This window comes from Vibrio sp. VPAP30 (assembly GCF_001188205.1).
GTDB lineage: Bacteria > Pseudomonadota > Gammaproteobacteria > Enterobacterales > Vibrionaceae > Vibrio > Vibrio bivalvicida.
The window spans coordinates 115344-230686 of sequence record NZ_LBLS01000019.1; the positions used below are offsets into that span (position 1 = coordinate 115344).

Genomic DNA, 115343 nt, shown 5'->3' on the forward strand with positions numbered 1-115343 from the left:
CGCTATAACCATGACTTTCTCAAACAGCTCATGTTTAAATATGGAGTCTCGATAGCCAAACTGACACTCTTCAGCGCTCAGCCGCTTGGTATTGAAGGTTTCTAAACAAAGTACGTCAACGTATTCGCAGATATCTTTCAGCTCAATACCGTAAGCGCCGATATTCTGAATCGGAGCGCTGCCTGCACAGCCGGGGATGAGAGCGAGGTTCTCTAATCCATAGTAACCTTGTTCAACACTCCATTTCACCAAACTTGGCCAATCTTCACCGCCAGCGATATGCAGGTGCCAATGCGTGTCGGTTTCATTGACCGACTTACCAAGCAAATTATTGACTACCACCACGCCTTGATAGGGTTGGGTAAACAAGATATTGCTGCCTTTGCCCAAAATCAGTTTAGGGAGATCCAACCATTCTTGTTTTTGATAGACATGTTTAATTTCCTCAACGCTTGCAACTTCAACCAGATAAGAGCAGGTTTGCGAGATAGCAAAGGTGTGGGAGCGACTAAGATCGGCGTTAGCTAATATTTGCATCGGATTTATCGAGTAATCTAAACTGCCTGCATTCTACCCTAAATTGAAGTTTGGTGATAATGAGCCCAATGCAGATTGAAACCTTAGACCCAATAAAACTCCCCCTTGTATTGCGTTTGTACAAAGCTCACTATCCTTCAGGCAAGGCGAAAAAGGATGAGTTGACCATTGTTGGTTCCATTGAGCAGCAAATCGTTTCACTGGTTCGGTTTAGAAACATTGAGCAATTCCGTTTGCTAACCGGAATGCTAGTGATACCCGAACACAGAGAAAGCGGTTTAGGCCATCAGTTAATGGGTTACTGCGCTCAGCATGTTTTAGCGGAGCATGACTTCTGCTTTGCCTACGCACATCTAGAAACATTTTATGCTCAACATAACTTCAAGACGATTGACGCGAGTCAGTTACCTAACTCGCTAAAAGGACTGTTTGAACGTTATAGCCTTAAGAAGCAACTCGTAGCAATGAAGTACGTCAAACCAGCTCGGTAAAGCGTTTGCTTTATAAAGCTGATGCTCCATAATGTTTCAGTGATTGAGGGAGCAAGCATGAAAAGCGCCGACAAAATATTACAAACCATAAAAAGAGAGGGGGCTGTTTCCGCCAAGCAGCTTGCCGACGCACTCGATATGACCACCATGGGGGCGCGTCAACACCTACAAGCTCTTGAAAGTGAAGAATTACTCACCTTCGAAGACTTGAAAGTCAAAGTAGGGAGACCTACTCGGCACTGGTCGTTGACAAAAAAAGGTCATGCTCAATTTGCCGATCGTCACAGTGAGCTGACTATTCAAGTCATAGAAGCGGTAAAAAACTTGTTTGGTCAAGAGGGCTTGCAAAAAGTGGCAGATGAGCGAGAATCCAAAACATTAGCTCTCTACCAAGAAGAACTCAGCCATTGCCCCGACTCCTTTGCTAAGCTGCAAAGGCTTGTTGAATTGCGCCAACAAGAAGGCTACATGGCGGAGCTTGAAAAGACAGGTAATGGTTACCTGCTGATTGAAAATCACTGCCCTATTTGTAAAGCAGCGACACGTTGTCCGAGTTTGTGTCGCTCAGAATTAGCTATTTTTCAGACTTTACTTGGTGACGAGTTATCTGTCGAACGCACAGAACATATCGTTGCTGGGCAGCGAAGGTGTGTTTATCAAATTAAAGGCATGTCATTTTAAAGTGTCTCAAATCTAAGAAAATTATTTTCAGGCTCACCAACTTCGTCTGAATCGCCTATCCTTACATTGCGGTGTTGATAATTTAGTCATCATTTAGGGAGGCTGTATGAGCTCACCATTAATCAATCAAACCCTACCTTCTTTCGATGAGCTAATGGCAATGGCAGAGCATAATCCAGAAGGTTTTTCTCAGTTAAAACAGGATATGTGTAAAGAAATGATTCTTTCGGCTTCAGAGGAAATGCAAGACCGACTATGGGCGCAGCAAAGCCATATCGATCGTGTTGTCGGAAGCTGCAAAAACCCCAACCATGCCAATGTGCTCCTCATGCGCGAACTCGTCTCCCAAATGGTAAGATTTCAAGATGTGCTTGATGGTGATGTGAGCGAAATAGACCCACAGCAAAGTGCACAGGTTATTCCTTTGGATGATTGGCGTTAACTAGCAGCTAATTGATGATCTTACTTTCCTTTTCCAGACGGCTAATAGTGTCAGATGGGCTCTGGCTATGCTAGTATTCTCAGCTTAGTTAAAATATCTTTAGTAAACATAAGCAAGTTGCTTGTAAAAGGACTATGTGTGAGCGAGCAAAATCAACAACTAACAAATCAACACTATTCACCTCAAGTTCCTCCTTCTTATCATAACAATGATGAAATTGACCTTAGAGAGTTGGTCAAAGCTCTTTGGGAGGGCAAGTTAACAATAATTGTAACTACGCTAGCTTTCGTTGTCGGCGCGGTATTTTTTGCGCTTAATGCTCAGGAGTGGTGGTCGTCAAAAGCTAAAATCACTCAACCACAGACACAAGATATTGCTGCTTACCAACAACAGGTTAAACAATATCAACCTGTATTCGATATTTATCAAGATGATGGTACGGTACTTGTTAATGACGAACTGGAGAGCTTGATTGATACGAAGGTTTTATTTAAGCGCTTTATTGATGCATTTAGATCCAGTAATAATAAACGAGATTTTCTAGATATAAGTGAAGAGTTTAAAGCTTTCAAAGAACTGCTTGAGGGGCAAGATGATGATATAGATGCAATGCGTTTTTTATATGCAGCTTGGTTTGAAAAAATTACTGTCAAACAAGATGGGCAGGGAAGTGGTAACCCTTATGACATAGCTCTTCAATCAACGTCTAAAGAAAGTAGTTATACTTTGCTCAATGAATATATTGAGATTATTAAGCGCAAAGCTCATCAAGATGCACTTAATAACTTGCAAGCAATGGTGGATGGTAAGCGCAATGAATTGGTCCAGCAGAAACGAATTTTAGAAAGCCAAGCGGCTAACAAGTTACTTGTTGAAGCAGAAAGAACCAAGTATGCATTGGATATAGCCAAAGCAGCTGGTGTGACACAACCTATCCAAACTAATAGTAGCAATGAAATCTTTGGCATTGACTTAGGCACTAAAGCTCTAGAAGCGAAAGTTAAAGCGCTAGAGTCCGTGAAGAATTTAAGTGTAGTAGAGCCGCGTCTTCAGCAAATTGACGCAAAGCTTGAAATGCTTGAGAATCTTAAGATAGATCGTTCCATCCAGTTCCAGACTTTCCGTTTCTTAGAGAATGTTGAGCAGCCGATAACTCGTGATAAGCCAAAACGTGCTCTAATTGCTGTCCTAGGTACGTTGCTAGGTGGCATGCTTGGTGTTGCAATTGTTCTAGTTCGATTTGCATTTCGCAGAGAAGAAGACTAGCAAGTCTTTCTGTTAATGATTTATAAACGCCTCATAAGCGAAAGTCTCATGAGGCGTTTTTGTTTATTAGGTTATGATTAAGCTTATCTCTGAACCAGATCACAAAAATCCACCATCTTCCCCTTGGATTTCCTAAATTTACCCCTCATATAGATAGCACAAGACTTTGAAGCCTTGTGCTTTTGCGCAATGCAATTATCAAACAACATAGAAATTTTCAGGAGAGACGACCGATGAACATTCGTCCATTACACGACCGAGTTATCGTAGAACGCCAAGAAGTTGAATCTAAGTCAGCGGGTGGCATTGTTCTAACAGGTTCTGCTGCAGAGAAATCGACTCGCGGCGTAATTCTAGCTGTGGGTAAAGGCCGCATCCTAGAAAACGGCACAGTGCTGCCGTTGGACGTTAAAGTTGGCGACACTGTTATCTTCGCTGAAGGCTACGGCACTAAGACTGAAAAAATCGACGGCAAAGAAGTGCTAGTGATGTCTGAAAACGACATCATGGCAATCGTTGAATAATAGCAATCATTGAGTAATTTTTTGCTCAGGTTCAGCTGAAAATCAAAACAAAGAATTTAGACAAGGAAACTAAAGATGGCTGCTAAAGACGTTAAATTTGGTAATGACGCACGTGTAAAAATGCTAGAGGGTGTAAACGTTCTGGCTGACGCGGTAAAAGTAACACTAGGCCCTAAAGGTCGTAACGTTGTTCTAGACAAATCTTTCGGTGCACCAACCATTACTAAAGATGGTGTATCTGTAGCGCGCGAGATCGAACTTGAAGACAAGTTCCAAAACATGGGCGCGCAAATGGTTAAAGAAGTCGCATCTCAAGCAAATGACGCTGCGGGTGACGGCACAACTACAGCAACTGTACTTGCTCAGGCTATCGTCAATGAAGGTCTAAAAGCAGTTGCTGCTGGCATGAACCCAATGGATCTTAAGCGCGGTATCGATAAAGCAGTAGTAGCGGCAGTTGAAGAGCTAAAAGCGCTTTCTGTACCATGTGCAGACACTAAAGCTATTGCACAGGTAGGTACTATCTCAGCAAACTCTGATGCAACAGTAGGGAGCATTATTGCTGAAGCGATGGAAAAAGTGGGCCGCGACGGCGTTATCACTGTTGAAGAAGGTCAAGCTCTACAAGATGAGCTAGACGTAGTAGAAGGTATGCAGTTCGACCGCGGTTACCTATCGCCTTACTTCATCAATAACCAAGAAGCGGGTAGTGTTGATCTAGAAAACCCATTCATTCTTCTAATCGACAAGAAAGTTTCAAACATCCGTGAGCTTCTTCCTACCCTAGAAGCCGTAGCGAAAGCTTCTCGTCCACTATTGATCATCGCGGAAGATGTTGAAGGCGAAGCGCTAGCGACTCTAGTTGTGAACAACATGCGTGGTATCGTAAAAGTTGCAGCAGTTAAAGCCCCTGGTTTTGGCGACCGTCGTAAAGCGATGCTACAAGACATCGCTACTCTAACTGGTGGTACAGTTATCTCTGAAGAAGTTGGTCTAGATCTAGAGAAGGTTGTGCTAGAAGATCTAGGTCAAGCGAAGCGAGTTGCTATCACGAAAGAAAACACAACTATTATCGACGGTGTCGGTGAAGAAGCTATGATTACTGGTCGTGTTGCACAAATCCGTCAGCAAATCGAAGAAGCAACTTCAGATTACGACAAAGAGAAGCTACAAGAGCGCGTTGCTAAGCTAGCAGGCGGTGTTGCGGTAATCAAAGTGGGTGCAGCGACTGAAGTTGAAATGAAAGAGAAGAAAGACCGCGTTGAAGATGCACTTCATGCAACTCGCGCGGCAGTTGAAGAAGGTGTAGTTGCTGGTGGTGGTGTAGCGCTAATCCGCGCAGCTTCTAAGATCACTGAACTTCAAGGTGATAACGAAGAGCAAAACGTCGGTATCCGTGTAGCACTACGTGCGATGGAAGCACCTATCCGTCAAATCACTATGAACGCGGGTGATGAAGAGTCAGTGGTTGCGAACAACGTTCGTGCAGGCGAAGGTAACTATGGTTACAACGCTGCATCTGGTGAATACGGCGATATGATCGAGATGGGTATCCTAGATCCAACAAAAGTCACTCGCTCTGCACTTCAGTTTGCAGCATCAGTCGCGGGTCTAATGATCACTACTGAAGCCATGGTTACTGACCTACCACAAAAAGATGCGCCTGCAATGCCTGATATGGGTGGCATGGGCGGTATGGGTGGCATGGGCGGTATGATGTAATCCCCCGAGTTACTTATAGCGATTCTAAAAGCGGAGACTTCGGTCTCCGTTTTTTTATGTCTCTAAATGCTCGTGCACATAGCCGCGAATAAAAGGTACCATCTCAGCTTCAAACCAAGGATTTTTCTTTAACCACAAAGTATTGCGTGGTGAGGGATGGGGAAGTGGTAGATACCTTGGTGTCCAGCGCTGCCATTGCTGAACGGTTTCAGTCAATGTTTTTGGTTTATCTGATAAATAGTAATTTTGCGCATACTGGCCGATAAGTAAGGTCATACCGATATTAGGTAGTTGAGCAAGAACACGTTGATGCCAGAGTGGAGCGCACTCTTTACGTGGTGGTAAGTCGCCACTTTTCCCTTTTCCCGGATAACATAAACCCATTGGCATAATCGCCACTTTGCTTGCGTCGTAGAAGGTCTCTTTGTCGAGCGCTAACCACTCACGCAGCCGATTACCGCTTGGATCATTCCAAGGAATTGAGGTTGCATGCACGCGAGTGCCTGGGGCTTGTCCAATGATCAAAATCTTTGCTGTACTTGAAGCTTGAATCACTGGGTTGGCACCCAGTGGTAGCTCTGGCTCACAAGCTCTACAAGTTCGAACTTCTTTAAGCAGTTGCTTTAACATCAGTAGCCTTTGCTTGGGTCGACAACATTCACTAGCGCAAATCCATCCCGCCAACGCTGATAGTTTTCGGTAAAAATATCAATAACTTGTTCTGGGATGCTTAATGCCGCGATATGAGGAGTGACGGTAATCGCAGAATGTTGCCAGAAAGGATGTTGCTCACTAAGGGGTTCTTGCTTAAACACATCAAGATAGGCATGGCTGATGTTTCCGTTGGTAAGTGCTGCTAACAAGCCATCTTCATCTACTGCACTGCCGCGACCGACATTAAATAACAGTGCGTTAGTACAATGACTTAAACTATCGGCATTAAGGATATTCTCAGTTTCTGGTGTATTAGGTAACGTGTTGACTACGATATCTGCTTGTTTGAGCGCTGTGGCCAGCTCTTGAATATGGTAAGTGGAATCAAAAGGGGATTGCTTGGCTGGAATGCCACTTCGATTGACACCAATTGGCTCAATGGCAAAGCTTTTAGCCACACTCGCAAGATATGCGCCTATCGAACCAGTACCTAGGATAACCATTTTCTTCTTCGCCAGAGACTGATATAGCCTAGGCTGCCATTGGTTTTTCGTTTGTAGTTGGCGATAGTGATCAAAATGGCGGTAGTGTTCAATTGAATAACCCAATACGTATTCAGCGATTTGTTGGCCGAAGATACCTTTTACATTGGTTAACTCGCCTGAAAAGTCATCTAAGTTGCTCACTAGTGCGTCGACACCTGCATAAATAGACTGTATCCATTCAAGGTTGGGGAAATCATTAATATGCCCAGCGGCGAGCGGAGGAGAGGCAAGTAGGATGGTTGCCTCACAACACGATGAAGTAATTTTTAGTTCTGGAAGTGCCGCTTGTTCTAGTAACTGTTGGTAGTGGCTATCATCTTCGGTAAGAAGATACACTTTATGAGTGAAATTGTTCATCGCCTTGCTTTTTTCCCTGTTGGTTATCAAGTACACTTTCGCTGTCTAAATCAGCAACTAGGTCTATTGACCCAAAGAGTCCCTATGCTACAGAACCCTCTTCAGCTTCGCCTTGAGAAGTTAGAACCATGGCAACAGATTACCTTTATGGCGAGTCTGTGTGAACGTATGTACCCAAACTATGCAATGTTTTGTGATAGTACCGAGTTTGCCGAAGCACGTGTTTACCGTGATATTTTAGACAGCATTTGGGAGCAACTCACTGTCAAAACCGCAAAAGTGAATTTTGAGCGCCAGCTAGAAAAGCTCGAAGAGATCATTCCAAGCTCAGAAGACTTTGATTTTTATGGTGTCTATCCCGCGATTGATGCTTGTGTTGCGCTATCTGATCTTATACATGGCTTGCTAGATAGAGACTACTTGTTTGATAACATGCACAAAGTGAGTCAACTGTCGGTGATGACAGTGGCTCAGCTTGAAGAAGCGCAATCAGGTGAAGAAATCACTAACGACAACCAAAAACAGAATGAAGCGGTTTGTGGTGAGTGGGATGTACAGTGGGCGATCTTCCGTCCGTTAAGAGAAGCGGAACAGCGTGATATTGAGCTGATCAAAGACTTACGTGCTGAGCTTCGTGATGAAGGCGTCAGCAATATTGGAATAGAGCTATAGAGCGCTATTCTATAGTTAAGCTTTCCCTATTTTAGTTTGTACAAAAAGAAGAGGGTTGACGCTTTCACGTCAACCCTCTTTTTTGTTATCCAGTTATCCAGTTATCCAGTTATCCAGTTATCCAGTTGTCCAGTTATCCAGTTATCCAGTTATCCAGTTGTCCAGTTGTCCAGTTGTCTAGATCTGGTCTTTTTTGTCTTTTAACTTTTCTACTGGCTCTTCAAGCATCTCTTGGTCTTCATCGTCATCACGGCTTTCTATCACACCATGTTTCACTTTCCACTTTTCCCAGCGTTCGAATGCGAGTTCTTGCATGTCTGTCGTGCGGTCTGCTTCATCGACGATCTCTTCACCGACGAGGTGTTCGAACACATCTTCTAAGGTCAAAATGCCTTGAATTGTGCCGTACTCATCGACGATCATCGCCAATTGCAGGCGCTTAGCCATCATCTGCTCAAACGCTTTTGGTAGTGCAATCGTATTAAGTAGCACGTGTACAGGGCGCATCACTGTACCAAGTTGTTTCTCTCCGCAGCCTGCTTGTTGCAGCTTAAATAGCTCTAAGCGGTGAACAAAGCCGATGATGTTGTCTGTTGACTTGCTATATACCAGCGGACGTGAGAACGGCGTCTCTTTATGTTTATCAAGAAACTCATTGATCGTCATCTCTGCATCAACGCGAAATACCACTGGGCGCGGTGTCATCACCTGAGTTACTGGTACATCTTGGATGCCTAGTAGGTTATTGAGGATCTTAGACTCACCTTCGGCAAACTCCCCGCTTTCTTTGGCCAAGATTGCCATTGCCGATAGTTCATCACGCATTTTTGGCGCTTGATGGCCACGTGCTAAGCGCTTGGTGATTTGCTCAGAGAACCAGACGAACGGAGTCAGTGCCCACACCATCCAACGTAACATAACTGCTGAAGTAGGAGCTAATTGACGCCAGTAGGTTGCGCCAATGGTCTTAGGTACAATTTCTGACAATACTAAAATACCTAGCGTCAGTACTGCCGAGAACACGCCAAGCCACTCGCTACCAAACACAACGGCAGCTTGTGCACCTGCACTGGCCGCACCTATGGTATGCGCTATGGTATTTAGTGTTAAGATGGAAGCCAGTGGGCGGTCGATATCCGCTTTTAGCTTCGCCAGTTGATCCGCCGCAGGGTGCTCTTGTTGGCGCAATTGGGCAATATAACTCGGCGAGATACTCAGAAGAACCGCTTCTAATACGGAGCAGATAAACGATACGCCAATCGCAACAGAGACGTATAGGGTTAGCAACAACATAAGTGTCCTATATAGATTTATCCTCCCATCAACTTTTGCATGAAAAGTGCTAACTTGTCGTGCCTGCGCATGATTGATGTGAGCATTTTATATTCGCTTTAAGTCCCGAAATATCAGGCTTTACGGGCTCTCGCATATCTATAGATAAGGCCAAAACAGGTGAAAAACAAGCATTAAGTCTTGCTTACAGAGTAACAAATTGTGAGTTAATGCTCAGAATATGGTTAAAAGTGCGTCATGAGAGCCAAAGATCGCTTACAAACCTTTGCCAGATGGGGCATTTATGTTTTAGAGTGAGTTGAATTCGATAACATATGAGAAGGGAAACCTAATGAACAAGACCCAATTAATCGACTTTATTGCAGAGAAAGCAGACCTATCTAAAGCACAAGCTAAAGCTGCTCTTGAAGCAACTCTTGAAGGTGTGACTGATGCACTTAAAGAGGGTGACCAAGTTCAACTAATTGGTTTTGGTACATTCAAAGTTAACCACCGCGCAGCACGTACTGGTCGTAACCCTAAAACTGGTGCAGAGATTCAAATCGCTGCGGCAAACGTTCCTGCATTCGTAGCAGGTAAAGCGCTGAAAGATTCAGTAAAATAATTTATTACTGATTTCAGAGTTTCAAACTCGGAATTGTATATAATACGTCAAGGTAGCGACTATCTTGGCGTATATTTGTTTATGACGATGAAAAAACTACTAATACCTTCACTAATCACTTCTTTACTTGTCGGATGCTCTTCAAGTATTTCCACTCCAAACTTAGACCAGTTTTCTGATTACACAGGCGGTCAAAGTATCGGGGATGCAACCAGCTTGTATTGGTATACCGAACGTCTCTCTTTTCCTTACACGGCGGCAGACTATGTTAGCGCCGGCGATTATGGGTGGTATAGATCTGACTACCGCTGGGAAGATGGCGATCTTAGAGAATTGATTCGTGAGGGACTGCAACTTAAAGATAACCAAGGCTTAGTTTCGTATCGCATTCACGTTCGTTTTAACAAAGATGGGGAAGCGATCTATCAACAGTACCGCCTTGATGGGAAAGTTCTGCCACTAAAAGCGGATAAGCTCGCTTGGCTCAAGCAAGAAGCGTTGAATATTCCCAAAAGAACCAAAGCGCAGAGCAGTTCAGGAATTCGCTTGATTCAAGGCTATTGGGATGGCTCAAATTTTGATACCTGCTCTGGCCAGAGTTATGAGCAGGTCGAGTTCAACGAGACACTGCCAAGTTTTGTTATCAACCGCCTATCAAGCGTTGACAGTTATGCTGCATTTTTGGGTACTACCCAACGCAATAAAGTGAAGGTCAGTCAGTTATTGATGCTGGCTGAAGATAGTCATGACTGTATCGAAAGACCTGTTCTTATCGAAGAGTGATAGAATTAAGCATGATAGATAAAACAAAGGCGCTCATTGAGCGCCTTTGTTTATATGCCAACTGATCGTGTTATCTACTTCTCTTGCTCGCGTGCAATCGCTCTGTAGCCGATGTCATTGCGGTGGAACATACCACTCCAGCTCACTTGCTTAGCCAGCGCGTACGCTTGCTCCTGAGCCTCTGAGACGCTATTGCCAAGAGCCGTTGCACATAGCACGCGACCGCCGTTTGTCACTATCTCACCAGATGCGTTGCTTGCTGTACCAGCGTGGAAGATCTTCTGGCCCGCTACTTGTTCCGCTGGTAGAGAAATAACATCACCTTTTGCGTAATCTGCAGGATAACCACCGGCAGCTAGGACAACACCGATAGACGCGCGTGGATCCCATTTAGATTCTGCTTGATCAAGTTTTTCGTCGATAGCCATTAGGCACAGTTCAACAAGATCCGATTCCATACGCATCATGATAGGTTGAGTTTCTGGATCGCCGAAGCGGCAGTTATATTCGATAACCTTTGGTGTGCCGTCTTTATCGATCATTAGACCCGCGTAGAGGAAGCCAGTGTATGGGTGACCTTCTGCATCCATACCGCGAACTGTTGGGTAGATAACCTCTTCAAGAATACGCTCGTGGATTTCTGGAGTCACAACAGGAGCTGGAGAGTAAGCACCCATACCACCTGTGTTAGGGCCAGTATCTTTGTCACCGACACGTTTGTGGTCTTGGCTGGTGGCCATAGGTAGAACGCTCTTACCATCCACCATCACAATGAAGCTTGCTTCTTCACCGTCTAGGAACTCTTCGATAACCACGCGGCTACCCGCTTCACCAAACGCGTTACCTGCGAGCATATCTTTGATTGCGTCCTCGGCTTCTTCTAGAGTCATCGCAACGATAACGCCTTTACCTGCCGCAAGACCATCTGCTTTGACCACGATAGGTGCGCCTTGCTCACGAACGTAAGCCAATGCAGGTTCGATTTCAGTGAAGTTTGCGTAAGCACCGGTTGGGATGTTATGACGAGCTAGGAAGTCTTTAGTAAACGCTTTTGAGCCTTCTAACTGTGCTGCTGCTTCGGTTGGGCCAAAGATTGGCAGGCCAGCTTCACGGAACGCATCAACCACACCAATAACAAGCGGAGCTTCAGGGCCAACAATGGTTAGCTCGATTTTCTTCTCTTGCGCGAAAGCAACCAGTTCAGAAATAGCTTCAACACCGATGTTTACGTTCTCAAGCTTAGGCTCAAGAGCGGTACCTGCGTTACCAGGTGCAACAAATACGGTTTCTACGTTTGGGTTTTGCGCCGCTTTCCAGCCTAGTGCATGTTCACGACCGCCGGCACCAATAATAAGTACATTCATTTTTTAAATCCTTATAGCTGCGCCAGTATCTTTATTTCTGTGTCAAACATGCTCACTTATAGTCATAAGCTCCGCGTGTTTTCCTTGAACTAAAGGCACTGGCTTGCTCTAACGTATTTCAAATATCGGAATATCCAAAAAACAAATTATAAGTTTTGCTCTTCTCGGAGCGCAGCGTTCCCGTTTCTAGAAGCGCAGCGCTCTCGCTTCTTTCTAGTGGCGGAAGTGACGCATACCGGTAAAGATCATCGCCATACCATGCTCATCAGCGGCTGCGATTACTTCGTCATCACGCATAGAGCCACCAGGTTGAATCACGCATTTGATGCCTGCTTCTGCAGCTGCGTCGATACCGTCGCGGAATGGAAAGAAGGCATCTGATGCCATGACACACCCTTCAACCTTTAGACCTTCGTCAGCAGCTTTAATACCTGCGATCTTCGCTGAGTACACGCGGCTCATTTGGCCAGCGCCAACACCAATTGTCATATCACCCTTAGAGTAAACAATCGCGTTTGATTTAACATACTTAGCTACCTTCCAGCAGAATAGGGCATCTTTTAGCTCTTCTTCTGTTGGCTGGCGCTTAGACACGACTTTAAGATCGTCTAGGCTTACCATACCTTGGTCGCGGTCTTGAACCAGTAGACCGCCATTAACGCGTTTCACGTCAAAGCCCGTAGTCTTAGTTGTCCATTCGCCACACTCAAGTAGGCGAACGTTTTTCTTTGCAGCGACAACTTCAATTGCTTCAGCAGAAACAGATGGTGCGATAATCACTTCAACGAATTGACGTTCAACGATAGCCGTTGCAGTCTCTGCGTCTAGCTCTTGGTTGAAAGCGATGATGCCGCCAAACGCAGAAGTAGGGTCAGTTTTGTAGGCACGGTCGTATGCTTCGAGGATGCTGCCACCCAGAGCCACACCACATGGGTTGGCGTGCTTAACGATTACACATGCTGGCTCGTCGAACTCTTTAACACACTCAAGTGCAGCGTCAGTGTCAGCGATGTTGTTGTAAGAAAGGGCTTTACCTTGGATTTGGCGAGCCGTTGAAACTGAAGCTTCGATTGGGTTTGCTTCAACATAGAAAGCTGCGTCTTGGTGGCTGTTCTCCCCGTAGCGCATGTCTTGCTTCTTCTCGAATTGCTGATTGAATGTGCGAGGGAATTTGCTCTCTTCGTCAGCCTTCTTTCCTTCTTCATCAAGTAGAGAGGCACCGTAAGATGGAACCATAGTGCCGAAGTAGTTAGCGATCATGCCGTCGTAAGAGGCTGTGTGCTCGAAGGCTGCGATAGCTAGGTCAAAACGCGTTTCTAGAGTCAGAGACGTATCGTTAGCATCCATCTCAGCGATAACGCGCTCGTAATCGTGCGCGTTAACGACGATCGTCACATCTTTGTGGTTTTTTGCTGCTGAGCGAACCATAGTTGGACCACCGATATCGATGTTCTCAACCGCGTCAGCGAGAGTACAACCTTCTTTCGCCACTGTTTCAGCGAATGGGTAAAGGTTAACTACAACCATGTCGATTGGGTTGATACCGTGCTTTTCCATGACGTCGTCATCTTGACCACGACGACCTAGCACACCACCATGTACTTTTGGGTGAAGCGTCTTAACGCGGCCGTCCATCATTTCTGGGAAACCAGTGTAATCTGATACCTCAGTTACTGAGATGCCTTTTTCTGCCAGTAGGCGAGCAGTACCACCTGTTGATAGAATATCAACACCACGGTTAGCAAGAGCTTGGGCAAATTCAACAATACCAGTTTTGTCTGATACGCTGATTAGTGCGCGGCGAATAGGACGAGCGTTAGTCATGCTTCCATTTCCTCAAAGTCACAGAGTTAATACGTAAGATAAAGATATTTGCCAAAAGTGAACTTGTTCTTATGCTTTGTTTACAAACGAGCGGTAAGATATTGGCCAGTTTTGGTAAAGACCTTTGCAACAAATGTAGTTGATAAGCTAGTCTCTGAGTTTGATGGCGCACATTCTAACTAATTTATTACAAAAAAGCTCGCGCAATCGTTTGGCATCTCAAAAATAATTGTAAAAAGCTCGATTTTAGGCTTTAAACGTAACGAAACAGTTAATAGGGAAAGTTATGTTCCAAATCGGTGAGTTGGCGAAACGCTGTAATGTAACCGCAGATACATTGCGCTTTTACGAAAAGAATCAGTTAATTAAACCGGCAGGTCGCAGCGACTCGGGTTACCGTCTCTATAATGAACAGAACCAAGATCAAGTGAGCTTTATCCTCAAAGCGAAAGACTTAGGCTTAAGTCTGGATGAGATTCGCGAGCTATTAGAGATAAAGCTAGAAGCAACGGAGCATAGTTGTGCAGAAGTTAAGGCGATTACTACGGCGAAACTGAGTGTGATTGATGACAAGATCAACGAACTTACCCGGATTCGCACTGCGCTGAAAAAAATTAATGATGCATGCTGTGGCCATGTGGACGACGATGCGAGCCATTGTTCGATTTTAGGTGCACTAGCTAGTGAAGCACATCCAGACTCTTGCTGTGATGCAGAATAAAAGAGGACTTAGGAAGCGCGGCGGATATTTGCCTTAAGCTCTGAGGTTGATTTGATATCAGGAAGATTCTCGTAGTAGAGAGTGACTTGGTTTCTTCCTGTTTGCTTTGAGTAATACATTGCTTTGTCAGCTTGTACCATCAGTTCTCTTACTGACGAAACATGACTATTCAGCTCTGCAATCCCAATACTCACTGTTGGTAAGATGATGTGATCATCTACCTGACATGGCGTTGTTTCGATCGAGTGACGGATGCGCTCTGCGATATCGTAGGCTTGAATAGCGTTAGTGTGAGACAATACCACACCGAACTCTTCACCACCTAAGCGGCCGATATAGTCGCTTGAGCGAATCAAACCCTGACAAATCTGCGCAACTTGGACAATCACGTCATCACCGGACAAGTGGCCCACTTGGTCATTGATTTCTTTAAAGTGGTCGATGTCAATCATTAAGCAAGAGAGGTGTTGCTGGGTTGGACTATCAAATTCACGCTCTAGTCTGAGCATAAATGCTCGGCGATTTAATATTCCGGTAAGTTCATCGGTCTCAGCAAGCTTTTTGAGTTCGGCTTCGTGTAGGTGAGCTTTGGTAATCTCTTTTTCTTGCCACAGCACATACTTGGCACCGCTTGCAAGTGTGATGGGTTTAAGGGACGCTTCAAACCATCTTTCGTCCAGTCCATTCCAAGCTTCAAGTTCTTCAATAGAAAGCTGCAATTGCTGGCAAGGTGTCATCGAGTACTGCAGGGTTTTACGCTGACCTGTGGCCAACACTTGTTTGAAGTGCTGCTCAAGGCTTTCGGCAACCGTTGTAGGAAGGATATCGCCAAAGGTACGGTTGAGATAGTTGTTGGTTGCCGTAGGATCAGTTTGAGTCGCTTCGCCAAAGCTATCTACGATGAGCCCATGTCCATCGATGATCAACAGACGATCAGGCAGCTCGCGGAGCATAAGGCTCAGCCATTCTTCCCTTTGCATATCAGCCATGTCGATTAATCCGGACGTAAACGTAATTGATTATTATATCGACCACTTTGAGCTTAGCAATCGCAATAGATCACAGATCGCTGAATATTCGTGCAACTAACACCGCCTCTAATGATAAAAAAACCGGGTTCACTGACGTAAACCCGGTTTCTTAAATCTAAAATATCGAATGAACGATTAGTTCATGCCGTATTTTTTAAGTTTCTTGCGAAGAGTACCGCGGTTGATGCCCATCATAGTTGCTGCGCGAGTTTGGTTTCCGCGAGTGTACTGCATAATGGTATCTAGTAGTGGCTGTTCAACTTCAGCTAGAACTAATTCATATAGTTCAGTTACTTCTTGGCCGTTTAGTTGAGCCAAGTAGTTCTTAAGAGACGCTTTAACAGAGTCACGTAATGGCTTCTGAGTGATCTGGTCCTGTGACGTTACTGTAGTTACTGTTAATGCTTCTGAAGTCAGATTTTGTTCGAACATATTCGGTCTAGCTCTTCTCTTAATTATGATGCAACGTTTACCTGTCATATTTGAAGCCGTAGCTCCAACTATTTAGGCTTTATCAAAATACTCTTCAAGCGCTTCAAATTGTAGCTCAGCTACATCGATAGCGTTGAAGGTACGGCGAAACTCACTCGCTTGCTCATGCTCTTTTAGATACCAACCTACGTGCTTACGCGCAATACGTGGACCTAAAAACTCGCCATAGAAGTTATGGAGAGCATGCACATGACCAAGCAGGATGTCTTTCACTTCCTGGTAAGGAAGTTCAGGCATCGTGGTGCCGTTTTCCAAAAAGTGTCGGATTTCCTGGAAAATCCACGGACGACCTTGGGCAGGGCGTCCGATCATTAAAGCGTCTGCACCAGTGTATTCCAGTACATGCTTTGCTTTCTCTGGGCTATCGATATCACCGTTAGCGATAACCGGAATCGAGATTGCTTGCTTTACCGCTTTAATGCTGTCGTATTCGGCCTCACCTTTGTACATACATGCTTTTGTTCTGCCGTGCAGAGCAAGAGCCTGAATGCCGCAGTCTTCGGCTAATTTAGCGATTTGGACACAGTTTTTATTGTCTGTATCCCAGCCAGTGCGGGTTTTCAATGTCACAGGGACATCGACTGCATCAACGACAGCACGAAGAATATCTTTGATGATATCTGGGTACTGCAGCAGGGCAGAGCCGGCTAGCTTCTTATTCACTTTTTTGGCTGGACAGCCCATGTTGATGTCGATGATTTGTGCACCGTTCTCAACACTAAACTGAGCAGCGTCGGCCATAAGCTGTGGATCAGCGCCCGCAATTTGTACAGAGCGAATGCCCGATTCGCCTTCATGTACCATGCGTTGCTTTGATTTTGAGGTCTTCCATAGTTTTGGGTTTGACGACATCATTTCACTGACAGCCATTCCCGCACCATAGCGGAGACACAACTCACGGAACGGTCTATCCGTTACACCTGCCATAGGGGCAACAATGAGATTATTCTTAAGTTGGTGGTTTCCGATCTTCAAAACTTCAATCACAGTTCTAACCGAGCAAGGGCGCGCATTTTACGCATTTTTTTGCGCTGTGAAAAGACTAATATTTGAGCATTTACAAATTGTTTTCGCAAAATGCCCAAAAATCAGTCAATTAGCTCACAAAGTCTTGTCTAGCCTTGCTTTCGACCAGAGATGCGACACCACTCACTTTGCTCCTTGATAGGATCAATGTGAAGCTCATCACGGTAATAATTCGCAACATCTTTGGCTTGAGTATCAAGCACGCCTGACATCGCCAGTTCACCATTTGGCTTAATCAAAGACTTAATGATTGGTGAAAGTTCACGTAGAGGGCCGGCTAAAATATTCGCCACAACCACGTCTGCGACTAAGCCCTCTGGCTGATCTTGAGGTAAGAATACCTCTAGCTGAGCGGCAACACCGTTACGTTCTGCATTGTCTTTAGATGCAAGGAGTGCTTGAGGGTCAATGTCGATGCCGATAACCTTCTCTGCACCGAGTTTGATCGCTGCGATCGCAAGGATGCCAGAGCCACAGCCAAAGTCGATTACGGTTTTACCTGACAGATCCAAGCCTTCTAGCCATTCAAGGCACAGCGCTGTGGTCGGGTGTGTTCCCGTACCAAACGCAAGGCCAGGATCAAGCATGACATTGACCGCGTCTGGTTCAGGGACTTCACGCCAGCTAGGGCAAATCCATAGGCGCTCACCAAACTTCATTGGGTGGAAGTTATCCATCCATTCGCGTTCCCAGTCTTTATCTTCAAGTTGCTCGACCTTGTAAGCAAAACCTTCAGCCAGTAGGCCGCTAAGTTTAGCCTGCTCAATGATGAAGTTGGTATCAGCTTCTGCGTCATACAGCGCTAGGATATCGGTATCACCCCAAAGACGCGTTTCACCAGGCAGAGGTTCGAATACAGGCGTATCTTGCGCATCTAAGAAGGTTACAGACAGCGCACCAGTCTCTTCCATCAGCATATCGCCGATTGGCTCAGCGTTATCTTTGGTCGCATTGAGTTTGATTTGAATCCAAGGCATGAGTAGATCTCTCAACATTAAAAGATGTGATTTGGCGCAGAGTGTAGCAGAAATCTGCGGGTTTTATAGACGAATAACAGGTGAAAACAAAAATGCTCACCGAAGTGAGCATTTTAATTCTTTACTAGTGCAATAAACGCTTATTGCAGACCAAGTTTCTTCTCTAGATAGTGAATGTTGGCACCGCCGTGTTGGAAGTTTTCATCATTCATGATCGATTCTTGTAGCGATACGTTTACTTTAATACCTTCTACAATCATTTCGCCTAGAGCATTCTTCATGCGAGCAATCGCCACATCGCGGTTCTCACCGAAAGTGATCAGCTTACCGATCATTGAGTCGTAGTGAGGAGGTACTGTGTAACCTGTGTAGATGTGTGATTCCCAACGAACACCCATACCGCCAGGAGCGTGGAAGCGTTCAATCTTACCTGGTGAAGGTAGGAAGCGCTCAGGGTCTTCTGCGTTGATACGACACTCGATAGCATGGCCGCGTATCTTGATATCATCCTGCGTGAATGATAGAGGTTGACCTGCTGCAACACGTAGCTGTTCTTTGATTAGGTCGACGCCTGTCACCATTTCAGTTACTGGGTGCTCAACCTGAATACGTGTGTTCATCTCGATGAAGTAAAATTCGCCGTTTTCGTATAAGAATTCGAACGTACCTGCACCGCGGTAACCGATTTCTAGACATGCACGGGTACAGCGTTCACCGATGTACTTGCGCATCTCTTCAGTAATACCTGGAGCTGGAGCTTCTTCAACAACTTTCTGGTGACGACGCTGCATTGAACAGTCACGCTCACCTAAGTGGATTGCCCCACCTTGGCCATCAGCAATAACCTGAACTTCAACGTGACGTGGGTTTTCTAGGAACTTCTCCATGTAAACCATGTCGTTGTTGAAGCAAGATTTTGCTTCTGCACGTGTCATTGCGATTGCTTCTGTTAGCTCTTTCTCTGAGCGAACAACGCGCATACCACGACCGCCACCACCACCAGAAGCTTTGATGATTACTGGGTAGCCAATGCGTTTTGCGTGCGCTTTGTTTGCCTGTTCGTCATCATCCAAAGGACCATCAGAACCTGGAACACAAGGAACGCCCGCTTTTTTCATTGCTGTGATAGCAGAAACTTTGTCACCCATGATGCGGATAGTTTCCGCTTTAGGACCAACAAAGATAAAGCCGCTACGCTCTACTTGCTCTGCGAAGTCTGCGTTTTCAGATAGGAAGCCGTAGCCTGGATGGATAGCAACTGCACCTGTTACTTCCGCCGCAGAAATAATGCGAGGGATGTTTAGATAGCTGTCGATACCACGAGCAGGACCGATACAAATTGCTTCGTCTGCAAGCAGTACGTGCTTTAGGTCACGGTCAGCAGTTGAGTGGACCGCAACTGTTTTGATGCCTAATTCTTTACATGCGCGAAGAATACGAAGTGCGATTTCACCTCGGTTCGCGATGACTAATTTATCTAGCATAAGAGAGAGCCTCTGTTATTCGATAACAACAAGTGGTTGGTCGAATTCAACTGGTTGGCCGTCATCAACTAGGATTGCAGTAACAATACCAGACTTGTCAGCTTCGATTTGGTTCATCATCTTCATTGCTTCAACGATACATAGAGTGTCACCAGCACTAACGCTTTGGCCAACTTCTACGAACGATTTCGCGTCTGGGCTTGGAGAACGGTAGAAAGTCCCTACCATTGGAGAAAGAACTTGATGACCAGTTGGAACCGCAGGTGCTGCCGCTTCAGGCGCTGCTGCAGGAGCTGGTGCTGCCGCTGGAGCCGGAGCTGCAACAGGTGCAGGTGCTGCAGCATATTGAATTGGCGCTACAGGTGCTGCAGTACCGTTGCGGCTGATGCGTACCGACTCTTCACCTTCAGAGATTTCTAGCTCAGCAATGCCAGACTCTTCTACTAACTCGATAAGCTTCTTGATTTTACGGATATCCATCTTTTCTTTCTCTTTTATCTTGTGAATAAGACAGCTCGATAAGAGCTGCAGAGTGTTTGTTTACTTTGACAGTAATTGGGTTACTTTGCCTGCAGCTTATTAATTGCAGCAGACAGAGCGAATTCGTATCCTTGTGCACCGAGACCACATATCACGCCCTCAGCCTTATCGGAAAGATAAGAGTGATGACGGAATGGTTCGCGAGCATGCACATTAGATAAATGTACTTCGATAAATGGAATAGCCACGCCAAGTAACGCATCTCTTAATGCGACACTGGTGTGGGTAAACGCGGCTGGGTTGATGATAATAAAATCCACCTTGTCGTACGCCGCATGGATAGCTTCGATCAGTTCATATTCACGATTAGATTGAAGATGTTGGAGTTCAACATCGGCGTCATTCGCTTGCTTGGTTAATGTGTCGATAATCTGTGGTAACGTCGACGAACCGTAATGTGCGGGTTCGCGTAGACCTAACAGGTTTAAATTTGGACCATTTAAGACAAGAATGCGTGATTTTGCTGTCATTGTGCTGCCATCTTCCTACTTCATGATATGAACTGGAATAATCCCATATTATCGCTGATTCAGCATGCGATTTTTATTAAAAATAGCATCGAATCTTTGAAATAGACCCAGATTATAGCTAATTCAGCGCATTTAGCAGCAATTTACTGGTCTAATCTCCCAGCCTAGAGTCGGATTTTTGTAACCGAGGTAACATTTTTGCCCAAGAAGAAAGGTGTGAGGAGGAGTACTTTAGACGGTAAAATGAAAAAACCGCCACGTAATGTGACGGTTTGAAGTTTTAAACATCGGCTATGAAAATTACGCTAGCTCGGCTTTTTCAGCAATCAGTTTGTCAACCACACTTGGATCGGCAAGGGTGGACGTGTCGCCTAAGTTGCCAGTATCACCCGTTGCAATCTTACGTAGAATCCGGCGCATAATCTTACCAGAGCGAGTCTTCGGCAGTGAATCTGTCCAATGTAGTACATCTGGGGTTGCGATAGGGCCAATTTCTTTACGAACCCAGTCCTTCACTTCTTTATGCAATTCAGCACTTGGGAACTCGCCATCATTGAGGGTTATGTAGGCGTAGATCGCTTGACCTTTAATATCGTGTGGGATACCGACAATGGCCGCTTCTGCAATTTTATCGTGAGCTACTAGTGCTGATTCAATTTCTGCAGTCCCCATACGGTGACCTGATACGTTAAGTACGTCATCAACACGGCCTGTTATCCAGTAGTAACCATCTTCATCACGACGCGCGCCATCACTGGTGAAGTACATGCCTTTAAAGGTCGAGAAGTATGTTTGTTCGAAGCGTTCATGATCGCCATATACTGTACGCATCTGGCCAGGCCAAGAATCTAGAATCACTAGGTTACCATCGGTCGCACCTTCAATAATGTTACCCATATTATCAACCAGAGCAGGCTGAACACCGAAGAATGGACGAGTTGCTGAACCTGGCTTGAGGTCTGTTGCTCCAGGTAGTGGCGCAATCAAAATACCGCCAGTTTCAGTTTGCCACCAAGTATCCACAATAGGTGAATCTTCATTACCGATGGTTTTGTAGTACCACTCCCACGCTTCAGGGTTAATAGGTTCACCTACCGAACCCATAATACGTAGGCTGCTACGAGAGGTACCTTCAACCGCTTCATTACCTTTTGCCATTAGTGCACGAATAGCGGTTGGAGCCGTGTAAAGGATATTCACTTGGTGCTTATCAACCACTTGGCTCATGCGATTGGTGCTTGGGTAGTTAGGCACACCTTCAAATAGAATAGTCTTAGCGCCATTAGCCAATGGACCGTAAACAAGGTAAGTGTGGCCTGTAATCCAACCTACGTCAGCTGTACACCAGAACGTTTCCCCCGGCTGATAGTCAAATACATACTTAAATGTCATGGCCGCGTAGACAAGGTAACCACCTGTGGTGTGAAGAACACCTTTGGGCTTACCTGTTGAGCCTGAAGTGTAGAGGATGAAGAGTGGATCTTCTGCTTTCATCTCTTCTGGCGGGCAGTCAGAAGAAACGTTTGCTGTTGCTTCGTGCCACCACACATCACGGTGTTCATGCCAGTCAATATTGCCGCCTGTGCGCTTCATAACTATGACTTTGTCGATGGTTTTCACTTCTGGGTTGGTCAGTGCTTCATCAACATTCTTTTTCAGCGGAACGGCACGACCACCACGCACACCTTCGTCAGCTGTAATGACGACTTTCGCGTCTGAGTCTATAATACGGCCAGAAAGCGCTTCAGGAGAGAAGCCACCGAATACCACCGTATGTACCGCACCAATACGGGTACAAGCTAGCATGGCAACCGCCGCTTCTGTCACCATTGGCATATAAAGACAAACTACATCGCCTTTGCGAACGCCTTGTTCTTTCAGGGCGTTAGAAAACTCACACACTTCTTTGTGTAGTTGGTTGAAGGTGAGAGTTTTATCATCATTCGGATCGTCGCCTTCCCAGATAATCGCTACATCATCGCCGCGCTCGGCTAGGTGGCGGTCAATACAGTTCGCAGAAACATTCAGCGTACCGTCTTCAAACCAACGGATATCAACGTGGCCGGTATCAAATGAGGTATTTTTTACTTGCGTGAAAGGTTTTATCCAATCGACGATTTTGCCGTGCTCACTCCAGAAGCCAACTGGATCTGTTACTGATTGTTGGTACATAGCTTGGTAGGTGTCGTTATCCGCGTGGGTATTTTTTTTGATGTTCTCTTTTACCGGATAAATATGGGCTTCACTCATTGCTTATCTCCTTGTGCCTAATTCGTTGTGAATTGAGCAAGTGTCCGTTTAAAACGATCAGGTCACCTGACCCTGACGTCGTACAATCCTTTTACCCATAACTTTCAATCACAGGCGACAATTCGACAATTAGACTTTAGGATGAGAAAGGTAGATCTGCTTTGAAATGAAGGAATTAAAACGCAAATTGAGAACTTGGTCGTAAGTTAGGTTAACGGGTATAGGGCAGATTTAAGCTAGGTAGATCACCTTTTGTTAGCCGAACGAATACTAAGGCGGCAGAAATGGCATCTTGCAGCGCGTCGTGTTTATCTTGCATAGGCAAATCGAGGTGCTTACAAATCGCATCCAAACTAAGATCAAAGTAGGCATTCGGTAGATGCTTTTCCAGTTTATCGTGATAGATCTGACTCACCTCAATGAGCGGATTTGGTAGCGGAAAACCAAGTTGCTTGCGACAGGCGAGATCGAGAATTTTTTTGTCGTAACGAATGTGATAGCCGACTAATGGGCGATTGCCTATAAAGGCGAGTAGCTGAATCAAGGCTTGTTTCTCGTCAATGCCATCAATTAGATCCTGATGGCGCATTCGGTGGATTTTGACAGAGCCAGAATCAAGGGATTGCGGGGCTCTGAGCCTCACTTCGAACGGCTTGCTGGTAATAATGCGATTGTCGATGATTTTAGTGGCAGCAATCGTCACCAACTCGGCTCGGTTAGGGTCTAAGCTGGTGGTTTCACAATCGAGCGACACATACTCCTCTTTGTTAACCGAGCCAAACAGAGGCTGGTAAGAAGAGCCTTTTAGCTTGTGAAACCAATAACGTCGTTGCAACCAGTTCATAACGCCGCCTCTAATCCCTTATCTGATAATGATAGCCCAAGAACTGCTTAAACTTTTTCACTACGTGTAAACTATGGCGCAGCAAGTCTCGTTCGGTGCGATCTATCTGTTTAAGGTCTATCCGATTGTGGCTGTGTTGGTTGCTCAGTTGCTGACTAAGGCGCAGCTTGAACAACAGCTTAAGTGCTTCAGTGAGATTATCGGCTGTATCGGGTTCGAGTATTCGTTTCACCCGTAATGCCTCTATGCGCTCGAAAGTATTTTTTTCTTCAATACCATATTCAAGTGCTAGGGTCCGAATACCGTGAACAATAGGGAAAATACCACCGCTTTTGACATCGACACCTTGCTTATCCTTCTTTACATTGCCAAGCAGAGTCAGCGGTAGAGAAAACTGTAGTGCTGGGCGAGAGAAATCTTGTAGCGCCAACATGTTATTGAACATGGTTTGCTTAAGATGTTGCGTGATGGGTTCGAGTAATGTTTTGTTGCCTGCGACTGCATGAGCATCGGTGAAAATCGCTAGGTCCATGACGTTTTCTGCACTGGTAGGCTTAGACCATTGGCTGATAGTGCTTTTCCATTCTGACTGGGTCTTAACCCATTTCGGGTTATTGACCATGACATTGCCAGGGCAAAGTGGATAGCCAAGTTGTTGTAGTGTGTGGGTTAGTTGGCCCATCACGGTTTCACATTGGTGCCAATGAAGACCATCTTTGATGATCAATGCGTTGTCTTGGTCAGTTTTCAGTATTTGTTCCCCACGCCCTTCTGAGCCTAGAACGACCAAACAACAATGATCGTGAAGGGCTGGAGGAACAATCAGTTCAAAGGCTTTCTCTATGATCTGCTCGTTGACCGCTGAGATAAGCTCCATAATAAATCGTGTTCGAATGCCGTTATTAAGCAGACTTTCGACTAAGTTTCGTTGCCTGTTTGAGGCGAGAGCCAGCTCTTCAATGCTGGTCGAGCGGGCTATACTCAACGTCAATACGTGCGAGTGGGTAGAGAAAGCACTGAGGATCTGGGTCATATCGAGCATACCGACCGCTTGTTTACCATCGGCGACCATGACTCGTTTCATTCGGTGGCGCGTCATTTTTATCATCGCATTAAAAAGAAACTCACCGTCCTCAACATGCACCACTGGGAAAGTGGCAATTTTGCCTACTGGAGTGTCGAGTGGATGACCTTCAAGCATAACGGCATGCAGCATATTGGTGCGAGTGATAATGCCGTAGGGCATAGAGTGAGTATCATCAACAAGGCGGACATCGGAATCATTTAAACGTACCAACGCAGAGTCAATGCCATTTTGCTTGAGCGTTTGTGTGACTTCGTTAAGTGGTTGTTCAGGGGATAACACCATCGGCGGGTGATAAATATCTTTGTCTACTTTAGTGAGGATAAATTCGGCTAGATTCTGTTGCTGCTGGGCTGCTTCGATCAGCTCTTGGCGCTTGGCAAGGTTGTTGTCGAAATAGGCGGCAAACTGACCATTTTCGTTATACAGCTCAATGAAAACGGACTTGGGCAATAGATAGCAAAGGGTATCTTCCAATGCGATGTAGCGATGCTTTACCGTCTCTTCAAATAGAGCACGCACATCAAACAAATCATCATTGGCGTAGTGAGCAAAGATTTCTTTATCGTCTTCCGAGCGTTCTTCTACCGCACCTTTGATCACAATGTGTAAATGCTGGCTTGCTGTTCCTGCTTCTAGCAAGGTCTCTTTCGCTCGAAAATAAGCCACGTCGAGGGAGCTACGTAGCTTACTTTGCTGTTGGCTATTCAGGCGGTCAAATGGTGGGGAGTGCATGTTAAATTTATCTGGCATTGCGAACCCTACTCCATGGCAACTCTATATGCTAAGTGTGAAGGATTAACATAATTGTTCCAGACGACTTTGGTCGAATCTATAAATGAAACTCTTGAACTTAATCTTTCACTAATGATGAAAATAGTGAGAATAGGGAAACGCAGTTGTGACGATTATTCCCTTTTTATTTTCAGCAAGGCAAACGATAATACGGCAGGCCTGTTCCAACCCACTATGTATTCAGAGGTAATGATGCTCACCCCATCTCCATTCGGCTGGATTTCCCAGTATTTTGTTGGTTTCTTTTTCGCTTATGGTGTCTATTTGCCATTTTGGGCGCTGTGGTTTGAAGAGCAGGGAGTATCAGCTACCGACATCGGATTGCTAGTCGGCATTGGTTTTGCGACGCGGTGTGTTGCGAACATGGTGCTCACGCCGCGTATTCACAAAGTGGAACAGCTAATACCTGCACTGCGCTGGCTCAGTTTTGCCGCCATCTTATTTGTTGGTTTCCACTTTTTTACTGGTGGTAGTTTCTGGTTAATGGCATTGGCGACTGTGTTGTTCAATCTGTGCTGTGGCCCTATTGTTCCCTTGTCTGATGCTATGGCGAACTACTATTCACGTTTGCAAATGCTGGATTATGGTCGTACTCGCCTGTGGGGCTCTATCGCCTTTATCGCGGGCTCTACGGTGGTTGGCTTTTTAGTCGCCCAATACGGCACTGACATGATTCTTTACACTGCGCTGGCAGGTACCGTGGCGGCATTAGTGTTTTCTATGCGTAATATCAGCCCAATGCCAGTGACGACTGCGGCAGAAAATGCCGAGCGTCCTAAGCTGACAGAGCTGCTACGCGAGCTACCAGTGGTTAAGTTCCTTATTTTAGTGTCGCTGATTCAAGGTAGCCATGCGGCGTATTACAGTTTCAGTTCTATTTACTGGAAAGAGGCGGGTTACTCTGAAGATATTATTGGTTATCTATGGAGTCTAGGTGTCATAGCTGAAGTGGCCATTTTCGCTCTAAGTAAGCGTCTATTCTCTGGGTGGACACTAAGAGCCTTATTTACCGTAGCGGCGATTGGTGTGGTGGTACGTTGGGGTTTGACCGCTTCGACAACAGCGTTAGTGGCTCTGGTTCTGATTCAACTTCTTCATGGTGTGACGTTTGCTATGGCGCATATTGCTGCGATTCAATACATCCAACACTCTGAGCAGAGAAAAATGGTTGCGCTGCAAGCTCTGTACAATGCGATTCCTTTGGGAGCATTCATTGCTTTAATGACAACACTGAGTGGTTGGGGTTACGAAAACTGGGGTGCGAATGTGTTCTGGGCGATGGCCGTAATGGGTGTTTTGGCGCTGTTTATCAACGTTGAACCTCAGAAACATCAAGTGGCTGATGTATCGAAAGCGGAGCCCAATGCACAGAATTAAGCTTCGCAGATTGAGTTGAAATCCTATCCCTAGTTAAATGAAACCTCTCCAATATGGAGAGGTTTTTTTGTTTAGCGCACGATAAGGATATCTGATGCAGGGTTGGCTAGTGATCACCGTATCACTGATGTATCTCGGACTACTGTTCCTCATTGCCTGGTATGGGGATAAAAGGCATAGCTGGTTGGCGAAATGGCGACCTTGGATTTACAGCCTATCTATTGCGGTATACTGCACCTCTTGGACTTTCTATGGCACTGTGGGACAGGCGAGTAATAATCCTTGGGCCTTCTTGCCAATCTACATCGCCCCTATTCTCGTTTTTACCCTTGGTTGGCGCGTTCTCGCCCGTTTAATCATCACTGCCAAACGTGAGCACATTACTTCCATTGCCGACTTTATTGCGGCGCGTTATGGTAAATCACAAGGCTTAGCTGTGGTGGTTACACTGATAGCTGTGGCGGGTATTCTCCCTTACATTGCGCTCCAACTGCGCGGTATTACCATGGGGTTAGAGATAATTTCGCCACAACTACCGCGAAGTTTTGCAGGTTCAAGTATTGATGTCTCTTGGTTCGTGGTCGGGGCACTGGCTATTTTCACCATGCTGTTTGGCACCCGCCATATTGATAATACCGAGCACCACCGTGGCATGATGATGGCGATTGCGTTTGAATCTATTATCAAGCTGGTGGCATTCCTTGCCGTTGGTATTTTTATCCTGTTTCTGGCTCTAAATCGTACTGATGTTGAACTTGCGCAGATCGCACGTCAAACCTACCAATCGCCTAATTTACCTACTTTGGTCATCCATACCATACTTACCATGCTGGCGATCGTCTGTTTACCACGCCAGTTTCATACCATGGTAGTAGAAAACGAACGTGCCCAAGATCTGCATACAGCGCGTTGGTTGTTCCCACTCTATCTGATTTTGATGGGTATCTTTGTTTTGCCGATAGCTTGGGTAGGGCAATCATTGCTCACGGATGCCAGCCCAGACACTTACGTTATCAGCCTGCCGATGGCTGTTGGGGCTGAGGATATTGCGTTGCTGGCTTTCCTTGGCGGGACGTCAGCAGCTAGTGGGATGGTGATTGTTTCAACCATTGCTCTAGCGATCATGGTCTCCAATGATTTAGTCATGCCACTGCTGTTACGCCGGATGCGCCTGTCGCAGCGCAACCATCGTCATTTCTCTGGGCTACTATTAATAATCCGCCGTGGACTTATCTTGCTACTACTGCTCGGTGCATGGGGCTTTTATCAAGCGCTGGGTAATATTCATTCCCTTTCTGCGATTGGCTTCCTCTCTTTTGCCGCCATTACCCAGTTTGCACCGGCTCTGATTGGTGGTATGTATTGGCGTCAGGGTAACCGAAAAGGTGTTTATGTCGGCTTGGCAGTAGGTTTCACCATGTGGTTGATTACCTTAATGAGCCAAACCGATATGCTGGCGGGAAGCGCGCAAGATAACTTCTTATTGTGGATGATCACTCCACCTGAATGGCTGCATAATCTGCAAGTAAAAACCTCTGACTGGGGCATTGTACTGAGTGTGGCACTGAACACCCTTTGCTATGTGGTGGTATCGCTGTTGACACGAGCCAGCCTAAGTGAGCGCTTACAGTCTGCTTCTTTCGTCGGGACACCGCTACCCGAAAGTGAAAATATCAGCTTGTATCAAAGCCGTGTCACTGTGGGTGAGCTAGAGATGCTGGCTTCTCGATTTGTCGGCAGACAACGGGTACGAAGCGCATTCAAACAGTACTGGCAACAGCAGAGAGAAACCTTACTGCCTAACCAGCAAGCACCTTCGACTTTGATTCGTCATACCGAGAGGGTACTGGCCGGTGTTTTTGGTGCATCATCTGCTAAGTTAGTCCTTACTTCTGCGCTGCAAGGCCGAAACATGCAACTTGAAGAGGTGGCAACCATTGTGGATGAAGCCTCTGAGTTGTATGACTTTAGCCGCGGATTACTGCAAGGGGCGATTGAGCATATCGGCCAAGGTATTGCTGTGGTGGATAAGCAGCTGCGTTTGGTCGCCTGGAATCAACGCTATTTGGAACTGTTTACCTTCCCGGTCGGTTTGATTCAGGTTGGCAGGCCGATCGCTGATGTTATTCGTCATAACGCCGAGCAGGGTCTATGTGGTCCCGGTGAGCCTGAAGAACATGTACGTCGTCGTGTTTACCACTTAGAGCAAGGGACGCGTCATACTTCTTCACGAGTTAGGCCTGATGGACGAGTGATAGAAGTACAGGGCAACCCAATGCCGGGTGGAGGGTTTGTTATGAGCTTTACCGATATCACCGTGTTCCGTGATGCTGAACAAGCATTAAAAGACGCCAATGAAACACTTGAAGAACGTGTGCAAGAGCGTACTCAAGAGTTGGAACAATTGAATAAAATGCTCGTTTCTGCGACTCAGAAGTCAGAGCATGAGTCCCAATCTAAATCGCGTTTTTTAGCCGCAGTAAGCCATGACTTAATGCAGCCACTCAACGCTGCACGCTTGTTTGCCTCCTCTTTGTCTGAAGTGGCTAACGAGCCAGAAACTAAGCAGCTTTCACAGTATATCGAGAGCGCTTTAGGAGCCGCCGAAGACCTGATTGGTGACTTACTTGATATTTCTCGCCTAGAATCTGGCAAGCTCGACATCAACGTCCATGGCTTTGCCATCAATGACGTTTTATCTAACCTTAACGCCGAATTTAGCGCGCTTGCCAAGCAGCAAGGTATTGAGTTCAGTATGATACCTAGCCAGTTGCTGGTTCAGTCGGATCCAAAACTCTTACGTCGTGTAGTGCAGAACTTTTTAACCAATGCTTTCCGCTATAGCCCAAAAGGCAAAGTGGTTCTGGGTGTAAGGCGAGTGGCAGGCAAGGCGCGTATCGATGTGTGGGACAACGGTATGGGCATTGACGAAGATAAGCAGCAAGAGATATTCGAAGAGTTTAATCGTGGAACTCAAGTACGTTCTGATCAAGGCTTAGGACTAGGTCTGGCAATATCGAAAGGGATTGCATATGTGCTTGGCCACCAAATCACAATGCGCTCATGGCCAGGGAAAGGTAGTGTGTTCTCGATTACCCTCGCGCGCAGCGAAAAAGCCCTTGCTCCTGTCAAAGCGGCACCTGCAAGCTTGGTATCAGACTTAAGTCATTTGAAAGTTCTCTGTGTTGATAATGAAAGCGATATCTTAGTCGGAATGGAAACACTGCTTGGGCGTTGGGGATGCGATGTACGCACCGCCGTAGATTTGGTTAATAGTTTACATGCTATTGAAGATACTTGGGTGCCGGATGTGATTTTGTCTGACTATCGACTCGACAATGGACGCACCGGATTAGAAGTGCTTCAGCAGTGTCGCCTGCGTTTAGGTGATAGCTTTATCGGCGTCATTATTAGCGCCGATCGTACTGACGATATGCTCGATGGTATTAAATCGAATGGATTTAGCTTTATTCCTAAGCCAGTCAAACCGTTAAAACTAAGGGCGGTATTGAATAGGGTGTAGAGGGAGCAGAATCGGGAACGGGCTGCGCCTTATGGAACGCTACGCTAGAGAACGGACTTCGTCCTTCGAGAGGGAAAGTTGTTGGTGGATTGGTAACTTTTGACAGTGCCTGCTTATGTGAGCTTAGAATGAGCCGTATCCCGCATCCAACGAAAAAGGGTTGACACTTAGTGCCAACCCTCCAAAAATTTTCTCGCTTCTCGCTTCTCGCTTCTCGCTTCTCGCTTCTCGCTTCTCGCTTCTCGCTTCTCGCTTCTCGCTTCTCGCTTCTCGCTTCTCGCTTCTCGCTTCTCGCTATTCCGTAAACAATGTCTCGTATTTGACAAAGGCAGTTTGGGTTTCACCGTAGTACAGCGTGCCTTCAGATTGAATCGCCACTCGTAGCCAGCTTTCTGCCGATGCTGGTTTAGCCAAAGAAATTGCCCAGTGCTGACCGCTACTGTCGATTGGTTGCATCGCTAAAGGTTGCGCGCTTTGCTCTTGGCTATCGACAATCGAGAGCTTTACACCCTCTAGAGGAAAAGCGGCTTTTAATGATAAGTCTAAGCCGTTCGCCGTTAGTTTTTCAGAACGGAACTGCACTTTAAAGTCACCATTGGTCATGTCACACAGCCCGCTGGTGTAACGACAGTTTGACTTAGCGGCTAGCTTGTATGTCTCGCCTTCCTTTGCGGCATGAGGTTTCTCACTTAGTGCCATATCTGTCCCGAAATAGGCAATCAGAGAAAGTATTGGGGCGATCAGTAATGCGATTAGAAAGTGCTTATTTTTGAACATAAAATACTAGTTCCATCAGTTACTTGTTCATTTTTCTGCGTAATCTCTGAACATCTAATCAATGGCATGATGTCTTTGCAAAAAAGCTCAGAGATCCTAATTATTAGAGTAAGTTAGGCTAATAAAAAAGCCCCAATCGGGGCTTTTGTGGTTTAGGTTTAATTTTAATGGTCTACTGCACCGCCAGCGCCTGCTGGTACACGTACGTGTTCAACCAAATCTTTGACTTCTTGTGGCGTTTCAGCTGTTACTTTCGATACTGCGAACGCTACGGCGAAGTTAAACAGCGCGCCAATTGCACCAAATGCATTTGGTTCTATGCCGAGGAACCAGTTGCTGCCCCAGCTCTCTAGGTATTTCCAGTCAGCAACAAATAGGATGCCTTTGTGCTGGAATACGTAGAATAGGGTGATACTGATACCTGCAATCATACCTGCGATTGCGCCTTCCTTGTTGATGCCTTTACTGAAGATACCCATCATCAATGCAGGGAAGATAGAGGAGGCGGCGAGACCAAAGGCCAGTGCTACCGTACCTGCCGCAAAACCTGGCGGGTTAAGGCCAAGGTAACCTGCCACCGCTATTGCTACCGCCATGGAAATCCGACTGGCGAGCAGCTCTTTCTTCTCGGAAATATTTGGATTTATTACGCCTTTGATTAAGTCATGGGATATTGCGGAGGATATCGCGAGCAATAGACCTGCTGCGGTTGATAGCGCCGCTGCCAGACCACCGGCTGCAACCAGTGCAATTACCCAGTTTGGTAGCTTAGCAATCTCAGGGTTAGCCAGTACCATGATGTCACGGTCAACTTTCAGTTCGTTAGTCGCTGGGTTTGACGTGTATTCAATCAAGCCATCGCCGTTCTTATCATCAAAGCCTAACAGGCCTGTTTTCTCCCAGTTTTTGAACCAGTCAGGACGCTCATCATATGCAAGGTGCTGACCTGGTGCTGGATTTACGGTATCCATTAGGTTTAGACGAGCCATCGCCGATACTGCTGGTGCAGTTGTGTATAGGATAGCGATGAAGACAAGTGCCCAACCTGCTGAAGTACGCGCATCACGCACTTTCGGTACAGTGAAGAAACGGATGATTACATGAGGTAGGCCCGCAGTACCGATCATCAGCGACATAGTGTAAACAAACATGTTGAGGGTATCGCCACGGACTTGGGTGGTGTATTCACTAAAGCCGAGTTCGGTGACCACCTGATCGAGCCTATCAAGCAGATAGACATCGGTGCCTTGGATAGTACTACCTAGACCAATCTGAGGAAGAGGGTGACCAGTCAGTTGCAGAGAGATAAAGATTGCAGGAATAGTGTAAGCTAAAATGAGTACGCAATATTGAGCAATCTGCGTATACGTGATCCCTTTCATGCCGCCCATTACTGCGTACATGAATACGATACACATACCGATCAGAAGACCAGTTGAGTAATCAACTTCGAGGAAACGACCGAACGCAACACCGACGCCTTTCATCTGACCGATTACATAAGTGACCGATGCGATGATAAGACAGACAACTGCTACGATACGCGCTGCGTTTGAGTAGAAACGCTCACCTACGAACTCTGGTACAGTAAACTTGCCGAACTTACGTAGGTAAGGTGCAAGTAATAGTGCGAGAAGTACATAACCGCCAGTCCAACCCATTAGGAATACGCTGCCGCCGTAACCCATAAAGGCAATCAGACCTGCCATAGAGATAAATGATGCGGCTGACATCCAGTCGGCTGCGGTTGCCATACCGTTGGCGATTGGGTTTACACCACCGCCTGCAACATAAAACTCTTTAGTTGACCCAGCACGTGCCCAAATCGCGATACCGATGTAAAGGATAAAGGTCGCACCAACAACGAGGTAAGTGATAGTTTTCAAATCCATCTGAGTTACTCCTTACTCATCTACGCCGAATTCACGGTCGATTTGGCGCATTTTCCACGCGTAGTAGAAAATAATACCCAGGAAGGCATAGATTGAGCCTTGTTGAGCAAACCAGAAACCAAGCTTGTACCCGCCTAGTTGAAATTGATTGAGTTCATCTACAAATAAAATGCCGCAGCCGAAAGAAACGACAAACCAAATAACCATAAGGCTAATCATCAGTTTTACGTTCTTATCCCAGTAGGCTTTGGCTTTATCCTGACTTTCAAATGCCATTGCCGTCTCCTTACGTGTTTGTTGTTAATAAAATGTTTCAATATCTACATTAGCAAGGGTGGGGCAAGAACTCTTTTCAACTTTAGTCGCGGTGGGGAAAACAAAAAGCGCCTATAAATAAGTCGCTTAAGGATAATCGATAGATTTTTGTGATGTTAATTCAGTGTTAAGTTAGCCTAAAGTCTAACGTTCTATTGTTAGTTTTATTGATTTTCGTTATCCGACGTAGAAATCTTTGATCCCCATCAGAAGGTTATTCACGGCTACGGCTGCAAGAATAAGCCCCATTACTCGGCTGATAATGGCTGCGCCGACATTACCTATCCATTTTTGAATATGTGTCGCACCTAGCAGCAACAATAGAGTGATGAGTAAAACCGTCACCATGACAGCAGCTGTAATCCCCTGATCGACAATCGCGTACCTGTGATTGTCCGTCAGCATTACAATCGCCATCATTGCACCCGGTGAAGCGATAGAAGGCATCGCAAGTGGGTAGACGGCCAAATCAGCCAGATCTGAGTGGTTAACCTCTTCAGAAAGCTTGGTTTCTTTTTCAGGTTTTGATTCACCAAAAATCATAGTTAGGGCGAACAGTAGTAGCACTAAGCCCCCAGCGGCCTGAAACGCTGGCAGAGGAATCTGCATTGCCTCTAGCAGTAACTGGCCTGCGACGAGGAAAAACAGTAGTACGCCCGTTGCAATAGCCACGGCCTTTAATGCGACTAAACGGCGTTGTTTAGCGGTGAGATGCTGAGTTTGAGATAGATAAACAGGCACCGAACCAATAGGGTCGATGACCGCCCAAAGGACGACGAATTGAGTGATTAAGATGCTGAGCAAGAGAAGTACTCCCAGAGTTTGTTGAACAGAGGGGTAAATCAGATTGTTGCCTGATGCCACGATTGTAGCAAACTTCTAGGAATATTTGTGTCAGAAACTGGTGAGTTAAGTTTCTGATTCTAGTTGTTGAAGTAAAATTACTGCTTGAGTGCGATTTTTTACGCCTAACTTGCGAAATATTGCCGTCATATGTGCCTTAATCGTTGCTTCTGAAACATTTAACTCATAAGCAATCTGCTTATTTAGCAAACCATCAGATAACATTCCTAAGACTTTATATTGTTGTGGAGTTAAAGTGGCAATTTTCTCAGCTAAATCATTACAAGCTGCATTGTTGGTAATCGAGCCCTCAGGAAAGAAAGGTTCACCGTTAAGCACCTGATTAAGCGCACTAACAAGCTCTCGCATATCGCTTGATTTAGGAATGAAACCAAATGCGCCATGGCTCTTAACTTGAGTGACCACACTCGGTTCTTCACTGGCTGAAACGACCACAATCGGTAGATCTGGGTATTCGGCACGCAGTTGAATTAAGCCCGACATGCCGTTTGCGCCAGGCATCTTTAAGTCGAGCAGAAGAAGGTCTGGTTCGTCTTCTTTGGCAAGTAGTGTAAGAAGGGCATCGAGTGAGTCGGCTTCGAGCAGGTTCGCGCCACTCACCGCCATGTGCACTGATTGGAACAGAGCATTGCGAAATAGCGGGTGATCATCCGCAATGATAATGGTGTAGGTCGAATCCATGACGTTAACTACTTATGACGGTTTGGTTAATAGAATTATTGTCATCTTTGCGATTGTGGACAATGTTTATCCGCTAAAAGTCTGAACTGTATCGGGTTTTATTAGAGATATTGCATATAGATACCAATCAAAGCAAACAAATGCCCACTTTGGCTGGTATTGGTGGTGCGCCTAAATTGACTTAATCGTTGGATACTAGAGCGCCAGTTAATCACTGGCGCTGTTTGAAAAGCTTATAGGTTATGGGTGTCCAAATGCTTTAAGAAGGTCTCTGCGTTCATAAAACCGGTAATACGTGCATTTGAAACAGGCTCTCCTTTTGCATCCCAAAACTCAATGGTTGGTAGCCCTAGTACGCTCATCTCTTTCAAGAGCGTGATATCTTGTGGCTGATTGCGCGTTACGTCTGCTTGCAGCAACACGAAGTTTTTCAGCCGAGATTCAACATCAGGCTGGTGGAAGGTGTACTTCTCGAACTCTTTACATGCTACACACCAGTCGGCATAGAAATCTAACATCACAGCTTTCCCCTCTGCCTTTGCATTGGCTAGCTGTGTATTGAGTTCATCGACGTTAGTGATACGAACAAACTCTATTTGACTCTGTTTCACTTCGCTGCTGCTGGTGTTTTTGCCAAAGTAGTAATTCAATGCTGGCTGAGCAGAGGCAAATAGACCAAGTACGGCAACGATGCCCACCACACTTTGCTTCCAACCACCGAAGGGCAATGAGTTTTTCACATGATACAGCCAACCAAATGCGACTAGCCCAAGTGCTGACCATAGCCCGGTCGCCCAGCTTGTCGGCAAAATGCGTTCAAGCAAGAAAATAGGAGCGGCAAGTAAAACAAATCCGAACAGAGTCTTGACGCGATCCATCCATCCCCCTGCTTTTGGCAGTAGCTTATTGCCAAACACTGCCACTAGCATTAGCGGAATTCCCATACCAAGTGCGAGTGCATAGAGAGCAATCCCCCCGGTGAGTAGATCGCCACTTTGCGCAACGTACAGAAGCGCACCAGAGAGTGGGGCGGTGGTGCAAGGGGAGCAAACCAATCCAGAGATCGCACCCATGGCAAATACGCCAAGTGAACTCCCGCCTTTTTGTTTATTACTTAAGTTGTTCAACCACGTCTGAATGCTACTAGGTAATTGCAGGCTGTAGAGGCCAAACATCGATAGAGCGAGTGCGACAAATAGTGCACTTAAGCCAATCAAGACATAAGGGTGCTGCATGGCCGCTTGGAATTGCATGCCCGCTGACGCAACAACCAGACCTAGCAAGGTATAAGTCAGAGCCATGCCTTGCACATAGATAAAGGCCAAACCAAGGGCTCGGCTGTGGCTCAGCTTGCCGCTACCTAGTACGATACTGGTTAAAATCGGGTACATTGGCAGCACACATGGTGTAAAGGCAAGACCAACCCCTAAGGCTAGAAATAGCAGTGGTGTCCACCAATTATCACTTAGTTTAGAGGCAAGATTAGATTCGCTTGAAACAGGTGTTGTGCTTGTCTTTACGCTCGAAGAGGTTGACGTTTGTTTCGCTGAAATAACCGTGTTGGAATCTTGGAAGTCGAAACTGGTGACGTCAATGACTCGCGTCTCTGGTGGGTAACAGAAACCCGCTTTGGCACAGCCTTGGTACTGAACAATCAAACGCGCACCATCTTGGTAGTTTGCGAGCGGAACTTCGACAAACAGCGGCGTGGTGTAGATATTGACCTCACCAAAGAATTCATCTTTATAAGGTTCGCCATCTTGCATTTTGATATCACCCAGTGTGACATTCTCACCGCTTACGGAAATGCGATGTTGATAAAGGTAGTAATCTTGTTTGACTTGCCAATCGAGGAAAAGACGATTTCCCTGTTGGAAGGAGTTGAATGGGAATGCTTGGTCGACAGGGACGAAAGTATTATTACCAGTGCCAAAACTTGGTGCAGAGTCTGACTTACCAAAAACCGCCAAAGCCGGTGCTGAAACGACAGATAAGCACAGTAGGATAAGAGAAAACGCGAAGCGCATACAAGAGTCACTTAAGTTAAATTTTGATCATTTTAACTCAATCAGACAGAGGAAAGGGGGAATAAGTTTCACCTTGCTTTAATTAATCTAAATTTTGCGCGATACCTCCTCCCAGAGATAGTGCCCTAAGAGGAGAACAGATCGAGTCAGGCAACCCCTAATCTTGCACGAACAACACGCTCACAAGCATCAATATTATCGGTGTCTTTCGGGATCACGAGTACGGTGTCATTGCCCCCCACGGTACCTAAAATTTCAGTGTGTGGGTCAATGTCCACCAGGCGAGCGACAAGTTGCGCGCTACCCGGATGCGTTTTGACCACCACCATTGCCTGATTGTGAGTAATGAACTCTATCTGCGAAGAGATAGAAGACTCAACTCGCACGGGCGCGGTTTCCACTGTGATGCAGTAAACCTTCTTGCCACACGCGTTCTGGACTTTCACAACACCTAATTGAGACAGCAATCTTGATACGGTAGATTGGCTGATACCTTCAAAGCCAATATCTACTAAGGCTTCACGGAGCTCATTTTGAGTGGTAAAACTTTGCTGCTGCAGCAGGCGTTTGCATGCTGCGGTTAGCGTTTTGTCTTCACTGTAGTCAATAGTGGTTGGGTTTAGAGTTTCACTCATGGGAACTCCTTAAAAAACATGACGTAGGGATGATTCGTCCATGCAACTATCAGCACTTAACTCCATCTAGGTGCCGTACTATTTGAGCGGTCACTTCTGGTTGGTGACTCATATAGGCGAGATCATGTTCGGCGAGTAGCGATTGAGTCGCTTGTGAATAAAACTGATCTCTTTTGCATCATAATACCACCAAAGTATATGTGGCTTTGTGAGGGTGATCGCCAAATAAATAACTGCTGTATTGGATGTTTTTCGGAGATATGTTCTAAAATAAAGTGGATATTTATTCCTGTTTAGGAATAAATATCCAGCTTGATTTTGCAACAAATTGAGTGAGATTAAGCGCTGAGTGCTTAGCGCGCTTCAGTCATGATTTCGCGTGAGAATACTTTTTCACAGTAGTGACATTTTAGCTGCACATTGTCATTCTTTTGCTGCACATTAAAGCGGCTTTCTACCGGTTCGCCGTGTGAGATACAGTTGCTGTTCGGGCATTCAAATACACTTTCAATACTCTCGGGAAGTACTAGGTTTAGTTTGTTGACCACCTTGTATTCTTCAATTTGATTTACCGTTGCTTTTGGTGCGTAAAGTGCCAGTTGGTTAGCCTGCTCTTTGGTCAAGTAGATGTTCTCAATCTTGATCAGGTCTTTCGCTCCCAGTGCTGAAGAAGGCAGATTTAAGCCAATCGTAATACGTTCATTTGACTTGTGCATCTTGAACAGCTTCAACACTTTAATACCAATGTTTGCAGGAATATGGTCAATGACAGAGCCGTTACGAATCGCTTCTACTTGTAGTTGGGTTTCTTTTACCATGATAGTTCTCCTGCAGATTAAAGAGTTTCGTTCAAGACTAGGGCTAGCAGAGCTTCACGCGCATAAACGCCGTTTTCAGCTTGCTCGAAGTAGTAAGCGTGTTTGGTCTTATCGACATCTGTGGTGATCTCATCAACACGTGGTAGTGGATGGAGCACCTTTAAGTTGTCGCGCGCACCTTCTAGTGTTGCCGCTGTGAGGATGAAGGCAGACTTCATGTGCGCGTACTCTGACTCGTCAAAGCGTTCTTTTTGCACTCGCGTCATGTAAAGCACGTCGAGTTCAGGCACCACTTCTTCAATGTTGTTGTGCATGCTGAACTTGATACCCGCTTCCTCTAACTCTTCACAGATGTAGTCAGGCATAGCCAGCGCATCCGGTGCGATAAAGAAGAAACGTACATTGCTGAATTTTGCTAGCGCTTGAGTCAGTGAGTGCACAGTGCGGCCATATTTAAGGTCACCAACGAAAGCAACGTTGAGGTTATCAAGCGTGCCTTGCGTTTCGTGGATAGAGAATAGGTCGAGCAGAGTCTGGGTTGGGTGTTGGTTTGCGCCGTCGCCACCGTTAATGATTGGCACACCATTAGAGAACTCAGACGCTAAACGCGCAGCGCCTTCTTGAGGATGGCGCATCACAAAGGCATCAACATATGAAGCAATGACTTGCACTGAGTCAGCCAAGGTTTCTCCTTTCTTAGCCAGAGACGTGTTACCCCCGTTATCGAAGCCAATCACGCTGCCGCCTAAACGTTCAACGGCGGTTTCAAACGACAAACGGGTACGAGTCGATGGCTCGAAGAAGCAACTCGCCACGACTTTGTTTTTTAGTAGCTCTGGGTTTGGCTCTGCTTTTAAGCGTGCTGCAGTATCGACGATAAGTTCAAGCTCGCTGCGGCTGAGCTCTGGGATGGAGATGATGTGCTTGTTAAATAACGAATGCGCCATAGCTGTATTTCCTCGCCTCATAGATGACAGACAAAAAAAAGCCCCCTAACAATAGGAGGCTGATAAAGGATCGATGGAGACAAAAAATAAAACAGCTAACGTCCCTGATTCAGGGCGCGTTTTGTAACAACGAGATGTTGTATTTTGCTGGTTCATTTTGTACTCCGTTAGGGTCTGTTGACCTTTTGCGGTTAAATTTTGTTCGAGATAAAAGCGTTTCAATCGCGGCGAGAGGTTTGCAGCCTAGTAATCTAAGCAAAACACCTCTCAACAAAGAGTGAAACGCTTTTAGCCGAACCCTTCGGGCAGCGTTTGTGAGCACTTTCTACTGCGTTATCGGCTTATCAGGTAGAGCAACTACATTTCAAAGCCTCTGCCTTGTATAAAGGGCTCACTAACAGCTGCAAAAATCAGCTCAAAAGGCCAACAGACCCTATAAATTGCGGAGGATTATACGGACAAAATTACGTGACGCAAGCGTTTGCGCAAAGTATCCAGAAATTGGGTTTTTATGCGAAATAGACTGTTTTTGATTGGTTTTTCGCAGCCGTTGGCAGAACTTGCTTGGAGGGTGATTGTGAGTTTTTTTATAGTCGGCGGGATGAAAAAAAATGCGGGCTTTATTCAGAGCCTCTGAACGCCACCCGCATTTCCCTGCAAATCACTCGTGATACCTACGGATTACTTCCGCGATATAGAGTGTTCGCGATTAATATCTTTGAGTGATATTAGTCGCCTAGTGTTGCTACCATCACTGCTTTGATAGTGTGCATACGGTTCTCTGCTTCATCGAAGACGATAGAGTGTTTAGACTCAACAACTTCATCTGTTACTTCTACGCCATCTTTAAGTTGTGGGTACTCAGCCGCTAGTTGCTTACCAACGGTAGTGTCTTCACCATGGAATGCAGGTAGACAGTGCATGAATTTCACATGTGGGTTACCCGTCGCTTTTAGCATTTCCATGTTCACTTGGTAAGGCATCATTAGGTTGATACGCTCAGCCCATGCTTCTTTCGCTTCACCCATAGATACCCATACGTCTGTGTATAGGTAATCACAGCCTTGAACGCCTTCTTGTACGTCTTCAGTCAGAGTGATTTTTGCACCAGTTTCTTCAGCGATTTCGCGGCAAGTCGCTACTAGCTCTTCTTCTGGCCAGAACGCTTTAGGAGCCACTAGGCGGATGTCCATACCCATCTTCGCCGCACCAACCATTAGAGAGTTACCCATGTTGTTGCGAGCGTCGCCTAGGTAAGCGAACTTCATTTCATGTAGCTGTTTACCACGGCCGTGTTCCATCATAGTTAGGAAGTCAGCTAGGATTTGCGTTGGGTGGAACTCGTCTGTTAGGCCATTCCATACAGGAACACCAGCGTATGCGCCTAGCTCTTCAACGATTTCTTGACCAAAGCCGCGGTACTCGATGCCGTCGTACATGCGACCAAGAACGCGAGCAGTATCTTTCATTGACTCTTTGTGACCGATTTGAGAACCCGATGGGCCTAAGTAAGAAACTTGAGCGCCTTGGTCAAATGCTGCAACTTCAAATGCACAACGAGTACGAGTAGAAGTTTTCTCGAAGATTAGGGCAATGTTTTTGCCTTTTAAGCGAGGTTGTTCATAGCCGTTGTATTTTGCTTTTTTTAGTTCCGCAGATAGATCCAACATGTGTTGAATTTCACGTGGAGTAAAGTCTAATAGTTTTAGGAAGTTACGGTTGCGTAGGTTAAAAGCCATGATGTTTTCCTTCTTTGTTTTGATTGCGCTCTCTTGGTTGCAGGGAAAGAGGTAAGAAAGCGCATAAATAAGTAATGTTTGTATAACTTTTGCTTCCACAGTGGGGAGCTAGATATGAACACCTTAAGTTCAACGAGGGTCTGGTTATTCAATCTCGCTCCAGTTGTGGAGTAACGAATCGGTTAGCCTTTGGTGATATTGGTGCCCGCGGTGCCTTGAAGAATACGTAAGCCATCTTCCAGCGAACCAATACCAACCACTTTGCCACCTTGGTTAATGAACTCGCATGACGCTTCGATTTTTGGCCCCATGGAGCCCGCATCAAACTGGTACTTATCTAGTTCACTTGGGTTGGTGCTGCGTAGAGCATGTTGAGTTGGTTTGCCCCAATCTAGGTAAACCGCATCAGCGTCAGTCAGAATAAGTAGCGCATCTGCGTCTAGCTGTTTTGCTAGGAATGCAGCAGACATGTCTTTATCGATAACCGCTTCCACACCAACTAATTTGCCGTTTTCGCGTTTGACTGGAATACCGCCACCGCCAGTACAGATAACCAAGTGGCCTTGTTCGATCAGAGCTGTAATCGCTTCATGTTCAATAATGCCAGTCGGTTGTGGGCTTGGTACCACGCGGCGGAAGTGCTTGCCGTCTGGTTTGATTGTCCAGCAGTACTTCTCTGCCAATTCACGCGCTTCTGCTTCTTCGTAAATTGGACCGATAGGCTTAGTCGGATCAACGAATGCAGGATCGCTTGGGTCAACCGTCATTTGAGTCAACATGCAAGTCGCGTTGACGTTAGGCATTTGGTTTTTAAACTCTTGCATCAGCATGTAGCCGATCATGCCTTGAGTTTCACTGCCCAGTACATCGAGTGGGTACGGAGCGACTTTTTTGTATTCCAAACCTTGTAGAGCAAGCAGGCCAACTTGTGGGCCGTTACCGTGAACAAGTACTACGTTGTACTCTTGCGCGATCTCAGAAATAGTCTTAACCGCAATCTCAATGTTTTGGCGCTGAACTTCAGCTTCTAATGGCTCGCCGCGGCGAAGTAGGGCGTTACCGCCAAGTGCTACAACTACAGTTTGTTTAGTCATTGCTTTAATCTCTCTGCAGGGGGCAGGAGCAAAGGTGCTCCTGCCAACTAATCACTTAATTAAATACCGTCACGCTCGATTGGGCAGCTCATGCAGCGAGCGCCACCACGACCACGGCCTAGCTCGTCACCTGGGATAGGTAGAACAGTGATGCCCGCTTTGTCGTATTTCTCGTTGGTGTAAGTGTTGCCTTCGTAGCCGACAACCACGCCTGGTTTCACAGTCAGTACGTTGTTTGCGTCGTTCCACTGCTCACGTTCTGCGTGGAAGTTGTCACCACCTGTTGTGATTAGGTTTAGTTTGTCGACACCAAGTGCTTTCTCGATAGCGGTTACGAAGTAGCCTTCTTCTTTCACGTTAACCGCACCAGATTCATCACCTGTTAGGCTCCAGCATTTCACGTCTTTACGAACCACTTCTGGGTAAACCGAGAAGGTATCTTCGTTCATGTGAGTCATAACAGTATCTAAGTGCATGCAAGAGCGGTGTTTAGGTAGCTCCATTGCAATAATTTGTTTCGCTTGACCGTGTTTGAATAGGCCAGATGCTAAGTGCTCTACACCCTGTGCGGTTGTACGCTCAGACATACCGATAAGTACCGTGCCACGACCAAGAACGAGTACGTCACCGCCTTCGATGGTTGAGTTGTCGTAGTTGATGTTTTCTTCATCGCCGAAGTACTTAATGAAGTCTTGCCCCGCGAAAGTTGGATGCCAGCGGTAGATAGCGCGAACATGGTTGGTTTCACGTTGACGAGCAGGTTTTGCCATTGGGTTGATTGATACACCACCGTATACCCAGCATGAAGTGTCACGAGTAAATAGATGGTTTGGTAGCGGCTCAATGATGAAGTCAGTCGGTGCATGCAGACCTTGCATCATTGAAGACGATTTCATTGGCATTTCAGCGTAAGAAAGGCCGCCAGTCAGAATCTTCGCCAGCTCCAGATTTGGTAGATCACCTAGGTAGCAGCGTACGTCGTTAGCGAAGGTTTTACCTAAGCGGTATTCTGATACTTGGTGGTTCAATAACCAGTCTTTTGCTTCTGGAACAGCAAGCGTGTCTGCCAGTAGGTCTGTTAGAAGTAGCACTTCTACGCCTTGGTCACGCAATGTTTGAGTGAATACGTCGTGCTCTTTACCCGCACGCTCAACTGCCAATACGTCATCAAATAGCAGATCGTGACAGTTTGAAGGTGTCAGGTGAGTCAGAGCTCGTCTAGGGCGGTGAACAAGAACGCGACGTAATTGACCGATTTCAGAACCTACGTATAACTTACTCATGATCGTATCTCTCTTATATTTTAATTAGTCTTAATATTTAAAAACTAATATTTAATTTGTAGGGAATAGAAGCGTGAATTTATTTATTCACTTATTTTGTTTCTGGAGCCCATATTACGCCTGTTAGCGGGGGAATCTTAGAGGTCAATCACAGTTCGATTTTTATGCCCTAAGCCTTGTTCTACAAGGGTTTTAACAATATCTATGCAGTTGTTATTGCCCTGTAACATCCCTAATTAGCCACTAAGGTTGGAACTTTATGCAGGGAAATATCCAAGATGCTTGATAAACATTAATTAGTAGGAAGAATATGCAATTAAAATTTGATAGTAATAAGTTGAATAAAGCGGAAGTATGCAACGAATCGTTCTAGATAATTGCTTTTGAGGTGCGAATTAAACCTTTTATAACAAAATATTTGGCAATAATTGTTGTATCGATCACATATTAATATTTGGCAGGTTTTAACAGGAGGGAATTTATTTAACAAATATATTTTATAGGTAGGGGTACTTTTTCTAATTCAAATAATTGAATTGAGAGCAGACTTCGTCTTTTAGATCGCTTCGCTGCGGGAACGGGCTTCGCCCTGCGAGAGGAATGTGAGTGGTTTGGGATGGAGCCTTTAATTTTGATAGTGTTGGCAGGCTATAGGAGTAAAAGTAAAATATTCTCGTTTCTCGTTTCTCGTTTCTCGTTTCTCGTTTCTGGTCTCTCAAAAGAAAAGCCGCACTAAGGCGGCTTTGAGGGCGGCTCACTTCCTGTGAGCCAGGGTAAGGAAAAGAAGTCTGTGGATTAGATTAGCGCACCAATACTTAGTACAACAACGCAGAACAGAGTCAGAATTGCTAGCAATGGCGCTACCCATTTCACCCAGCGTACATACGGGACTTTAGCGATAGCCAAGCCACCCATTACCACTGCTGAGGTTGGAGTAATTAGGTTCACTAGGCCAGAAGCTGATTGGTAAGCAGTGATGACTAGATCACGACCTACGCCAGCAAAGTCAGCAAGTGGTGCCATGATTGGCATAGTAAGCACCGCTAGACCAGATGTTGAAGGTACTAGGAACGACAGTAGAATCTCTAAGAAGAACATCACATTAATGAACACGACAGACGATAGACCTGTGACCATTTGCTCTGCAGAGAACAAGATGGTGTCAGTGATCATACCGCGGTCCATTACCACGACGATACCACGTGCGATACCAATGATTAATGCAACACCAAGTAGGTCGCGAGCACCGTCGATAAAGCTGCTAGTGAACTCTTCTTCACTCATACGAGCCACGATACCGACAATGATGGTTGCCGCTAGGAACATGGCAGAGATCTCGGCCATCCACCAACCTGCAACAGATACACCGTAGATCATCACACCAAACGAGCCACCAAAAATAGCAAGGATTGCTTTGCGAGTGGTTGTGAACTCAAGGCCTTCGTCAGACTGATTGCCTAAGAAATGTGCTTTGTTTTCTTCGTACTTGTCGTACACAATCGATTTCGACTGATCTTGGCGTACCATGCGAGCGTAGCGCATTACATAAGCAACACAGATAGCCCAGCCTGCTACTAGCATGATTAAGCGTAGAGCGATGCCTTCTGTAAATGGAATGCCTGATGCGTTTGCAGCGATGACTGTTGCGAATGGGTTGATAGTCGAACCTAAACAACCAATACCCGCGCCAAGTAATACGGTTGCCGCTGCAACGACAGGGTCAAAGCGCGCTGCCATCATTACAGGAACAAGTAGGGTGTAGAATGGTAACGATTCTTCAGCCATGCCATAGACAGTACCGCCTGCGGCAAACAGTGCCATCAGGATCGGTATCATCATCTCTTCTCGTCCTTCGAGACGATGAGTAACGCGCTCGATACCGGCGTCAATTGCCCCTGTTTTAGTTACTAGCCCTAAGAAGCCACCAATGATTAGGATGAAAAGAGAAACGTCGATCGCCGCAGCTTCGTAGCTATTGTGGTCATAGAAGCCATCAATTGGCGCAAGAAGAACATCAATAACACCTTGTGGGTTGCCATCAACTGCTTGGTAGGTACCTGTGACAGGCACTTCACGTCCAAGGTCTTCGTTCATTACGCGGTCGTACTGACCAGCTGGAACAATCCAAGTCAGCAGCGCAACCAGTGCGATTAAAACAAAAAGAATCGTATATGCGGAAGGGAACTTAAAGTTGGCAAAGAAGCCGCCTTTTTTTTCTTCGGTCGGTACAGTCTGGGTTGTCATGGCTATCTCCTTACTTTTATTTATATACCGATAAATAAAAGTGAATCAGCGACTAATAGTTATTAATAATTAAATAACTTATGTAGGGTAAGTTATTGGTATTTGGTTTATAAACTGGGCTTCACTGTCAAATCTGCCCTTTGACGTTATTTTAAGAGCAGTTTCTATTACTAACTTTGGTGATCTTCACAAAATAAATCGACAAAAAAAAGCACTATTTTTCTAATGCTAAATTAGAACGACTAATTGTTTGAATTGGGCGGATTAATATTCTTAAAAAATGGGTTGGAGTTATGAGCATGCAGGCTGTGATGAGATAGAAAAAATTTGACCGGAATTTTATTCAAACGTTGGGATTAAAATGCACAAAGAGTTTTTGAACACTTTCTTGATTAATGTCAAACTTAAAATGTGAGCTGGGTTTTTTTACACGAGATAAAATAAAAAAGGGAGCCGAAGCTCCCTTATTTTTAATGCGGTTATTAGATGAATAAACCACCAAATGTAAAGCCTAGTGCGACCGCAGAAGAGATAGTCACTACGCCAGGAATAAAGAACGGATGGTTGAAAACATACTTGCCAATGCGTGTAGAGCCAGTGTCATCCATTTCTACTGCTGCTAGCAATGTAGGGTAGGTTGGAAGCACGAACAGAGCACTTACCGCCGCGAAAGAGGCGACAGCTGTCAGTGGTGCAACACCAATAGCAAGTGCAGCTGGCATCAGTGCGACTGTGGTTGCCCCTTGTGAGTACAGTAGCATTGACGCAAAGAACAGAACCATAGCTAGCATCCATGGGTAATCTGAAAGTAGTGCTCCTGCTACCTCTTTAATACCGTCTACGTGTGCGTTAACAAAAGTTGAACCCAGCCAAGCGACACCGAGTACACATACACACGCTGTCATACCAGAGCGGAAGGTTGCCGCTGAAGGGATCTTAGATGCATCAATCTTAGTCACGAGAACGATAGCTGCCGCCGCTGCTAGCATCACAGTCATAATGGCTTCATTTCGACCCAGTGCAGGATCTTTGATTAAGCCAACCGAACCTGAAATTGCCGCTGCGTAGCAGACAACAAAGCCAATAGCTGCAAGGAAGATGTAAGTCGCAGTTTTCGCTGTTGGCAGAATTTCGCGCTTAGTCTCTGTTGCTAGCTTGATGAGACCTTTTTCCAGACGTTCTTGATAGATAGGATCATCTTTCAGTTCGCTGCCCATAAAGTTAGCCACGAATGCGCCAACCATACATGCGATGAAAGTCGTTGGAATACATACTGCTAATAGAGTTAAGTAGTCAACACCCATAGGCGCTAGCATGGCCGCAAACGCAACAACGGCTGCTGAAATTGGTGAAGCGGTAATCGCGATTTGTGAAGCAACAACAGCAATAGACAGCGGACGTGATGGACGAACCCCTTGGCCTTTGGCTACTTCAGCGATAACAGGCAGGGTCGAGAACGCGGTGTGTCCTGTACCTGCCATTAGCGTCATTAAGAAAGTCACAATCGGCGCATAAAAGGTGATGCGCTCAGGGTGTTTACGCAAAAAGTTTTCAGCCACTTGTACTAGCCAGTCCATACCTCCGGCAACCTGCATGGCTGCAATTGCGGTAATGACCGACATAATGATAAGAATAACGTCTACCGGAATAAAAGCTTGGCTAGTTGGTACACCAAGTACCAAAGACAGTGCAATAACACCCGCACCACCTGCTAAACCAATCCCAATACCACCGATTCTTGCTCCTAAATAGATAAAGAGCAGAACGACAAAGAGTTCGACTGCCACCATATTGATACCTCATAAAGTTTATTTTGATTCTGATTATCTAACCATTCAGCGTCTAAATAGTTAGATAATAGGAATGAAGAGAGACCTTGATAAAATTGTGGTTAACCGTATTAAGTGCCAAAAAAGGGCTCCGAAGAGCCCTTTCTTACTGCGATTATTCGTAGCGTTTTGCTTTATACGTTGGGTGCATAAAGTTTTCTACACAAAGAATTTCATCAAGCTCTTCTTCGGTTAGCAGACCGCGTTCTAGAACAACTTCGCGAACACTCTTGCCGGTTTCTGCACAGATCTTACCAACGATGTCACCTTCGTGGTGACCGATGTATGGATTTAGATAAGTGACGATACCAATAGAGTTGTAAACATAGTTTTCGCAAGTCTCTTTATTGACCGTAATGCCATCGATACATTTGTCACGTAGGTTGACACACGCATTTGATAGGATCGTGATTGACTCAAACATACTTTGTGCAATCACAGGCTCCATCACGTTTAGCTGTAGCTGACCGCCTTCAGCTGCAAACGAGATAGTGTTGTCGTTACCCAGTACTTTGAAACAGACTTGGTTCACCACTTCTGGAACAACTGGGTTTACTTTCGCTGGCATGATAGAAGAGCCAGCCTGAAGCTCTGGTAAATTCAGCTCGTTAAGGCCTGAGCGAGGGCCAGATGAAAGTAGACGTAGGTCATTACAGATCTTAGACAGTTTAACCGCTAGGCGTTTTAGTGCTCCGTGCGTCATTACGTAAGCACCACAGTCAGACGTTGCTTCGATCAAGTCTTCTGCAGGAACCACTTCTAGACCTGTTACTTGCGCTAGGTGCTTCACTGCTGCTGCCTGGTAACCTTGTGCTGCATTCAGGCCAGTGCCGATTGCTGTTGCGCCTAGGTTGATCTCTAGTAGTAGTTTTGATGTGTACTCAAGAGCACGAATCTCTTCGTTTAGGGTGACTGCCCAAGCGTGGAACTCTTGACCGACTGTCATTGGCACAGCGTCTTGAAGCTGAGTACGACCCATCTTCAATACATCTTTAAACTCTTGGCTCTTAAGTTCAAAGGCGCCTTTCAGGTACTCAATTGCTTCAATCAGTTTTGCTACGCTGTTGTATACCGCAATACGGAAACCCGTAGGGTATGCACAGTTAGTCGATTGGCTCTTGTTGACGTGGTCATTCGGGTTAATGAATTCGTACTGACCTTTTTCTTTACCCATTAGTTCAAGTGCAACGTTAGCGATCACTTCGTTGGTGTTCATGTTGACTGAAGTACCCGCACCACCTTGGAATACGTCTGATGGGAACTGATCCATGCACTTACCTGTTTCAAGGATCAAATCACACGCTTCGATGATGTAGTTCGCCACATCTTTAGGGATAACACCTAGCTCGTTGTTAGCTAACGTAGCGGCTTTCTTGGTCATCACCATACCGCGTACAAATTCAGGTACGTCAGAGATGGTCATGTTAGAAATGTTGAAGTTTTCAATTGCGCGAAGAGTATGAATGCCGTAGTAAGCGTCAGCAGGTACGTGGCGCTCGCCGAGTAGGTCTTCTTCGATACGGGTTGCTTGGTTAGCCACTTGAGAGGTTTCAGTTAGGGTAGCCATACAGGATCCTTAGATATTTATTCTGATAATAAAGTTGCTTTATAGCCATTCTGTAGTCTAAGAATCCATTCGACAGAGTTTTTGGCTGTATAATCCGTCCTGACTTATGTGGCACATAATACTGTACCTAGCGTATAAAAATAGTAAGTGGATCACCTTTTTTGCTTTTGTTGAGTTAAAGTTTTGCAAGATATGAATAGGTTATTAATAGCCCTTTAGTGGTAGGTGTCTATTGAGTGTTTTATCACGTTTTTTTACAGCTTCAATTTGAGCTAAAACCGTGGAACACGTACACTGAACTCAACAAAGGAGGGCGTGTGTTTCCTATCTTATTATTGCTGTTTATCTTCGTTCCTATTATTGAAATAGGCTTATTTATACAAGTCGGTGGTTTTCTGGGCTTATGGCCTACCATCGGCTTGGTGCTGATCACGGCATTTGTCGGTGCCTCTTTGGTGCGTAGCCAAGGGCTGCAAACATTGATGTCGGTACAAAACCGCCTTCAGCAGGGTGAACTTCCTGCGCAACAAATTTTTGAGGGCGTGATGCTTGCCGTCGCAGGTGTGCTGCTGTTAACACCGGGCTTTATGACTGATGCACTGGGTATGCTGGTTTTGCTTCCTGCGCCTAGGGCGGTGATCGCCAAGTACTTAATGAGCAAAATGGTGGTGAAATCGGTTGGTGGTGGATTCCAAGGCGGTTTTCATGGCGACCAATTTGGTCACAACCCATTTGAACAAGGTCCTTTCCATAAAGGTGACTCTAAGCAAGGGTCAACATTTGAAGGGGAATATGAACGTAAAGATGACGATGACCAGAACCGACTCAACTAATTCGTTCTACTGTTTTGCTAAAGGCGCTAATACAGCGCCTTTTTTGTGTCAGCGAAACAGAGAAAGCCTCTAAAGTAGTTACTCTATTTATTAGCAAAAACTTAAATAATTCAACCTTCTTGTCTCAAAGTTGAAACTTCTGTTATCACCATGTGTTGAAAATTTGACGGCGCTTCAATTATTCATCATGTCTATGAGATCAAAATCTCACTGTCACTGAATGTAATTTTTAGTTTCATAAAAAACATCAACACTGGACATGATTTATTTATAAGTAGTCACGAAAAAAGTGATTTGGAACACGCTTTCTAGTTGTGGTTCAACATTTGAAAGCGATGCATGGTGGATAACATGAAACAAAAACTAACCCCAACGCTACTAGCCGCAGTGGTAGCAGGTGCTCTGTCTTCTCCAGCAATGGCAGACATTATTATTTCTCAGTATGTAGAAGGTGGCAGCAATAACAAAGCGATTGAAATTGCTAACACTGGTGATGCTTCTGTCTCTCTTGACGGTTACGAATTAGCGAAATCAACCAATGGTAATGGTGAGTGGGGCAGCAAACTTTCACTTAACGGCCAGGTACTTGCAGCTAAGAGTGTACTGGTTGTTGCTCATACTAGTGCCAGCGATGACATTAAAGCGGTTGCGGACATCCTTAATGGTTCAGTAACTGGCTTCAATGGCAATGACCCAATGGCACTGCTAAAAGATGGCAGTGTGCATGATCTGTTGGGTGACATGGGTGGCTCTGATTTTGCTAAAGATACTACTTTAGTACGCAACTCAGATGCGATGACGCCGTCTGCTGCACATAATGCTGCACAGTGGTCTTCACTGCCGAAAGACAGCATCGAAGGTCTAGGTACATTAGATGGTGGCACAGCTCCGGAACCATTCACTTGTACTCAAGACGGCGCAACACCAACCTTTACCTCTATTCAAGAAATTCAAGGTGAAGGCGATACTTCTCCATTTATTAATGGCTACCCATACATCACAGACGAAGACTTCTTTGTTAAAGGTGTGGTTAGTGCAGTAACTACAGGCCTGACAAAAGGATTCTACCTGCAGGCACTAACTGATGATCACAACCCACAGACTTCAGAAGGTTTGTTTGTTCACACTAACCAGTCAAGCTCAGAGCTAAAACCAGGCGACGTAGTGTGTGTCAAAGGCAAGGTACAAGAATACTATAGCCACACTCAGCTAAAAGCAGAGAACAACAACTGGGTTAAGCAAGGCGAGCAAGCAGCGCCAACAGCAACAGATATCGAGATCCTGCCAACAGACAAAAACTTCGATCGCACATTAGAGCGTTACGAAGGTATGTTAGTCAGAACAACTGAAGCGCTCGATATGCGTGTTACTCGTACTTTCGGCTACGACTATGCCGCGCGTCGTAACAACATGGTATTGGCGCAAGGTCGTATCAGCATGCAGCCAAACCAAAACTTTGCCGCAGGTTCAGAGCAGGCGAAGCAGCAGAGCATCGAAAATGCAGAGCGTCGTCTATATGTAGAATCAGATGCCAAAGCGCCAAACGGCTCTATCCCTTACTACCCAGACTTTGGCCGTACTGACGCAGACCAAGATGGCTCGACAGAAGATTACATCCGCGTTGACGATACGATTGTTGGTCTAGAAGGTGTGATCACCTACAGCTACGGCGATTACCGTTTGATCCCGACCAATACGTTAACCAGTGAAAGCTTCATACGTAACGACCCACGTACACAAGATATCGATATGAAAGAAGGCGATCTACGTATCGCGACTTTCAACGTCTTGAACTACTTCAACTCGCCGTTTGGTGGTGACACTAACCCACATGGTAACAACCGTGGGGCGAACAGCTACGAAGAGTTTGAAGTGCAGCAAGCGAAGATCGTTAATGCGATTCTTCGTCTAGACGCTGACATCATTGGCCTGATGGAAATCGAAAACAACGGCTTTGGTGAAAGCGGTGCGATTCGTCAGCTTGTTGATCAGCTAAACGCACGTATTGAAAATAAGAGAGATCGTTACGACATCGTCGCTATCGACAGCAATGGCGATAAAGTGACAGATGAAAATGACTACATAGGTACCGACGTTATCACAACAGGTGTTATCTACCGTTCTAAAGTGGTTAAGCTAAAAGAATCTCGCGTTATCGCCATGCCAAGTCAGCAAGCACCTGAAGTGCTTGATGAAAACGGTAAAGTGATTGAAGACGGTAAGAACTACCAACGTGATTCTCTTGCACCAACCTTTAAAGTAAAAGGAACCAAAGAGAAGATCACAGTGGCGATTAACCACTTTAAATCAAAAGGTTCGAAATGTTGGGAAGATGCAGCACCGGTTGAGCAAGGCGGTCAGGGTGGTCAAGACCTAGACAAGCAAGGCTCATGTGAAAACTTCCGCGTTGCAGCGGCAGTAGCACTGGGTGATGCACTGAAAGAGATTAAAGGTCATAAAGTTATCTTGGGTGATATGAACTCGTACGGCATGGAAGATCCAATGCTTGTTCTGACTGACTACAGCCAAGATAAGTACGGTAAGACAATCAAAGCAGCGCGTAACACATACATCGGTAGTGAAGCCCAGTACGGTGATGATGGTGCGGTGATTAATCACAACTACGGCTACATCAACGCGGTGGCAAAAGCGCATCCAAACAGCTGGAGCTACTCGTTCAATGATGAAGTGGGCGCACTTGACCACCTATTGATCAGCCCAAGTCTAGAGAAGCACTTCGTTGACGCAACAGATTGGCACATCAACGGTGGCGAATCGACGTTGTTTGATTACAACGATGAGTACAAAGGTGACCTACCTAAGTACCAAGATCACTTCCGTTCTTCTGACCACGATCCAGCAGTTCTAGAGCTAAATATGGCAGGTTCATTCGGCTTCGGCGCAATGATGTCTCTGTTCGGCCTGGCGTTATGGCGTCGTCGTAACTAATACCTCAACAACAGCAAACCAAAGGGCAGGTGAGTAATCATCTGCCTTTTTTACGTTATGGCATTCCAATTAATTTCATGATTTTTCTGTTTTTTACTTTAATTATATTGTGATCATTATCATATCGATTGAAGTGATAACTTGCACTTATATAAATTGAATGTACATTCCGTGAGATTTATAAAATGTCTTTTTTCTTCAATGAAGACCGTTACTTGCAAGTACATTGACTCTGGCGAAGCCAGTCATAATAAACAACGAAAAATTGGCAAATGAAAACTCAATCTAAACGATCTCCCTTCATGGAAAAGGCATTGTGGTCGAGAGCTCTGATAGCTTCCGCACCTGTCTTTTTTGGTCTTAGCATCTTTAACGTTTCCGCAGAAGTATCAGTACCTGCCTTAGGTAGTGGTGCTGATAAACCCTCGGTGGTCTCTTCTTCCAGTAAATATCTTTTGAATATAGCCAAGGCGAATGAGCAAGGGTACTCGATTAACAGTTTGAGTGGACTTGATACTCGTGGCAAATCGCTGGTGTTGACTAACTCTTATGTCATGAACCCAAAGCTTGCAGGAGCGCCGGCGCAAGCTATTGTTCTGGCATTAGATAAGAACAAAGTGGCTTCGATAAAAGAGATACGTGTCGAAGGTCGAGCAGCGGACATTGTCCTCTTGGCACCAAAAGGCGTGGATTGTAGTGGTTGTTCTTTTGTGAATACTGAGCGAGTAACAATCGCGACAGGGGAAGGGGTTTATGAGTCTGGTGAGCTTAAAAGCATTAAGCTGACGTCATCGGGTAAGGTGACCATCAATGGTCAAGGTTTAACGTCAAGAGAAGCCAGTTTACTTGATATTGCAGCAGGTCAAGTGACCGTAGATGGCAAGTTAGACACTAATATGAAAGGTCGTGTGGTCACACGGGCCAATCAAGAAGTCAAAGAGATTGATGCGGCGGGTAACTTAGAAGTTTCGAACGGTGATGTTCAAATCATTGTGGGTGATAACGCGTTTCGCTACCACGACCGTCAGTCGGATGTATCGTTTGGAGCATACACAGGTAATGCCTTGATATTGACTGATAATGCAGACATCAAGGTCGGTAATTTACATTTAGAGTCAACGTACGCAAATGGCGATATCTCTATTGATGGTCAAATCGTAGCGAATGGTGCGTGGAGTTATGTCGGTCGTTATAACAACCAGAGTATTGTTCCTTTGGAATCGGTGACGGTGAAATCGAATGGTAACATCACCTTACTAGACCAAATCATCGCCGCGAACAAAGTAGAAGTGGAGTCAACGAATAACGTCTACATCATACCAATGGGTGGGCAAGGTGAGTTCCTGTTAGATAACATTCGCGGTGCCGAAGTAGACATTGCCGCTGTAGGGCTGGTGAAGAATACCGGTGTGATAGCGGCAGAGGGGGCTTACCTTTCAGCGAATCAGGTGGTTAATGAAGGGGATATTGAGGCTTCCCGAGATATTTACATCAATGGTAAGCACTCGGTCAACAACCAGTTTGGTGGGGTATTACTGGGCGAGAACATCCATCTTAAGTCAGAGCGAAAGGTGACGAATGGTTCGTTATACCCTTATCGTTTGGTTCCTAAACAAGGTACGTTTTCAGCTTCAGCTTCAGCTTACAGTCGTAATACGGCTCCAGATATCAAAGTTGGGGGTAAGCTTGCGGTTCCTCCACCTCCGAGTTCAATGGAGAAGGTTGATGTAGATACATTGGAGGCTTACATCCTTGGGCAGAACATCAAGGTGGAGGCGAACGATTTTATCAATGCGAATCCGTATGAAGTGACACGAGCAGGTTTCTTCATGAGAAAAGCTCAGCTGGATGCTAACAAGAGTGGTCAAGTAATAGTTTCTGCCGAGTCTACTCTTGATCTTCGCTTAGGTTACCGCTTTTGGAATATGTCAGCTATTGCTGAGTCTTGGACTGGCAATACGATAATCCATGCCCCTGTCATTGATAACGAAAGATACTATATATGGGCTGACACATACTCTAGAAAGGCATGTAGTAGTGTACCGCCTGGCCAAGTCGCTCAGCCTGGTCACCCTTGGTATGACTGTTACAAAAACAATGATTGGAGACATAAGCAATACATAAAGAAGCTTTCACCTCCTGCACATATTAATACTGGGGCAAACTTAATCCTAAAAGCAGATAGTTTGAATAATGAACATAGTGCCGTTGAGGTTAGAAACGATATCGTTGGTAATGTTTCGAATGTATGGATGGAGGGCCTAAGTCTCAGAGAAATCTGGTTTAAGACTACGGTAACACATCATTCTAGAACCTATTGTACTAGACGCATATTTAGGAAGTGTTTTAGAAGGAAAACAGAACGTTGGACAACTTCAAAGACTGAACTTACTAAAAATGCAGAAATTGCTGAGTTTCCGTTTGTCTTCTATGTAGACGGTCATATACATCAAGGCTTTGGAACATCACGAGTTCTAATGCAAGACATTACATTTGGCCCTTATGCGACGTCATACATACCCAGGGTCACACCTACTGAACCAAGTAAACCAAGCAAATACATACCAATAATAAATTCAGGTATTACTTTCTTCGTCCCAAATCCAAATTTTAAAGAATAAATAGCAGTTGGCAAAAATGATTAAAAATAGAATAGATGCACCATTGTGGCAAAAAGTGACATCCAGCGTATTAACTGCTGTGCTCGCCACTCATATCTCTTTCCCTGTTTATGCATCGGCTAAGACCAGTGTCACATTAGAAAACATTCAAAGTGCGATATCGGCCTCACCTCGTTACGAACTGCAGCAGTCTGTAAAAAGCTATCTGCATCGAGGGGCATTAGAAAGTGACGAACTGGGTATCTTTGATGGTTTTACCTACTTCTTCGGTCTATTGAGTGAGGGGCATCCCCAGCTACTTCCCGGATATGATGCAACCACTCAACAAGCACCGTCGATAGATGCCATTGCAACTCGATTTGGCTCTCCATATGTTGAACGTGGTGTCATTCGACATCAAATTGCTCAGATTCTCAACAAAAGCTGGATTAGCGCACCTGGATACTCAAGTTATAACGAACAAACCAAGCGTTTGTATGAAAATGCTGCAGAGGTGGCTGCAACGAATGGCTATCGTTTAGGCCAGCAGTTAACAAAAAGCCAAATAGACAACTTAAGTAAAGATATTGTTTGGCCTGAATTGAGAACAATTGGTGGTCAGCAGTATTTAGTGCCATTTGTGTATTTAACGGACAAGACCGTTAATGCTCAGAAAATCATTGAATCGACGTTCTCCGCCAATAGCGCAGATATTAAAACAGAAACGTTTGTTGTGAATGGAGGTCGAGTTGAATTCAAACACAGCGCACTGATTGATGTAGAGCAAGATTTTATCAATACACAAGGTACGATAAATGGGAATAAATTCACAATTCGTACAGGACGTGAGCTAAAAAACTTATCCGGTACGATATCTGGCGATGACGTGACGTTGATAGCGAATAAGCTAACTAATGACACTCTGGTCACCAGAACGGACTATGGGCATGGCTTTTCAGAAACATTTCGCCAGCTTGCATCAATTAAGTCTCTAGGCGATTTAACTATTCATACCTCGGGTGATGTTATCAGCCATGGAGGGGAGTTTTCTGCTCAAGGTGACTTAGCCATCAAGGCGGGTGGTAACATCATCTTGGTTCCGCAAAGCGCTAAAAATGAGCGGGCTGAATCTGGTGCTATGTGGTCAGACAGTGAGTCATCACTGGTCAATCTGCAGACAAGCTTATCCGCGGTTGACACGCTGTCGTTGATTGCAGGAGGCCAAGTCTTCATTGAGGGCGCTAAGCTAGAGAGTCAGGGGCTGCTTGAGATACTGGCTGGATACGGTATTACCCTAAAAAGTGCCGCTGATCTTAATTCTTATGATAAGAAATTTGAATCTGATGGCGGTGGTCTATTTGGATCTAAAGAAAGTGAAGCCGAGAGTAAAACAGAAGCAGAGATAGTAAGAACATTGCTAAAAGCTGGTCAGAGTATGCTGCTGTCGACCAAGCAAGGCAACGTCTTACTTGAAGCGGTGACCATAGACAACAAAGGCATGTCAAAGATCATCGCTGAAAATGGCTCGATAGATTTTGAGCTGGCTAAGCTGTTGGAAACATACAGTTACGAGAAATCTTTTGAAGGAGCCCTGTCGTTCCGCCATGCAGGAAAAGGTTACCAGCGAGAGGTTGCTTATTACTCTGAGTTTATTAACAACGGTGGTCTGCTATTAGATGCGGCTACAGGGATCAATATTCAGGTAGCGGCTGGGTCAAACAACTTAGACCAAACGCTAGCAGAACTTGCGCGTTCGCCAGAATTGGCTTGGATGCAAGATCTACGTAATAACCCCGAGTTACAAGACATCGACTGGCAAAGCATCGAGTTAGTGTATGAGCAATGGGATTACGACCAGTCTGGGCTATCTCCCGCTGCAATGGCTATTTTGGCTATTGCGTTGGCCGTAGCTATGGGGCCTGGCGCTTTCGCTCTTGCAGGTGCTGCCGGCTCTGGTGCTCTTATTACAGTGAGCAATGTCGCTCTGGCGAGTGCTATCAATGCTGGCTTTGGTAGCCTAGTTTTACAAGCGTCTAGCAGTCTACTGGCGAATGGCTTCGATATAAAAGACACGTTGAATCAACTCGGTTCAAAAGAGTCATTAACTTCAGTAGCTACCAGCATGGTTACGGCTGGAGTCCTTAGCTCAATAAACAGCAACCTGTTTGCCGAAGGAACAGAGGCCGCAACTGCACTGGAAGATTTGTCGGGCTTGCAGATTGCTGGAAATGGGTTAGAAGCTCAAGCCATCCAACAGGTGATGCGTTCAGCGACCAGTGCTGGGATTTCAACCATAATAAATGGTCAAGATCTTGATTCCTTTGGCGATGCTTTCTTACAAAGCATGTCAACAGCTGTAATTTCTACAATAGGAAGAGAACTGGCCGAAGATATTGGTAATGCAGCTGATGATAGTAATGGCAAGGTACCTGATATTGATGCTGCTACAAAGTATATTGCTCATGCTGCACTGGGGTGTGGGCTAGGGACTTTAACTTCTCTTTCCAATGGCGGAAATAGTTCTGCTCAGAAAAATGGCTGTGCCTCAGGAGCTGCTGGTGGAGCGGTTGGTGAGTATGTTGCTGAAACTTATAAAGATAGTATTGAAGCACAGCGAAAAGAGATAGAACAGACTTCTTTAAAATTCATTGATGGTTCAAGGCAGTTCTCTGCAGAAGAAATTCAGGCTGAAGTGGAGAGGTTAAGAGCTCTCGGCGTAGATATATCTCGCCTGGCAGCAGCAATAACGGTTTTCGCTTTTGGTGGAGACGTCAATATTGCTGAGTACACAGCAGGCAATGCCGCCCAGCACAATGCTTTACATTTAATCTATTTTGCTTTCCAAGCGACGATGTTTGTTCTCACAGTCATTGAGATAAAAAATACCGTCGAGCAGATTCAGGCCATTTTAGAAGGAGAAGAGGACCCTGAACCTCTTTTAAAAGATGCATTGGTCAATCTATTGGTTGAGGTATCTTTTGGGAAGTTAAAGAAAACAGAACTTGCAGTAAAAACACTAGAAGAAATTGTCGATCTAACACGCAAAGCGCTTGATGATATAAACCCGACATTAACTTTCCAATTCGAGAAAGTTATAGACGACATTTCAGCGAAAAGAAATGGTGATAGTAGTATTCAGTTGAAGGTTGCTGATGATCTTAAACCAATCAGTGAAAAATACCGCAAGGATTATGATGACTACCGCAGTTCTGTTTCGCGTGGAAATGGTGTATCACCACAGGACTATGAAAGATATAGAGACAATGGTTGGTATTTTGATGAAGGTAGCCACCGCTGGAAAAGCACTGACAAGCCCACTTCTACCCCTGACTTTGTCGCTAGTTTCGATGAAAAAGTGAGTAAAGACATTGACTACTCATTATTCTCTGGTTCTCAAAATAAATCTCTAAAATATAGCGTCGAAATTGACGGAAAGTCTCATGATAAAGATATACACGAGCTAGTAGCGGCGAGGGTAAATGCTAAGAAGCAATTGGACATCACGGACATTGACTCTCCGCAAGGCTCGTTAGAGGCCCTTGTATATAAAAAGCAGATGAAGGATTTAAGTGAGGCAATTGGAGAGCTCACTTCAGAAGCTATGATTAGGAATGATCTCTTCAAAGGCCGGAAAGTGGATAAACTGCTTTCAGCCCCGCCATGGAGCAATAAAAAGAATGACCAGTTTGATAGTATTTATATTATCGATCGGGGAACTGCAAATGAAAGAATTGTACTTGTCGAAGCCAAAGGAGGTTTGAATCCAAGCAAAGAATCAGTAGGTAGAGTAGTCAATAGTAGTCGGTATGGGCAAGGGCACCCTGAGTACAACGAATCTATTTTAGTTAAAATGCAAAAAGACTATGACTTGGCGCTAAACCAAGTAGCTGCCAATCCAACTGACTTGCAGCGCTATCTTGATACGATTGATGATTTGCAGAAGCATCGTCTACATGGAACAATCGAATATTACAGGATTGAAACTAAGCTTGACCAAAAAGGTAGCATACATTCAACGAACCCAATCACAATTAAGAAGGTGAACGAGGCATTTAACAATGTATAGTAAAGTACAACATCATATTGAGCCTAATACCACCCATGTAGAACGAGTGAACTCTATGCTTCCCCGTGAATTGATTAATTTTTATAATAATCTACAGTCTGCCATTAAAAAAAAGCCGGAAAATGCAGTCATGGGAGGTAATCAAGCAATAGGGTTACTTGGTAAGTTACAACGTTTCGACTGGGATAAGCCGACGGCTCAATGGCTTCTTCAAGATGCAGCTGAACTGATGACAGTTGGTTTTAACATTGCTCTGAACCCTGATAGGCAGGTAATGTGCCAGTATGCCGGCTTTCTGTTTGAGGCTGAGGGGAAAACTAACCAAACTTCCAGAGACTTTTTCTCTTGGCTAAATGCATTTTGTCTCGCACTTATAACCCGTGATAAAGAGTTACTTGAAACAATCTGGTTATTTGAAGAGTCAAATATTGTTACAGAACCCGGTGGGTGGTCGTTTGATCCTGAACATCGTTTCATTAAATCACTACTGGCTATGATGAAAGGGATGTTTAACCCTAATGCAGATATGTCTGCTCTTATTAAAACAGCTGCCGAAATGTCTGCACCTGAATACATCGACCCCTTGTGGCGTGATGAAGCGAATCACCTTTATGTGCCTTTAATACCACTTGTGGCATCAATGTATACTTCAGATCGAAACGAAGCTTACCCCCAGGCTTTAGAGCAAGCTATCCGGACTTATCGAGCTTACTTCGATTTACCTGCTCCAGATGATGATCCTAGTTTCGGTTGGAGTACATCGCAGTGGGTATCTTTTCCCATAACCGCTTTAGCGTCGCTCGCGTTTCAACGTTATGGTTTGGAGCCGCAAGTAGAGAGTTACTACTTACCTCTTTGGTGGGTTAAGGGAGATATTCCAAATCACAGACTGAGAGCAGAAGACGTTTTAGACAATTTATAGCTATTACTTTCTAGTTATCTAGGCGGTCGTGATCGAAATATTTATTCTGATAATGAATTTTTCGATCACATTAGATTAGTGCCCAGCAATATTTTTTGTGCTTTTGGGGAATATAATAAGTGTGCAAGTTAACCAAATTTTTATTAATTCTCGCTTAACTTCCAGTTATTTCTGGAAAAGATATATTTAATAGCTGTTTATCTTCAACACTGTTTAGGTAGTTTCAATGAGATTGTTAATATTTATCGCTATAGTTTTATTCAGTTTAAATGTTCAAGCATCACCTTCTGTTTGTAAAAAAATTTCCTTATCACTTTGTAACTGCGGATGGAACGCTTGGCTTATATCAGGGAGCTGTGACGAAATTAATAGTTCGAAAAGTACCACAAAAGGTTTCTTATGGCTTGGTGTTTATTGGTAGTTTACTCTGAACTATAAATAGCTCTATTCATTCACTGAGATCAACGACTCAGAATGAAAAAATGAGGCGTTGATACTAACGCCAAATATATTCTATACATCAATGCCTAAATTTCATTGTTTAGGCGGGTTAAAAAGAGATTATTATGAAAAAAATACTTAGTTGTTTAGTTTTAAGTGCTGCCGTTTTCTCTTCCAACTTATTTGCTTGGGATGGCGTTCAAAAAGGGAAAATTGGTCAAATTGGGTAGTTCTTCTTATCGAGTTAAATACCCAAACGAAGCAGTCACGAACCTCTAATTGTCAGTGGTTCTAACGGCGTTTACAAGCAATTTTAATTTAGCATTTCATAATACTGAAGTTTGTGAAGGCATTCGTTCTGTGGTTGCCTAGAACAGAGTTACTAAATGGCAATGATTTGCTTAATTTAACTAACATCCAGATTAACCCATATTATATGGAACACAAATAGGAATACATTTTGATTATAAGGTTATTTTTGTTCTTAAGCATATTTGTATGCTTTAGTGCTAACGCTTCCGCGCCCGTATGCAGCGCCAGTCATGGTGGATACTGTCATTACTCAGGAACGGTGACCAACTTATACGTCAATTCGGGTGGATTAATTTTGATGTATTTTGATACAGCCATGCCTTCAGGAGAGCCCAGTAAGGCGGGAATAAGTTTAAATTATTATACCGCAGGCAGTGTGAAGATAAGTGACAACCCAGACTTCGCTAAGCTTTTCTATTCTACGGCACTGACTGCTTTATCGACTGGAAAAAAAGTGTCAGTTCAGATGCGCGGTAATGAAGGCGGTTACCCGAATATTGACCGTATTTGGTTAGAGCAATAGTCATATGTTCACTATTACTTTGTCATCAATATTTTATACGGGTTAAACTAAAATTATTATGAAAAAAATACTTAGTTGTTTAGTTTTAAGTGCTGCCGTTTTCTCTTCCAACTTATTTGCTTGGGATGGCGTTCAAAAAGGGAAACTTGGTCAAATTGATGTTGCAGATGAAGAAAATTTTGGTTTTCGAGTTACTTTGGCTAGTGGCATTACACTGTGTGGAAACCATCAGTGGGCGTACCTTAACAAGTCGCATAGCAACTACGAGACCTATGTTAGTGCCATTTTGTCTGCTAAGTTCGCAGGTGCAAATGTAACTATATATACCAATAAAGATGGTAGTAGCCAGGGCTACTGTCGAGTCGGATACATTGTTGTCGAGTAGCGTGTAATTTAACAGTGAAATCTATATGAAATTGAGTTGGGTCGGGTAATTGCTTTTTGACTTTAGAAATTGGGGATACGCAAGAAGTTCCCGCTAAACAAAGGCGAGCGAAGCCACTGTCTTTAGAGGAATATGAACATTCAGAGCCTAATAGAGACAGTGCGATAGTCGCTGCATTTACGAGTGGTGGTTATACCCAAAAATAAATCAGACACCACTTGGAATTAATTATTCACGGGTCAGCCGTATTGTGTCAAAACGCAAGACCTGACCCTGATGGTTTACGTTGTTAAATAAAATAATATTTATAGGTACTATATGAAGGCATTAACTTTCTTAATGGCATTCTGGTCAAGTTTCACTATTGCTGATGAATGCGCAAGTTGGGGATGTATCTCCAAGATTGAACAGCTTTACGTTTCTACTTCTGGAGATATTTATGTTAGCACGCCCTTTAATGAGAAGCTGGCAAATTGCACCCCTGTTTCTGATGTGTACTTCACCTTGAATCCATCATCTTCAAATGCCTCTCAAGTATACTCAGCACTGCTTTCTGCGTATATGTCAGATAAAAGAATTCAAATGAGAGTTGTAGAAGGGCATCCTAGGTGTGAACTTGAGTATGTATTGCTAAATGCTGCTAATAAATAAAAAATATTTCTAGTTAGTCAATCTAATTAGACCTGACCCCAAAAATTAAGTTATTGTTAGATAATATAGGTTTAGCATGTTTAGAAATACATTTAATTATGTAGTCTTGATTTTATTTCTGGCTAGTGGCTACTCTGTGGCAGGGACCTCTGTTGAAACTAGTTTGGTAGGTAAAAAAATACAAATTATTTCTACTGGTACACCAAGGGTTTATATTTACGATCTTCCTGTTAATGATGGGTGTAAAGATAGTACGCCAGTTTTAATAATGTCTGGGTTACAAGCTAACCCTCTAGCCAAAGAGATCTATTCTACTTTATTGGCTGCTAAAGCTTCGGGAAAAAGAGTGTTAATACAAACAACGGGCTGTTGGTCTGAGTACTCTACACCAGTAATCACGTCAATGTATTTGTATGATTAGCTTCGAAAGTTAATATGTGTGGGGTCAGCCGTATTATGACTAAGGCTCCGCTGATTTTCGTTCTGATGCTGAGAGGTGGAAGGGAAGTAACACAGGGCATTTTTGCAAGCTGTATTCCCTAGACCTAAGAGGCTGAAATATGTCGATGAACAAAAACCGCCACATCATGTGGCGGTTATTGTTTTAAAGGTACTGATCTTCTTCTAGGCAGCGCTGCTCGTCGTAAGCATCATAGCGACCACGCGGACCTTTAAAGTGGATGCTGACAACCATGCCTTTCTCTACAAAGTAACGTAGATTATCGCACGATACTTTTCGTCCCCAAGTTTTTACTGTGCTAGTAAGCCAGTAGTACCCAGAAGGAAGTGATTCCTGAGTTGAAATGATGCCATCATCAGATACTTTAAACCCGTCCCATTCAGCTAGGGCTTTCTGTGCTTCGTTAATAGTTTCCTTGCTAGCTGTCGGTGTCGGAACCTCTGGCGATAGAGTTTGGCAAGCTGATAGAGTTAGCACTGATAGGGCGCTAACAAGTAATGCTTTTAGTTTCATTTGAATCTCTTAATTGTATTTGAATAGACCTAGCCCATAATGAGCGTGCGAATTATATTACAAATGTGTTTTTTGTATATAAGTGCCAGTGGTATTTGTGCGTTCTATCAGTTGTTGTTTGACAGTTGAAGATGAAATTATCTTGTCGATACCGCTTGCCTTTCTTGTCCTGTATTGCACAATACCGCCCCTAACCAAGAAATTTATCAACGCTAGTCTTCGAGTAATGCTGTTAATCATCGATAATTACGACTCTTTTACCTACAACCTGTACCAGTATTTTTGTGAGCTGGGGGCAGAGGTTAAGGTAGTGCGTAATGATGAAATCACGCTTGAACAGATTGAAGCGTTAAATCCTTCCCATTTGGTTATCTCCCCGGGGCCGTGTACGCCCAACGAAGCGGGTATTTCTTTAAGCGTGATTGAACACTTTGCTGGAAAGTTGCCAATTCTTGGTGTTTGTTTGGGCCATCAGGCGATTGCGCAGGTGTTTGGTGGCGAGGTAGTACGTGCACGTCAGGTTATGCATGGTAAAACCTCACCGATTTGTCACAATGATAGCAGTGTGTTCTCAAAGCTTAATAATCCGCTAACGGTAACGCGTTACCACTCATTGGTGGTTAAGAACGGCACCTTGCCAGATTGTTTTGAGCTGACCGCTTGGACAGAGCTTGAAGATGGTTCAATGGATGAGATCATGGGCTATCAGCACAAAACCTTGCCGATTGATGCGGTGCAGTTTCATCCTGAGTCGATTAAAACAGAGCAAGGTCATCAGGTCCTCGCTAACTTTTTGGCTCGAAAGCCACTTTAAAACGCTACCTTTGACCGTTTTTTGTTTGGTTAAAGCCTGACTTAGATCACCTTTCTTAACATTTCTTTCATAATTCACCATGCGGATAGTTTGTGAAAAAGTATGCGCAGAGTTTGTCTTGCCTACGCCGCAGCCCTTATCCAAACTATGATTAACCATAGCTTATCTTAGCTATAAGAATATATTGCTTCATAAAACAAGTGGCGTGATGCATAAATACTCAGAGGTAGTGACTATCAGACTCCATAGCGGGCACTAAAAAGAATAAATCACTATTGAAATGGTTAATTAAATGTAAATACAATGCCGTGGTTGCTTTATAGCAAGACAATATCTTATTTCATTGAATAGAAGTAAGGACACCATATTCGCTATGCATGCGGTATCAAGAGGGAATGTGCAATGACTGTAGAAAATAACGTAGAACGCGGTTTGTTTGATGAGGTAATGGTACCTTGTTATAACCCAATGGAAATGATTCCGGTAAAAGGCGAGGGTGCTCGTGTTTGGGATCAGCAAGGTAAGGAATACATCGACTTTGCCGGTGGTATCGCCGTGAGCTGTCTAGGTCATTGTCACCCAGCAATGGTAAATGCGTTAACTGAGCAAGGTCAGAAGCTTTGGCACCTGAGTAACGTAATGACCAACGAACCTGCTCTTCGCTTAGCAAAAAAGCTCACTGAAGTCAGCTTTGCTGAGAAAGTCTTTTTCGCTAACTCGGGTGCCGAGGCAAATGAAGCAGCGCTGAAATTGGCGCGTCGTTATGCGGTAGATAAGTTTGGCCCTGAAAAATCTGAAATCATTGCATTTAAACAAGGCTTCCACGGCCGTACTTTCTTTACCGTAACCGTCGGTGGTCAAGCGGCGTACTCTGACGGTTTTGGTCCTAAACCAGGTGATGTGACTCACCTACCATACAATGATGTTGAAGCGCTGCGCGAGCATATCTCTGATCGCACTTGTGCCATCATGATGGAGCCACTGCAAGGCGAAGGCGGTATTGTATCTCCAACTGACGAATTTGTTCAGACGGTTCGCGAGCTATGTGATAAGCACAATGCCCTACTGATTTTTGATGAAGTACAGACAGGTAACGGTCGTACTGGTCAGTTCTACGCATACCAAGGTTTGGGTGTTACGCCAGACATCCTAAGCACGGCTAAGTCTTTAGGTGGTGGTTTCCCTATCGGCGCAATGCTAACCACTACTGAGCTTTCTAAGCACCTAAAAGTCGGTACTCATGGTTCGACTTACGGTGGCAACCCACTAGCGTGTGCAGTCGCTGAAGCCGTGGTTGATGTCGTCAGTGCACCAGAAACATTGGCTGGCGTTGCAGAGCGTGAAGCCCTGTTCCGTGACGGTTTAGCTAAGCTTAATGATAAGTACAACATGTTCGCGGAAGTTCGCGGCAAAGGTCTTCTTTTAGGTGCTGCGCTTAATGATGAGTGGCAAGGTCGCGCACGTGATGTGTTAGTGGCTGCTGGCAAAGAAGGTCTCATGGTTCTAGTGGCTGGTGCAAACGTGGTTCGTTTTACCCCATCACTAGTGATCAGCACGGAAGAAATTAATCAAGGATTAGCGCGACTAGATAAAGCTCTAGCGACGCTAGTTAAATAAGAAATACCTAGTCTAGTACTCATATCGATATAAACAGTGTCATCCTCAAGAGGGAGGCACGACCGAGTTGGGGATCTCTCGCATCGTGTTGAGAGATTCCCTATCACGTTCGTTCCTTAGTGTAGGGAATGACAAAAGTGAAAGTAAAAAACGATAACCAATGAGTGCTAGCGCTCACTACATCAGGAGGGAGTTTTGATGCTGGTTGTTCGCCCTATCGCAATGTCGGATTACGATGCGTTACATACATGCGCAGTAGAATCAGGTCATGGATTTACATCTCTACCGGTTAACGAAGAACTGTTAACCAATCGCATTACCCATTCAGAATATAGCTTTACCAAGCCGGACGTAAACGAGCCGGGTGATGAAGGCTACCTAATGGTTGGCTTTGATAGCGAAACTGGCGAAGTTGCTGGTTGTACCGGTATTGAAGCATCCATTGGTTGGGATGTGCCATTTTACTCTTACCATATCAGTACCATTGTTCACTCATCGGCTAAGCTGGGTGTTAACAATGTGGTTAAACTGCTGACATTTGGTAATAACTACACCGGCTGCAGTGAAATCTGTACTCTGTTCTTAAGACCGTCTTTCCGCCAAGGTTTGAACGGCAGACTGATGTCGAAGTGTCGTTTTCTAATGATGGCAGAACATCCAGAAAGATTCTCTAAAACCGTTTTTGCTGAGATGCGCGGTGTATCGGATGAAGAAGGTAACTCACCGTTTTGGCAATGGCTGCAAGAGCATTTCTTCTCGATTGATTTTACTATGGCGGATTACCTAACGGGTATCGGTAAGAAAGGCTTTATCGCGGATCTTATGCCTAAACTGCCAATCTACATCAACCTATTGAGTAAAGAAGCTCAAGCGGTGATTGGTCAAGTTCATGAAAACACCAAACCTGCTTTACGCCTATTGGAAAAAGAAGGTTTCACTTGCCGTAACTATGTCGATATCTTTGATGGCGGCCCAACGGTTGAGTGTGATGTACGCAATATCGAGTCGGTTCGTCATTCATTCAGAGCGAAGGTGACTGTTGCGGAACACACCAGTTCTCAAGACTACCTAATTTCAAACACGTCGTTTGAAGACTTCCGCGCAACTGCTGCGAAAGCGGCTTACGATCAGGCTTCAGATTCAGTGATTTTGTCTCCTGAAGTGGCGAATGCCCTCAAAGTTAACGAAGGCGAATTCGTTCGCATGTTGGCTCAATAGAGCTTTGTATTAAGGAAAATGTCAAGGAACAAGCTATGACACATTGGATTGCGGGCGAATGGGTTGCAGGCCAAGGTGAGTCGATGAACTCACAAAGCCCATACAACAATGAAGTTATCTGGCAAGGCGACAGCGCAACACCGCAGCAAGTTGAGCAAGCGGTATCGGCGGCACGCAGTGCATTCGTTGGTTGGAAGAAATTAAGCTTTGCTGAGCGTGAAGCGATCGTTCTCGCTTTTGCGGAAAAGGTAAAAGAGAACAGCGAGCAAATTGCTGAAATCATCGCTAAAGAAACCGGTAAGCCAATTTGGGAAACACGTACTGAAGCGGCGGCGATGGCGGGTAAGATTGCGATTTCAATTCGAGCTTACCATGACCGCACCGGTGAAGCTCAGCGTGAGGCAGCAGGTAACCAAATCGTCCTTCGTCATCGCCCATTAGGCGTAATGGCGGTATTTGGCCCATATAACTTCCCAGGACACCTACCAAACGGTCATATCGTGCCTGCGCTACTGGCAGGTAATACCGTGGTATTTAAGCCGTCAGAGCAAACACCGTTAACGGGTGAGTTTGCGATGAAACTGTGGGATCAAGTTGGTCTGCCGAAAGGGGTGATCAACCTAGTGCAGGGTGCTAAAGAAACTGGTATCGCGCTGGCTGATTCTAAAGGCTTAGATGGTGTGCTATTCACAGGTAGTGCCAACACGGGCCATATTCTGCATAAGCAATTTGCAGGTCAACCGGGCAAGATGCTAGCGCTCGAAATGGGCGGTAACAACCCTATGGTGATCTCTGAAAATTACGGAGAAGTAGATGCGACCGTCTACACCATCATTCAGTCTGCGTTTATCAGTGCAGGTCAACGTTGTACTTGTGCACGTCGCCTGTATGTTCCAGTGGGTGACAAAGGTGACTTAATGGTCAGCAAGCTAGTTGCAGCAACCAATAAGATTCGTGTCGATCAGCCATTTGCTGAGCCTGCACCATTTATGGGGCCTCAGATCTCTAAAGCCGCTGCTGACTTTATTCTTGCAGCTCAAGCAAATCTACAAACGCTAGGTGGCGAGAGCTTAATTGAAGCTAAAGCCGGAGAAGCCGCGTTTGTAACACCAGGCATCATTGATGTTACCGCGATTGCAGAGCTGCCAGATGAAGAGTACTTCGGCCCGCTATTGCAAGTGGTTCGTTATCAAGGTTTAGAGAAAGCGGTTGAGTTAGCCAACGATACTCGCTTTGGTCTATCAGCAGGCTTAGTTTCTACTGACGATAGCGAATGGGAGTACTTTGTTGACCATATTCGCGCAGGCATCGTAAACCGCAATCGCCAGTTAACAGGTGCAAGCGGTGACGCGCCATTTGGTGGCCCGGGTGCATCGGGCAACTTACGCCCAAGTGCTTACTACGCAGCAGATTACTGTGCTTACCCTATGGCTTCGATGGAAGGGGGAGAAACACTTCTTCCTGCGACCTTAAGCCCAGGTGTAGAACTATAAAATATAATTAAATTTTAGGGATTTCCCTTCTAGCCTCCCCGAGCCGGGAGGCATTTTAAACGTCACAGGTTGAAGGCTATCTAATCAAACTTTCTGGACACATTTGGTTAGATGGCCTTTTTTATAATTAGACATATAACTACTGATACTCCATTTACGTAAACCACCCTTACAAGGAGGCGTTATGACGCCAGATGTTTTATTCCAACAGTTATGGAATGACTATATTCAACGCTTATGTCCCTCTGCTGAACAAGTCCACCAACTTCTGCAAGAAGATGAAGCGCTGATCAATGATCACATTGCTCTGCGTACTTTCAATGTAGAACCGCTGGGCATTGCTACGCTTGCACAACCATTCTTAGACGTAGGCTACAAGCCATGCGGTGACTATGTGTTTGAGAGTAAGAAGCTGGTGGCTAAACACTTTGAGCACCCAGATCCAAAACAGCCGAAAGTATTTATCAGCGAACTGAAAGTTGAAGAGTGCTCTGCACAGCTACAAGCTATCGTCGCTAAACTTGTCGAGCAGTTAGACTCCAGTAAGCTAAAAGGTCATGAGTTCTTGTATGGTGGTCGTTTGTGGGACATTAGCTTTGCTGACTTCCAGACGCTAGCTAAAGAGAGTGAGTACGCTTCTTGGCTGGCAGCGCATGGTTATGGTGCTAATCACTTTACCGTAAGCGTCAATCAGCTCAATGCGTTTGAAGAAGTAAAAGGTGTCAATGACCATCTACGCGATTCCGGCTTTACCATCAATGAGTTTGGTGGTGAAGTGAAAGGCTCTCCAGATGTGCTGCTAGAGCAATCGTCAACTATGGCTGATAAGGTCGAGGTGACCTTTACTGAGGGCAGTGAGGTTATCCCTGGTGGCTTCTACGAGTTTGCTAAGCGCTACCCAATGAGTAATGGTGAACTTTACCCAGGGTTTGTTGCAGCCTCTGCTGATAAGATCTTCGAAAGTACTAACGGGTAGAGATAAGAGTCGAGATTCGGGCTTCGCCCTGCGAGAGTTTAGAACGGGCTGCGCCTTTCGAGAGGGTGGGGTCTAATGGTGATGCGATGGAGCCTTAAGTCCTCAAGGTTTTGACAAAACGAGCCCTTAATAAGCCATAATTTTCTCGATTCTCGATTCTCGATTCTCGATTCTCGATTCTCGATAAACAAAAAGCCACCAATGTCTCCATTGGTGGCTTTGAAAATTTTAGCGGTTAATCGAAATTAACGAGTGCCGTAAACAACGATTGTTTTACCGTGGGCAGAAATTAGGTTCTGCTCTTCTAGCATCTTCAGAATACGACCTACTGTTTCACGAGAACAGCCAACGATCTGGCCGATTTCCTGACGAGTGATCTTAATCTGCATGCCATCTGGGTGAGTCATCGCATCTGGTTGCTTCGCTAGGTTTAATAGCGTTTGAGCAATACGGCCAGTTACGTCTAGGAATGCTAGGTCACCTACTTTTTGGCTAGTCACTTGTAGGCGACTTGCCATTTGCGATGAAAGGCGCATTAGGATGTCTGGGTTTACTTGGATAAGTTGACGGAATTTCTTAAACGAGATTTCCGCAACTTCACAAGGAGATTTAGCACGAACCCATGCTGTACGCTCTTGGTCTTCTTCGAATAGACCAAGTTCACCGATAAAGTCACCTTGGTTTAGGTAAGAAAGGATCATTTCCTTACCTTCTTCGTCTTTAATAAGAACCGCTACTGAACCTTTAACAATGTAGTACAAAGTTTCAGCCTTCTCGCCCGCGTGAATAAGCGTGCTTTTTGAAGGGTACTTATGAATATGACAATGTGACAGAAACCACTCTAATGTTGGGTCGGTTTGAGGTTTACCTAGAACCATAATATCTCACTTCCTCTGCAGGGTACGCTTGCCGCTTTCCATATTTTAGCTAAGCCTTAATCAAGACCTACTAGGATAAGAGCACTTTACAAATGCTGCAAGCCAACTTGTGTTTCGGTAAGAAATAGTATCCTTTTTCGAAAACGATTTCTTGATTTTAATCGGGTACAACTGGGGTTTTAGTACGCAAAACTGTGCACATGATCACGGTATGAAAAGTAATCGTGTTCTAGCTGTGAGTTTTAGCCAATTTTACCCGTTTCAATGAGCTGTTGGAGTATCGGACGTACGATAAGCTCCATTGCAAAACTCATCTTGCCGCCTGGCACAACAATTGTGTTGTGACGTGACATAAATGAACCATCAATCATTGCCAGTAGATATGGGTAATCGACGTTTTTAATTCCTCGTAATCGGATTACAACAAAACTTTCATCTAAACTCGGAATACCTTTGGCGTTGAGCGGGTTAGATGTATCTACGGTCGGTACGCGTTGAAAGTTAATGTGAGTGCGAGAAAACTGCGGTGTGATGTAGTTCAGATAGTCATCCATTGAGCGAACGATAGAGTCCATCACAGCTTCACGCGAATGACCTCGATCGCGCGTATCGCGGACGAATTTCTGAATCCATTCAAGGTTAACGATAGGCACCATGCCAATCAGAAAATCAACATGCTGAGATACGTTGACCTCGCCATCGACGACACCACCATGCAGGCCTTCATAAAACATCACGTCGGAGTTTTCTGGTAGATCTTGCCAAGGCGTAAAGGTGCCTGGCATTTGGTTGTATGGAACAGCTTCATCAAACGTATGTAGGTAACGACGAATTTGCCCAATACCTTCTTGGCCGTATTTTCGGAAGAATTCCTCAAGGCCATTGAAGTCGTTCGCTTGGGGGCCAAAGTAACTGATATGGCGACCTTGCTCTCGTGCCTTACGGATTTCGACATCCATCTCAGGGCGCGTGAAGCGGTGAAAGCTGTCTCCTTCAACCCATGCGGGTTTGACGTTCATCATGTTGAACATCTTGCGGAATGCTTCTGAAGTGGTTGTGGTACCGGCGCCTGATGAACCAGTCACCGCAATAATTGGGTGTTTTGCTGACATGACAAACCTTGTCGTAATCTAATCCTTTAAACGAAAACCACTATAGCACGCTTTAGTGGCTAATCACTGTATGCGATGCGTTAAAGTTTTCGCTTAAGTTGAATATCGACGGTTTCATGCAGCTCTGAAAATACCACAACTGCTTCACCAGACTCCAACTGTGTGCGTATCTGGTCAATTTTATCTTGCAGTGACACTTCAACATCTCCGTAGTCTGTCCCTTCGCGTAGTACAAACTCTCGAATGAGATTTTCCAATGTCTCTGGCTCGATTTGTTGCCATGGAATGATCATAAATACCTCTTTATTTTATGATTAAGACGCAGGTGATGGGTTAGGCCGAAACAGCCAAGCTTTCATAGTAAGATGGAAGAGCTTCTTCGAGCCAAAACCTTGGTTTTAGTGCACTGCCAGTGACAAATCCGACATGCCCACCTTGCTCGAATAGTCGATAGTCAATGTTATCGGGTAAGACGTATTTAGGGATGACAGCGTCAGTCATAAACGGATCATCTTTCGCGTGGATGATCTGGGTTGGTAGGGTGATTTCCTTAAGGCGATGGATTCCCGAGCAGCGCTGGTAATAATCTTCGGCATCTTTGAAACCGTGAAGTGGGGCGGTAATCAGATCATCAAACTCGTACAGCTTAGTAACACGTTTGATGTGCTGATAACTCAAACCAAGCTCACCTTTTAACAGGTGGTGTTTTTGCAGCGCACTTTTTTTCAGTGACGACAGCAGGTAGTTTTTATACAGCTTGGAGAAACCCTGTTCGATACGCTCAGAGCAAGCAGAAAGATCCAGTGGGGCAGAGACTATGGTCGCAGCATCAATCAAAGGCTCTTGATTGAATTTAGCTAGGTAGTTCGCCAGCATATTACCACCCAGAGAGATCCCGACTGCCACTTTGGTTTGTTGTGGGAACAGCGAATCAAGCTGCTCAAGGAACAAACGTGCATCTTCTACTTCACCAGAGTGATAGGCGCGGGCAAGCTTGTTCGGTTTACCGCTACAGCCACGAAAGTGCATCATCACAGACAGCCAACCCTGTTTGGCAAACGCATCCATCAGTCCATTAGCGTAAGGGCTGTAAAAGCATCCTTCTAAACCGTGGAATAAGACAAAGATGGGCTTGTCTTTTACTGACTTGTCATTGATATCTTCACTCCAAGCGATATCGAGAAAATCCCCATCTGGCGTATCTAGGGTTTGCCAAATCGGTTCAAACAACGCTTTTTTACGAATAAAGCGCGGGGCAAGAGTTTGTAGATGCGGATTGGCTAACCCTTTAGCGGCAACAAAATGAGTCATAAAGGCTCTCTAGAGATTGGCGATATTATCGATAGGCTCAGCAAAAGCCTCATACAGTTGCTCACCGCCCAATTGGCGGCAGTAACGTAAGGTAAGAGGTTCGGCATGATTGAGTTCTAGTTCTATTCCATTGATGCAATCGACAAGATCAGATTGCTGCTGTTTTTCTAATTGCAGCTCAAATTGTAGCGATTCACGATACAAGGTATCTGGAAGGTGGAGCTTTAGTTTACGTCTTAGCTCGCGGTAACTGTGCAGTAAGGCTTCTGAGCGGCCAAGGCACTCTTCGACCTTGTGCCAGTCTTGTTCTTGAAAGCAGACCTGCTGCTCATCAAGCCATTTGAGCAGCAGCAGAAGATTGACGTTACCTTTGAAATGGTTTTGCAGGTGAAGGCACGCCTCTTTTACTTCTCGCACACTGTAGTACTGCAAGCTAAATTGCCACAAACGTTCCAGTGTTAAAGAAATAACGACGTGCTTTGAACTCATTGGCTATTGAACTCCTGCTCCATATTCTCTAGCTCTTCTTGCAGAGCCATCCATTCCATTTCGACGTCTTCTAGCTCACTTTTGCTATCGGCCTGAATCGCTAACACTTCGTTAAGTTTAGCTTTATTTTCGGCATCATAAAGTGAGTTGTCTGATAATTGCGTTTCTGCTTCCGCCAGTTTAGTGCCCAACTTATCCATTTTTGTTTCAAGTTTTGTCAGGTTTTTGCGAATTGGTGCTGTTTGCTTGCGGAACTCCGCCTCACGACGTTTTTGATCTTTCTTTGCCGCGGCACTATTCTCTGAGCTTTTTTCTGGTTGTTGAGCTTGTGCTTCTCGGCGCTCTGCTTTTTGTTGTTCTGTCAGCCATTTGTAATAATCATTAAGGTCACCATCAAACGGTGCGACTTGGCGGTCGTGAACTAGGTACAAGTCGTCGGTTGTTGCGCGTAACAGGTAACGGTCATGCGATACAATCACCATTGCCCCTTCGAAGGTTTGCAGTGCCATCGTCAGTGCTTGACGCATATCCAGATCAAGGTGGTTGGTCGGTTCATCGAGCAGTAACAGATTAGGCTTTTGCCATACAACCAACGCCAGTACTAAGCGAGCTTTTTCGCCACCAGAAAAGGGTGCTACTTTCTCTAGCGCTTTCTCACCTTGGAAGCCAAAGCTACCCAGATAGTTACGCAGTTCAAGCTCGTTCTTATCTGGGGCTATTTGCATCATGTGTTGAAGCGGCGTTTCTTCTGGGTGCAGAGTTTCCAACTGGTGCTGAGCAAAATAGCCAATCTTAACCCCTTGTGAATACGTCAGATCACCACCTTGAGGGTTAAGCTCGCCAGACAGCAGCTTGATTAGGGTTGACTTACCCGCACCATTGCGACCCAGCAGACCGATGCGGCTGCCAGGGACTAGGTTAAGGCGAATTTTGTCTAGAATCAGGTTATCACCATAGCCTGCCGAGACTTCATCCATCATGAGAATGGGGTTTGGTAACGCATCTGGCTGTCTAAACTGAAAGCTAAATGGGTTATCAAGCTGAGCAGGAAGCACTTTCTCCATTCGTTCCAGCGCCTTAATTCGGCTTTGTGCTTGGCGAGCTTTGGAAGCTTTATAGCGGAAGCGGTCAATATAACTTTGCATATGCGACATTTGCTTTTGCTGCTTCTCAAACTGAGCTTGTTGTAGAATCAACTTTTGTGCACGCTGTTCTTCAAATGAAGAGTAGTTACCAGTGTATTCATTGAGCTGTTGGTTCTCGACATGAATGACACGAGCCACGATAGGATCTAAGAAATCGCGGTCGTGTGAAATAAGCATTAGTGTGCCCGGGTAGTTTTGTAGCCAACGTTCTAGCCACATTACGGCATCAAGATCTAAGTGGTTGGTCGGCTCATCGAGGAGCAAAAGATCAGAGCGACAAAGCAGCGCTTGTGCAAGGTTTAGACGCATACGCCAACCACCCGAAAACTGAGTCAGGTTCCAGCTCATCTGTTGTTGGCTAAAGCCTAAACCGTCAAGCAGCTCAGCGGCACGCGCGCGGATACTGTAGCCGCCGATGGTTTCTATCTTGCCGTGGATTTCTGCAACTAACGTCCCGTTGTCTTTCTCTTCTGCTGTCACTAGATCCGCTTCAAGACGGCGATACTCGCGATCACCATCAATAACGTATTCTATCGCGCTGCGTTCTAAAGCAGGGGTTTCTTGCGCCACCCACGCCATCTCCCAATGGGCAGGCTTACTAAAGTTACCTGCATCAATAGAGAGCTCGTCTTTAATTAAGGCGAAAAGGGTCGATTTACCACAACCGTTTTTGCCAACTAGACCAACTTTATCGCCTGGGTGAATGGTCGCAGAAGCTTGGTCGAGAAGTGGCTTGCCACCTCGAAGAAGCTGGATGCCAGAGAAGGTAATCATAATCTTTTGCTTTGTCTTTGCTCGTATTGCGACGAATAGTAGGGTAGTTAACGAGCTATGTCGATCATTGCGTTATTTGTGCTAACCACGTATAACAAACTGATAACCTATAAAAACAACATAATACGTTCTTAATACAAGGATTGCTGTCGAAGGAATGCAGACTTTATCATCCGACAAACCTAAGGTGTTGGTGCTGTATGCCCACCCAGAGTCACAGACGTCAGTGGCCAATCAAATGATGATCAAGAAGATTGAATCGCTTGATCACGTCACTGTGCACGATCTTTATGCACACTATCCCGATTTTTTCATTGATGTCCCAGCCGAGCAGCAGTTACTCAACGAGCATGATGTGATTGTCTTTCATCACCCCCTCTATATGTATTCTTGTCCAGCGTTGCTTAAAGAATGGTTAGATCGTGTTCTAGGTAAGGGGTTTGCGTACGGAAAGGGAGAAGCGCTTAAAGGAAAGTACTGGCGTAGTGTGATTACCACTGGTGGAAAAGAGGAAGCCTATGGCAAGAGTGGCTACAACCGTTATCCACTCGATGAAATTCTTCAGCCGTTTGAGTTAACTGCAGCACTTTGTCAGATGGAGTGGATAGAACCATTGGTGCTCTATTGGGCGCGTAACGTCAGTGAAATGGAGCGCTATCAACATGCAGAGACCTACCGTCAATGGCTGAATAATCCATTGCTAATCTATACTGAACAAGTAGTAGGAGGTGGCAATGGCGCTTGAAAGTGATTTTCTCCAGAGTAGTGTGATCTTTCTGACGGCTGCAGTTATTGCAGTGCCGCTTGCTCAGCGACTGGGTCTTGGTTCTGTACTGGGCTATTTACTTGCGGGTGTTGCGATTGGTCCTTGGGGACTCGGCTTGATCCGTGATGTAGAAGCGATTCTCCATTTTGCTGAATTTGGCGTTGTGCTATTGCTGTTCCTGATTGGCTTGGAACTAAATCCAAAGAAGCTGCTGCAGATGAAAGGGCCAATATTGGGATTGGGGGGCGCTCAGGTTGTAGTGACAACTCTTATTCTCGCCAGTGTTGCCTATATTGCCGGTACAACATGGCAGACCAGCTTAGTAATAGGTATGGGCCTAGCACTCTCTTCTACGGCGATTGCCCTACGTGTGATTGAAGAGCAAGGGTTAGCAGGCGGTGAAACTGGCCAATCTGGTTTTGCTGTCCTCCTGTTCCAAGATATTGCAGTGATTCCCATGTTGGCGATTCTTCCTATATTGGCGGGCAATACAGCGGGGGACTGGCTTGACGCACTATGGATGCTTGGTGGTGTTGGAGGCTTGTTGGTTGGTGGCCATTTCCTATTGAGACCGCTGTTTCGTTACGTGGTGTTAAGTGGCGTAAGAGAACTATTTACCGTCGCGGCTCTGCTGTTGGTTATCGGTATTGCTCTACTCATGAAACACCTTGGCTTGTCTATGGCACTTGGCACCTTCTTGGCGGGAGTGTTACTGGCAGAGAGTGAGTATCGTCATGAGCTCGAAATTGCCATAGAGCCGTTTAAAGGTTTGTTGCTCGGCTTATTCTTTATTGCTGTCGGTATGGCTGTTGATTTGGGCTTACTCGCATTAGAGCCCTTTGCAGTAATAGCGGCCGTTGTTGGTCTAGTTATTGTAAAAGGGTTAATCCTCTATCTACTGGCGCGCTTAGCAGGTAGCAGTGCCAAAGTACGTAGTAAAATGGCGGCGATACTAAGTCAGGGCGGTGAATTTGCTTTTGTTATCTTTACTGCGGCAAGCAGTGAAGGCCTGATAAATCACAATCAGACCGCTTTTCTATTGGTGGTGGTCAGCTTGTCTATGGTCACGACCCCTCTATTATTAATGGCGCAGAACAAATGGTATGCCCGTGGTCTGAACGCAGATTCGGTTGAGGCGCTTAAAAGTGATGTGGTCAACAAACAACCACGAGTCATCATTGCCGGATTTGGTCGCTTTGGGCAGATCATTGGCCGTTTGATGTACGCCAACAAAATAAAAGTCACAGTGTTAGAAAGTGACGCGAGTCAGATTAAGCTGTTGCGTAAGTACGGTTACAAGGTGTTTTACGGTGATGCGACTCAACTAGACCTGCTACGAGCTGCAGGTGCGGATAAAGCAGAGGCGATGGTGATCTGTACTGACTCTCCTGATGAGATCATGAAGATTATCGAGCTGTGCCAAACACATTTCCCTGCTCTAAAACTGCTCGCTCGTGCCCGCAGTAGAGTCGAGGCTTATCAGTTACTAAGTCATGGCGTAGATAACTACTCGCGCGAAACCTTTTTGGGCGCTCTAGATCTTGGCCGTCAAACCTTGATCAATTTAGGCATGCACCCGTATCAAGCAAAGCGAGCTGAGGCGCATTTCAGAAAGCTTGATAATGCTATGCTCAAGGAGTTGCTCCCTCAGCACAATGATGACAAACAATTGGCCCAAAGAGCCAAAGAAGCCCGTAAAGAACTGGAAGAGATATTTGGCCGAGAGCTCGAGAGCGATCAGCAAGCTAAAAACTTCTGGGATTAGCCCAATAACTGAGTTGTAAGATGAAAAAAAGATTTATCGCAGGTGCCAGCTGCCCCAAGTGTTCTGCACAAGACACTTTGCGCTGGTGGATAGAGAACAATATTGAGTTAGTAGAGTGTGTTGAGTGCGGTCACCAAGACCAGCGTCAACCTCAGTCCGTTGAGAAAACGGAGCATGGCGGTCAGGAAATGATCGGCATTTTTAAGCCTGATTGATTGAGTTTCTACAAATCATCCCCATAATACCCCGATAGAAAGTTTATAGACCTTAGTTTGGGCTAAGGTCCTTTATTCTCCTTGGAGTAAATATGAAAATTGAAAAGAACGTAGTTGTAAGCCTTGCTTACCAAGTGAAATTGGAAGATGGTGTTGTTGTTGATCAGTCTACTGCAGATGCGCCACTAGATTATCTACACGGCAACAACAACCTAATCACTGGTCTTGAAACAGCACTAGAAGCTAAAGAAGCAGGCGCTAAGTTCTCTGTAACTGTTTCTCCAGAAGAAGCATACGGTGAGCACAACGACGCACTTGTACAGCGTGTTCCTGCAGACGTATTCCAAGGTGTTGAGCAAATCGAAGTAGGTATGCGTTTCCTAGCGGATACTGACCAAGGTCCAATCCCTGTAGAAGTAACAGAAGTAGATGGCGACGAAGTCGTTGTTGATGGTAACCACATGCTTGCTGGTCAAACACTAACTTTCGACGTAGAAGTTGTTGCTGTACGTGAAGCTACTGCTGAAGAGATCGAGCACGGTCATGTTCACCAAGCTGGTGGCTGTGGTCACGACCACGATCATGAAGGCGGTTGCTGTGGTGGCGAAGGCCATGACCACGGTGAAGAGAAAAAAGACGGCTGCTGCGGTGGCGGTAGCTGCGGTTCTCACTAATCTGTTAGCTTATAGCTAGATTGTAAAAGGCGTTTCCCGCTGTACGGGAAACGCCTTTTTTGTTACCAATAAGGTCGTTAGATATACGGAGACCAACCAATGAGCCAACCATTCTCAATCGCCATTCATGGCGGAGCCGGAACCATATTACGTGATCAAATGAGCGAAGAGTTAAAGGCTTCCATCCTAGCCGATCTTGAAGTTTCGGTTCGCGCTGGGCATAGCATTTTAGCTCAGTCGGGAGATGCGCTGGATGCGGTCGTTGCAGCGGTCAAAGTATTGGAAGATTCGCCTAACTTTAATGCTGGTAAAGGTTCGGTATTGACCAACAAGGAAATGGTTGAAATGGATGCATCTGTTATGCATGGCAAAGACAAAAATGCTGGTGCCGTAGCAGGCGTTCGTCATATTAAGAACCCAATTGATCTCGCACGCGACGTGATGAATAAAAGTGAGCATGTGTTAATGATTGGCGAAGGGGCTGAAGAGTTTGCCTTCGAGCACGGCTATCAATTTACTGAGCAAGATTACTTCTTTACTAACCGCCGTTATGAGCAGTTACTCTCGATGAAAGAGAAAGGTCTGTTTGCATTATCGGAGTCTAGATACCCTGATGATAACAAATATGGCACGGTTGGAGCGGTGGCGCTCGATCAACATGGTAACCTTGCTGCCGCGACCAGTACTGGCGGCGTCACCAATAAGAAATATGGTAGGGTTGGTGACTCTTCGATCATCGGGGCAGGGACATTTGCAGAGAATGGCAATGTTGCTGTCTCAACCACAGGAATGGGTGAGTTCTTTATTCGCCAAACGGTGGCAGCCGATGTAGCAGCGAGGATGCGTTACTTAAAAGAAGAGCTGCATACCGCATGTAATGCCGTTATTCAAGGTGAACTAAAAGAGATGGGCGGAGAAGGCGGTCTGATTGCCGTTGATGCTCAAGGGCAACTTCATTTTTCGATGAACAGCACGGGGATGTATCGAGCAGGCATCGACACAAATGGAGATTTTAGCGTGAAAATCTACGCAGATGAGTAGTTTGCTCGAGATTCATTCTGCTAAGACTACAGTTAAGTGGCTGATATAGTTCGCTGTTGTTTAAAACCCCCTCTGATTTAAACGGTATTACACTTAGATGATTAAAAAATGACTGCAAGAAATGTGATTCAGTGCTAGAATCCATTTTTAACTAGCAACAGATACTGGAAAGATGGGAAATAACGTAGTCGTTCTGGGCACCCAATGGGGTGACGAAGGTAAAGGTAAAATTGTTGACCTTTTAACTGAAGATGCAAAGTATGTGGTTCGCTACCAAGGCGGTCACAACGCAGGTCACACTCTTGTAATTGACGGTGAAAAAACCGTTCTTCATTTAATTCCATCAGGCATCCTACGCGATAACGTAAAATGTGTTATCGGTAACGGCGTTGTATTATCGCCTGAAGCACTTCTTAAAGAAATGAAGCCTCTTGAAGAGCGTGGCATCCCGGTTCGTGAGCGTCTTTTCGTTTCTGAAGCTTGTCCTCTAATTCTTCCTTACCACATCGCTATCGACAACGCGCGTGAAATCGCTCGTGGCGCGAAAGCTATTGGTACAACCGGTCGTGGTATCGGTCCTGCTTATGAAGACAAAGTTGCCCGTCGTGGTCTACGCGTTGGCGATCTTTTCGATAAAGAGATGTTCGCTGAGAAACTAAAAGAAGTGATGGAATTCCATAACTTCCAGCTAGAGCACTTCTACAAAGCTGAAACAGTAAGCTACGATGAAGTTCTTGAGCAATGCATGGGTTACGCTGATCTACTAACTTCTATGGTTATGGACGTAACTGACGAACTAGACGCAGCACGCAAGCGCGGCGACAAGATTATGTTCGAAGGTGCTCAAGGTACGCTACTCGATATCGACCATGGTACTTACCCATACGTAACTTCTTCTAACACGACTGCTGGTGGTGTTGCTGCAGGTTCTGGTTTCGGCCCTCGCCACATCGGTTACATTCTTGGTATTACTAAAGCTTACTGTACTCGTGTTGGTTCTGGTCCGTTCCCAACTGAGCTATACGATGGTCAAGACAAGCAAGACCCTATCGGTAAGCACTTAGGTACTGTTGGCCACGAGTTTGGTGCAACAACAGGTCGCCTGCGTCGTACAGGTTGGTTCGATGCCGTGGCAATGCGCCGTGCAATCCAAATCAACTCTCTAACAGGTATCTGCCTGACTAAACTAGACGTCCTTGATGGTCTAGAAGAGATCAAAATCTGTACTGGCTACAAGATGAAAGACGGTTCTATCCTAGAAGTGTCTCCAATGGCGGCAGAGTCATTTGAAGAAGCGACACCAATCTACGAAACAATGCCTGGTTGGTCTGAGACTACATTTGGTGCTAAATCACTAGATGCGCTTCCAAAAGCCGCTCTTGACTACATCAAGCGTATCGAAGAGCTAACGGGTGTGCCAGTAGATATCATCTCTACAGGTCCAGACCGCAACGAAACAATTATTAAAGCTCACCCATACGAAGCTTAATCTCTGATTGTTAAAGTGTTTTAAAAACCGGCGTTTATCGCCGGTTTTTTTATAACCAATTTTCCTTGCGATTCTCATAACTTACGGCAACAATTTGCCATAGAGCGGCAATTTTGATTAAAGAGTTAGCGCTGATTGCCGATACTAGTATCAAGCTTGCCGCGTTTGCGGCAAATCTGGTGTTGACGAAAAGTTGATACCTATGGTCGAAGTTAAGAGTGCAGAAAATGAAGCTAAGAAAATTAGCTGCTTCGATGGTGTTGGCGTTAAGTGTCTCATGGGTTCAGGCAAACGAGTTGTCTGAAATCGGTGAGCCGATACCTATATATACCGAAGCCGAATTAATTAAACTCATCAACAGCAACCAACATTTAGAGCGTGTAAAAGCCGATAACTGTCAACTTGTTGAAGATATTGTGGCGCGTGCGACTCGAATTAGCTTACCTGCGTATGAATTTCTATACGGAGATATGCTGGCATGGGGCGTGTGTGTCAATCAGGATGTAGAGCTGGGTCTTTACTATATGGAAAATGCTGCCCACCAAGGTTTGCCGGCTGCTCTTGAGCAGATTGGTCGTTATTACTCGCGTGGCACCTTGGTTCAGCAAGATAAAGAGCGTGCAATTCCTTATCTTCGTGAAGCGGCGGCTATGGGCAATATAAATGCTCGTATTCACCTAGCAGAACTGCTGCTGCGTGATTACGGTAGCCCGCTCGATTATGAAGATGCCTACCGCTGGTTGTATAACTCGGTCACCGCTGACCAGCGCGTACACAAACGCATTAGTGTTCTACGGCAAGGCCTAGAGAGGCGAATGCCACAAAATATTATCGCCAGAGCGAAAAAGCGCGATACCTTCTGGTAACTTGTTAACGTTTAAAACCAACTGGCTTCCTGCACTCGGTCGGTTGCGATAGAAACTAAAATGCCCAGCACTTGCTGGGCATTGTTATTACGAGCCTTTTACTGAACCACTTCACCTGATTCAATTACTGTCTCGCGAACCACTTTAGTGAACTCAAGTGCTTCTTTTCGAATCGCTTCTTCATCGACAGTGAGCATTTCACGATCTTGCATCAGTACGTTTCCATCAACAATAGAGTGACGTACATTGCCTGAGTTTGCTGAGTAAACTAACGCTGAATATGGATTATAGACTGGCACCATGTTTGGTGCTTTCGTGTCGATTACAATGATATCTGCCAGTTTGCCAGCTTCAAGAGAACCTATTTTGTCTTCCATATGCAGAGCCTTGGCAGCCCCCATGGTCGCCATATCAATCACTTTGATTGGCGGCATTGCCGCGCGATCCTTGTTAACAAGTTTATGTACTTTAGCCACTTGGTTGAATTCATCAATAGTACTCAAAGTGTTGCCCGACATCGGCCCATCTGTACCTAAACCAATACGCACTTCTTCATCGTACATCTTAAGGGCAGGAGAAACGCCTTTTGCAGATTTAATGTTGGCACTCATGTTGTGTGCGACACCCATGTCTGCTTCTTTTACCAGCTTAATATCTTCATCATCGACCAAGATCATATGAGCACCGACGAGATTCTTGTTTAGTGCGCCAATGCTATGCATATACTGAACTGGTGACATTCCGTCAGCACGCTGCGCGATCTTCTCTTCTTCGCGGTGTGATTCTGCTAAGTGAATCATCACAGGCACATCGTGTTCAAGCGACAGCTTAGCCACTTTTTGCAGTGTTTCAGTGGTGTTTGTATATGGCGCGTGTGGAGCAAAAGCTGGCGTGATTCGCGGGTGGTCTTTGTATTCTTCGATAAAGTTAAGTGCGTACTGAATGCCTTCACCTGCATTGGCAGCGTCAGCAACCGGGAATTTAATCACTGTTTCGCCCAAAATTGCTCGCATACCAATTTTATCGACGGTCTTTGCTACTTCATCTTCAAAATAGTACATGTCTGCATAAGTGGTTACACCGCCTTTGACCATCTCGACATTGCCAAGATTGGCACCTATACGTACCATATCACGTGAAACAAGCTTGGCTTCTAGTGGGAAAATATAGCGGTGGAGGCGATCAGGAACATCGTCTGCAAGAGAGCGAAATACCGTCATTGAAACGTGAGTGTGGGTATTGATAAGGCCAGGCATCACTATATCGCCATTCACATCCAGTACTTTCTCCGCTTGATATTGTTTCGCCAGTGATTGATCGCCAACTGCGATGATTTGATTGCCTTTAACCACTACCGTTCCTTTTTCATACACGGTTTTGTCTTGGTTCATAGTAAGAACCATGGCATCGGTGATCATTAAGTCAGCTTTCTCGGTAGCGGACGCCTGAAGCGAGAATAGACCAAGGCTAGCGATAGCCGAAGCAATTAAGGTACGTTTGATACTCATGGCAACACCTGTAGTAAAAGGAACGGTAAAATTTTCCTAAATCATACCCCCTTCTTTACTGGGTGCAATCGTTTGCTCGTTAACTTGCAATGAAGTGTGATCTTTATCGTGCGATGTTATGAGTTGTGAAGAGTTGAGATAAGTGATGAAAAACAGGAGGAAAAACTGCGAAATTAAAGCGACTTACCTGTAGCTTAACTCGCTAGTCAGATATACTAGTTTTAATTCCCTTCCTTTGTTAATTAGGCGTGCCTATGTCAGACAATATCCATAATGACCCATTTGCAGCTCGTGAATCGGAAAATTATGACAATCCGATCCCAAGCCGTGAGTTTATCCTTGAGTTCCTCAGCCAAGCTGGCGTTCCGATGAACCGCAATGATCTCTTTGAAGCATTAAAGCTGAAAGGAGAAGATCATTACGAAGGCTTACGTCGTCGACTACGCGCCATGGAACGTGACGGGCAGTTGGTCTTTACTCGCCGTCAATGCTACGCCCTGCCAGAGAAACTAGAAATGATCAAAGGCTATGTGATCGGTCATAAAGACGGTCATGGTTGGGTACGCCCTGAAGGAAGTGTCGGTAAAGACAATGATATCGTTCTTCCTCACCATCAGATGAAAAATATCATTCACGGTGACTATGTCTTAGTACAGCCAACTGATAACTCGAAGCGAGGCCGTAAGGAAGGGCGCTTGGTTCGTGTGCTTGAAGAACGCACGACGCAAATCGTAGGCCGCTTCTTTCTGGAGTATGGTTACTCATATGTGGTGCCAGACGATTCGCGCATCAGCCAAGATATCTTAATCCCGAATGAACTCCGTGCAGGGGCGCGTATGGGTAATGTTGTGGTGATTGAAATTACTGATCGTGGCTCTCGTTCTCGTGGCATGATGGGCAAAGTGATTGAAGTCTTGGGTGAAAATATGGCACCAGGAATGGAGACTCAAATTGCCATCCGCACTCACCAAATTCCTCATGAGTGGCCTGAAGCCGTCGATAAGCAAATCGAAGGGCTTGGGGAAGAAGTACCGGAAGAAGCAAAAGTAGGCAGGGTAGACCTGCGCGAACTGCCACTAGTGACTATCGATGGTGAAGATGCCCGCGACTTTGACGATGCTGTTTTCTGTGAGAAGAAAAAGAGCGGTGGTTGGCGATTATGGGTTGCGATTGCGGATGTGAGCTACTATGTTCGCCCTGATACCGCACTCGATAAAGAAGCGATCAACCGTGGTAACTCTGTCTACTTCCCATCGCAAGTGGTTCCAATGCTTCCGGAAGTATTATCTAACGGCTTATGTTCTCTTAACCCGCAAGTCGATCGCCTATGTATGGTGTGTGAGATGACCATCTCTGAGACGGGTAAGTTATCTGGCTACAAGCACTATGAAGCGGTGATGAACTCTCATGCTCGCCTGACCTATAATAAGGTACACCATATCCTTGAAGGGGATGAAGAGCTGCACCAAAGATACGAACCGTTAGTTCCTCACCTAGAAGAGCTGCATAAGATGTATAAAGTGCTTAAGCATGCTCGTGACAATCGTGGTGCGATTGAATTTGAAACGGTGGAAACCAAGTTCATCTTCAATGCGGAGCGCAAGATTGACAGTATTGAACCCGTGATTCGCAACGATGCGCATAAGATTATTGAAGAGTGTATGATCTTAGCCAATATCGCTTCTGCTTCTTTGGTCGAAAAAGCAAAAGAACCGGCACTCTACCGAATTCACGAATCTCCGGGTGAACTTCGTTTGCAGGGTTTCCGTGACTTCTTAGGTGAGCTTGGTCTGCATTTAAATGGTGGTTTAGAACCATCACCAACCGATTACGCTGATTTGGTTAAGCAAATTGGCGAGCGTCAAGACAAAGAGCTGATTCAAACCATGTTGTTGCGTTCGATGAAGCAAGCAGTCTACAACGCAGATAACTGTGGCCACTTCGGTTTGGCATTGAAGCGTTATGCGCACTTTACCTCGCCAATTCGTCGTTACCCAGACTTGTTACTTCACCGCGCAATTAAGTACCTGATTGCGAAAGAGAATGGCACGCTAAAAGATCGCTGGACACCAACAGGTGGTTACCATTACTCATTTGATGATATGGACTTCTACGGTGAGCAATGTTCGATGACTGAGCGCCGTGCAGATGATGCGACGCGTGAGGTGTCTGATTGGCTTAAATGTGAATACATGCAAGATCATGTTGGGGAAGAGCTAGATGGTGTGATTGCTAATGTCACCGGTTTTGGCTTCTTTGTTCGCTTGAGTGATTTACATATCGATGGTCTAGTTCATATTTCGGCTCTCGCCAATGACTACTACCAATTTGATCCGATTGGTCAAAGACTTATCGGCGAAAGTTTTGGTGCTATCTACCGACTTGGCGATGCCGTGAAAGTTAAGGTACTTTCGGTCAACCTCGATGATCGTCAAATTGACTTTGAATTAGTCGAAACAAGTCGTAAGCTACGCGGCGAAGGAAAGACGGCTAAGAAGCGCGTCGCAGAGGCGAAGAGAAAAGCCAAAGAGAAAAAACGCGCAGCGACTAAGGGTGATAGAGCAGCTAAAGCAACGGCTGAAGTTGAACCAACTAAGCGCCCAGAATCTAAAGAGGCAGCTAAGAAGCCTAAGGTCACTAAAGCTCGCAAGAAAAAGGCTGGTAATAAGCCTAAGAAAACCAAGCGCAGTAAAAAAGCAGCGCAGTGATTTAAACGAACAGGTTTTTAAATGAGTAACGAATTTATTTATGGTATCCACGCAGTCAAAGCTGTATTAGAGCGTGAACCTGAGCGCTTTATTGAAGCGTTCGTGCTAAAAGGTCGCCAAGATGACCGTCTAATGCCGATTTTGAATGACCTGCAAGTGTGTGGTGTTTCAATTCAGCAAATGACACGCAAAACGCTAGATGACAAAGCACGTGGTGCAAACCACCAAGGTATTATGGCTCGCGTTAAGCCGACCAAGCAGCTTAACGAAAACGACTTAGACGACATTCTGGCTAAGCATGAATCACCACTCTTGTTAGTACTTGATGGTGTCACCGATCCGCACAACTTGGGTGCTTGTCTACGTAATGCTGATGCGGCGGGTGTTGCTGCCGTGATTGTTCCAAAAGATAAGTCAGCCAATATTACCGCAACAGTCAGTAAAGTGGCCTGTGGCGCAGCCGAAACAGTGCCTTTGGTGCGTGTGACTAATCTCGCGCGTACTATGCGAGCTTTACAAGAGCAGGGCGTTTGGTTTGTTGGCACTGCAGGTGAAGCAACACACGATATCTATCAAGCTAAACTAACAGGCGCTTTGGCTATCGTCATGGGGGCAGAAGGTGACGGTATGCGTCGCCTCACTCGCGAAACGTGTGATGACTTGATCAAGATCCCTATGGCGGGTAGTGTTTCAAGTCTGAACGTGTCTGTAGCGTCGGGCGTATGTCTGTTTGAAGCGGTGCGTCAACGCTTAGCTTAATACAAAGATAGAGTTGAGAACGGACTCCGTCCTAAAGAGCGCTTCGCTACGAGATACGAGAGGAAGATTGTAGAGTTTTTGGGAAATTACGTTTTTTTCTTTTGAAACAATAACCTTGTGTCTCCCAATGCGAAAAGGGTTGATGTTCTAACGTCAACCCTCAACATTACTCTCTCGTCTTTCGTCTTTCGTCTCTCGTCTCTATCCCTTTCACCGTTTATTTTTCAAACAGCACTTGCAAGTGAAACTGTGATCTGTATAATGCGTCGCACTGGTTAAGCCAGTTGTGAACCAATGAGCGAAGAGGAGCTAATAAATCATCGATTTATTAGGTAATGTAAACTCAGCTTATGTTCGCGGTTAATACAATTAGCTACTTATTCTTCGGAATAACTATCCCCAGACGTGATTCTGGTATGTAGGGGTAGTTGATCGAAAATTAACTGACAATACTTCCTAATCTTGGAAGTTACGGTTTCACATAAATCAATCGGCATTCTCTCGTCTTTACGAGTCTGAGTGGCGATATTGTTTGTGTAATTTTTAATATTGGAGCTCTGTCTCATGCAGAACCAACGTATCCGTATCCGCCTAAAAGCTTTCGATTACAAACTAATCGATGCTTCTACAGCGGAAATCGTTGAAACAGCTAAGCGCACTGGCGCACAGGTTCGTGGTCCAATCCCACTACCTACTCGTAAAGAGCGTTTCACAGTTCTTATCTCTCCACACGTTAACAAGAAAGCTCGTGACCAGTACGAAATCCGTACTCACAAGCGTCTAATCGACATCGTTGAGCCAACAGACAAAACTGTTGATGCTCTAATGCGTCTAGACCTTGCTGCGGGCGTTGACGTTCAAATTAGCCTAGGTTAAGGGAGATTAGAAGAATGATTGGTCTAATCGGTCGTAAAGTGGGCATGACCCGCGTATTTACTGAAGAAGGCGTTTCTATCCCAGTAACTGTTGTTGAGGTTGAAGCTAACCGTGTTTCTCAAGTTAAAACACTTGATACAGACGGCTACGCAGCAATCCAGGTTACTACTGGTGCTAAGAAAGCTAACCGCGTAACTAAGCCAGAAGCTGGTCACTTTGCTAAAGCAGGTGTAGAAGCTGGTCGTGGTCTTTGGGAATTCCGTTTGGAAAACGGTGAAGAGTTTGCAGTTGGCGCTGAGCTAACAGTTGAACTATTCAACGAAACAAAGAAAGTAGACGTTACTGGTACATCTAAGGGTAAAGGCTTCCAAGGCGCTGTTAAGCGTTGGAACTTCCGCACTCAAGATATGACTCACGGTAACTCATTGTCTCACCGTGCTCCTGGTTCTATTGGCCAATGTCAAACTCCAGGTCGCGTATTTAAAGGCAAGAAAATGGCAGGTCACATGGGTGCTGAGCGTGTAACGACTCAAAACCTAGAGATCGTACGTGTTGACGCTGAGCGCAATCTGCTTCTTATTAAAGGTGCAGTCCCAGGCGCAACTGGCGGTAACGTGATCGTTAAACCAGCTGTTAAAGCATAACGTCTCAGGAGTAAGTAATGGAACTAATGGTTAAAGGTGCTGATGCACTAACTGTTTCCGAAACTACTTTCGGACGTGAGTTTAACGAAGCTCTTGTACACCAAGTAGTTGTTGCATTTGCAGCAGGTGCTCGTCAAGGTACTCGTGCTCAGAAAACACGTTCAGAAGTTTCTGGCGGTGGCGCTAAGCCATGGCGTCAAAAAGGTACTGGCCGTGCACGTGCTGGTACAATCCGTAGCCCAATCTGGCGTACAGGTGGTGTTACTTTTGCTGCGAAACCACAAGATCACAGCCAAAAAGTAAACAAAAAAATGTACCGTGGTGCTATGAAGAGCATTCTTTCTGAGCTTGTTCGTCAAGAGCGTTTAATCGTTGTTGATAACTTCTCAGTAGAAGCACCAAAGACTAAAGAACTAGTTGCTAAGCTTAAAGAGCTTGAGCTAACTGACGCTTTAATCGTGACTAGCGAAGTAGATGAGAACCTATTCTTAGCTGCTCGTAACCTATACAAAGTTGACGCACGCGACGTTGCTGGTATTGATCCAGTATCTCTAATTGCGTTTGACAAAGTTGTAATTACTGCTGATGCAGTTAAACAAGTAGAGGAGATGCTAGCATGATCACTGAAGAGCGTATCCTAAAAGTTCTACGTGCACCGCACATCTCTGAAAAAGCAACTATGGCAGCTGAGAAAGCGAACACTATCGTTTTCAAAGTAGCTAAAGATGCAACTAAAAAAGAGATCAAAGCAGCTGTAGAAAAGCTATTTGAAGTTGAAGTAAAGTCTGTAAATACTCTTATCACTAAGGGTAAGACCAAACGTCAAGGTCTACGCCAAGGTCGCCGCAGCGACGTTAAGAAAGCGTACGTTACTTTGAAAGAAGGTCAAGATCTTGACTTCGTTGGCGGCGCGGAATAACAGGAGTAGTTAAGAATGGCTATTGTTAAATGTAAGCCGACTTCCCCTGGTCGTCGTCACGTTGTTAAAGTTGTTAACGCTGACCTACACAAGGGCAAGCCATACGCACCTCTTCTAGAGAAAAACTCTAAGAACGGTGGTCGTAACAACAACGGTCGTATCACAGTACGTCACATCGGCGGTGGTCACAAGCACCACTACCGTGTAATTGACTTCAAACGTACTAAAGACGGTATCCCAGCGAAAGTTGAGCGTCTTGAATATGATCCAAACCGTAGCGCTAACATCGCTCTAGTTCTGTACGCAGACGGTGAGCGTCGTTACATCCTAGCACCTAAAGGTGTTAACGCAGGTGATGCTATCCAGTCAGGTGTTGATGCACCAATCAAAGCTGGTAACACTCTACCAATGCGTAACATCCCAGTAGGTTCAACTGTACACAATGTTGAACTAAAACCTGGTAAAGGTGGTCAGCTAGCTCGTTCGGCTGGTGCATATGCTCAAATCGTTGCTCGCGACGGTGCATACGTAACTATCCGTCTACGTTCTGGCGAAATGCGCAAAGTACTTTCTGAAGGCCGTGCAACAATCGGTGAAGTTGGTAACTCTGAGCACATGCTACGTGAACTTGGTAAAGCTGGTGCTAACCGCTGGCGCGGTGTTCGTCCAACCGTTCGCGGTGTGGTAATGAACCCAGTAGACCACCCACACGGTGGTGGTGAAGGTCGTACTTCTGGTGGCCGTCACCCAGTTTCACCATGGGGTCAGCCAACTAAAGGCTTCAAGACTCGTAAGAACAAACGCACTGACAAGTACATCGTACGTCGTCGTAACAAGTAATCTATATAAAGAGGAATCGCCATGCCACGTTCTCTCAAGAAAGGTCCATTTATTGACCTACACTTGCTGAAGAAGGTAGAGAAAGCGGTGGAAAGCGGAGACAAAAAGCCTATTAAGACTTGGTCCCGTCGTTCAATGATCATCCCTACGATGATCGGTTTGACCATCGCTGTCCATAATGGTCGTCAGCACGTACCAGTATTTGTAACTGAAGAAATGATCGGTCACAAACTGGGCGAATTCGCACCAACACGTACTTACCGCGGCCATGTCGTGGATAAGAAAGCTAAGAAGCGTTAAGGAGTAGATGATGGAAGCATTAGCTAAACATAACTTTGCTCGCATTTCGCCTCAGAAAGCTCGCTTAGTTGCGGATCAAATTCGTGGTAAATCTGTAGACCAGGCTCTAGAAATTCTAACGTTCAGCAACAAAAAAGCTGCTGATCTAATCAAGAAAGTTCTTGAGTCAGCTATCGCTAACGCGGAGCACAATGAAGGCGCAGATATTGACGATCTAAATGTCGCAAAAATCTTCGTAGATGAAGGCCCTATCATGAAGCGTATTATGCCTCGTGCTAAAGGTCGTGCGGATCGTATCTTGAAGCGTTCAAGCCACATCACTGTTGTTGTAGCAGACGCTTGAGACTAGGAGAGTAAGCAATGGGTCAAAAAGTACATCCTAATGGTATTCGTCTAGGCATCGTTAAGCCTTGGAATGCTACATGGTTTGCTAACACCAAAGATTTCGCTGACAACCTAGACGGCGACTTCAAGGTACGTCAGTTCCTTACAAGTGAACTGAAAAAAGCATCTCTTTCACGCATCGTTATCGAGCGTCCTGCTAAGAGCATCCGTGTGACTATTCACACTGCTCGTCCAGGCGTAGTTATCGGTAAGAAAGGTGAAGACGTAGAAAAACTACGCACAGCTGTAGCTAAAATTGCAGGTGTACCAGCGCAAATTAACATCGCTGAAGTACGTAAGCCTGAACTTGATGCACAGCTTGTAGGTGATAGCATCGCGTCTCAGCTAGAGCGTCGTGTTATGTTCCGTCGTGCTATGAAGCGCGCGGTACAAAACGCTATGCGTCTAGGCGCTAAAGGTATCAAAGTAGAAGTAAGCGGTCGTCTAGGCGGCGCTGAAATTGCACGTTCTGAGTGGTACCGTGAAGGCCGTGTGCCTCTACACACTCTACGTGCTGACATTGATTACGCAACTTCTTCGGCTCACACTCAATACGGTGTGATCGGCATTAAGACTTGGATCTTCAAAGGTGAGATTCTTGGCGGTATGCCTGCAGCTAACGCTGTAGAGCCTAAAGGCGACAAGCCTAAGAAGCAGCGTAAAGGCCGTAAGTAAGGAGTCGACAGATGCTACAACCTAAACGTACTAAGTTCCGTAAGGTTCAGACAGGTCGTAACCGTGGTCTAGCTAAAGGTACTGATGTAAGCTTCGGCGAATTCGGTCTTAAAGCTACTGGCCGTGGCCGTCTAACTGCTCGTCAAATCGAAGCGGCACGTCGTGCAATGACACGTCACGTTAAGCGTCAAGGTAAAATCTGGATCCGTGTGTTCCCAGACAAACCTATCACAGAAAAACCACTAGAAGTTCGTCAAGGTAAGGGTAAAGGTAACGTTGAGTACTGGGTAGCCCAAATCCAACCTGGTAAGGTTATGTACGAAATGGGTGGTGTACCTGAAGAATTGGCTCGTGAAGCGTTCCGTCTAGCGGCGCGTAAACTGCCATTCAAAACTACATTTGTAACTAAGCAGGTGATGTGATGAAAGCACAAGATCTACGCGAAAAAAGCGTTGAAGAGCTTAACGCTGAGCTTTTGAATTTGCTACGTGAACAGTTCAACTTGCGCATGCAAGCTGCAACTGGTCAACTACAGCAAACTCATACTCTGAAAGCTGTACGTCGTGATATCGCACGTGTGAAAACCGTATTGACTGAGAAGGCAGGCGCATAATGAGCGACAAAATTCGTACTTCATTTGGTCGTGTAGTTAGCAACAAGGCTGACAAGTCTATCACTGTTGCTATCGAGCGCATGGTTAAACACCCAATTTACGGCAAGTTCGTAAAGCGCACGACTAAAGTACACGCACATGACGAGAACAACGAGTGTGGCCTAGGCGATACTGTTGAAATTCGTGAGTGTCGTCCACTGTCTAAGACTAAGTCTTGGACTTTGGTAAAAGTTGTAGAAAAAGCGAAAGGTTAATCCCTAGCTAGTTCTATGATATTAAACGGCTCCAAAATTATTTTGGGGCCGTTTATTTTTTGACTACCCAATCACAAAAAAGGGTGGTACAATTCGCGTCCCTTTTAAAGAGGCAGCCCGACCCGTGATGGGTCTAGTTATTAATATTTAGCGGAGCACTAACAATGATCCAAATGCAAAGTACACTTGACGCAGCTGATAACTCAGGCGCGCGCAAGGTAATGTGTATTAAGGTCCTGGGTGGCTCACACCGCCGTTATGCACATATCGGTGACGTCATCAAAGTTACTGTTAAGGAAGCAATTCCTCGCGGTAAAGTTAAGAAAGGTGATGTTCTGAAGGCGGTTGTCGTGCGCACTCGCAAAGGCGTTCGTCGTCCAGACGGTTCTGTCATTCGCTTCGACCGTAATGCTTGTGTATTGCTTAATGACAATACTGAGCAACCAATCGGTACACGTATCTTTGGCCCTGTGACGCGTGAACTTCGTGGCGATAAGTTCATGAAGATCGTTTCACTGGCTCCAGAAGTTCTGTAAGGAGCACGTAGAAATGGCAGCTAAAATCCGTCGTAATGACGAAGTAATCGTTCTTGCTGGTAAAGACAAAGGCAAGAAAGGTAAAGTAACTAAGGTTCTAGCAACCGGTAAAGTTATCGTTGAAGGTATCAACCTTGTTAAGAAGCACCAAAAGCCGGTTCCGGCTCTAGGTCAACAAGGTGGCATCGTTGAACAAGAAGCAGCTATTGATGCTTCTAACGTTGCAATCTTTAACGCAGCTACTGGTAAAGCTGACCGTATCGGTTTCCGTTTTGAAGATGGTAAGAAAGTACGTTTCTTTAAATCTAACAACGAAATCGTTTCTAACTAATAGAAGTAATTTGGAGTTCTACTATGGCGAAACTGCATGATTACTACAAGTCGTCTGTAGTCGCTGAACTGACCAAACAGTTTAGCTACACAAGCGTCATGCAAGTCCCTAGAATCGAGAAAATCACCCTTAACATGGGTGTTGGTGAAGCAATCAACGATAAGAAACTGCTAGAAAACGCAGCTGCTGATATGGCAACGATCTCTGGTCAAAAGCCACTTATCACTAAAGCGCGTAAATCTGTTGCAGGTTTCAAAATCCGCGAAGGCTACCCTATCGGTTGTAAAGTAACCTTGCGTGGCGAACGTATGTGGGATTTTCTTGAGCGTTTAATTAACATCGCTCTTCCACGAGTACGTGACTTCCGTGGCGTTAGCGCTAAGTCTTTTGACGGACGCGGTAACTACAGCATGGGCGTTCGCGAGCAAATCATCTTCCCGGAAATCGACTTTGATAAAGTTGATAAAGTACGCGGTCTAGACATCACTATTACGACGTCTGCTGGTACTGATGAGGAAGGCCGTGCTCTGCTGGCTGCCTTTAACTTCCCATTCCGTAAGTAAGGTGAAGGGTTACTGTTATGGCTAAAAATTCAATGAAAGCACGTGAAGCAAAACGTGCGAAGCTAGTAGCTAAGTTCGCTGAGAAGCGTTCTGCGCTTAAAGCTATCATTAGCGATGTAAACGCATCAGAAGAAGATCGTTGGAATGCGGTTCTTAAACTGCAATCTCTTCCACGTGATTCAAGTGCATCACGTCAGCGCAACCGTTGCAACCAAACTGGTCGTCCACACGGTTACCTACGTAAGTTCGGTCTAAGCCGTATTAAGGTTCGTGAAGCTTGCATGAAAGGCGAGATTCCGGGTCTTCGTAAGGCTAGCTGGTAATTGCCACTTAATCATTTGGAGTAAATCATATGAGCATGCAAGATCCGATTTCGGATATGCTGACCCGCGTTCGTAACGGTCAGGCAGCAAACAAAGTTGCTGTTAAAATGCCTTCTTCAAAGCTTAAAGTTGCAATTGCTGCACTACTAAAAGCTGAAGGTTACATCACTGATTTCGCTGTTGAAGGCGAAGTTAAACCTGAGCTAGAAGTTACACTTAAGTACTTCCAAGCTAAACCGGTAATCGAGCAACTTAAACGTGTTTCTCGTCCAGGTCTACGTGTTTACAAGAAGAAAGATCAACTTCCTTCTGTAATGGGTGGTCTTGGTGTTGCTATCGTTTCTACTTCCAAGGGTCTTATGTCAGACCGCGCTGCACGTAAAGCAGGTCTTGGTGGTGAAATCATCTGCTACGTAGCTTAATAGGAGTAGACTATGTCTCGTGTTGCTAAAGCACCTGTCGCTATTCCAGCTGGCGTAGAGGTGAAACTAAACGGCCAAGAAATCACTGTAAAAGGTGCTAAAGGCGAACTATCACGCGTTCTTAACGCTGCGGTAGTTGTTGCTCAGGAAGAAAACAATCTTACTTTCGGTCCACGCGAAGGTGTTGCTAACGCATGGGCACAAGCAGGTACTGCTCGCGCTCTAGTTAACAACATGGTTGTTGGCGTTACTGAAGGCTTTACTAAGAAGCTAACTCTTAAGGGTGTTGGTTACCGTGCTGCTATGAAAGGCAACGCTGTAGGCCTAACTCTTGGCTTCTCTCACCCAGTTGAGCATGAATTGCCAGCGGGTATTAAAGCTGAGTGTCCAAGCCAAACTGAAATCGTGATCACTGGTTGTGACAAACAACTTGTTGGTCAGGTTGCGGCTGACATTCGTTCTTACCGTGAGCCTGAGCCTTATAAAGGCAAAGGTGTTCGTTACGCAGATGAAAATGTGCGTACTAAAGAAGCTAAGAAGAAGTAAGGTAACACTATGGATAAGAAAGCATCTCGCATCCGTCGTGCTACACGCGCACGTCGTAAGATTGCAGAACTGGGTGCAACTCGCCTAGTAGTACACCGTACTCCTCGTCACGTGTACGCTCAGGTTATCGCATCAAACGGCTCTGAGGTTATCGCATCAGCTTCTACTGTAGAAAAAGCGATCCGTGAGCAAATTAAGAACACTGGTAACATCGATGCAGCTAAAGCAGTAGGTAAAGCTGTTGCTGAGCGCGCTCTTGAAAAAGGCGTTGAGTCAGTTGCATTTGATCGTTCTGGTTTCCAATACCACGGTCGAGTGGCGGCGCTAGCAGAATCTGCTCGCGAAGCCGGTCTGAAATTCTAAGGTAGGGTTGGAAGATGGCTAAAGAACAACAAGTTCAAGCGAATGATTTGCAAGAAAAGCTAATCGCAGTTAACCGTGTATCTAAGACGGTTAAAGGTGGTCGAATCATGAGCTTCACTGCACTAACAGTAGTTGGTGACGGTAACGGTCGTGTAGGTTTCGGTTACGGCAAAGCTCGTGAAGTACCTGCAGCGATCCAGAAAGCAATGGAAAAAGCGCGTCGTAACATGACTACGATCGCTCTAAACGAAGGCACTCTTCACCACCCGGTGAAAGGTCGTCATTCGGGCTCTAAAGTTTACATGCAGCCTGCTGCGGAAGGTACTGGTGTTATCGCAGGTGGTGCGATGCGTGCAGTACTAGAAGTTGCTGGTGTACACAACGTACTATCTAAAGCATACGGTTCTACGAACCCTATCAACATCGTTCGTGCAACGATCGATGCACTAGGTAGCATGAAGTCGCCAGAAATGGTTGCTGCTAAACGTGGTCTAACTGTTGAATCTATTTCGGAGTAAGAACACCATGGCAACTATTAAAGTAACTCAAACTAAAAGCTCAATTGGTCGTCTACCTAAGCACAAAGCGTGTCTTAAAGGTCTAGGCCTTCGTAAAATCAACCACACAGTAGAACTTGAAGATACTCCGTGCGTGCGCGGTATGATCAACAAGGTTTACTACATGGTTAAAGTTGAGGAGTAATCAGAATGCGTTTGAATACTCTATCACCAGCTGCTGGTGCTAAGACTGCTGCTAAGCGCGTAGGTCGTGGTATCGGTTCTGGCCTAGGTAAGACTGGTGGCCGTGGCCACAAAGGTCAAAAGTCACGTTCTGGCGGTTCAGTTCGTCCAGGTTTTGAAGGCGGTCAGATGCCTCTAAAACAACGTCTACCAAAATTCGGTTTCACTTCTCGTAAGAGCCTAGTGTCTGCTGAAGTTCGTCTAGCTGAGCTAGCGAAAGTAACTGGTGACGTAGTAGATCTAAACAGCCTTAAAGCTGCTAACGTTATCACTAAGAACATCGAATTTGTAAAAGTTGTTCTATCTGGTGAACTTAACAAAGCAGTGACTGTAAAAGGTCTACGTGTGACTAAAGGCGCTAAAGCTGCAATCGAAGCTGCAGGCGGTAAAATCGAGGAATAATCTCGAGGAACGAGGTACAGATGGCTAAGAAACCAGGACAAGATTTTCGTAGTGCTCAGAGCGGCTTAAGTGAACTAAAGTCGCGCTTGTTATTCGTAGTGGGTGCACTTTTAGTATTCCGAGCCGGCTCTTTTGTGCCGATTCCTGGTATTGACGCTGCTGTACTTGCCGAATTGTTCGAACAGCAAAAAGGTACCATCGTAGAAATGTTTAACATGTTCTCCGGTGGTGCTCTTGAGCGTGCATCTATATTAGCGTTGGGCATCATGCCGTATATTTCGGCATCTATTGTTGTCCAACTGCTAACTGTAGTTCATCCAGCGTTAGCTGAACTCAAAAAAGAGGGTGAAGCAGGCCGTCGTAAGATCAGCCAATATACACGCTACGGCACGCTTGTACTTGCAACATTCCAAGCTATTGGTATTGCAACAGGCTTACCAAACATGGTCGATAATCTGGTTGTTATCAACCAAACCATGTTTACGCTTATTGCTACCGTAAGTTTAGTAACCGGTACCATGTTCCTTATGTGGTTAGGTGAACAAATTACAGAGCGTGGAATTGGTAACGGTATTTCGTTACTAATCTTTGCAGGTATTGTTGCTGGATTGCCTTCTGCAATCGGTCAAACAATCGAGCAAGCGCGTCAAGGTGAATTGCATGTACTTCTTCTGCTGCTGATTGGTGTACTTGCTTTTGCAGTTATTTACTTCGTTGTTTTCATGGAGCGTGGTCAGCGTCGAATCGTTGTTAACTACGCAAAGCGTCAACAAGGTCGTAAGGTATTTGCTGCGCAAAGCACTCACTTGCCACTTAAAATTAATATGGCAGGTGTTATTCCAGCAATCTTTGCATCGAGCATTATCTTGTTCCCAGGAACATTGGCTCAGTGGTTTGGTCAGAATGGCGAGAGTAGCGCGTTCGGTTGGTTAACTGACGTGTCTTTGGCTCTTAGCCCAGGTCAGCCTCTGTATGTAATGCTATATGCAGCAGCGATTATATTTTTCTGTTTCTTCTACACGGCGTTGGTTTTCAACCCGCGTGAAACAGCAGATAACTTGAAGAAGTCCGGTGCATTCGTACCCGGCATCCGCCCAGGTGAGCAGACAGCTAAGTATATTGATAAAGTAATGACGCGTTTAACCCTAGCAGGTGCGCTATACATTACCTTTATCTGTCTGATTCCGGAGTTCATGATGGTCGCGTGGAACGTACGTTTCTACTTCGGCGGTACATCTCTACTAATCGTAGTAGTTGTTATCATGGACTTTATGGCACAGGTACAGACTCATATGATGTCTCAACAGTATGATTCTGTGTTGAAGAAAGCGAATCTGAAAGGCTATGGCCGTTAATCCGGCGGTAGACTCAGATTTCATTTACGGAGTTTAGCAATGAAAGTTCGTGCTTCCGTTAAAAAAATCTGCCGTAACTGTAAAGTTATCAAGCGTAACGGTGTCGTTCGCGTGATTTGCAGTGAGCCAAAGCACAAACAGCGCCAAGGCTAATTAAGCAGAAATTTTTACTTGAAATATAAGGTAGTGTCGAGTATATTCCTCGGCCTACCTTTTGCGTGCAAAAGAAGTAGTATTCCGCAGCGTATCCTAGACGGGCTTTGCTGCGGCTAATTCTTTTATGAAACACTAGGAGTGAATAATGGCCCGTATTGCAGGCATTAACATTCCTGATCAAAAACATGCTGTGATTGCACTAACGTCAATCTACGGCATCGGTAAAACTCGCTCTCAAGCTATTCTAGCTGAAGTGGGTATTGCTGAAGATGTTAAGATCAGTGAACTAACTGAAGAGCAGATCGATCAACTGCGTGATGGTGTAGCTAAGTACACTGTAGAAGGTGATCTACGTCGTGAAGTATCAATGAACATCAAGCGTCTTATGGACCTTGGTTGTTACCGTGGTCTTCGTCATCGTCGCAGTCTACCACTACGTGGACAGCGTACTAAAACCAATGCTCGCACCCGTAAGGGTCCGCGTAAGCCGATCAAGAAATAATCGGGAAGGTAGAGTACAATGGCTAAACAACCAACTCGCGCTCGTAAGCGCGTACGCAAGCAAGTTGCAGATGGCGTAGCGCACATCCATGCATCTTTCAATAACACAATCGTAACCATCACTGACCGTCAAGGTAATGCTCTTGCATGGGCTACTGCAGGTGGTTCAGGTTTCCGTGGTTCTCGTAAGTCTACTCCGTTCGCTGCACAGGTTGCTGCTGAGCGTTGTGCTGAAATGGCTAAAGAATACGGTCTAAAGAACTTGGAAGTTATGGTTAAGGGTCCAGGTCCAGGTCGTGAATCTACTGTTCGCGCACTGAACGCTGCTGGTTTCCGCATCACAAACATTGTTGATGCTACACCAATCCCTCATAACGGTTGTCGTCCACCTAAGAAACGTCGCGTATAACGTTTTTTAGATTACTGGAGAAAGATCATGGCAAGATATTTGGGTCCTAAGCTGAAGCTTAGCCGTCGCGAAGGTACTGACTTATTCCTTAAGTCTGGTGTACGCGCGATCGATACCAAGTGTAAAATTGATAACGCACCAGGTGTACACGGCGCTCGTCGCGGTCGTTTATCTGAGTATGGCGTTCAGCTTCGTGAGAAGCAAAAAGTTCGTCGTATGTACGGCGTTCTAGAAAAACAATTCCGTAACTACTACAAAGATGCTGCTCGCCTAAAAGGCAACACTGGTGAAAACCTACTTCAGCTTCTTGAAGGTCGTCTTGATAACGTAGTTTACCGCATGGGCTTTGGTGCAACTCGCGCAGAAGCACGCCAGCTAGTTAGCCACAAAGCTATCCTAGTTAACGGTAAAGTTGTAAACGTTCCTTCTTTCAAAGTTGCGGCTAACGACGTTGTTTCTATCCGCGAGAAAGCTAAACAGCAATCTCGTATCAAGGCTGCTCTAGAAGTTGCTGAACAACGTGAAAAACCAACTTGGATTGAAGTAGATGGTGGTAAGATGGAAGGTACGTTCAAGCGTATGCCTGAACGTTCAGATCTATCTGCTGACATCAACGAACAATTGATCGTCGAGCTTTACTCTAAGTAAGGTTTAAACTAAAGAGAGGACACAATGCAGGGTTCTGTAACAGAATTTCTTAAGCCACGTCTTGTTGACATCGAACAGGTTAGCACGACTCACGCAAAAGTAACTCTTGAGCCATTAGAGCGTGGTTTTGGCCATACTCTTGGTAATGCACTTCGCCGTATTCTTCTATCTTCTATGCCAGGTTGTGCTGTAACAGAAGTAGAAATCGAAGGCGTACTTCATGAGTACAGCACTAAAGAAGGCGTTCAAGAAGATATTCTTGAAATCCTACTTAACCTTAAAGGTTTAGCTGTACGCGTTGCCGAAGGCAAAGATGAAGTGTTCATTACTTTGAACAAATCAGGCTCGGGCCCTGTGGTTGCAGGTGACATCACCCATGATGGTGATGTAGAGATCGCTAACCCTGAACACGTTGTTTGTCACCTAACAGATGACAACGCTGAGATCGCAATGCGTATCAAAGTTGAACGTGGTCGTGGTTATGTTCCAGCTTCGGCTCGTATCCATACTGAAGAAGATGAGCGTCCAATTGGTCGCCTACTGGTTGACGCTACGTACAGTCCAGTAGACAAGATTGCTTACTCTGTTGAAGCAGCTCGTGTAGAGCAGCGTACAGACTTAGACAAGCTTGTTATCGATATGGAAACGAACGGTACTCTAGACCCTGAGGAAGCAATCCGTCGTGCAGCTACTATCCTAGCTGAGCAATTGGATGCGTTCGTAGATCTTCGTGATGTACGTGTACCTGAGGAGAAGGAAGAGAAGCCAGAATTCGATCCGATCCTACTGCGTCCTGTAGACGATCTTGAACTAACAGTTCGCTCTGCTAACTGTCTGAAAGCAGAAGCGATTCACTACATCGGTGATCTTGTACAGCGTACTGAGGTTGAGCTACTTAAAACGCCTAACCTTGGTAAAAAATCTCTTACAGAGATCAAAGACGTACTTGCATCACGTGGTCTGTCTCTGGGCATGCGCCTAGAAAACTGGCCACCAGCGTCTATCGCTGAAGATTAATCGATAAAGTTAGAAGGATTAGGTCATGCGCCATCGTAAGAGTGGTCGTCAACTCAACCGCAACAGCTCACATCGTAAAGCGATGTTTAGCAACATGGCTAGCTCTCTAGTACGTCATGAAGTTATCAAGACTACATTGCCTAAAGCAAAAGAGCTACGTCGCGTAGTTGAGCCTTTGATTACACTAGCTAAGACTGACAGCGTTGCTAACCGTCGTCTAGCATTTGCACGTACTCGTGACAACGAAGTAGTTGCAAAACTATTTAACGAACTAGGTCCACGTTTTGCTGCTCGTCAGGGCGGTTACACTCGTATCCTAAAAGCTGGTTTCCGTACTGGTGATAAAGCTCCAATGGCTTACATTGAGCTTGTAGATCGCCCAGCTGCTGAAGAAGCTGCTGAGTAATCAGGTTCGTAAGAACGAAAAAGCCGAGCATTAGCTCGGCTTTTTTGCGTTTGGAGGGTGGAGAAAGAGCGGGCTACGCCCTGCGAGAATTTAGAACGCTTCGCTTCGAGAACGGACTTCGTCCTTCGAGAGCTGCTTGTGATATAAAAGCTGAAATTTGTTGGCAGTTATGGTTCTTGTTGTAGCTAATTGTCTGAATTAAAAAAGGATTGACACTAAGTGCCAACCCCTCAAAATTTTCTCGCTTCTCGCTTCTCGCTTCTCGCTTCTCGCTTCTCGCTTCTCGCTTCTCGCTTCTCGCTTCTCGCTTCTCGCTTCTCGCTTCTCGCTTCTCGCTTCTCGCTTCTCGCTTCTCGCTTCTCGCTTTACTGCCAGACTGTACTCAAGCTACCCAACAACCCGCTGCTTGCGCCTTGGCTTTGCAATGCACTTAAGATGATAGGAGTGAAGGTTGATATTAGAGACGGGTCCATTCCTAATGCTGAAAAAGCGCTCTTAACGGATTCGTTGTTGGCAATCATGGTGCTTAAACCACTCGATTGCAGAGAGTCAAACCCCGGGATAAGACTTGCCATTTCACTGCTTTCGCTGCCACTCAAAGAGTTCTGCGCTAAGGCTAACATTGAGCCGAGTCCGCCCACCGCTTGTTCAGAGGATACATTGGCATTGCTTTGTAGCGCTGAAACTAAATCTGTATCTGCCGCTCCTTGTGAAGACCATGCTTGTACCGCTCCCATTAAAGCTGCATTGGCGATTGTGCCATAATTGCTTTCAGTCGCACTTGCCTGACCATCGCTCGAAGTATTTTGGCATCCTACTAAAGCAAGACTTGCTAAAGTTGCTAGCGCTAATTTCTTGTACATTGTCTCTCCTTGTTTCAATAGTACCAATACGTGTTGTTTTGATAAGTATCATACATAAAAAACGGCGACACAATGGTCGCCGTTATACATGCTTTAATTTCTTAAAAATTAAAGGATGTCTAGAAGTTCTACTTCAAATACTAGAGCAGCAAATGGAGGGATAGCAGCACCTGCGCCACGCTCACCGTATGCTAGGTCTTGTGGGATGTATAGTTTCCACTTAGAACCTACAGGCATTAGTTGAAGTGCTTCAACCCAACCTTTGATTACGCCAGTTACTGGGAATTCAGCTGGTTGACCACGAGATACAGAGCTGTCGAATACAGTGCCGTCAGTTAGCTCACCGTGGTAGTGAACGCGAACTTGCTTGTCTGAAGTTGGGATTTCGCCAGTACCTTCGGTGATGATTTCGTACTGTAGGCCAGACTCAAGAACAGTCACTTCTGGACGTAGAGCATTGTCTGTTAGGAATGCTTCGCCGTCAGCTGCTGCAACTTTAGCTGCTTCTTGACGTGCTGCTTCAACGCGAGTGTGTAGCTCTTGTAGTGCGTTGTTGATTTCGTCAATTTCGATAGCTGGTTGCTCACCAACTAGTGCCGTTGCGATACCAGCAGCGATAGCGTCAACGTTTAGACCTTCAAGACCAGAACCAGCAAGTTGCTGACCCATTTGTAGACCGATACCGTAGCTAGCTTTCTGCTCTACAGTCTCAAATTTAACTTCAGACATGGTGTCTCTCTTTATATGGTGTATAAAGGCTAAAGCATACCAGTTATAGCCTTGTTATGAAACGGTTGACCTTGGATAGTCTCTGGCTACGTTGTGCGATTGAGATCGCCTTTTGATGACTTTTTATCGAAATTTGACCGGGTTATTACCTTCAATGTCGAAAAATCCTATACTCATATGCGCTTGGTTTTTATACTTGTAGCGAAGGACGTTTGGAGACAAGATGCGATGAATCGCAGAAAGAAAAAGAAACAGCAGCGGGTGGATTACGTTGAACTAGCAAAAGTGAAGTTCAACCAAATTGATTGGCAGCAAATTAAACAGGCCATTTTAGCTAAGTGGAATTTGTTACCTAAGCTGCATCAACGTGCGCTTATTATCATTACTCCATTGTTATTAGTGTTGCTTGTGATCCCAGTTCCTGAGGCACAAACCGATACTCAGCCAGTCGTTTCGACTAACTCGCAGCGGGTCCAAGTTGATATCAATACACGTAGCCTGAGTGAGCAAAAAAGCGCCGAGCAGGATTCGCTCGTCTCTAAAGCTTGGAATGAGTATGAGGTCAAAAGTGGTGATACATTGGCTCAAGTCTTTCGTAGTAACGGCTTGGCTATGGCTGACCTTAATGCTTTGGTAAAGGTTGAAGGTTCAGATAAGCCTTTGAGCAGAATTAACAAAGGTCAACTTGTGCGATTTAAACTAGCCGAAAACGGCCAGCTTGATATCTTACAGCTTGAAAAAAGCGATCAGTCAGTGATGTTCTTCCGACTATCAGATGGTGGATTTGGTCGTAGCAAGTAATTGACTCTGAATAGTTTCAGCACCGCTTTCCATGGCATTAGGGGGAGGATAATCATCACTATCCCTAATGCTGTCAGCCAATCTGGCACTTCATCAAACCACATCACACCAAATAACGCGACAAACACTAACCCAGAATTTTCTGCCACTGCGATAGAGCTGGCTGGCGACTGTTGGTAGGCCATCACCGCAAAACCATTGTAGGTCAAGATCAAGGCGGCACTAGCCAAGATTAGCAGTAAGTGGTTATTTGATATCGGCTGCCAGTAAAATAACGCCAGTATGGCTGATATAGGCAGTGAAAGGACTGATGTCCAAAATAAGGTACTGACGACAGTTTGTTGGCTAGGTAGCTTTCTTGCGCTCAAGTTAAACAGGGCAAGAGTAAAGGTTGTTCCGAGTGCAAATAGCGCTGCCCAGTGAAACTCCGATGGCCGTAGCACCACCATTACACCGGAAAAACCGAATATTGTTGCAGCACTACGCTGAAGTGTTGGTTTCTCTCCAAGCAACACAATCGCTAACGGCAGCATGAGTAGGGGGGCTGCGTAGAAAACTGCATTTGCCGTCGCCAAAGTTAAATGGGTGATAGCGACGACCATGCATCCGCTGCCAATTAGAATCAGATGCGCTCTGAGCAAATTTAACTTGGGGCTGTACATCTGTCGTTGTGACTGAGATTGTTTCCACCACAAAGGGAAAATAACCATAGCTGAAAGCAATTGGCGGATGAAGATGTACTGAAAGGTCGATACCTCACCATCAAGCAGCTTCACGGCTACATCGGAAAGAGAAGCTGCGAAGTTACCAATCACTAGCAGTATGATAGCGACGTAGGTTGCAGAGAGAGCCAAGGCTACTTTTCCAATTTCATATCAATGTGTGGGATGTCATCTTCTAAATACATAGCTGATGTTTGAACAAAACCATGTCGTTGATAAAAAGGGGCTAAATGTTCCTGTGCGCCAATTTCAATCGACTCACTTGGCCATAATGATTCACAATCAGCTAATGCTTGTTGCAATAGTTTATGACCTAAACCACCACCTCGATGACTTTCTTTGGTGGCAACGCGACCAATGCTAACTGACGGATAACTGGTTCCTTTCGGTAACAAACGTGCGCAAGCTATGAGCTCATCACCTTGATAACCGAGCAGGTGGAAAACGCCTAACTGGTGGTCTTTATCATCCAACTCTGGGTAAGGACAAGTTTGCTCGACGACGAAGACGTCGACTCTAAGCTTAAGCAGAGTATACAGTTGCTCAGTAGTGAGGTCGGAAAAAGGTTTAAGTTGCCAAGTAATCATTGCTTATCTGTCTTGCTGTTATTGATATCGCCAATGTAGCAAGACAGTTTTCGTTCAGCATTAACAATTGTTAACTTTGGCTGCGCTTTTTGATTCGACTTAGGCTAATTGGAGTAATACCAAGATACGCTGCGATTTGATAATCGTTGAGGCGTTCAAGTAGATTTGGATAGTGTTGGCAGAACAGCTCATAGCGCTCTTCCGGGCTATAAAGCAACATAAAACGCTCTTTGTTTTCTTTGTACATAAGCTGAGTTTCAAGCAGCTTGAGGTAAATACTGTGTTTTTGCTCGCGCCACACCCGTAAGGTGTCAATCGGGAGAGAAAGTAAGGTGCACTGGGTCAAAGACTCGAGCAAGTAAGGGGAGGGTTGTTGATTGACCAAGCTTTCAAAACCTATGATCCAGTCATTCTCCCAATAGAACTCTTTGCTGAACTCTTTGCCTTTATCGGTTAGATACGCAGAGTGGCACATTCCGTTTAACAAAAAGAAAATTTCTTCAGCGATTTCCCCTTGATGTAGCAGAATATGGCGAGTTGGCAGCTCAATCAGTTGTGCTGATTGGCTGAGTTGTTCTATTTCAGGCTGAGTGAATCCGTTTTGTGACAGTTGCTGATGGAAAGCGTCAAACATAGTGGCAGAAATCTTACTTAGATGAAGTAGTGTCATTTTAAGATAAATGTTAACCAATAAAAAAGCCGCAATTTTTATTGCGGCTTTCAGCTAGTTTAATGAAGTGCTACTTCTGCAGGTCGATTTGGTAAACACCAAAACCAACATCATCCGTTGCGACACGTTTCATTGGGTATTGACCTTTTTCGTCAATGAACTTCGCCGCTTTTTCACTTGGTGATGTTTCAAAGCGAATATCAAGTTTCTTATCTGACTTGATTGATGCGAATGACCAGTTGTTATCTGCGCTTGGTGTTACTTCACCTTTTTCTTGGCTAACGCGAGTGATGTAAGCGGCGATAACCGAGCGGTTTTCATCTGGTGAATCAAAGGCAATAAACTCTGAGCCTGTACCAGGGAACTTATTGCTGTAGGCACGGTAGTTGTTGGTTGCGATGAGAAAATCTTGCTTCACATCAATTGGCTTACCTTGGTAAGTTAGGCCAACAATACGCTCGGCATCTTGATTAACTACTTTACAGTTACCATCGTATTTCGCTGGTTGAGTGACGTCGATTTGGTAGTTTACACCGTCGATAACATCGAAGTTGTAAGTACGGAAACCATCCCAGTCGATAAGTTGCTGTGGTGCTGTACTGTTTACGTCGATTTGCTTAAACTGCCCAGCGGTACACTCTAGCCACTCCTTAACTTCTTTACCGGTTACCTTCATCGCTACTAGTGTATTCGGATACAGGTAAAGGTCTGCGGCGTTACGGAACGTTAGCTGACCAGATTCAACTTCCGTGAAGTTTGCTGGGTCATTCTTACGACCACCCGCTTTGAATGGCGCTGCTGCAGAAAGTACCGGAATGTCAGAGAGATCTGGGTCGCCTTGAATGAAACGTTCTACGTAATCTTTTTGCGCTAAGTTAACGATTTGAACCGTTGGGTCATCTTGTACAAGTGCTAGGAAGCTGTACATCACATCATTAGCTTTACCAATCGGTTGGTTAACGAAATCGCGAGTCCCTTTGTGGTCAGCTTCAAGTGCTTTAACCATATCGGCATCGGCATCAGCAAGTGACTTCTTGCTCTTTTTGTCGAAGATCGGACGTGCTTGTGATTGACCATCAACGACAACCCACTTGCCGTCTTTTTCTTTAAGCTCTAGATCAATAACACCGACGTGACTACCCCAGCGACCGGGCATAACTGATGCTACACCGTTGATAGTGCCTTTTTGATTATCAACGCCTTGAATGTTGTCAAAACCTTTACCTGGGAATACGGCGTGCGAGTGGCCAAATGCTATCGCATCAATGCCTTCTACTTCTGCAAGGTAGTAAGTAGAGTTTTCTGCACCATGTTTGTATGGGTCAGCCGCTACACCTGAGTGAGGGATCGCCACGATAACGTCTGCACCCTCTTTTTTCATTTGTGGAACCAGCTTTTCTGCCGTTTCCTTAATATCTTTAGCAAAGACTTTGCCTTCGAGGTTTTTCTTATCCCAAACCATGATTTGTGGTGGAACAAACCCGATATAGCCCACTTTGATTTCATGCTCAGCGCCATCAATGTCTTTGAATGTATGAGACTTAATGATGTAAGGCTTAAAGTAGTGCTCACCGGTTTTTTTATCAAACACGTTGGCGCTGATGTAAGGGAAGTCAGCATCGTTGATGGTTTCTGCTAGGAACTCTAAACCGTAGTTGAACTCGTGGTTACCAATGTTACCTACATCGTAGTTTAGTTGGTTCATCGCTTTGTACACTGGGTGAACTTCACCTACTTTGATGCCTTTCGCCGCCATGTAGTCCCCCATAGGGCTACCTTGGATTAAGTCACCGTTATCAACCAATACGCTGTTTTCAACTTCAGCGCGAGCTTGTTTTACCAAAGTAGCAGCACGAGTCAGACCAATTTTTTGTGATGGTTTGTCTTTGTAGTAGTCATAATCCATGACATTGGTGTGAATATCAGTGGTTTCTACGATACGTAGTTTGATCGTATCTGCCATTGCTGGGCCAGCCATGGCTAACATGCCACCTAGGACAGCAAGAGATAGGGGGTTCACTGCTACTTTCATTTTTGATGCTCCGATAGCGTTTGGGAAGACGCTGCATAATGTAACAAAATGAAATGAAACAATGATTTCATTGAAAGATAAAGTGTGATGTTGAGCAATTACTTTATAGCGTTCTGCTGTGAATCTCTCAAAATCGAGCAAGGGTTGCACAATCGTTGATTAACCGCTTATCAGAAATTGATATAAAAAATGAAATTTTAGAATTTCCGGTAATATGACTGGGGAGCCATAATGCCTTCATAGATTAGGTAAGGGTGACATTATGGCGAGCAAGGATAAGATTTCTCAATTTCCTCTGAGCAATCAGCACGCACAGCGCAGTAGACAAACAGACCTCAATACCGTGGGTCAGAGTGTTTTAAGTCAAGGCGAAGTTGCACTCGTCGGTGCAGGACCTGGTGATGTTGAATTACTGACCCTGAAAGCGATTCGCTTTTTACAGCAAGCAGATGTCGTGCTTTATGACTATTTAGTATCAGATGACATCATGTCTTTGGTGCCAAGTGACACCATTTTGGTCTGTGTTGGCAAACGTGCTGGTCACTACAGTGTGCCCCAAGAAAAAACCAATCAACTACTACTCGACTTCGCTCTGCAAGGTCATCGTGTCGTACGCATAAAAGGAGGCGATCCTTTTATCTTCGGCCGCGGTGGGGAAGAGCTAGAAGTACTTGCAGAGGCAGGTATCTCCTTTCATGTCGTGCCAGGTATTACTGCCGCCGCAGGGGCGACAGCTTATGCGGGAATTCCTCTTACTCATCGTGACTATGCGCAATCGGCGATGTTTATCACGGGTCATCTTAAAGCGGAGCGTGATGAACTGGACTGGTCAACGTTAGCGCGTGGTAACCAGACATTGGTTATTTATATGGGATTGATGAAGTCGGAATACATCCAAAGTCAGCTGATTGAGCATGGTCGTCAGCCTGAAACGCCAATCGCGATTATCGAACGTGGCACACATAGCACACAGAGAGTATTTAAAGGTCAGCTTGGCGAGCTTGCTGATCTTGCCAAGGACGCTCAGTCACCCTCGCTCATTGTTGTGGGGGAAGTGGTCGCCCTGTCAGAAAAACTTGCGTGGTTTGAGCCGCAAGTAGAACAAGGCACAACTCAGCGTCAGTCAGCCTAACGCCATTATTTAGATTAGCCATAGGCTCAATGAGCCATAAAGGAAGCAACTAACATGGATCAAGAACGTTTAACCCATCTTAAGCAGCTTGAAGCGGAAAGCATTCACATTATTCGTGAAGTCGCTGCTGAGTTCGATAACCCAGTGATGATGTACTCAATTGGTAAGGATTCATCGGTCATGCTGCATTTGGCACGCAAGGCTTTTTACCCAGGTAAAATCCCTTTCCCGCTATTGCATGTCGATACCGACTGGAAGTTTAAGGAAATGATTAAATTCCGTGACCGTACCGCTGAGAAGTATGGCTTTGAGCTTTTGGTACATAAGAACCCTGAAGGTCTCGCTATGGGGTGCAGTCCATTTGTCCACGGCTCTTCAAAGCACACCGACATAATGAAGACACAGGGCCTGAAGCAGGCACTCAACAAGTATGGTTTTGATGCTGCCTTTGGTGGTGCGCGCCGCGATGAAGAAAAGTCTCGTGCGAAAGAGCGTGTTTATTCGTTTCGTGACAAGAACCATACTTGGGACCCGAAGAATCAGCGCCCTGAGCTATGGCGTACATACAACGGCCAAGTCAACAAGGGTGAGAGCATTCGTGTCTTCCCACTTTCAAACTGGACTGAGCTAGATATTTGGCAATACATCTACCTGGAAAACATTGAGATTGTACCGCTTTACCTTGCGGACAAACGCCCTGTCGTTGAGCGTGATGGCATGCTGATCATGGTTGACGATGACCGTATGGAGCTTCAACCAGGTGAGAAAATCGAAGAGAAAAGCGTTCGCTTCAGAACACTTGGTTGTTACCCACTGACTGGTGCCATTGAGTCTGAAGCCAATACGCTAACAGGCATTATTGAAGAGATGTTGGTTGCGACATCTAGTGAACGACAAGGCAGAGCGATCGACCACGATCAGTCTGGATCGATGGAACTTAAGAAACGCCAAGGTTACTTTTAGGGCCTATTGGCCTATAGAGATGAGTTTTGCAGCAGCTTGTAGGTTCTTTATACAAGGCAGAGGTTTTGAATTGTAGTTTACCTACATGATAAGCCGATAACGCAGTAGAAAGGAACTACAAGCGCTGCCCGAAGGGTTCGGCTAAAAGCGTTTGATGCTTTGTTGAGAGCTTTTTACTTAGACCCACTAGGCTACAAATCTCTCGCCGCGCCTAAAACGCTTTTATCTCGAACAAAATTTAATCTCAATAGGTCAATAGACCCTTTGATCTAAGGAAAGAACATGAATAGCGCAGTTGAAGCTCAGCTTGAAGAGCTTGGTATTGAAGGATACCTAAAACAACACCAATACAAATCACTACTTAGATTCCTAACTTGTGGTTCAGTCGATGACGGTAAAAGTACCTTGATCGGTCGCTTACTGCATGACTCTAAGCAAATTTATGAAGATCAGTTGGCTGCGGTACACAACGATAGTCAACGTGTGGGAACAACTGGAGAACGCCCAGACCTTGCTTTGCTTGTTGATGGACTTCAGGCAGAGCGAGAACAAGGGATCACTATCGATGTGGCTTACCGTTACTTCTCAACGCAAAAACGTAAGTTCATCATTGCAGATACTCCGGGGCATGAGCAGTACACGCGCAATATGGCAACCGGGGCATCGACCTGTGATCTGGCAGTGATCTTGATTGATGCACGTAAAGGCGTACTGGATCAAACTCGCCGTCACTCATTTATCTCCAACCTACTTGGTCTTAAGCACTTTGTGGTTGCGGTAAACAAAATGGATCTTGTTGACTATTCACAGCAGCGTTTTGAACAGATTCGCGATGAGTATCTTGAGTTCTCCAAAAACCTGCAAGGCGAAACCGATATTCAAATCATCCCGCTTTCTGCACTTGAGGGGGATAACGTTGTTGAGCCGAGCCCGAAAATGGCTTGGTTCGAAGGTTCGCCGTTACTTGAGATTCTAGAAAACGTGGATGTTGACCAAGACAAAGAAATTGGTGAGTTCCGTTTCCCTGTCCAATACGTTAACCGTCCGAACCTAGATTTCCGGGGCTTTGCTGGCACGATTGCTTCCGGTAGCGTCAAAGTGGGTGATGAGGTTAAGGCATTGCCTTCTGGGAAAACCTCAAAAGTTGCACGTATTGTGACTTTTGACGGTGACCTTGAACAAGCTCAGGCTGGACTAGCCGTCACCTTAACGCTCGAGGATGAGATTGATATCAGCCGTGGTGATTTGATTGTGCTAAAAAATGCACAGGTTGAGTCGAGCAACCATTTACTGGCTGACGTTGTTTGGATGACTGAGCAGCCACTTCAGCCTGGTCGCGATTATGATGTAAAAATTGCTGGAAAGAAAACGGTCGGCCATGTCGAGGCGATTCGTCACCAGTATGACATCAACAATCTATCAACGCACAGCGCAGTTGAGCTACCTCTTAATGGTATTGGTCTATGTGAGTGGACTTTAACAGAGTCGGTGGCGCTTGATGATTACCTTGCCAGCCAAGATACCGGTGGTTTTATTATCATCGATCGCCTAACTAATGTAACAGTTGGTGCAGGTCTTGTGCGCGAAAGCTTATCTCATGTAGAAACTAAGGCCTCTGATATCTCTGCATTTGAACTAGAGCTGAATGCATTAGTTCGCAAGCACTTCCCACACTGGGAAGCAAAAGATATTAGTCAGCTACTCAAATAGCTGATTAGCGAGTAGGGAAGCGTTATGTGGCAGCAAGGATTTGTGTTGGCAATTTTACTCGGCATCGTTGCATGCTTGATCACAACACGAATTAAACCAAGTTATATCTTCGCCGGAGCAGCATTTGTTACTTTCCTTGGTGGCATGATAGAGCTAGGTGAAGTGGCTACTAATTTCACCAACTCTTCGCTACTCACTTTAGTGCTGCTGATCTTAGCATCAGCAGCACTAGAAAAGACTCGCCTGATTAGCTGGGTAAGCCGCTCACTTTCAACCGGAAGGTTGGGTACTGTTGTTGCCAAGCTTGGTGTATCAACCGCATTGCTTTCTTCTTTCACCAATAATACAGCAGTGGTCGTTTCACTTATTGGTGCGATTAAACGTAATCAGCAACATGCCCCTTCAAAGCTATTGATCCCGCTCTCTTACGCAGCGATCTTAGGTGGCACACTGACCTTGATCGGTACGTCGACCAACTTGATCATTAACAGCTTTGTTGAAGATGCAGGGCTACCGAGTCTTGGTTTTTTTGCACCAACCATGATCGGTTTGTCTGTACTGCTTGGGGGGATGTTGATCCTGATCCCGCTCAGTTACTTACTACCTAACTATGATGATCAAAACCAAGATGAGTTACCTTACTTTCTAGAAGCGAGGGTTGAACCGGGGTCTCCTTTGGTCGGACGTAGCATTAGCGAGAATAATCTACGAGCTTTGCGTAAGTTGTTCTTGGCTGAAGTGGTTCGTGACGGCGAAACCATGCCGTCTGTTGAGCCTGACTTTGTGCTTCAGGCTCGCGACCGATTGTTGTTTTGTGGTGATATTGAAAGTGTGGCGACTCTGCAAGAGATCCAAGGCCTTACCTTGTTTGGTCAGCATCACCTCAATGGGCAAGGCTTTGTTGAAGTGGTTGTCAGTTCTTCGGCGAGCTTTTGTAATAAAACCCTTAAATCGAGTCACTTTCGTGATCGATTTGATGCTGTTGTGGTAGCAATACGCCGAGGGCATGAACGTTTGCAAGGTGGTTTAGGTAACATCACACTTAATGCGGGGGATACCTTAGTGCTTGTACCCGGCAAGCGTTTTGAGCAAGAACGTCGTGCTCACCGTAAAGAGTTCGTACTGGTCAACGATTTAGATTCAAGTGCGCGCTTAGATGCGAATAAATCTGCTCTGGTTTTAATCGGTTTTGCTAGTGTTATTGCTCTTGCATTGTTAGAGATGGTACCACTAATTAAAGGGCTGTCGGTTTTTCTTTTAGCTGCGCTATTTTTTGGCGTTGTTCAACTGGGTGAGCTGCGCAGACGTTTTCCGGTCGATATTGTAGTGATTGTTGGCTCGGCACTCTCTATCGCTCAATTGATGTTGTCGACTGGCCTGTCCGTTAGCTTAGGTCAGATGTTTATTGAAGCTTTCAATGGTTGGGGTGTGTTTGGCGCACTGGTTGCGACTTACCTTTTGACCCTTATTCTGACAGAACTCGTGACCAATAACGCTGCCGCAGCGTTGTCATTTCCTATCGGCTACAGCATGGCGATTGGCTACGGAGTGGATCCTATGCCTTTTATCATGGCGGTACTTTTTGGTGCGAGCGCAAGTTTTATTTCCCCCTACGGTTACCAAACGAATCTCTTGGTTTATAGCGTAGGTAATTACAAATTAAAAGATTATGTTCGAGTGGGAATTCCTCTATCTATTGTTTACTCCGTATTGGTGTTAACGCTCATTCCACTCTTCTTTCCGTTTTAAAAGGACTGAATTATGACTACGGAAACGCCAACTAAAGATGAAAATGTTGTCTGGCACGAACACTCAATTGATAGGGCTTTCCGCTCACAGCTAAAGAAGCAAAAGCCTGTGGTACTTTGGTTCACAGGGCTTTCTGGTGCGGGTAAATCGACAGTGGCAGGCGCCTTAGAAACTCGCCTTGCACAAGCTGGCTATCATACCTACTTACTTGATGGCGATAATGTTCGTCACGGATTATGTAGTGACCTTGGCTTTTCAGAGCAAGATCGCAGAGAGAATATTCGACGTATAGGTGAACTGGCTAAGCTGATGGCAGACGCAGGCTTGATTGTCTTGTCGGCGTTTATCTCTCCGCATCGAGTGGAAAGGCAACTGGTTAGAGAAATGCTACCAGAGGGCGAGTTCCTTGAAGTGTACGTTAATACTTCACTAGACGTTTGTGAGCAGCGTGACCCCAAAGGCTTGTACAAAAAAGCTAGAGCAGGAGAGATTGCCAATTTTACGGGTATTGATTCTGAGTACGAAGCGCCTATCGATCCAGAAATAGATTTACGAGCTGGCGAAAAAACGATTGAAGCTCTGGTAGAAGATTGTCTTCAAGCGCTAAAGGCAAGGCAAGTTATTGCTTAAACTTAAAAAACGCTTCCGAGAGAAGCGTTTTTTAATTCAACCTATCGATGTTGCTTGAGCGATTACTCGAAACAAATCTCGATAAAGGCATTACCCCATTGAGAAGTGAAAGGCATGATGATGATAGAGCCTTCACACTTGTGACGAATGGTGTGACCTTTACCTGAAACTACGACTGGCGTCGCCATATCAAAATCAAAGCCACTTTCTGCAAGAATACGTTTTGCACCACCTGTCACCATGTTGGTGATTTCACCCACCATGTCAGTGACTTCGTCGTTCAGGCCATTCGGGCGCTCACCAAGCATGTTTTGCATAATTTCTAACGCGAGGCTTTCATCAAAGGTAATAGACATAGAGCCTCGGCTTTGTGTGCCAACCATCCCTATTAAACCTGATACATCCCCACGTGCGATTTCATCTTTCTTCACACGAGGCTTCTGTGGCTTCAATTCCAGCGAAGCCATCGTTTTTAATACGTTCATCAATGAAGCTAAAAACGGGTTTACAAATTCAGCGCGCATAATCTTCTTCTATATCGTTAATTCACATTGTCAGTGGAACATGTCTGACAAATACCGTGTGACTCAATTACGTGATTATTGATGGTAAAGCCATGTGTTTCCGCATTGTTAGCCAGTAAGGCTACCAAACTATTATCTTGGAGTTCAATAACGCTGCCACATTTATCGCAAATCAATAGGTGCGAGAAATGCTTGTGAGCATTGCATGAAACGCATTGAATGTAGCTATTGGTTGACTCCACTCTATGAATAAAGCCCTGTTCAAGTAAAAAATCCAACGCTCTATACACAGTTGGCGGTTTTGCCTGAGGTTCACTCTGTTTCAACTCTTCTAAAAGCTCGTAAGCACTTGATGCCTTTGAGCTTGCGCATATCAGCTCGAATACACGCTTGCGTTGAGTTGTAAGGCGTACACCTCGTGCAGAGCATATGTCTTCAATTTGCTTCACTAAATGCTGATCCAAACCTATCACCATTACCATTGGACATTTTAATAATATACCATTTCTTGCGGTTTATCGTCGCTTAGTAGGTAATATCTTATAGCTTTGTCAGTAAGTTACTTATTCATAATGTGAATAAAGTCTAACTTAACGAAAGCGCTATAACTTACCTTATCTACATAAAAAACGATACCAATAACAGCGTTT

At 45.3% G+C, this 115343-nt stretch carries 116 protein-coding genes (1 of these 116 only partly in view); 69 read left to right on the forward strand and 47 right to left on the reverse strand.

Annotation, left to right across the window (positions count from 1 at the left end):
* On the reverse strand, nt 1-537 hold the 5' portion of the coding sequence (gene murB / locus ZX61_RS08315; RefSeq protein ID WP_049844212.1) for a UDP-N-acetylmuramate dehydrogenase. It extends 510 nt beyond the left edge of the window; the window shows 537 of its 1047 coding nt (coding positions 1-537); it begins with the start codon at nt 535-537; its stop codon lies beyond the left edge, outside the window.
* Between the two features lie 68 nt (nt 538-605).
* Between murB and ZX61_RS08320 the strand changes: the two genes are divergently transcribed.
* The 6 genes from ZX61_RS08320 (at nt 606) to groL (ending at nt 5663) form a co-directional block, all read left to right on the forward strand.
* The gene (locus ZX61_RS08320; RefSeq protein ID WP_082173436.1) at nt 606-1028 is read left to right on the forward strand and encodes a GNAT family N-acetyltransferase; all 423 of its coding nucleotides are present in this window, start codon (nt 606-608) and stop codon (nt 1026-1028) included.
* A 57-nt stretch (nt 1029-1085) separates the two neighbouring features.
* The gene (locus ZX61_RS08325; protein ID WP_049844214.1) at nt 1086-1709 is read left to right on the forward strand and encodes a helix-turn-helix transcriptional regulator; all 624 of its coding nucleotides are present in this window, start codon (nt 1086-1088) and stop codon (nt 1707-1709) included.
* A 106-nt stretch (nt 1710-1815) separates the two neighbouring features.
* Nucleotides 1816-2151, forward strand: a complete 336-nt coding sequence (locus tag ZX61_RS08330) for a DUF3135 domain-containing protein (protein WP_049844215.1) — start codon at nt 1816-1818, stop codon at nt 2149-2151.
* A 138-nt stretch (nt 2152-2289) separates the two neighbouring features.
* Nucleotides 2290-3417: an LPS O-antigen chain length determinant protein WzzB gene (locus tag ZX61_RS08335; RefSeq protein WP_049844304.1), complete on the forward strand. Its 1128-nt coding sequence runs from the start codon at nt 2290-2292 to the stop codon at nt 3415-3417.
* A gap of 233 nt (nt 3418-3650) precedes the next feature.
* Nucleotides 3651-3941 (forward strand): co-chaperone GroES, encoded by a 291-nt coding sequence (locus ZX61_RS08340; protein WP_019277572.1) that lies wholly within the window; start codon nt 3651-3653, stop codon nt 3939-3941.
* A gap of 75 nt (nt 3942-4016) precedes the next feature.
* Nucleotides 4017-5663, forward strand: a complete 1647-nt coding sequence (groL, locus tag ZX61_RS08345) for a chaperonin GroEL (RefSeq protein WP_049844216.1) — start codon at nt 4017-4019, stop codon at nt 5661-5663.
* A 54-nt stretch (nt 5664-5717) separates the two neighbouring features.
* Here the strand turns inward: groL and ZX61_RS08350 are convergent, their stop codons facing one another.
* Complete coding sequence (locus ZX61_RS08350) at nt 5718-6293, reverse strand: uracil-DNA glycosylase family protein (RefSeq protein ID WP_049844217.1); 576 nt, start codon at nt 6291-6293, stop codon at nt 5718-5720.
* Nucleotides 6293-7219, reverse strand: a complete 927-nt coding sequence (locus ZX61_RS08355) for a D-2-hydroxyacid dehydrogenase (RefSeq protein ID WP_049844218.1) — start codon at nt 7217-7219, stop codon at nt 6293-6295. The genes ZX61_RS08350 and ZX61_RS08355 overlap by 1 nt, the downstream gene beginning before the upstream one ends.
* Before the next feature lie 84 nt (nt 7220-7303).
* On the opposite strand from ZX61_RS08355, the gene ZX61_RS08360 reads away from it, so the two are divergent.
* The gene (locus ZX61_RS08360) at nt 7304-7891 is read left to right on the forward strand and encodes a YjaG family protein (RefSeq protein ID WP_049844305.1); all 588 of its coding nucleotides are present in this window, start codon (nt 7304-7306) and stop codon (nt 7889-7891) included.
* Nucleotides 7892-8068: 177 nt separating this feature from the next.
* On the opposite strand, the gene ZX61_RS08365 is transcribed toward ZX61_RS08360, so the two are convergent.
* A complete protein-coding gene (locus ZX61_RS08365) occupies nt 8069-9184 on the reverse strand; it encodes a CNNM domain-containing protein (protein ID WP_049844219.1) in 1116 nt (371 codons plus the stop codon).
* A gap of 331 nt (nt 9185-9515) precedes the next feature.
* On the opposite strand from ZX61_RS08365, the gene hupA reads away from it, so the two are divergent.
* Complete coding sequence (gene hupA, locus ZX61_RS08370) at nt 9516-9788, forward strand: nucleoid-associated protein HU-alpha (RefSeq protein ID WP_004742945.1); 273 nt, start codon at nt 9516-9518, stop codon at nt 9786-9788.
* A gap of 81 nt (nt 9789-9869) precedes the next feature.
* Nucleotides 9870-10571 (forward strand): DUF1481 domain-containing protein, encoded by a 702-nt coding sequence (locus tag ZX61_RS08375; RefSeq protein WP_082173438.1) that lies wholly within the window; start codon nt 9870-9872, stop codon nt 10569-10571.
* 74 nt (nt 10572-10645) lie between these two features.
* Here the strand turns inward: ZX61_RS08375 and purD are convergent, their stop codons facing one another.
* Nucleotides 10646-11935, reverse strand: a complete 1290-nt coding sequence (gene purD, locus ZX61_RS08380) for a phosphoribosylamine--glycine ligase (protein ID WP_049844220.1) — start codon at nt 11933-11935, stop codon at nt 10646-10648.
* A 213-nt stretch (nt 11936-12148) separates the two neighbouring features.
* Nucleotides 12149-13759: a bifunctional phosphoribosylaminoimidazolecarboxamide formyltransferase/IMP cyclohydrolase gene (gene purH / locus ZX61_RS08385; protein ID WP_049844221.1), complete on the reverse strand. Its 1611-nt coding sequence runs from the start codon at nt 13757-13759 to the stop codon at nt 12149-12151.
* Nucleotides 13760-14045: 286 nt separating this feature from the next.
* Between purH and zntR the strand changes: the two genes are divergently transcribed.
* On the forward strand, nt 14046-14480 hold the full coding sequence (gene zntR / locus ZX61_RS08390) for a Zn(2+)-responsive transcriptional regulator (protein WP_049844222.1): 435 nt from the start codon (nt 14046-14048) through the stop codon (nt 14478-14480).
* A gap of 8 nt (nt 14481-14488) precedes the next feature.
* On the opposite strand, the gene ZX61_RS08395 is transcribed toward zntR, so the two are convergent.
* The 10 genes from ZX61_RS08395 to ZX61_RS08440 form a co-directional block, all read right to left on the reverse strand.
* Nucleotides 14489-15469: a sensor domain-containing diguanylate cyclase gene (locus ZX61_RS08395; RefSeq protein WP_049844223.1), complete on the reverse strand. Its 981-nt coding sequence runs from the start codon at nt 15467-15469 to the stop codon at nt 14489-14491.
* A gap of 177 nt (nt 15470-15646) precedes the next feature.
* On the reverse strand, nt 15647-15943 hold the full coding sequence (fis, locus tag ZX61_RS08400) for a DNA-binding transcriptional regulator Fis (protein ID WP_000462885.1): 297 nt from the start codon (nt 15941-15943) through the stop codon (nt 15647-15649).
* Nucleotides 15944-16015: 72 nt separating this feature from the next.
* On the reverse strand, nt 16016-16978 hold the full coding sequence (gene dusB, locus ZX61_RS08405; protein ID WP_049844307.1) for a tRNA dihydrouridine synthase DusB: 963 nt from the start codon (nt 16976-16978) through the stop codon (nt 16016-16018).
* Between the two features lie 140 nt (nt 16979-17118).
* On the reverse strand, nt 17119-18006 hold the full coding sequence (gene prmA, locus ZX61_RS08410; protein ID WP_049844224.1) for a 50S ribosomal protein L11 methyltransferase: 888 nt from the start codon (nt 18004-18006) through the stop codon (nt 17119-17121).
* Nucleotides 18007-18146: 140 nt separating this feature from the next.
* Nucleotides 18147-19490, reverse strand: a complete 1344-nt coding sequence (gene accC / locus ZX61_RS08415) for an acetyl-CoA carboxylase biotin carboxylase subunit (RefSeq protein ID WP_049844225.1) — start codon at nt 19488-19490, stop codon at nt 18147-18149.
* 15 nt (nt 19491-19505) lie between these two features.
* The gene (gene accB, locus ZX61_RS08420) at nt 19506-19970 is read right to left on the reverse strand and encodes an acetyl-CoA carboxylase biotin carboxyl carrier protein (protein ID WP_049844226.1); all 465 of its coding nucleotides are present in this window, start codon (nt 19968-19970) and stop codon (nt 19506-19508) included.
* Between the two features lie 80 nt (nt 19971-20050).
* Nucleotides 20051-20500: a type II 3-dehydroquinate dehydratase gene (gene aroQ / locus ZX61_RS08425; RefSeq protein ID WP_049844227.1), complete on the reverse strand. Its 450-nt coding sequence runs from the start codon at nt 20498-20500 to the stop codon at nt 20051-20053.
* A 300-nt stretch (nt 20501-20800) separates the two neighbouring features.
* The gene (gene acs / locus ZX61_RS08430) at nt 20801-22750 is read right to left on the reverse strand and encodes an acetate--CoA ligase (RefSeq protein ID WP_049844228.1); all 1950 of its coding nucleotides are present in this window, start codon (nt 22748-22750) and stop codon (nt 20801-20803) included.
* 211 nt (nt 22751-22961) lie between these two features.
* The gene (locus tag ZX61_RS08435; protein ID WP_049844229.1) at nt 22962-23594 is read right to left on the reverse strand and encodes a 3'-5' exonuclease; all 633 of its coding nucleotides are present in this window, start codon (nt 23592-23594) and stop codon (nt 22962-22964) included.
* 10 nt (nt 23595-23604) lie between these two features.
* Nucleotides 23605-25431: a DUF294 nucleotidyltransferase-like domain-containing protein gene (locus tag ZX61_RS08440; protein WP_049844230.1), complete on the reverse strand. Its 1827-nt coding sequence runs from the start codon at nt 25429-25431 to the stop codon at nt 23605-23607.
* 234 nt (nt 25432-25665) lie between these two features.
* Here ZX61_RS08440 and ZX61_RS08445 point away from each other — a divergent pair, with 234 nt between their 5' ends.
* Together ZX61_RS08445 and ZX61_RS08450 are read left to right on the forward strand one after the other, a co-directional pair.
* Nucleotides 25666-26850, forward strand: a complete 1185-nt coding sequence (locus ZX61_RS08445; protein ID WP_049844308.1) for a 3-phenylpropionate MFS transporter — start codon at nt 25666-25668, stop codon at nt 26848-26850.
* Between the two features lie 94 nt (nt 26851-26944).
* Nucleotides 26945-30373, forward strand: coding sequence for a hybrid sensor histidine kinase/response regulator (locus ZX61_RS08450; RefSeq protein ID WP_049844231.1), 3429 nt, complete (start codon nt 26945-26947; stop codon nt 30371-30373).
* 294 nt (nt 30374-30667) lie between these two features.
* Here ZX61_RS08450 and ZX61_RS08455 read toward each other — a convergent pair whose 3' ends face one another.
* The 15 genes from ZX61_RS08455 to aspA all read right to left on the reverse strand — a co-directional run bounded on the left by ZX61_RS08455 (nt 30668) and on the right by aspA (nt 49085).
* Nucleotides 30668-31150: a hypothetical protein gene (locus ZX61_RS08455; protein WP_049844232.1), complete on the reverse strand. Its 483-nt coding sequence runs from the start codon at nt 31148-31150 to the stop codon at nt 30668-30670.
* 164 nt (nt 31151-31314) lie between these two features.
* Nucleotides 31315-33042: a sodium:solute symporter family protein gene (locus tag ZX61_RS08460; RefSeq protein ID WP_049844233.1), complete on the reverse strand. Its 1728-nt coding sequence runs from the start codon at nt 33040-33042 to the stop codon at nt 31315-31317.
* Nucleotides 33043-33054: 12 nt separating this feature from the next.
* On the reverse strand, nt 33055-33318 hold the full coding sequence (locus tag ZX61_RS08465; RefSeq protein WP_004742963.1) for a DUF4212 domain-containing protein: 264 nt from the start codon (nt 33316-33318) through the stop codon (nt 33055-33057).
* A 216-nt stretch (nt 33319-33534) separates the two neighbouring features.
* Complete coding sequence (locus tag ZX61_RS08470) at nt 33535-34161, reverse strand: MarC family protein (protein ID WP_049844234.1); 627 nt, start codon at nt 34159-34161, stop codon at nt 33535-33537.
* A gap of 105 nt (nt 34162-34266) precedes the next feature.
* Nucleotides 34267-34902, reverse strand: coding sequence for a response regulator transcription factor (locus ZX61_RS08475; RefSeq protein WP_004742965.1), 636 nt, complete (start codon nt 34900-34902; stop codon nt 34267-34269).
* A gap of 233 nt (nt 34903-35135) precedes the next feature.
* Nucleotides 35136-36929 carry a protein-disulfide reductase DsbD gene (locus ZX61_RS08480; RefSeq protein ID WP_049844235.1) on the reverse strand — a complete coding sequence of 598 codons (1794 nt, stop codon included), beginning with the start codon at nt 36927-36929 and terminating at the stop codon, nt 35136-35138.
* 146 nt (nt 36930-37075) lie between these two features.
* Complete coding sequence (locus tag ZX61_RS08485) at nt 37076-37564, reverse strand: arginine repressor (RefSeq protein WP_049844236.1); 489 nt, start codon at nt 37562-37564, stop codon at nt 37076-37078.
* A 353-nt stretch (nt 37565-37917) separates the two neighbouring features.
* Nucleotides 37918-38382, reverse strand: coding sequence for an aspartate carbamoyltransferase regulatory subunit (gene pyrI, locus ZX61_RS08490; protein WP_049844237.1), 465 nt, complete (start codon nt 38380-38382; stop codon nt 37918-37920).
* Nucleotides 38383-38399: 17 nt separating this feature from the next.
* Nucleotides 38400-39329 carry an aspartate carbamoyltransferase gene (gene pyrB / locus ZX61_RS08495; protein ID WP_049844238.1) on the reverse strand — a complete coding sequence of 310 codons (930 nt, stop codon included), beginning with the start codon at nt 39327-39329 and terminating at the stop codon, nt 38400-38402.
* Nucleotides 39330-40057: 728 nt separating this feature from the next.
* Complete coding sequence (locus ZX61_RS08505; protein ID WP_004742778.1) at nt 40058-41068, reverse strand: ornithine carbamoyltransferase; 1011 nt, start codon at nt 41066-41068, stop codon at nt 40058-40060.
* A 182-nt stretch (nt 41069-41250) separates the two neighbouring features.
* Nucleotides 41251-42162, reverse strand: a complete 912-nt coding sequence (gene arcC / locus ZX61_RS08510) for a carbamate kinase (RefSeq protein ID WP_049844240.1) — start codon at nt 42160-42162, stop codon at nt 41251-41253.
* A 59-nt stretch (nt 42163-42221) separates the two neighbouring features.
* Nucleotides 42222-43445 carry an arginine deiminase gene (arcA, locus tag ZX61_RS08515; RefSeq protein WP_049844241.1) on the reverse strand — a complete coding sequence of 408 codons (1224 nt, stop codon included), beginning with the start codon at nt 43443-43445 and terminating at the stop codon, nt 42222-42224.
* Between the two features lie 795 nt (nt 43446-44240).
* On the reverse strand, nt 44241-45689 hold the full coding sequence (locus ZX61_RS08520; protein ID WP_049844242.1) for a YfcC family protein: 1449 nt from the start codon (nt 45687-45689) through the stop codon (nt 44241-44243).
* 482 nt (nt 45690-46171) lie between these two features.
* Nucleotides 46172-47479: an anaerobic C4-dicarboxylate transporter gene (locus ZX61_RS08525; RefSeq protein ID WP_049844243.1), complete on the reverse strand. Its 1308-nt coding sequence runs from the start codon at nt 47477-47479 to the stop codon at nt 46172-46174.
* Between the two features lie 154 nt (nt 47480-47633).
* Nucleotides 47634-49085, reverse strand: a complete 1452-nt coding sequence (aspA, locus tag ZX61_RS08530) for an aspartate ammonia-lyase (protein WP_049844244.1) — start codon at nt 49083-49085, stop codon at nt 47634-47636.
* Between the two features lie 317 nt (nt 49086-49402).
* Here aspA and ZX61_RS08535 point away from each other — a divergent pair, with 317 nt between their 5' ends.
* The 9 genes from ZX61_RS08535 to ZX61_RS08575 all read left to right on the forward strand — a co-directional run bounded on the left by ZX61_RS08535 (nt 49403) and on the right by ZX61_RS08575 (nt 63188).
* Nucleotides 49403-49918, forward strand: coding sequence for an FxsA family protein (locus ZX61_RS08535; protein WP_049844309.1), 516 nt, complete (start codon nt 49403-49405; stop codon nt 49916-49918).
* A 351-nt stretch (nt 49919-50269) separates the two neighbouring features.
* Complete coding sequence (locus tag ZX61_RS08540; RefSeq protein ID WP_049844245.1) at nt 50270-52867, forward strand: ExeM/NucH family extracellular endonuclease; 2598 nt, start codon at nt 50270-50272, stop codon at nt 52865-52867.
* A gap of 302 nt (nt 52868-53169) precedes the next feature.
* Nucleotides 53170-55488: a two-partner secretion domain-containing protein gene (locus ZX61_RS08545; RefSeq protein ID WP_049844246.1), complete on the forward strand. Its 2319-nt coding sequence runs from the start codon at nt 53170-53172 to the stop codon at nt 55486-55488.
* Between the two features lie 16 nt (nt 55489-55504).
* On the forward strand, nt 55505-59533 hold the full coding sequence (locus ZX61_RS08550) for a DUF637 domain-containing protein (protein ID WP_049844247.1): 4029 nt from the start codon (nt 55505-55507) through the stop codon (nt 59531-59533).
* Nucleotides 59526-60455 carry an immunity 49 family protein gene (locus tag ZX61_RS08555; RefSeq protein ID WP_049844248.1) on the forward strand — a complete coding sequence of 310 codons (930 nt, stop codon included), beginning with the start codon at nt 59526-59528 and terminating at the stop codon, nt 60453-60455. Before ZX61_RS08550 ends, ZX61_RS08555 begins: the two co-directional genes overlap by 8 nt.
* A 1051-nt stretch (nt 60456-61506) precedes the next feature.
* On the forward strand, nt 61507-61731 hold the full coding sequence (locus ZX61_RS24540) for a hypothetical protein (RefSeq protein WP_235431313.1): 225 nt from the start codon (nt 61507-61509) through the stop codon (nt 61729-61731).
* Between the two features lie 58 nt (nt 61732-61789).
* A complete protein-coding gene (locus tag ZX61_RS08565) occupies nt 61790-62116 on the forward strand; it encodes a hypothetical protein (RefSeq protein ID WP_049844250.1) in 327 nt (108 codons plus the stop codon).
* Between the two features lie 318 nt (nt 62117-62434).
* Entirely contained in the window at nt 62435-62767 is a 333-nt protein-coding gene (locus ZX61_RS08570) for a hypothetical protein (protein ID WP_049844251.1), read from the forward strand.
* Between the two features lie 76 nt (nt 62768-62843).
* Nucleotides 62844-63188, forward strand: a complete 345-nt coding sequence (locus tag ZX61_RS08575; RefSeq protein WP_049844252.1) for a hypothetical protein — start codon at nt 62844-62846, stop codon at nt 63186-63188.
* Nucleotides 63189-63371: 183 nt separating this feature from the next.
* On the opposite strand, the gene ZX61_RS08580 is transcribed toward ZX61_RS08575, so the two are convergent.
* Nucleotides 63372-63740, reverse strand: a complete 369-nt coding sequence (locus ZX61_RS08580) for a hypothetical protein (protein WP_049844253.1) — start codon at nt 63738-63740, stop codon at nt 63372-63374.
* A 226-nt stretch (nt 63741-63966) separates the two neighbouring features.
* Between ZX61_RS08580 and ZX61_RS08585 the strand changes: the two genes are divergently transcribed.
* The 5 genes from ZX61_RS08585 (at nt 63967) to ZX61_RS08605 (ending at nt 69858) form a co-directional block, all read left to right on the forward strand.
* The gene (locus tag ZX61_RS08585) at nt 63967-64554 is read left to right on the forward strand and encodes an aminodeoxychorismate/anthranilate synthase component II (protein WP_049844254.1); all 588 of its coding nucleotides are present in this window, start codon (nt 63967-63969) and stop codon (nt 64552-64554) included.
* 402 nt (nt 64555-64956) lie between these two features.
* Nucleotides 64957-66171 carry an aspartate aminotransferase family protein gene (locus ZX61_RS08590; RefSeq protein ID WP_049844255.1) on the forward strand — a complete coding sequence of 405 codons (1215 nt, stop codon included), beginning with the start codon at nt 64957-64959 and terminating at the stop codon, nt 66169-66171.
* A gap of 198 nt (nt 66172-66369) precedes the next feature.
* Nucleotides 66370-67389, forward strand: coding sequence for an arginine N-succinyltransferase (gene astA / locus ZX61_RS08595; protein WP_049844256.1), 1020 nt, complete (start codon nt 66370-66372; stop codon nt 67387-67389).
* A gap of 35 nt (nt 67390-67424) precedes the next feature.
* Nucleotides 67425-68882, forward strand: coding sequence for a succinylglutamate-semialdehyde dehydrogenase (gene astD, locus ZX61_RS08600; protein ID WP_049844257.1), 1458 nt, complete (start codon nt 67425-67427; stop codon nt 68880-68882).
* Nucleotides 68883-69066: 184 nt separating this feature from the next.
* A complete protein-coding gene (locus tag ZX61_RS08605; RefSeq protein WP_049844258.1) occupies nt 69067-69858 on the forward strand; it encodes a DUF1338 domain-containing protein in 792 nt (263 codons plus the stop codon).
* A gap of 245 nt (nt 69859-70103) precedes the next feature.
* Here ZX61_RS08605 and crp read toward each other — a convergent pair whose 3' ends face one another.
* The 6 genes from crp to ZX61_RS08635 form a co-directional block, all read right to left on the reverse strand.
* Entirely contained in the window at nt 70104-70736 is a 633-nt protein-coding gene (crp, locus tag ZX61_RS08610; protein WP_009602948.1) for a cAMP-activated global transcriptional regulator CRP, read from the reverse strand.
* Between the two features lie 242 nt (nt 70737-70978).
* Nucleotides 70979-71848 carry a phosphoribulokinase gene (locus ZX61_RS08615; protein WP_049844259.1) on the reverse strand — a complete coding sequence of 290 codons (870 nt, stop codon included), beginning with the start codon at nt 71846-71848 and terminating at the stop codon, nt 70979-70981.
* Between the two features lie 80 nt (nt 71849-71928).
* The gene (locus ZX61_RS08620) at nt 71929-72141 is read right to left on the reverse strand and encodes a YheU family protein (RefSeq protein ID WP_049844260.1); all 213 of its coding nucleotides are present in this window, start codon (nt 72139-72141) and stop codon (nt 71929-71931) included.
* 40 nt (nt 72142-72181) lie between these two features.
* A complete protein-coding gene (locus ZX61_RS08625) occupies nt 72182-73159 on the reverse strand; it encodes a hydrolase (protein ID WP_049844261.1) in 978 nt (325 codons plus the stop codon).
* Nucleotides 73160-73168: 9 nt separating this feature from the next.
* Complete coding sequence (locus tag ZX61_RS08630; protein ID WP_049844262.1) at nt 73169-73648, reverse strand: TIGR02444 family protein; 480 nt, start codon at nt 73646-73648, stop codon at nt 73169-73171.
* Entirely contained in the window at nt 73645-75567 is a 1923-nt protein-coding gene (locus ZX61_RS08635; RefSeq protein WP_049844263.1) for an ABC transporter ATP-binding protein, read from the reverse strand. The genes ZX61_RS08630 and ZX61_RS08635 overlap by 4 nt, the downstream gene beginning before the upstream one ends.
* A gap of 157 nt (nt 75568-75724) precedes the next feature.
* Here ZX61_RS08635 and kefG point away from each other — a divergent pair, with 157 nt between their 5' ends.
* The 7 genes from kefG (at nt 75725) to motX (ending at nt 82383) form a co-directional block, all read left to right on the forward strand.
* Complete coding sequence (gene kefG / locus ZX61_RS08640) at nt 75725-76312, forward strand: glutathione-regulated potassium-efflux system ancillary protein KefG (protein WP_049844264.1); 588 nt, start codon at nt 75725-75727, stop codon at nt 76310-76312.
* The gene (gene kefB / locus ZX61_RS08645; RefSeq protein ID WP_049844265.1) at nt 76302-78098 is read left to right on the forward strand and encodes a glutathione-regulated potassium-efflux system protein KefB; all 1797 of its coding nucleotides are present in this window, start codon (nt 76302-76304) and stop codon (nt 78096-78098) included. The genes kefG and kefB overlap by 11 nt, the downstream gene beginning before the upstream one ends.
* Before the next feature lie 20 nt (nt 78099-78118).
* Nucleotides 78119-78313: a YheV family putative zinc ribbon protein gene (locus tag ZX61_RS08650; protein WP_004745859.1), complete on the forward strand. Its 195-nt coding sequence runs from the start codon at nt 78119-78121 to the stop codon at nt 78311-78313.
* 92 nt (nt 78314-78405) lie between these two features.
* A complete protein-coding gene (gene slyD / locus ZX61_RS08655; protein WP_049844266.1) occupies nt 78406-78987 on the forward strand; it encodes a peptidylprolyl isomerase in 582 nt (193 codons plus the stop codon).
* Between the two features lie 99 nt (nt 78988-79086).
* On the forward strand, nt 79087-80028 hold the full coding sequence (locus ZX61_RS08660; protein ID WP_049844267.1) for an isoaspartyl peptidase/L-asparaginase family protein: 942 nt from the start codon (nt 79087-79089) through the stop codon (nt 80026-80028).
* Nucleotides 80029-80200: 172 nt separating this feature from the next.
* Nucleotides 80201-81517, forward strand: coding sequence for an adenylosuccinate synthase (locus ZX61_RS08665; RefSeq protein WP_049844268.1), 1317 nt, complete (start codon nt 80201-80203; stop codon nt 81515-81517).
* 227 nt (nt 81518-81744) lie between these two features.
* On the forward strand, nt 81745-82383 hold the full coding sequence (gene motX, locus ZX61_RS08670; protein ID WP_049844269.1) for a flagellar protein MotX: 639 nt from the start codon (nt 81745-81747) through the stop codon (nt 82381-82383).
* A gap of 98 nt (nt 82384-82481) precedes the next feature.
* On the opposite strand, the gene ZX61_RS08675 is transcribed toward motX, so the two are convergent.
* Nucleotides 82482-83891 carry an amidohydrolase gene (locus ZX61_RS08675; RefSeq protein WP_049844270.1) on the reverse strand — a complete coding sequence of 470 codons (1410 nt, stop codon included), beginning with the start codon at nt 83889-83891 and terminating at the stop codon, nt 82482-82484.
* A 254-nt stretch (nt 83892-84145) separates the two neighbouring features.
* On the opposite strand from ZX61_RS08675, the gene rnr reads away from it, so the two are divergent.
* The 30 genes from rnr to rplQ all read left to right on the forward strand — a co-directional run bounded on the left by rnr (nt 84146) and on the right by rplQ (nt 101581).
* The gene (gene rnr, locus ZX61_RS08680; protein ID WP_049844271.1) at nt 84146-86599 is read left to right on the forward strand and encodes a ribonuclease R; all 2454 of its coding nucleotides are present in this window, start codon (nt 84146-84148) and stop codon (nt 86597-86599) included.
* A 21-nt stretch (nt 86600-86620) separates the two neighbouring features.
* Complete coding sequence (gene rlmB, locus ZX61_RS08685) at nt 86621-87358, forward strand: 23S rRNA (guanosine(2251)-2'-O)-methyltransferase RlmB (RefSeq protein WP_049844272.1); 738 nt, start codon at nt 86621-86623, stop codon at nt 87356-87358.
* A 564-nt stretch (nt 87359-87922) separates the two neighbouring features.
* Complete coding sequence (rpsJ, locus tag ZX61_RS08690) at nt 87923-88234, forward strand: 30S ribosomal protein S10 (RefSeq protein ID WP_004410492.1); 312 nt, start codon at nt 87923-87925, stop codon at nt 88232-88234.
* A gap of 14 nt (nt 88235-88248) precedes the next feature.
* Nucleotides 88249-88878: a 50S ribosomal protein L3 gene (gene rplC, locus ZX61_RS08695; protein ID WP_049844273.1), complete on the forward strand. Its 630-nt coding sequence runs from the start codon at nt 88249-88251 to the stop codon at nt 88876-88878.
* Between the two features lie 17 nt (nt 88879-88895).
* Nucleotides 88896-89498 carry a 50S ribosomal protein L4 gene (gene rplD / locus ZX61_RS08700; protein WP_004410477.1) on the forward strand — a complete coding sequence of 201 codons (603 nt, stop codon included), beginning with the start codon at nt 88896-88898 and terminating at the stop codon, nt 89496-89498.
* Nucleotides 89495-89797: a 50S ribosomal protein L23 gene (gene rplW, locus ZX61_RS08705; RefSeq protein ID WP_004398471.1), complete on the forward strand. Its 303-nt coding sequence runs from the start codon at nt 89495-89497 to the stop codon at nt 89795-89797. Before rplD ends, rplW begins: the two co-directional genes overlap by 4 nt.
* Nucleotides 89798-89812: 15 nt before the next feature.
* On the forward strand, nt 89813-90637 hold the full coding sequence (gene rplB, locus ZX61_RS08710; protein ID WP_004410474.1) for a 50S ribosomal protein L2: 825 nt from the start codon (nt 89813-89815) through the stop codon (nt 90635-90637).
* A 21-nt stretch (nt 90638-90658) separates the two neighbouring features.
* A complete protein-coding gene (gene rpsS, locus ZX61_RS08715; RefSeq protein ID WP_004745876.1) occupies nt 90659-90937 on the forward strand; it encodes a 30S ribosomal protein S19 in 279 nt (92 codons plus the stop codon).
* A gap of 10 nt (nt 90938-90947) precedes the next feature.
* Nucleotides 90948-91280, forward strand: coding sequence for a 50S ribosomal protein L22 (gene rplV / locus ZX61_RS08720; RefSeq protein WP_038175171.1), 333 nt, complete (start codon nt 90948-90950; stop codon nt 91278-91280).
* A gap of 17 nt (nt 91281-91297) precedes the next feature.
* Nucleotides 91298-91996, forward strand: coding sequence for a 30S ribosomal protein S3 (rpsC, locus tag ZX61_RS08725; RefSeq protein ID WP_004410461.1), 699 nt, complete (start codon nt 91298-91300; stop codon nt 91994-91996).
* Between the two features lie 11 nt (nt 91997-92007).
* Entirely contained in the window at nt 92008-92418 is a 411-nt protein-coding gene (gene rplP, locus ZX61_RS08730; protein ID WP_004410459.1) for a 50S ribosomal protein L16, read from the forward strand.
* Nucleotides 92418-92609 (forward strand): 50S ribosomal protein L29, encoded by a 192-nt coding sequence (gene rpmC, locus ZX61_RS08735; RefSeq protein WP_004410456.1) that lies wholly within the window; start codon nt 92418-92420, stop codon nt 92607-92609. The genes rplP and rpmC overlap by 1 nt, the downstream gene beginning before the upstream one ends.
* Nucleotides 92609-92863, forward strand: coding sequence for a 30S ribosomal protein S17 (gene rpsQ, locus ZX61_RS08740; protein ID WP_006963213.1), 255 nt, complete (start codon nt 92609-92611; stop codon nt 92861-92863). Before rpmC ends, rpsQ begins: the two co-directional genes overlap by 1 nt.
* Before the next feature lie 164 nt (nt 92864-93027).
* A complete protein-coding gene (gene rplN / locus ZX61_RS08745; RefSeq protein WP_004745883.1) occupies nt 93028-93399 on the forward strand; it encodes a 50S ribosomal protein L14 in 372 nt (123 codons plus the stop codon).
* A gap of 13 nt (nt 93400-93412) precedes the next feature.
* Nucleotides 93413-93730: a 50S ribosomal protein L24 gene (rplX, locus tag ZX61_RS08750; RefSeq protein ID WP_004745885.1), complete on the forward strand. Its 318-nt coding sequence runs from the start codon at nt 93413-93415 to the stop codon at nt 93728-93730.
* Nucleotides 93731-93753: 23 nt separating this feature from the next.
* Nucleotides 93754-94293, forward strand: coding sequence for a 50S ribosomal protein L5 (rplE, locus tag ZX61_RS08755; protein ID WP_004410443.1), 540 nt, complete (start codon nt 93754-93756; stop codon nt 94291-94293).
* A 17-nt stretch (nt 94294-94310) separates the two neighbouring features.
* Entirely contained in the window at nt 94311-94616 is a 306-nt protein-coding gene (rpsN, locus tag ZX61_RS08760) for a 30S ribosomal protein S14 (protein ID WP_004745888.1), read from the forward strand.
* 29 nt (nt 94617-94645) lie between these two features.
* A complete protein-coding gene (gene rpsH, locus ZX61_RS08765; RefSeq protein WP_049844274.1) occupies nt 94646-95038 on the forward strand; it encodes a 30S ribosomal protein S8 in 393 nt (130 codons plus the stop codon).
* Nucleotides 95039-95050: 12 nt separating this feature from the next.
* Nucleotides 95051-95584, forward strand: coding sequence for a 50S ribosomal protein L6 (gene rplF, locus ZX61_RS08770; protein ID WP_049844275.1), 534 nt, complete (start codon nt 95051-95053; stop codon nt 95582-95584).
* A 9-nt stretch (nt 95585-95593) separates the two neighbouring features.
* The gene (gene rplR, locus ZX61_RS08775; protein WP_049844276.1) at nt 95594-95947 is read left to right on the forward strand and encodes a 50S ribosomal protein L18; all 354 of its coding nucleotides are present in this window, start codon (nt 95594-95596) and stop codon (nt 95945-95947) included.
* A 14-nt stretch (nt 95948-95961) separates the two neighbouring features.
* Complete coding sequence (gene rpsE / locus ZX61_RS08780) at nt 95962-96465, forward strand: 30S ribosomal protein S5 (protein WP_004745894.1); 504 nt, start codon at nt 95962-95964, stop codon at nt 96463-96465.
* Between the two features lie 7 nt (nt 96466-96472).
* On the forward strand, nt 96473-96649 hold the full coding sequence (rpmD, locus tag ZX61_RS08785; protein WP_004410429.1) for a 50S ribosomal protein L30: 177 nt from the start codon (nt 96473-96475) through the stop codon (nt 96647-96649).
* Between the two features lie 5 nt (nt 96650-96654).
* Nucleotides 96655-97089: a 50S ribosomal protein L15 gene (gene rplO, locus ZX61_RS08790; RefSeq protein WP_004745896.1), complete on the forward strand. Its 435-nt coding sequence runs from the start codon at nt 96655-96657 to the stop codon at nt 97087-97089.
* 20 nt (nt 97090-97109) lie between these two features.
* Nucleotides 97110-98444 (forward strand): preprotein translocase subunit SecY, encoded by a 1335-nt coding sequence (gene secY, locus ZX61_RS08795; RefSeq protein ID WP_049844277.1) that lies wholly within the window; start codon nt 97110-97112, stop codon nt 98442-98444.
* Between the two features lie 39 nt (nt 98445-98483).
* Nucleotides 98484-98597, forward strand: a complete 114-nt coding sequence (gene rpmJ, locus ZX61_RS08800) for a 50S ribosomal protein L36 (RefSeq protein ID WP_000868186.1) — start codon at nt 98484-98486, stop codon at nt 98595-98597.
* 148 nt (nt 98598-98745) lie between these two features.
* On the forward strand, nt 98746-99102 hold the full coding sequence (gene rpsM / locus ZX61_RS08805) for a 30S ribosomal protein S13 (protein WP_005435100.1): 357 nt from the start codon (nt 98746-98748) through the stop codon (nt 99100-99102).
* An 18-nt stretch (nt 99103-99120) separates the two neighbouring features.
* Nucleotides 99121-99510, forward strand: coding sequence for a 30S ribosomal protein S11 (gene rpsK / locus ZX61_RS08810; RefSeq protein ID WP_001118870.1), 390 nt, complete (start codon nt 99121-99123; stop codon nt 99508-99510).
* A 27-nt stretch (nt 99511-99537) separates the two neighbouring features.
* Entirely contained in the window at nt 99538-100158 is a 621-nt protein-coding gene (gene rpsD / locus ZX61_RS08815) for a 30S ribosomal protein S4 (RefSeq protein ID WP_045974704.1), read from the forward strand.
* 24 nt (nt 100159-100182) lie between these two features.
* Nucleotides 100183-101175: a DNA-directed RNA polymerase subunit alpha gene (locus tag ZX61_RS08820; RefSeq protein ID WP_049844278.1), complete on the forward strand. Its 993-nt coding sequence runs from the start codon at nt 100183-100185 to the stop codon at nt 101173-101175.
* 25 nt (nt 101176-101200) lie between these two features.
* Nucleotides 101201-101581, forward strand: coding sequence for a 50S ribosomal protein L17 (gene rplQ / locus ZX61_RS08825; protein WP_004410405.1), 381 nt, complete (start codon nt 101201-101203; stop codon nt 101579-101581).
* A gap of 365 nt (nt 101582-101946) precedes the next feature.
* Here rplQ and ZX61_RS08830 read toward each other — a convergent pair whose 3' ends face one another.
* Both ZX61_RS08830 and ZX61_RS08835 read right to left on the reverse strand, forming a co-directional pair.
* Nucleotides 101947-102444, reverse strand: a complete 498-nt coding sequence (locus tag ZX61_RS08830) for a DUF2780 domain-containing protein (protein WP_049844279.1) — start codon at nt 102442-102444, stop codon at nt 101947-101949.
* Between the two features lie 108 nt (nt 102445-102552).
* Nucleotides 102553-103173 carry an FKBP-type peptidyl-prolyl cis-trans isomerase gene (locus ZX61_RS08835; RefSeq protein ID WP_049844280.1) on the reverse strand — a complete coding sequence of 207 codons (621 nt, stop codon included), beginning with the start codon at nt 103171-103173 and terminating at the stop codon, nt 102553-102555.
* Nucleotides 103174-103401: 228 nt separating this feature from the next.
* Between ZX61_RS08835 and ZX61_RS08840 the strand changes: the two genes are divergently transcribed.
* Complete coding sequence (locus ZX61_RS08840) at nt 103402-103974, forward strand: LysM-like peptidoglycan-binding domain-containing protein (RefSeq protein ID WP_049844281.1); 573 nt, start codon at nt 103402-103404, stop codon at nt 103972-103974.
* Here the strand turns inward: ZX61_RS08840 and ZX61_RS08845 are convergent.
* The 4 genes from ZX61_RS08845 to cpdB all read right to left on the reverse strand — a co-directional run bounded on the left by ZX61_RS08845 (nt 103920) and on the right by cpdB (nt 107985).
* Nucleotides 103920-104828, reverse strand: a complete 909-nt coding sequence (locus ZX61_RS08845; RefSeq protein ID WP_082173441.1) for a DMT family transporter — start codon at nt 104826-104828, stop codon at nt 103920-103922. The genes ZX61_RS08840 and ZX61_RS08845 overlap by 55 nt on opposite strands.
* Nucleotides 104829-104830: 2 nt before the next feature.
* Nucleotides 104831-105283 carry a GNAT family N-acetyltransferase gene (locus tag ZX61_RS08850; protein ID WP_049844282.1) on the reverse strand — a complete coding sequence of 151 codons (453 nt, stop codon included), beginning with the start codon at nt 105281-105283 and terminating at the stop codon, nt 104831-104833.
* Nucleotides 105284-105353: 70 nt separating this feature from the next.
* On the reverse strand, nt 105354-105917 hold the full coding sequence (locus ZX61_RS08855) for a Crp/Fnr family transcriptional regulator (protein WP_049844283.1): 564 nt from the start codon (nt 105915-105917) through the stop codon (nt 105354-105356).
* 106 nt (nt 105918-106023) lie between these two features.
* A complete protein-coding gene (cpdB, locus tag ZX61_RS08860; RefSeq protein WP_049844284.1) occupies nt 106024-107985 on the reverse strand; it encodes a 2',3'-cyclic-nucleotide 2'-phosphodiesterase in 1962 nt (653 codons plus the stop codon).
* Nucleotides 107986-108247: 262 nt separating this feature from the next.
* Between cpdB and cobA the strand changes: the two genes are divergently transcribed.
* From cobA to cysC, 5 genes are all read left to right on the forward strand, one after another.
* Nucleotides 108248-109117, forward strand: a complete 870-nt coding sequence (cobA, locus tag ZX61_RS08865) for a uroporphyrinogen-III C-methyltransferase (protein ID WP_049844285.1) — start codon at nt 108248-108250, stop codon at nt 109115-109117.
* 54 nt (nt 109118-109171) lie between these two features.
* Entirely contained in the window at nt 109172-110080 is a 909-nt protein-coding gene (gene cysD / locus ZX61_RS08870) for a sulfate adenylyltransferase subunit CysD (RefSeq protein ID WP_049844286.1), read from the forward strand.
* Between the two features lie 282 nt (nt 110081-110362).
* Nucleotides 110363-111790: a sulfate adenylyltransferase subunit CysN gene (gene cysN, locus ZX61_RS08875; RefSeq protein WP_049844287.1), complete on the forward strand. Its 1428-nt coding sequence runs from the start codon at nt 110363-110365 to the stop codon at nt 111788-111790.
* Nucleotides 111791-111814: 24 nt separating this feature from the next.
* Nucleotides 111815-113539, forward strand: a complete 1725-nt coding sequence (locus tag ZX61_RS08880) for an SLC13 family permease (RefSeq protein ID WP_049844288.1) — start codon at nt 111815-111817, stop codon at nt 113537-113539.
* A gap of 12 nt (nt 113540-113551) precedes the next feature.
* Nucleotides 113552-114169, forward strand: a complete 618-nt coding sequence (gene cysC / locus ZX61_RS08885; RefSeq protein ID WP_049844289.1) for an adenylyl-sulfate kinase — start codon at nt 113552-113554, stop codon at nt 114167-114169.
* Nucleotides 114170-114231: 62 nt separating this feature from the next.
* Here cysC and ZX61_RS08890 read toward each other — a convergent pair whose 3' ends face one another.
* Together ZX61_RS08890 and zur are read right to left on the reverse strand one after the other, a co-directional pair.
* The gene (locus tag ZX61_RS08890) at nt 114232-114693 is read right to left on the reverse strand and encodes a chemotaxis protein CheX (protein ID WP_004748296.1); all 462 of its coding nucleotides are present in this window, start codon (nt 114691-114693) and stop codon (nt 114232-114234) included.
* A gap of 17 nt (nt 114694-114710) precedes the next feature.
* The gene (gene zur, locus ZX61_RS08895; RefSeq protein WP_049844290.1) at nt 114711-115175 is read right to left on the reverse strand and encodes a zinc uptake transcriptional repressor Zur; all 465 of its coding nucleotides are present in this window, start codon (nt 115173-115175) and stop codon (nt 114711-114713) included.
* Between the last annotated feature and the right edge of the window lie 168 nt (nt 115176-115343).

Bases quoted from the DNA above. Each gene is read 5' to 3' on its own strand.
- ZX61_RS08320 (WP_082173436.1), top strand. From the start codon at position 606: ATGCAGATTGAAACCTTAGACCCAATAAAACTCCCCCTTGTATTGCGT.
- ZX61_RS08325 (WP_049844214.1), top strand. From the start codon at position 1,086: ATGAAAAGCGCCGACAAAATATTACAAACCATAAAAAGAGAGGGGGCT.
- ZX61_RS08330 (WP_049844215.1), top strand. From the start codon at position 1,816: ATGAGCTCACCATTAATCAATCAAACCCTACCTTCTTTCGATGAGCTA.
- ZX61_RS08340 (WP_019277572.1), top strand. From the start codon at position 3,651: ATGAACATTCGTCCATTACACGACCGAGTTATCGTAGAACGCCAAGAA.
- groL (WP_049844216.1), top strand. From the start codon at position 4,017: ATGGCTGCTAAAGACGTTAAATTTGGTAATGACGCACGTGTAAAAATG.
- ZX61_RS08350 (WP_049844217.1), bottom strand. From the start codon at position 6,293: ATGTTAAAGCAACTGCTTAAAGAAGTTCGAACTTGTAGAGCTTGTGAG.
- ZX61_RS08355 (WP_049844218.1), bottom strand. From the start codon at position 7,219: ATGAACAATTTCACTCATAAAGTGTATCTTCTTACCGAAGATGATAGC.
- ZX61_RS08360 (WP_049844305.1), top strand. From the start codon at position 7,304: ATGCTACAGAACCCTCTTCAGCTTCGCCTTGAGAAGTTAGAACCATGG.
- ZX61_RS08365 (WP_049844219.1), bottom strand. From the start codon at position 9,184: ATGTTGTTGCTAACCCTATACGTCTCTGTTGCGATTGGCGTATCGTTT.
- hupA (WP_004742945.1), top strand. From the start codon at position 9,516: ATGAACAAGACCCAATTAATCGACTTTATTGCAGAGAAAGCAGACCTA.
- ZX61_RS08375 (WP_082173438.1), top strand. From the start codon at position 9,870: ATGACGATGAAAAAACTACTAATACCTTCACTAATCACTTCTTTACTT.
- purD (WP_049844220.1), bottom strand. From the start codon at position 11,935: ATGAATGTACTTATTATTGGTGCCGGCGGTCGTGAACATGCACTAGGC.
- purH (WP_049844221.1), bottom strand. From the start codon at position 13,759: ATGACTAACGCTCGTCCTATTCGCCGCGCACTAATCAGCGTATCAGAC.
- zntR (WP_049844222.1), top strand. From the start codon at position 14,046: ATGTTCCAAATCGGTGAGTTGGCGAAACGCTGTAATGTAACCGCAGAT.
- ZX61_RS08395 (WP_049844223.1), bottom strand. From the start codon at position 15,469: ATGGCTGATATGCAAAGGGAAGAATGGCTGAGCCTTATGCTCCGCGAG.
- fis (WP_000462885.1), bottom strand. From the start codon at position 15,943: ATGTTCGAACAAAATCTGACTTCAGAAGCATTAACAGTAACTACAGTA.
- prmA (WP_049844224.1), bottom strand. From the start codon at position 18,006: ATGCCTTGGATTCAAATCAAACTCAATGCGACCAAAGATAACGCTGAG.
- accC (WP_049844225.1), bottom strand. From the start codon at position 19,490: ATGCTAGATAAATTAGTCATCGCGAACCGAGGTGAAATCGCACTTCGT.
- accB (WP_049844226.1), bottom strand. From the start codon at position 19,970: ATGGATATCCGTAAAATCAAGAAGCTTATCGAGTTAGTAGAAGAGTCT.
- aroQ (WP_049844227.1), bottom strand. From the start codon at position 20,500: ATGACAGCAAAATCACGCATTCTTGTCTTAAATGGTCCAAATTTAAAC.
- acs (WP_049844228.1), bottom strand. From the start codon at position 22,750: ATGAGTGAAGCCCATATTTATCCGGTAAAAGAGAACATCAAAAAAAAT.
- ZX61_RS08435 (WP_049844229.1), bottom strand. From the start codon at position 23,594: ATGAACTGGTTGCAACGACGTTATTGGTTTCACAAGCTAAAAGGCTCT.
- ZX61_RS08440 (WP_049844230.1), bottom strand. From the start codon at position 25,431: ATGCCAGATAAATTTAACATGCACTCCCCACCATTTGACCGCCTGAAT.
- ZX61_RS08445 (WP_049844308.1), top strand. From the start codon at position 25,666: ATGCTCACCCCATCTCCATTCGGCTGGATTTCCCAGTATTTTGTTGGT.
- ZX61_RS08450 (WP_049844231.1), top strand. From the start codon at position 26,945: ATGCAGGGTTGGCTAGTGATCACCGTATCACTGATGTATCTCGGACTA.
- ZX61_RS08455 (WP_049844232.1), bottom strand. From the start codon at position 31,150: ATGTTCAAAAATAAGCACTTTCTAATCGCATTACTGATCGCCCCAATA.
- ZX61_RS08460 (WP_049844233.1), bottom strand. From the start codon at position 33,042: ATGGATTTGAAAACTATCACTTACCTCGTTGTTGGTGCGACCTTTATC.
- ZX61_RS08465 (WP_004742963.1), bottom strand. From the start codon at position 33,318: ATGGCATTTGAAAGTCAGGATAAAGCCAAAGCCTACTGGGATAAGAAC.
- ZX61_RS08475 (WP_004742965.1), bottom strand. From the start codon at position 34,902: ATGGATTCGACCTACACCATTATCATTGCGGATGATCACCCGCTATTT.
- ZX61_RS08480 (WP_049844235.1), bottom strand. From the start codon at position 36,929: ATGCGCTTCGCGTTTTCTCTTATCCTACTGTGCTTATCTGTCGTTTCA.
- ZX61_RS08485 (WP_049844236.1), bottom strand. From the start codon at position 37,564: ATGAGTGAAACTCTAAACCCAACCACTATTGACTACAGTGAAGACAAA.
- pyrI (WP_049844237.1), bottom strand. From the start codon at position 38,382: ATGGTAAAAGAAACCCAACTACAAGTAGAAGCGATTCGTAACGGCTCT.
- pyrB (WP_049844238.1), bottom strand. From the start codon at position 39,329: ATGGCGCATTCGTTATTTAACAAGCACATCATCTCCATCCCAGAGCTC.
- ZX61_RS08505 (WP_004742778.1), bottom strand. From the start codon at position 41,068: ATGGCTTTTAACCTACGCAACCGTAACTTCCTAAAACTATTAGACTTT.
- arcC (WP_049844240.1), bottom strand. From the start codon at position 42,162: ATGACTAAACAAACTGTAGTTGTAGCACTTGGCGGTAACGCCCTACTT.
- arcA (WP_049844241.1), bottom strand. From the start codon at position 43,445: ATGAGTAAGTTATACGTAGGTTCTGAAATCGGTCAATTACGTCGCGTT.
- ZX61_RS08520 (WP_049844242.1), bottom strand. From the start codon at position 45,689: ATGACAACCCAGACTGTACCGACCGAAGAAAAAAAAGGCGGCTTCTTT.
- ZX61_RS08525 (WP_049844243.1), bottom strand. From the start codon at position 47,479: ATGGTGGCAGTCGAACTCTTTGTCGTTCTGCTCTTTATCTATTTAGGA.
- aspA (WP_049844244.1), bottom strand. From the start codon at position 49,085: ATGGCTACCCTAACTGAAACCTCTCAAGTGGCTAACCAAGCAACCCGT.
- ZX61_RS08540 (WP_049844245.1), top strand. From the start codon at position 50,270: ATGAAACAAAAACTAACCCCAACGCTACTAGCCGCAGTGGTAGCAGGT.
- ZX61_RS08545 (WP_049844246.1), top strand. From the start codon at position 53,170: ATGGAAAAGGCATTGTGGTCGAGAGCTCTGATAGCTTCCGCACCTGTC.
- ZX61_RS08550 (WP_049844247.1), top strand. From the start codon at position 55,505: ATGATTAAAAATAGAATAGATGCACCATTGTGGCAAAAAGTGACATCC.
- ZX61_RS08555 (WP_049844248.1), top strand. From the start codon at position 59,526: ATGTATAGTAAAGTACAACATCATATTGAGCCTAATACCACCCATGTA.
- ZX61_RS24540 (WP_235431313.1), top strand. From the start codon at position 61,507: ATGTATTTTGATACAGCCATGCCTTCAGGAGAGCCCAGTAAGGCGGGA.
- ZX61_RS08565 (WP_049844250.1), top strand. From the start codon at position 61,790: ATGAAAAAAATACTTAGTTGTTTAGTTTTAAGTGCTGCCGTTTTCTCT.
- ZX61_RS08570 (WP_049844251.1), top strand. From the start codon at position 62,435: ATGAAGGCATTAACTTTCTTAATGGCATTCTGGTCAAGTTTCACTATT.
- ZX61_RS08575 (WP_049844252.1), top strand. From the start codon at position 62,844: ATGTTTAGAAATACATTTAATTATGTAGTCTTGATTTTATTTCTGGCT.
- ZX61_RS08580 (WP_049844253.1), bottom strand. From the start codon at position 63,740: ATGAAACTAAAAGCATTACTTGTTAGCGCCCTATCAGTGCTAACTCTA.
- ZX61_RS08585 (WP_049844254.1), top strand. From the start codon at position 63,967: ATGCTGTTAATCATCGATAATTACGACTCTTTTACCTACAACCTGTAC.
- ZX61_RS08590 (WP_049844255.1), top strand. From the start codon at position 64,957: ATGACTGTAGAAAATAACGTAGAACGCGGTTTGTTTGATGAGGTAATG.
- astA (WP_049844256.1), top strand. From the start codon at position 66,370: ATGCTGGTTGTTCGCCCTATCGCAATGTCGGATTACGATGCGTTACAT.
- astD (WP_049844257.1), top strand. From the start codon at position 67,425: ATGACACATTGGATTGCGGGCGAATGGGTTGCAGGCCAAGGTGAGTCG.
- ZX61_RS08605 (WP_049844258.1), top strand. From the start codon at position 69,067: ATGACGCCAGATGTTTTATTCCAACAGTTATGGAATGACTATATTCAA.
- crp (WP_009602948.1), bottom strand. From the start codon at position 70,736: ATGGTTCTAGGTAAACCTCAAACCGACCCAACATTAGAGTGGTTTCTG.
- ZX61_RS08615 (WP_049844259.1), bottom strand. From the start codon at position 71,848: ATGTCAGCAAAACACCCAATTATTGCGGTGACTGGTTCATCAGGCGCC.
- ZX61_RS08620 (WP_049844260.1), bottom strand. From the start codon at position 72,141: ATGATCATTCCATGGCAACAAATCGAGCCAGAGACATTGGAAAATCTC.
- ZX61_RS08625 (WP_049844261.1), bottom strand. From the start codon at position 73,159: ATGACTCATTTTGTTGCCGCTAAAGGGTTAGCCAATCCGCATCTACAA.
- ZX61_RS08630 (WP_049844262.1), bottom strand. From the start codon at position 73,648: ATGAGTTCAAAGCACGTCGTTATTTCTTTAACACTGGAACGTTTGTGG.
- ZX61_RS08635 (WP_049844263.1), bottom strand. From the start codon at position 75,567: ATGATTACCTTCTCTGGCATCCAGCTTCTTCGAGGTGGCAAGCCACTT.
- kefG (WP_049844264.1), top strand. From the start codon at position 75,725: ATGCAGACTTTATCATCCGACAAACCTAAGGTGTTGGTGCTGTATGCC.
- kefB (WP_049844265.1), top strand. From the start codon at position 76,302: ATGGCGCTTGAAAGTGATTTTCTCCAGAGTAGTGTGATCTTTCTGACG.
- ZX61_RS08650 (WP_004745859.1), top strand. From the start codon at position 78,119: ATGAAAAAAAGATTTATCGCAGGTGCCAGCTGCCCCAAGTGTTCTGCA.
- slyD (WP_049844266.1), top strand. From the start codon at position 78,406: ATGAAAATTGAAAAGAACGTAGTTGTAAGCCTTGCTTACCAAGTGAAA.
- ZX61_RS08660 (WP_049844267.1), top strand. From the start codon at position 79,087: ATGAGCCAACCATTCTCAATCGCCATTCATGGCGGAGCCGGAACCATA.
- ZX61_RS08665 (WP_049844268.1), top strand. From the start codon at position 80,201: ATGGGAAATAACGTAGTCGTTCTGGGCACCCAATGGGGTGACGAAGGT.
- motX (WP_049844269.1), top strand. From the start codon at position 81,745: ATGAAGCTAAGAAAATTAGCTGCTTCGATGGTGTTGGCGTTAAGTGTC.
- ZX61_RS08675 (WP_049844270.1), bottom strand. From the start codon at position 83,891: ATGAGTATCAAACGTACCTTAATTGCTTCGGCTATCGCTAGCCTTGGT.
- rnr (WP_049844271.1), top strand. From the start codon at position 84,146: ATGTCAGACAATATCCATAATGACCCATTTGCAGCTCGTGAATCGGAA.
- rlmB (WP_049844272.1), top strand. From the start codon at position 86,621: ATGAGTAACGAATTTATTTATGGTATCCACGCAGTCAAAGCTGTATTA.
- rpsJ (WP_004410492.1), top strand. From the start codon at position 87,923: ATGCAGAACCAACGTATCCGTATCCGCCTAAAAGCTTTCGATTACAAA.
- rplC (WP_049844273.1), top strand. From the start codon at position 88,249: ATGATTGGTCTAATCGGTCGTAAAGTGGGCATGACCCGCGTATTTACT.
- rplD (WP_004410477.1), top strand. From the start codon at position 88,896: ATGGAACTAATGGTTAAAGGTGCTGATGCACTAACTGTTTCCGAAACT.
- rplW (WP_004398471.1), top strand. From the start codon at position 89,495: ATGATCACTGAAGAGCGTATCCTAAAAGTTCTACGTGCACCGCACATC.
- rplB (WP_004410474.1), top strand. From the start codon at position 89,813: ATGGCTATTGTTAAATGTAAGCCGACTTCCCCTGGTCGTCGTCACGTT.
- rpsS (WP_004745876.1), top strand. From the start codon at position 90,659: ATGCCACGTTCTCTCAAGAAAGGTCCATTTATTGACCTACACTTGCTG.
- rplV (WP_038175171.1), top strand. From the start codon at position 90,948: ATGGAAGCATTAGCTAAACATAACTTTGCTCGCATTTCGCCTCAGAAA.
- rpsC (WP_004410461.1), top strand. From the start codon at position 91,298: ATGGGTCAAAAAGTACATCCTAATGGTATTCGTCTAGGCATCGTTAAG.
- rplP (WP_004410459.1), top strand. From the start codon at position 92,008: ATGCTACAACCTAAACGTACTAAGTTCCGTAAGGTTCAGACAGGTCGT.
- rpmC (WP_004410456.1), top strand. From the start codon at position 92,418: ATGAAAGCACAAGATCTACGCGAAAAAAGCGTTGAAGAGCTTAACGCT.
- rpsQ (WP_006963213.1), top strand. From the start codon at position 92,609: ATGAGCGACAAAATTCGTACTTCATTTGGTCGTGTAGTTAGCAACAAG.
- rplN (WP_004745883.1), top strand. From the start codon at position 93,028: ATGATCCAAATGCAAAGTACACTTGACGCAGCTGATAACTCAGGCGCG.
- rplX (WP_004745885.1), top strand. From the start codon at position 93,413: ATGGCAGCTAAAATCCGTCGTAATGACGAAGTAATCGTTCTTGCTGGT.
- rplE (WP_004410443.1), top strand. From the start codon at position 93,754: ATGGCGAAACTGCATGATTACTACAAGTCGTCTGTAGTCGCTGAACTG.
- rpsN (WP_004745888.1), top strand. From the start codon at position 94,311: ATGGCTAAAAATTCAATGAAAGCACGTGAAGCAAAACGTGCGAAGCTA.
- rpsH (WP_049844274.1), top strand. From the start codon at position 94,646: ATGAGCATGCAAGATCCGATTTCGGATATGCTGACCCGCGTTCGTAAC.
- rplF (WP_049844275.1), top strand. From the start codon at position 95,051: ATGTCTCGTGTTGCTAAAGCACCTGTCGCTATTCCAGCTGGCGTAGAG.
- rplR (WP_049844276.1), top strand. From the start codon at position 95,594: ATGGATAAGAAAGCATCTCGCATCCGTCGTGCTACACGCGCACGTCGT.
- rpsE (WP_004745894.1), top strand. From the start codon at position 95,962: ATGGCTAAAGAACAACAAGTTCAAGCGAATGATTTGCAAGAAAAGCTA.
- rpmD (WP_004410429.1), top strand. From the start codon at position 96,473: ATGGCAACTATTAAAGTAACTCAAACTAAAAGCTCAATTGGTCGTCTA.
- rplO (WP_004745896.1), top strand. From the start codon at position 96,655: ATGCGTTTGAATACTCTATCACCAGCTGCTGGTGCTAAGACTGCTGCT.
- secY (WP_049844277.1), top strand. From the start codon at position 97,110: ATGGCTAAGAAACCAGGACAAGATTTTCGTAGTGCTCAGAGCGGCTTA.
- rpmJ (WP_000868186.1), top strand. From the start codon at position 98,484: ATGAAAGTTCGTGCTTCCGTTAAAAAAATCTGCCGTAACTGTAAAGTT.
- rpsM (WP_005435100.1), top strand. From the start codon at position 98,746: ATGGCCCGTATTGCAGGCATTAACATTCCTGATCAAAAACATGCTGTG.
- rpsK (WP_001118870.1), top strand. From the start codon at position 99,121: ATGGCTAAACAACCAACTCGCGCTCGTAAGCGCGTACGCAAGCAAGTT.
- rpsD (WP_045974704.1), top strand. From the start codon at position 99,538: ATGGCAAGATATTTGGGTCCTAAGCTGAAGCTTAGCCGTCGCGAAGGT.
- ZX61_RS08820 (WP_049844278.1), top strand. From the start codon at position 100,183: ATGCAGGGTTCTGTAACAGAATTTCTTAAGCCACGTCTTGTTGACATC.
- rplQ (WP_004410405.1), top strand. From the start codon at position 101,201: ATGCGCCATCGTAAGAGTGGTCGTCAACTCAACCGCAACAGCTCACAT.
- ZX61_RS08830 (WP_049844279.1), bottom strand. From the start codon at position 102,444: ATGTACAAGAAATTAGCGCTAGCAACTTTAGCAAGTCTTGCTTTAGTA.
- ZX61_RS08835 (WP_049844280.1), bottom strand. From the start codon at position 103,173: ATGTCTGAAGTTAAATTTGAGACTGTAGAGCAGAAAGCTAGCTACGGT.
- ZX61_RS08840 (WP_049844281.1), top strand. From the start codon at position 103,402: ATGAATCGCAGAAAGAAAAAGAAACAGCAGCGGGTGGATTACGTTGAA.
- ZX61_RS08850 (WP_049844282.1), bottom strand. From the start codon at position 105,283: ATGATTACTTGGCAACTTAAACCTTTTTCCGACCTCACTACTGAGCAA.
- ZX61_RS08855 (WP_049844283.1), bottom strand. From the start codon at position 105,917: ATGTTTGACGCTTTCCATCAGCAACTGTCACAAAACGGATTCACTCAG.
- cpdB (WP_049844284.1), bottom strand. From the start codon at position 107,985: ATGAAAGTAGCAGTGAACCCCCTATCTCTTGCTGTCCTAGGTGGCATG.
- cobA (WP_049844285.1), top strand. From the start codon at position 108,248: ATGGCGAGCAAGGATAAGATTTCTCAATTTCCTCTGAGCAATCAGCAC.
- cysD (WP_049844286.1), top strand. From the start codon at position 109,172: ATGGATCAAGAACGTTTAACCCATCTTAAGCAGCTTGAAGCGGAAAGC.
- cysN (WP_049844287.1), top strand. From the start codon at position 110,363: ATGAATAGCGCAGTTGAAGCTCAGCTTGAAGAGCTTGGTATTGAAGGA.
- ZX61_RS08880 (WP_049844288.1), top strand. From the start codon at position 111,815: ATGTGGCAGCAAGGATTTGTGTTGGCAATTTTACTCGGCATCGTTGCA.
- cysC (WP_049844289.1), top strand. From the start codon at position 113,552: ATGACTACGGAAACGCCAACTAAAGATGAAAATGTTGTCTGGCACGAA.
- ZX61_RS08890 (WP_004748296.1), bottom strand. From the start codon at position 114,693: ATGCGCGCTGAATTTGTAAACCCGTTTTTAGCTTCATTGATGAACGTA.
- zur (WP_049844290.1), bottom strand. From the start codon at position 115,175: ATGGTAATGGTGATAGGTTTGGATCAGCATTTAGTGAAGCAAATTGAA.